The following is a 114,636-nucleotide window of genomic DNA, read 5'->3' on the forward strand; positions in this document are numbered from 1 at the left end:
ACGTTGTTTTAGTCTGTCTCATGCTTCACTCCATAAGGATGGAGGTGAGCAAAGTCTCTCTTAGCCCAGGCTCAAATCTGTGCCATGAGCGCTGACGTCAGACACCATGCTCTCCGAGACCAAAAGTATTCGTGTGTGGACCAAAGCCCACTTTCCAGACGAAAATAAGCTCGTGCCGAGAGCGGTAAAACGTCCCCATGCCGCCATTGGTCTTGGCCCAGACGATTAGGTTCTTGAGTTCTGAATAGATCTCCCGGCCTGCCGCCTGTAGCTCCCGCATATGACGCCAGTCCATGCAGACAAAATGGATTGCCCCGTTGTGGCTGACACGTGCCATTGCGCCAAGCGAGCTTCCCAGAAAGTCCGCGAAAGCCTCCGAACTCATCTCTCCGGATGCCATTGCGAACTCACGGTGCTTCACAGCACCTGAGCCGCATACGTTGCCGTCAATCTTCACATTGTAAGGTGGGTCGGTAAAAACAGCATGCGCGGGCTCATCACCCATCAGAGCCTCGTAGGTCTTGGGGGAGCGTGCATCACCACACACTAAGCGGTGTGGTCCTAGACACCAGACATCACCGAGCTGCGTCACAGCAGGCCCGGGTTCAGGCGTTTGAAAATCATCATCAGGATCGCTCGAGGCGTCCGGGCTATCGTCAAGCAGAAGATCGAGTTCCGCCGTCTCAAACCCTGTGATTTCTAATTCAAAGTCAAGATCCAACTCAGCCAGACATTGGAACTCCATCTTCAGAATGTCGCGGTCCCAACCGGCGAGCTCGGCCAACCGGTTGTCGGCAATCACATAGGCTTGCCGCTGAGCGGAGGAAAGATAGCTCAGAGCAATCGTCGGAACAGCCTCGAGACCCAGCAGCTTTGCTGCAGCAACACGGCCGTGGCCCGCAACGATACTGCCCTTATCATCAATGAGGACGGGATTGGTGAACCCGAAGTGCCTGATAGAGGCGGCAATCTGTGCAATTTGTTTGTCGCTATGTGTGCGGGCATTGCCCTCATACGGAGTGAGCGTGTCGACCTTACGATAGACAACGTTGAGATGCCTTTGTTCGGTCAAGGTTTGGGGTAGCGCCCCAGTCAGTTTAACGGCCATGTTAAAGCCTTTCAAAGAATGCACAGCTAATTCACATCGTTGGGGACGCAACCCTCACAGAGAAAATACGAACTGTGCTATTTAAAAGAAGACGGCTCGGTCTGTAGCCCCGCCCATAACGTCACGTCATGGTGAGAGGGGTCTCGCGCCTTTGATTAGCCCAACACTTCATATTGAGCGGTGTGGCTTAAAATTGGAACTTGGAGTCCCGCTATCTATACATTCATCGTCAGTCTCCTTGCGCATCTATGCCACCGAACGAATTCGGCGACGTTGAAATTTCATTGGGCGCAAACGCGCCAATTAGTTCAATTAATGCGCAAGCAGTTCCCTGAGGATTGCCTGCAGATGGGTTCTAAACCCATTTTCAGAGCGAGGACAGACATCCCTGTTTCTGCTCTTTTGCCGCGATACTCTGCGGAATGATCTTTTGATGAGCGGGTCGCGATGTTTGCGCAAGATATTTCTGCGCAAAGTATAAGTGACTTATATATATTTATGCAGTTGAGGGGTTTTCAGGCCATAATGACTAGCAAAAACTGCTTTAAACCGTCGAATTTTCCGAATCGTTTCGTCTGCGAGTGGAATCAATTGGCTTCGTTATGAGCTTTAATCATGCGCAAAAACACAGCCCTTATTCAGAGCCTCAGACTATCCGGCCTAAGGAACAGTATTCTTGGTTTTGAATTATGTCGCCTTTAACGGTTTCAGTTGAAGCCGAAATTGTCTGACGTCAGCGCTTGTGAGACGGACAACTCGTGCAAAGATACTAGCACAAAACTTCAAACGCACTTTCCCCTGACAATGCCCACGCATAAGTGTTTAATGGAAACAGAAGACGCGCGTGAACAGGCCTCTCGCCAATTCTTCGAACGAGTGCAGCGGCAGGCGCGGGAGGGATAACGATGTTTTCAGAAGAAGAGAGAGAAGTCATCGCCGATATCGATAATCGCTTCACAAGCATCAATGCCAAGATCGCGTTCTGGTATATTCTGAGTTTGGGCACTTCGAACGAGCGGTTCAGGTGCATTCCGAACAAAAAAGGCGTGATTTTTGAGGTTCGGTTCCATCACATCGAAGATCCGGGACCAAACCGATATGCTCTCATCGCGAACAAAGGTTCGTTGCTCTGGTATTTTAGGCGCCCCGCGCTGGAGAAGTTTCAGTATGACTTCGATCGCATCAATGAAGACTTCGGGTCGGATAAAGTGAAAAAGCCGAGACCAACCGAAATCACTGTGAAAATCGAGCACCTTCAGACTGCGAAAACCTTGGTCTCGAAGTATCTTTTCTGACGCGCTGGATTGGATGCTGTCGCCCGCCCAATTCGAACTAGCAGCAATGTGAAGGACCAAGGTATCTACAAAGTTAGGGGCGCATTACATAGGGGCAGGTCATTACTTTGGGCGCACACAAAGAGAGGTTTGAAATGGGACAACTGCACCATGGGTTTAATTATATAGAGCTACCGTCGACAAATAATGCAGCCATGAAGCAGTTTTACGGCGCAGCTTTTGGTTGGACGTTTGAGGATTGGGGGCCAACTTATGTGGCTATTCATGTCGCAGGCGTGGATGGTGGTTTCGATCAGGAAAGTGACCGCAAGCCGAGTGATCAGGGCAGTTTGGTGATTTTATATTCAGACGACCTCCTTGCCAGTGAAGCGTCGATCCGATCCGCGGGCGCTGAAGTATCAATGCCTGCCTATGACTTCCCAGGCGGTCGGCGGTTTCATTTTAAAGACCCAAGTGGCAACGAACTGGCGGTTTGGAGCGCGAAGCCTGTTATGGAAGCCGAGGGATAAGCGAACAGAGCACCAAACCGATCAACCCAGCCGCTTATGCTCTCACGGCAAACGTTGATATCGCGCTCTTGCAGCAAATCATCGACGTTTCCCAAGGATAAAGGAGATCGGAGGTTCATCATCCCAGCCAGCCTGGGCGCCTCGACGAGGTCTTTGTGAGGATCAACGGGACTCAGGCGAGAGCGTGACGGGAGGCAATTCAGTAAGTATAGTAAATTACACCAAATATATTTGGCTTATAAGGCCATTTATTGGTGAGTTTTGTTACTAAGTATTCGCGCGAATGAAGTTGGGATTAAAAAATCATTTTATTTCAATAGTTTAGTTTTCCGTGACATCCGCCCCCTCATCGGCCACTTTGATCTCACAGCAACGGAGCACACAGCTTCGCACCCCGCAGCACACGCCTCGGGACGAAACGAGAGAGAGCCGAAAGATGACCATCCGCACAACCGATAATAACCTGAACGCCATCAGCGCTGCGACCTCACCGTCGCGATCTGTTCGCCGGGCACGGGCTCGTCGCGGTTATGCGGCGATGAACGTCCGTACGATTGGCACCTACGGCGCCATGACATTGCACGGCTCAACAGACACTTATCAAGAAATCCTCTAATGGATATTGAGCCACAAGAACCGGTTAGCTGGCGCATAAAAAGCGCCCGCTTTGTCAAATACCTCACCACCCGTGACAAGGAATGCTGGGGCTTCTTTGCCGTCGGCTTCCTAATCGCTGTGATCCTGACCTAGCGGTCACCCTCTAACCTCAGACCTCAGCCACGAGGTCGCACCATTCTTCAAGGAGACGAGACACATGGGCATTTATTCCCGCATGGGCGACATCATCAATTCAAACCTAAACGCCATGATTGAGGCGGCTGAAGATCCTGAAAAGATCGCCCGCTTGATCATTCAAGAAATGGAAGACACGCTGGTTGAAGTCCGCACCGACGCCGCCCGCAACATTGCAGAACGCAAAGAGCTGACGCGCCGTGAAGACGACTATCGCAAACATGCCGACGATTGGGCGGCCAAAGCCGAGCTCGCCATCACCAAGGACCGCGAAGATCTGGCCCGGGGTGCGCTGACAGCCCGCCGTCAAGCCGAGGATATGGCTGATGTGGTCGGCAAAGAGATCGAAGTGCTTGATGAAGCCATTGGTAAAGCCGACATGGATTTGTCCAAGCTACAGACGAAGCTCGACGAAGCCAAAGCCAAGCATAAAGCGCTGACGATGCGCAGCAGTGTGGCTCGCAGCCAAGTGAAGATGCGCACCAAAATCGTGGATACGCGTGTTGATGATGCCTTATCCCGCTATGAGCGGATGGAACGCAAAGTCGATGAGCTGGAAGCCCATGTTGAAGCCTTTGATCTGGGTGAAGGTGAAAGCCTCGAGTCCCAATTCGCGGCTCTCGATTCAAATGATGAGCTTGAAGATGAACTCGCTGCCCTCAAAGACCGCATGAGCAAGCCTAAAGCCGCCAACAAATCTGACAAGCCCGTCAAAAAAACGAGTTGAACAAACATGACCTCGCCTAACCTAGGCTGAGGTCCCAGAATGCGCCCGGAGGAGGTCTTCCCCCAATTGACCGGACTACCCCGTACTCGGTCACCATCTTCTCCCGGGCGCACACCCTTATGATCAACGACTTTAAGGCAGGAGAACCCCAATGTTTAGGCCCGAAATCCTAGTCTTCATGATCCCGATCGTCGCCATTTTTATGGGCGTCGCATCAAAGATGCTGAAGACTCACTATGACCATAAAGAGCGTATGGGCGGCGGCGGCACCCCGGAATCCGGAACCCACCGCGTCGAACTCGAACAAATGTCACGCATTGCGGACATCCTGGATCAACGCGTCAAAGTGCTGGAACGCATTCTTGATGATGAAATCCCCAACTGGAGGGACAAAGCATGACCCGCCGCAACGCCAAATACGACGATTACGATTACGATTACGACCTTGAACCAGACGATGAGAGCCGTCCGAAGCTCCGTCGCAATAAAATCGACGGTATTCTCGGCGGCGTCTGTGCTGGTCTCGGGGATTGGCTTGGGATTGAGCACGGTCCGATGCGGATATTCTTTGTCCTAGCCATTGTGTTCACCGGACTGCCTGTTTTTGTCTACTTCTTGATGTGGATCTTCATCCCGGCGGATAAGCGGGCTCCGTATGTTCGTGAAAGTCGTAAGCAGCGTAAAGCCGAACGTAAGGCCAAACGCCACGACCGAGTTGACGTCATGCCGATTGATACAGCAAAATACTCTGACGTTCGCTCCAAGTTCCGCTCGCTCGAAGAGCGCCTGCAAGACCTGGAACGCTCTGTCACCTCGCGTGAGTGGAAGTTGCGGCGCGATTTCCGGGACCTCGAAAGTTAGGGGCGAAGTTAAGCGGACTGTCGAAGACGAAAGCCTCCAGTCCACACAAATCACACGATAAAGGCGCCAGATAGGAATATCATCGTAATAACAATCATGGCCGGTGCATTCGCCCCCAACCCATTAACATCCGCCACGTCATTGACTGATCTTTAACCGGGTAAGCCGTTTACTGGAGTATCTTTTATTACCACCTACAATACCAAAGGTTGCTTTAATCTGTCTGACGTCAGCGCTCATGGCACAGATTTGAGCCCGGGCTAAGAGAGACTTTGCTCATCTATGATCTGGTAGAGTTGAGATTGTCAGCTATTGATCGAATCCGCTGCCCCCAAGCAACTCGATCGACCCAGTCTTGCGGCAGGCCCCGGTTGCCATATATCGCCCCCGCCAGCTGCCCTGTGATTGCACCCGTAGTATCGGCATCTTCGCCCAAGTTCGCTGCTAGCAAAACGGCCTCTCTGAAACCCCCTGTGCGCTCGACGCTCCAAAGGGATGCCTCAAGCGAATGGACGACATATCCAGAGGCGCGGATGTCATCCCTCTTCTTACCGCGCCAGGTTCCCGCCATGATTGGTCCAACGCTACCCGAATAAGGGCCTGAGCGTCCCCTCAGCACCTCGGAGGGCTTAGCGCCCTCAATCGCGTCAGCGAGAGCCTCAGCAAAGGCTAAGCAGGCATCCACGGCCTCAGGGGCCCCGTGCGTCGTCCTGCTTTGTCGCGCCGCTACATCGCGCATCAAAGGCCTATTCCCCCAATGGCGAATGGCAACAGGAGCCAGTCGCATCAAACTCCCATTACCGGCTGTCTGAGGGTCCGTTGAACCTGCAAGGGGATTTCCGTCGTCTAACCAGCGAAACAAAGCGGCTCGAGTCGTTATACCAATATCGAAACAAGACCCCGTGCAGGAATATTCGCCCTTCTCGTACCAATCAACGAACCGCTCCATGAGATCGGACTCGTCGAGGTTTGGATCGGCCAGAAGACTATCAGCTAACGCTAAAGCCATGGCTGTATCGTCCGTCCATTCCCCAGGCTTTAAGCCAAACGGACCGCCGCCCACCATGTCAGTTAGGGGTGGATAGCTATCGCGCACTTTGAATTCGAGTGTTGTCCCAACGGCGTCGCCAATGGCAAGCCCCATAAGAGCGCCGATTGCACGATCTAGAATGGCGTCGGAGGTTGTCGATGGCTGTCGTTCAGGTAAAGTGGATTGATCCATGGCTCGTCCTCACTTTTCCATCACATTGATGTCCGACTATTGAGCGCTCTCTTTTAATCCAAGGCGCGGTCCTTACGTTAATCGCTTTTTCAGCGGAAGTGTACAGACATTCGACCTTTGCTATGAGAGCATCTGGCTCTGGGTTGACCGGTTTGGGCTACTATTCGCCAATCGCATCCGGGGTCGACGCGTGTCCTGCCTTCGCCAGCATACCCAATGGCGGTGGCACTTCGACAAGGTCTTTGTGAAGATCAATGGTGTGCAACATTATTTATCGCGAGCCATTGATCATGAGGGCGAAGCCAGACGCGCTGATTGTCGGCAAAGGAGCAAACGTCATTCACAGTAATGATAGCTTAATTGGTAAGGTCACGCATCCAGACCATCGCCGGAAATAAAGTAAGACAGATTTAAGCGCATGTTTTTGACGAAGTCTCAAAGATCGCCGCAGTTTTCAGTTTCAACTCTCACAAAGGTCTTAGAAGGCGAGATTTTGTAACGCTGTTCCTGTAAGGTATTTGTCCCTGCTCTTAGAAATAATTTCCTTGATCCCCCTGTAAAACTTCCCTGTTAAGTTTTTAGGGAATTATCTTGCAAGAGCCTGAAAAGTCGTCGTTTATTGACGATGAAAGTCCAAAAATATCTGAAAATATCGAAATTACCCTGTTATTATCCCTGTTTGCAGGGAATTTGGGCGTGAGACTGGCTCTCGCCGGACTGCGTCCACTACCACGCACTCAGCACGCTCGGCCTCCGAGATGTGTGGAGTGAGAATAGCCCCTACTATCAGGGGCTTAGCCAGATAAGACCTCACGGGAGAGGTCAAGAGAGACGTGAGAATCGGCTATTTTACGCCGATTATCTAAAGCGTCTCAGATCATGAACTTTTCCGCCGCAATATTTCTGACGGGATGCAGTTAACATCTATGGGATTTTGAGGTGTTAGTCTTCCATCCCAAGGAACGCTCTTTGGGCGGTCCAATCTAGGGACAGGTTCGGGGACAGTCGTCGTAATTGATCAACCGTCATATCGACGGGATGCTTCCAATCGATAATATCTTTCACGATAGAGGGCGCCAAAAATGCTAACATGAGTGTCCGACTAATATCGCCGCTCTTGCGCGACAGCATCGCGACGAGATTCGCTTGCTTTATGCCCTCACGGGGTGGGGTGATCTCGGTAGTCTGGATTTGCGTGGTCATTTAAGTCTCCGTAATCTGCGCCCACACCGTGTGAGCGCTACTACCGAGACAGGGCCCTCAGATCGGGCCGCAGGACACTACCGCGTGCTTCGCGCGGGAAGTCCAGTCGTTAGTTGGGTTAGGTCAAACCGAGATCCTAACGACACGTGATTTGTAATCAGGGGGTCCGCGGTTCGAGTCCGTGTGGGGGCACAATTTTACAATAATATCAATGACTTAAACGTGTGTTGAGCTTTATGTAGGTTCACAAGGCATCGCGGGTAGGCATATGGTAAGCACTCGCGCGCAACTGCTCTCGTCTTACACAAACGTCCGCTTCTTGATCATGAGCTTTGATTCGTCGCCCGCGCAAGCTCTCAGGCCAAGTTCCCTTCAGAGGGCCCTTGCCCCCCGCCAAAAGCGACGCCTTGATCAATGCCGTAAAGCTAGCACCCGGCCCCCATCGGACCAACAAAATGAGTGAGGGGGTATGTTAAATACACACCTTAAAGTCTCTCATTACCGAGTCCAAAAAATTCGAAAATGCCCCCCTCCCCCGAAAACCAGCCATTCAATTATCGAGCTTTCCTTCTGGGCTTTGTGAACGTAGCCTAAGACATTCAATTGAGTTTGGGGAAACAGCCATGACCGCAGGAAAAATGAATGTCTTGCAAAAGAGCTGGACGCTCTTTGTCATCGGTTGGGCGTTGATCCTGATCGGATTACTGACCGCGCACTTTGTCCAAACGTCCAGCGGTGTTTCGATCACGCCCGTTCAGTATGAACGTGAAGACGGCAAGATGATGCGAGCGCTCCTTTACACTCCGGAAGAAGCGACTCCAGCCTCAAAAGCGCCCGGCATTCTTGCGATGCACGGCTATATTAACTCGCGCGAGTTTCAGTCTGGCTTCGCGATTGAGTTTGCGCGGCGTGGTTATGTCATTCTGACACCTGATCAAAGCGGACACGGATATTCAGACCCGCCTGCTTTTGCCAATGGGTTTGGAGGGCCCGCGAGCCTCGCTTACCTTCGAGGTTTGGATATCGTCGACACTGACAATATCGGTTTGGAAGGTCATTCTATGGGCGGGTGGGCTGTGTTAGCCGCGGCGGCGACATATCCGGACCACTATAAAAGCCTTGTTCTTGAGGGATCAAGCACGGGCGCACCGTTCGCATTAAAAGGCACTCCCGATTGGCCACGAAACTTGGGGCTTGTTTTTTCGAAATTTGACGAGTTCTCCCCTCTGATGTGGGGCACGGCGCGGGCTTCGGATGCGGGCGCAGGCGACAAGATGAAAGCCGTGTTCAATACAGACGAGACGATCATTGAAGGCAAAGTTTACGGCGACATTGAACTTGGGACAGCAAGAGCGCTCTACCAACCTGCGGTCACTCACCCCGGAGACCACATCTCGACCGCAGCAATCGGCCATGCGGTTGATTGGTTTGCGCAAACGCTCGACCGCGGAACATCTCTCAGCAGTCGAAATCAAATTTGGGTTCTGAAGGAAGTTGGAACGCTCATCGCGTTGATTGGATTTGTGGTTCTTTTGCTAGGCAGCTTTGAACTCCTGTTAGCCCTGCCTCAATTCAGCAGGCTTCGTGCGCGACCGACAGACTTCGCCTATAGCAAGCGTGACCTCAAATGGTGGGCTGTTGCGGTGGTGAGCGCAATCATACCTGTCGCAACATTCTACCCGTTCTTCAAATTGTCCGAAGCTGTTTTACCGGCCTCTGCGTTACTCCCCCAATCGGTAACGACACAAGTCGCGGTTTGGGCAGTCCTCAACGCCATCATTCTAACGCTGATCGGACTTTTGGTGCGGGGCGCTCCCGTTAAAACAGAGACGAAAGTCGGACGGGCGCTGATCATTGCCTTACTCACTGTGGGCATAGGGTACTTTGCAACATGGCTCGCCAGCGCGGTGTTTCACCTCGATTTCAGATTTTGGATCGTCGGCGTTAAACTGCTCAGCATCACTCAAGCAAAGATTGCTATCATCTACCTGTTTCCTTTTGCCGTGTACTTTCTTCTCGCATCACGCGCGTTGCACATTGGGATGTCCAACTTGGATGATCGTCCTTGGACCGAATATGCGGCGAACATCGCGATGCTAGCGGGTGGGTTCTTGATCTTTTTGATCGTCCAATATTCCACGCTCTTTATGACGGGCACGCTTATTACGCCTAACGAGCCCCTCAACACGATCATCATGCATCAGTTTGTGCCGCTGATGCTCATCATCGCGGTGATCGGTACATTTACCTACCAGCGTACGGGCAGTTACCTTCCGGGGGCTTTCATAAACACCCTCTTCGTGACCTGGTACATCGTGGCTAGCCAAGCCATCCAGTATCCGAATATTGTCGGCTAACACTATCGAGAAACTTTAGAGACGTTTCGATAGGTTCGACAGCATCCCCCTAGTCATGATAATCCCCAAAGCGGAAGTTAGCTCAGCGTCTTACTTTGAGGCGAGTTTAAGACGCTCGCCAAGGCTCCTTAGTGGCGATTTTCGCCCACGTCTCGACCATCTTTGTTCAATGAGTACGCGGTATCAGAGGATCTAACGTAAAACCTCAGTATTAGTGAATGAGGTGGCGATGGTTCTAAAACAGCTCAAGATCGAACGAGGCCGTATTGTCAGCTTAAACGGCGTCAGCCGCATTTCTAACAAATCAGCCCCCCCCCCTAGACTGCGATCAACCCCCGCCATTCGATGATTGAGGCATCACGCATGGCTGCACCGTAAGACCGGAGCTTGTCTGTGACGACTATTCGCGTTTGCCCGGACCGTTTCATCGCCTTTTTCAAGAACCGATGCGCCGCCAGTTTTAGCGTTTCTTGGTCACAAAACACGCCAGCACTTCGCCTTCATGGTCAACGGCCCTCCATAGATAATGCTGGGCCCCGTTAATTTCACAAAGACCTCATCGAGGTGCCGTTTCTATTGCGTATGTCCACGCAGGTAGGCTGATCGTCTCGACCGGACCTGCTTTGCAAAGATTGGCGCGAACCGATCGACCCAAAGCCGGACGCTTTCATGCAAACGTCAATCCCGCGCTCATGAAGCAAATCTTCGACGTTTCTAACGGAGAGCGGGAACCTCACATACATCATCACGCCCGCTGGATGATTTCCCGAGACGTTTTGAAGTAACAAAACGGGATGTGGGTCATGGACAGGCCATAGCGCATCCATTTTAGCGCGTGTTCCGCTGACAGTCCCACTGAGTGGCATGAGTTGATAGCAGTCTAGGGGGGTGATTTGTTAGAAATGCAGATGTCGCCGTTTAAGCTGACAATACCCTCAAACGCCCCCGGTTAGTTCAACTGAGAGTGAGCGGCTATTCTTATAGGTGTTGCCTGACCAATTCGACTAGTCCAGCTGATTGATACGGTTTTAGATTGGATAAATTCATAGGGGCAGGCCAACGGTAAAAGTCGCTCTGTTGGGAGGCCTTGACCTTCACAAGACTTACTATGAGAAAGTTTTTGATCTTGGTGTCGCAATCGAACAGCATATTTCGGGTCGAGACAGCAATATGAACCCCTGTTTTGACAAGGAATTTAAATTTATCCAGGGCAGTATGAACCGCAAATTTAATTTGAACGATACTTCAAGCATTTTTGGTGGCAAACGATTGATAAATTGGTTCCAGTCTAACTACGAAGTCTTGGACAAAGTTACGGTAAAAGTTGAATAACCCTACACACTATGGATTACGTGAAATCCGAACCGCAGTGGGCCATTTAGTCAACTCGCCGCGTTAGCCTCTGCTCAAACCGCCTATACCAGATTTCATCCCCATCATAGGAAACCTCCATAAAAATCTTATACCCCGTATTTCCAAGGGGGGACCGGGTAAATCTTCGACTGGTTAAAACTCCATCAGCGTCTTTATGCATTTTAGATGTTGTCACCCCCGTGAGTGGGTCTTGCGACAATTCCCAGTAATCGCCGTTGGGGCCAACAACAAGAGAAACTATTTTTCCTTCCACCGGATTAAACGCTCTGAGGGAGTGGCCTTCATAATTAATTTCTGGGATAACAGTTGTCGTCACCTGCGAGTACTCATCAAACGAGGGTTGGACGTTTTGATAGCCCTGAAATCTCCCAGTTTCTTGGCCAGTGGCATCATACATGATCCACACGCATTCCCACTCTCCCTGTTGATAGGAAAATAGCTCTAGCGCAGATTTTTCTGCTGCGCCTAAAGTTTCCCTGTCAACTTTGTTGTTTTCAAGAGGTTGGTTTTCACTTACAATTTCAGATGATGTATCTAGAGTTGGTTCAACCAGTTCATTGGTAGCCGAGCTAGTTGGCGAATCGCAGGCTGAGATGAATAATATTCCAAAAGTCGGAAAAATAATTTTATTATTTATAAACTTCAAACAAAGCTTTGAACTACCCATCACAAAATCCTTCAAGACCTCGCAAAGGTCTGTCTAATTTCGGAAGAAAATGACAATATTTGAAAAATTTACGTTGACTGCATAAATTGCTTCATCTCAATGCTTCCTACTAGGATTACACTTACACAATATTGGGAATTTTTCAAGATACGTCACAAATTCCGTTCGGGCTTGCAGATAGGTCTATGTGTGAAGGCGAATTATCTCGAATCTAGCCCGACTTGGGGAATGGCATTGTCAGCTTAAACGGCGAGGGTCAAATTTCTAACAATTGGGACTACGCCTAAACTGCGATCAACCCCCGCCATTCAATGATTGACGCATCACGCATGGCTTTGAAACGAGTCCGGCTTTCGAGATGCCTTTGATGGTTGAAGGGCATTGTCAGTGAAATCTGAGCTTGAAGCGATGCGCTAGGGTCACTCCATGACCCAAAACCCGTTTCGATATTTCAAAACATCTCGCGAAGTTATCAAACTCGCCGTGATGATGAATGTTCGCTTCGCAATGTCGAAGACCTGCTGCATGAACGTGGGGTCGACGTCTGCCATGAGAGTATCCGTCTCTGGGTCGACCGGTTCGGTCCAGTCTTCGCGAAGCGGATACGTGCAAAACGTTCGTTTTATCTAAGCGAACATCTGCAATGGAAATGACTCCTCGATGCGGTCTTTGTAAAGATCAATGGCCTCAAGCATTAACTATGGCGGGCCGTCGATCACGAAGGGGAGATCCTGAAGTGCTATGTCACCAAGAAACGCGATAAACTGGCGGCGCATCGGTTCTGGAAGAAGGCGATGAAACGGTACGGACGACCCCGAATAGTCGTCACAGACAAGCTCAGATCCTACGGCGCTGCCATGCGCGATATCGGCAATCAAGAACGTCAAAACACCGAACAGTATGAGCGCAATCGAGCGGAGAATTCCCATCGACCATTCAGACGACAAGAACATGCCATGACGCGCTTTTGGAAAATCTCGACGCTTCAGAAATTCGTCTCAAATCAGGCCGCAGTCTACAATCACTTCAACCATCAAAGGCATCTCGAAAGCCGGACTCGTTTCAAAGCCATGCGTGATGCGTCAATCATTGAATGGCGGGGGTTGATCGCAGTTTAGGCGTAGTCCCAATTGTTAGAAATTTGACCCTCGCCGTTTAAGCTGACAACACCCTATCGACCACTATCCTATGTATAATCTTGAATCCCCTTAGCCTGCACAGCACGAAAGTTTCGATACATCTTTGTCGAATGTTTGCGCCGCTAGTTTCAACCCTTCGACCGTTGTCAGATAGGGAAAGATCATCTCGCCAAGTTCAGTGAATGTCATACCGATCTTGATCGCCAATGCCGTCGTTTGAATTGTATCTGCGCCTTCGGGCGCAAGAATATGTGCACCGACCAATCGATTGTCTTTGCCATCCGCAATGAGCTTAATTAGCCCGCGCGTGTCACGAGCGGCCAACGCTCGCGGAACGTGTTTGAGATCAAGCGTTGACGTTTTAACATCAATGCCCTGCGAGCGAGCTTGCGCTTCTGTCAGACCGACTGTTGCGTAATTCGGGTCGGTGAAGACGACCGCAGGCATGACGTGATTACTGTAATGCAGGTGATTGCCGTTCAAGGCATTTTGTGCCGCGAGTTTGGCACCATAAGCCGCCATATAGACATATTCATCTCGGCCTGTGACATCGCCTGCCGCATAGATTCCAGCAACATTCGTCTGCAGAAAATCATCAACAATGATGCCGCCGTTTTTTGCGAGCTTAACACCTATTTCCTCAAGGCCGAAGCCAGCGGTATTGGCTTTGCGCCCCGTCGCGACCAATACCCGCTCTGCCCTTAAATCGTGCGTTTCACCCTCATATTGATAACGAAGGCAAATTTCCCCGTCGTCCTCTATCGATTCATAAACTGAGCCACAGTGGACGTCGATGCCTTCATCTCTCAGATAATCCGTGAGCGCTTCGCTGATTTCAGGTTCAGCGCCGTCGAGGACATTAGACCGACATAGCAATGTCACTTTTGTCCCCATGCGAGAGAACATCTGCCCCAACTCACAGCCAATCACCCCCGCACCGATAACGATCATAGATTTGGGCAATGTAGTGAGATCAAGCGCACTCGTACTATCAAGATAGGGCACGCTCAAAATACCATTAATTGGCGGAATAAATGAATGTGATCCTGTCGTAATAATGATCTTGTCAGATTTGTATTGCTGTCCACCAACGTCAACACCGTTTTGGACAAGCCTTGCCATGCCTTCAATGTATGAGATGGTCTCATATTGAGGGAGGAGATCCGCATACTTCGCTTGTCGTAACTCTAAGACGAGTTCGTTTTTATGGTCTATGACATCCTTCCACCTGTCGAGTTTTGCCTCACCGCTGATACCGTTGAACCGTTGAGCCACAGCTCTCGCCTGCATAGCTTCGGCGGCGCGAATCATGGTTTTGGACGGGACGCAACCAACATTGACGCAAGTGCCCCCGATGGTGCCACCGCCTATAATCGCGACATGTTTACCTTGTTCGGCAGCCGTGATTGCAGCAGAAAACCCCGCCGAACCAGGCCCGACAACGATGAGATCAAACACGTTTTTTGCGCGAACGGTATCGTTCTTAGTCATGCTATTCCCTTCTTGAATTATTATTTTTAGTGGGGTTTTGACGACGCCAGACTGCGTAAACTGTAAGCAGAACAAAAACGATCAGTGTCGGCAATAACACATAGTCCAAATACCCAGTGAGAGCCGATAACCCCACAAAGCTCAAGAGAATGACGAGAATGGGTGTAAAGCAGCACAATGCGGCAATGATTGTGCCAACGATACTGACGCCCAACAAAGAGCGTAACTTCACCTTAATTTTTCACTTCACTGGCCGGATAGCCAACGCCTGTAGAGGCCGCAGCAATTTGAGTCGCAGATGTCTTTTGCGGATCGTAAACAACGGTTGCTATTTTGCTGCCAAAATCGATGTCCACGGCTTTAACCCCGTCAACACGTTTCATGGCTTTCTTCACGGAAATGGGGCATGTGGCGCAGGTCATGTTACCAATCGTGAAAGACGCTGTAATCTCAGTCGTAGCCGCCTCAGTTTGAGCGTAGGCGGAACTGAATGAGGGACAGCAAATCGCGAATGCGCCTGTCGCCAAGGTTGCGACGCCCGCCAGTATCAAAACAAATTTATTCATCGTCTTTCCTTTTTAGTAAAACAGTGGGGCCCAATAATCGATGGTCTGGGCTAGTATGATGGCGACCGTCGCCAACCATAATGCGATTTTCGTGTTTCGGGAGGATTGGGGTTTCGCACAGTGAGTTCCTGCCTCACACGGCTCCGCCTTTTTGAAATATACGTGCCAAAAGCCAGCCCCCAAGAACACAACGGCGATGCCGATGAATACGGGTTTATAGGGTTCCAATGCGGTTAAATTCCCGATCCATGCCCCGGAAACACCAAGGCTGATTAGAGCTAACGGCACGATACAGCACGATGACGCTAAAATAGCACCTATCACACCACCGGTCGCTAAAAGGCCGCCTCGATTTTGGTTTTCAGCTTTCATAAGATAAGGCATAACCCCTATAGTAACTATAGATACAAGGGAAAAAATGTCATGTTCACAATTGGAGATTTGAGCGCAAAAACGGGGGTGAAGATTGAGACCGTTCGCTATTTTGAGAACATTGGACTTATGCCTGAACCAGAACGCAAACCAAGTGGGCACCGTATCTATGACACATCCCAACTCCGAAGGCTTACCTTCATAAGTCGCTGCAGAGACCTTGGTTTTTCTCAAGACGATATTCGCAGCCTTCTTGGTGTCGAAGACAATACCCCCTCCTGCGATGAGATACTTCTAGTTACGACTCATCACCGAAAGGCCATCAAAGCTAAAATTTCTGATCTACGTAAACTGGAACGACGGTTGGCAGACATTTCTTCAATGTGCATGAGCAACGATACGCCTGATTGCCCGATCATAGAATCATTGTCGGAGATTTCTTAAAAAAGAATTCTATTGACCGAACCTGTGGCGGAACACTCATCAAGCTAATGTTAGGGGAAGTTGCGTTTGAACCTATGTGCTAGGGTCAGTCCATGACCTACAGCCCGTTTCGCTACTTTAAAACGTCTCGCGAAGTGATCCAACTCGCCCTCATGATGTATGTTGGCTTCCCGCTCTCGCTGTCCGTCGTCATATAAAACGGCACAGATTTCGGCCCCTGCCAAGAGAGACTCTGCCTACCTTGTTGGTTGATATTTGGCGACGGCTTTCAGTAATATCCTAAGGGATTTGCTGCACGGCAGAAGCGTCGAACCCGTGTCTTAACGTCTCTGAAAACTCACCCAACTCCGATTTTATTGCAAGCGATAGCCTGTTTTCGACGTTACGTTTGCCTGTTCTGCTAATCTTTCTCCCTGCCACCCCCGCACAACTTCCCTATTAATTTGAAGCAGGGAATCGCGGAGTTTCTGTTGTGAAATCAGTGACCTGTTTGGCTGAAATCGCGAATTCACGCGTCATTCCGGCCAATTTCTCGAGTTTTCCCTGTAAAGCAGGGAATTTGGGCTTGAGACGAACTATCGCCGGACTGCGTCCACTACGGTTCGTCTCTTTCATACCAAAACTCAATGGGTTCGCTCTCGCGAAAGCCCTCATCGCAGCCCTTTTAGCGTCTAGGCCAACGCGGCTTTGGCGGCATCGATCACCTTCATCTGATCCTCTTCTGAGAGGTAGGCGTGCATCGGCAAGCTGATGACGTGATCAATACACGCCATAGTATTGGGCAAGCCGTTCCCGGCGACGGGGAAATGCGCGTAAGCGGACTGCATGTGAACAGGCTTTGGATAGTAACGGGCGGTCGGAATACCGGCGGCCTGTAGGCTTGCCGCGAAAGCGACGGGATCCGGCACTTCAATTGTATATTGCGCCCACGTCGACACCACGCCGTCCATCACCGCTGGCACACGCTCCGCTCGGCCTGACAAAGCGGACGAGTAAATATCCGCCACCTTGTTACGTTGTTCGATTTCATCCGCAAAAACGGCGAGCTTTGGCAATAGAATCGCGGCTTGAATGGTATCCAGACGGGAGTTCATGCCGATACGTGCATGATCAAATGCCTCGGTCCCTTTGCCGTGAAACCGTAAGCTATTGAGGGCCTCGGTCAGATCTTCATCATTCGTCGTCACAGCCCCGCCATCCCCATAACAACCCAAGGGTTTAGCTGGAAAGAAACTGGTGGTTTGAACGTCTGACCACGCCAAAGGGTGTTGACCATTCAGGGTCGAGCCGAAACCTTGTGCCGAGTCAGAAATAAGTTTCAGTCCGTTTTCGCGCACGACCGGTGCAATGGCTTCGTAATCGGCGCATTGACCAAACAGATCGACGGTCATGACTGCGCGCGGGACCAGTTCACCCTTGGATTTCACGTCCACAATCGCCTGCTTCAAACTGCGCGCACACATATTATAGGTGTCACGATCAATATCGATGAAGATCGGCGTGGCCCCCATCAGCGCAATAATTTCCGCGGTCGCACAATAGGTAAAGGACGGGCAAAATACCGCATCGCCCGGCCCAATACCCCACGCCAACATGGGCAGCCCGAGCGCGTCTGTTCCATTGGCGCAAGAAATCGCGAATTTTGAGTCACCAAATGCGGCTAATTTAGCTTCGAATTCCGTGACTTGGGGACCCAGAATATATCGACCGTGCGCCAGAACGTCAGCAATGCCCGCGTCAATTTCGGCTTTAAGCCGGGCTTGCTGCGCGTGAAGATCAATGAACTGCATGGGTCGTATCTCTTGGTTTTGGTCGGCTCGAATACGAACGAATAGCGAGATCGAATTCGAGCCTGTCTTGGACTCAATGAACGGTGACGCTCATTTTTTCGCACAAATAAGTGTCGCGCACCTTAACCCAGACAGAAAGCGATTAAAGCAACCGAACCCGGTAACTTTCGGTGACATTATCATGCCGGACTATCGCCCAACCGCATAATAATCGCGGTACCAATCAACAAACGCCTGCACCCCGTCGCGCACCGATGTCGACGGCCGGAACCCTGTTAAAGATTGGAGCAAATCCGAGTCCGCAAAAGTCTTTGAGACGTCCCCCGGCTGCATCGGAAGCATCTCTTTTTGCGCCGTGACGCCGACGGCTCGCTCAATCTCAGCAATGAAATCCATCAAGGGAACCGGGTTTGCATTGCCGATATTCACCAGTCGATAGGGCGCAACCGGAGACAGAGAATCCGTTTTCGACACAGGCTGCCCCGTGACAGGCGGGACATCCAGCAGCAGCTCAATGGAGCGGGTCAGATCGTCGACATAGGTAAAGTCCCGCGCCATTTTTCCTTCGTTGAAGACCTTAATCGGACGGCCTTCAAACATCGCCTTCGTGAACAAGAAAAACGCCATGTCCGGACGGCCCCACGGACCATAGACGGTAAAAAATCGGAGCACTGTGGTTGGAATATTATGCAAATGACTGTGACTATGCGCAATCAATTCAGAGGCTTGCTTGGTCGCCGCATAAATCGTCAGGGGGAAGCTCGCCTTATCCGTTTCGACAAACGGGTAACGGTCGTTGGCGCCGTAGGCTGAGCTTGTCGATGCCAAAACTAAATGTTTGACGCTATATTCCCGACACAACTCCGTGACATTAAAACTGCCAATGACGTTCGTCTCAACATAGGCGCGGGGGTTTTCAAGCGAGTAGCGAACCCCGGCCTGCGCAGCGAGATGCACAACAAAGTCGGGGTGAGCCTCGGCAAATATTTTTGAGAGGACTTCGAAATCTTCCAGACAGGTTTTATGCTGGGTAAACTGCTCAAACTGGGCCAGCCGCGCGAGACGGTCATGTTTGAGTGACACGTCATAATAAGGCGTGATCGAGTCGATCCCAACAACCTCATGCCCCGCCTGCAAAAGCCGCATAGCAAGGTTTTGCCCGATAAAACCTGCTGTTCCTGTGATCAGAACCTTCATGAGCGGGCGAGTGGGTCGCGAAACCAACCCTGTCAAGCATGCCGTTAACGGGAACGCATCCTATTAGCGGTAAACAACAAGAATAATCAATTTGTCGCCTCTTGTTCGGACTGTTAGTTCGCCGACACAAGCGCGTAACCAGACGGACTCAATAGAACAATGTGCGGAATCGTCGGAATAATTGGATATAAACCCGTCTCTGACCGTTTAGTGACGGGGCTTAGACGGCTGGAATACCGCGGCTATGACAGTGCAGGCATTGCTGTTCTGGATGGTCAAACGATCCTCCGCCGTCGGGCCAAAGGTAAAATCGCTAATTTGCACGACAAGCTGATTAGTGACCCAATTGATGGGCATTCTGGCATTGCTCACACACGCTGGGCGACGCACGGCGCCCCGACTGAAGACAATGCACATCCCCATCAGGCGGGCCGGGTCGCGGTCGTCCACAACGGTATTATCGAAAATTATGCCGAAATTCGTGATGCGCTCGCCCACCGCAAGTTTGAATCCGAAACCGATACAGAAGTCGCGGCGCATTTGATCGACGAAGCCCTCGTCAATGGCGCGACGCCACGCGACGCCGTGGCCAGCGCCTTAGCGCAATTCCGTGGCGCCTATGCGCTTGGCATCCTGATCGAAGGCGCGGAAGACGAAATTTTCTGCGCCCGTCATGGCTCTCCTCTCGCCATCGGTGTGGGCGACGGCGAAATGTATTTGGGGTCTGACGCGATGGCGCTGGCTCCCTTGACCAACAAGCTCATCTATCTCGAAGAGGGCGATTGGGCGGTCCTCCGTAAGACCTCCGTTGAAATTTTCGACAAGGACGACACCCCCGTCGAACGCCCGGTCACCGTCGTCGCCTTTACCGATGAAATCGCAGATAAGGGACAATATCCGCATTATATGCTCAAAGAAATTCACGAGCAGCCGGAAACATTGTCACGGACATTGTCGCACTATCTTGATCCAATTGAAATGCGTGTCGATATGCCTGACGGGCTCGACTTTGCGGCTATTGACCGGGTCATCATCGTCGCCTGTGGCACGGCCTATTATGCCGGCATGGTCGCTAAATATATGTTTGAGCAGATCGCAGGCCTCGCCGTCGACATCGATATCGCGTCCGAATTCCGCTACCGTGATCCCGTCTTGAGTCCTAAAAGCCTGATGATCGTCGTGTCTCAATCGGGCGAAACGGCGGATACACTGGCAGCGCTACGGTATGCCAAATCATTCAACCTGAAAACGGCCGCGCTCGTTAATGTCATGACATCAACCATGGCGCGTGAAGCCGATATCGCCTTGCCTATCAAAGCCGGACCGGAAATCGGCGTCGCGTCGACAAAAGCGTTTACCTCTCAAACCTGCGCGCTCGCAACGCTTGCCGTTGGCGCGGCCTTCGCACGGGGTCACATCGATGCGGACACGGCGGCGGCGCATTGCCGTGATCTCGCGACTTTACCGCAACGGGTCGTGGAAGCCCTGTTGTGCAGCGATGATATTGCCCAGGTCGCGGCGACCCTCATTGACGCCAAGTCGATCTTTTTCTTGGGTCGCGGGCCGATGGTCCCAATCGCCTTAGAAGGCGCGCTCAAGCTGAAAGAAATCTCTTATATTCACGCCGAAGGTTATGCTGCGGGCGAACTTAAACACGGTCCCATCGCGTTGATCGAAACGGGCACGCCTGTGATAATCATCGCGCCGGATGATGCGCTGTTTGAGAAAACTGTCTCGAATTTACAAGAAGTGGCCGCGCGCGGCGCGCGGATTATATTGCTGACCGACGCGAAAGGGGCCGATGCCGCCAAGGGTTTATCTAAAACCATTGTGACCCTCCCCACCGCGACGCCGCTCTGTGCGCCGATCATTCAAGCAATTGGGCAACAACTCCTCGCCTATCACACCGCTGTCACGTTAGGCACAGATGTAGACCAGCCGCGCAACTTAGCTAAATCCGTCACGGTCGAGTAAGCCAGATGGGCGCGCCGCTCCTCGTCTTCGGTCAAACCGGACAACTGGCGCGTGCTCTGGCACGGCTGGTAGATGACGCCATCACAATCCCGCGCGCAACGTTTGATCTGGCCGCTGACCCCGCTGAATGCCGCCAGACTTTGAACCTGTTGATAGACCGATACAGACCCCGCGGCGTGATTAATGCCGCAGCCTATACGCACGTTGACCGCGCAGAGAGCGAACGCGCCCTCGCCTTTCGGATCAATGCAGAAACGCCCGCTCTTATCGCGCAGACCTGCGCGAGAGAGACGATTCCCTTTGTGCATATTTCGACCGACTATGTTTTTGATGGAGATCAAACCCGCCCATGGCGTGAGGATGATCCAACTAAACCGATGAATGTTTATGGGCAAAGCAAACTCGCCGGGGAATTAGGGGTGCAGGATGCGGGGGGACAGGCCACCATACTCCGCACGTCTTGGGTTTATGATTTATTCGGTCGGAATTTCGTGACAACCATGCTGCGCCTGGCCGAAGACACCTCACAATTGCGGGTTGTCGATGATCAAATCGGACGTCCGACACACGCCAATGTTCTGGCCATGTCAGCCCTCGCGGCGCTCGGACAGTCTGGTCTTTTCCACGTCTCAGGAACGGGCGACCCGGTCAGTTGGGCCGGATTTGCATCGGAGATTTTTCGATTTGCTAAGTGGGACATTCAGGTCACACCCGTCCCTTCGTCAGAATATCCCACGGCCGCAACGCGCCCGTCTTATTCCGTGCTCGACGTATCGAAGTTTGAACAAACGCTGGCACCTTTGCCAGATTGGCGAAAGACCTTGCGACAGGCCATCAATCAAAGGGGCTGACCCAATCTGAAAAGAGCGGCGCGACCCGGTCCTTATCCGAAATCTTTGGATCCGCGTCGAGATTCCAGTCAACACCCACACTGTCCCAATGCACAGACCCGTCACTATACGCGTCATAGGGCGCGGTCACTTTATAAGCGATTTGCACATTTTCAGTCAGCGTAACGAAACCGTGCAAAAAACCCGTAGGCACAAATAATTGCTGCGCATTCTCATCCGATAATTCAAGCGTGCTCGCTTGACCATAAGTCGACGATGACCGCCGAACATCGACGACCACGTCTAAGATTTTTCCCCCGACACATTGCACCAACTTATCCTGCGCAAAGGGCGGCGCTTGATAGTGCAGCCCGCGCAAAATGCCGCGCTCGGCAGACATGGACCGATTATCCTGAACAAACCGAACGGCACGACCGACCGCCGCGTCGAGTTTATCCTGACGATAACTCTCCATGAACCAGCCCCGCGCATCACCGTGACGCGCTGGCTCGCACAAGAACAAGCCATCCAAATCTAGCGGGGTTATTTTCATATTTATATGCTTCTGAATCGGGCGCGGTCAAAGACACGCAGAACGGACCCTAAATCGTGTCCGCGCTTAAGAATCAATCCTCCGGGTGCTACGATCGCAAACTGACCTTGGCGTTTCCGTAAGGCCGGAACTTTTTCAATGCGATACAAAGGGTGCTCGGACGCCTTCCGAAAAACAGAGAACACACAGCGGTCAGAGAGAAAATCTATGGCGTAATCTTTCCAGTCACCCTTGGAGACCATCTGGCCATAGACATTCAGAATCAGGGAAAGTTCATGACGGTCATAACTGACCTGAGACGGGGCTTTGTGCCCATTGCCAATCCGCACAACCTTGCTCATCATCACAGCCTTAACCCGGCTTAACCCGGTCTGGCAAAGACAAAGCCGGACAAAATGACAACAGCGGACAGTTTTATGGACCCTCTCTCGCCAATTGGTAAGGGTTGCCCCAATATTGTCTTATTTCAGCCACGCCGAAGACTTGATCAGACACGAAATAAAGCCTGTCGAGAGAGCGAATGCGGATTCGGTATGGATTTATCAGCCCCCCAGCCCCCCACGCTGAAACTATGTGAGCCCTCTCGGCAACCCCTTACCGTTACGTCTGATTAAGGCTCAAACCGCGCAGCACCGATAATTGCGGTCGTTGTGGCATCGTGGGCTAAAACAGCCAGGGCTGACTTCGGGTGCAGCCCACAGATCATTTGCCCCGTCCAATCGCGGTATGTCACATCCTTGACCACATTGGCGAGTGTCAGCGAGCGCCCCTTATTTTCACCGCGTTTAACGGCGACCGTCTGGGTTCCAGATTCGTAATCGATCAAGGCCAATTTTGCGCCTGCAGACATTTTTCCTTCGATACAAAGCTCACCGCTATGGCGCACAAGCGCAAGGCTCGCGGGCACAGATGTTTTTTCCAGATCGCTTTTTGTGAGACGCGGCGCATGCATTTGACCACCCACAACGAGCATCGGCGTATACACACCGGAGTCGAGCGCCGCATCATATTGACGTTGACGCGTCATAGACGCTGGATTGCCAAATGTATCCGTCCAGCCGAGGTAATCCCAATAGGTCACACCGTAAGACAAGGCTAAAACGTCCGGGTCTTCGTCGTTGAGACGAACGACAAACGCATTCGTCTTTGGGCAAGACGAACAGCCTTGCGAGGTGAACAACTCAACAACTGTGGTGGGCTGAGACAGGGTCTCCGCAAGTGCGGGCGTTGTCACGATCCCAATAAACGCGATAGACAGACAAGCAGTTTGGAAAGCAAAGGATCTCATGACCCTCTTGTAGAAGGCGAAATATGAACCTGCCAACAACGACTGCATCACTTTGCAGTGAGCCATAACGAACCGAAATCCATTAAAGTGATGGCGTGACCACTCGGTCCGGCTTGCCATCGCCGTCCATATCCGGGTCACCGTCAGCGGACAACATGATCGCGATCCATCGCGTGGTCGGAAACTGCGCCAGAATTATCATCAAGATGACAGTCATCGGCGCGGATAAGAACGCGCCCACGCCGCCCCATAGGGCGCCCCACACAGTCAGGCTTAGAACCACGACAAGTGCGCTCATGTTCATACTATCACCCATCATTTTCGGCTGCAGCGTATTAGATACGAGGAATTGTGCACCAAAGAGCACCCCGCCGAGAACCGCCACGGGAACTAAACTATCAAACTGCACAAGCCCGAACAAAACCGGCAGGGCCACGGCGGCAAAGCCGCCGACAATCGGGATGTAGTTTAGGATGAAGATCACCAAAGCCCAGAACAAGGCATTATCAAGCCCCAAGGCGACCATGGCGACATAGCTGATGACGGTCTGGATTAGGGAGACAAGCGTTTGCACCGAAATATAGCGCTCTATCGAATGACGAATCGTCGAACCAATTCTTATGGCGCGCGCGCGTTTAACCTGATCCGGGAACAGATTGTCCATCTTGCCCGGAAAACTCGCCTGCGCGACGAATAAGAAGACGACATAAATTGCAATCAACAGAAAGTCAGACACGACACCCTGTATTGTTTGAGCAAAGCCGCCAATCGCGCCTTGCAGACTTTCCAAAATACCAAAACGCTCATTGATCGATGAAAATGAGAGGTTTTCTTGGCCCGTGACAGTTCCGACCCAAGCGAACAATTCATTAATTCTCGCGGCATAATGCGGCGATTCGTCCACAACACTGCCGACCGTATCTGCGACAACGACAATCAGACCGCCGAGCGCCGCAACGGTGACGATCATCGCGACTGTTAAAGCAAACCAATAGGGAATTCGCGGCGACAAATCATCGATCCAACGCGCGAAGGCGTCAATCGCCAGCCAAAAGAAGATCGCCAGCGCAAAGGGCGCAATCAAGTCTCGGGTCACATAAAATGTCCAAAACAGCGCAATCGCGGCAAGAATGAGGAGAGAAGAGCGGATGGATGTATCTGACGTCATAGCCCTGTCCATATTGCATTCAGTCTGTGATCCTCATAACGGATTCTCAGTTTCTTGAAGAAACTTGGGAGAAACCCGCATGAGTCAGACGATTTTTATTGGTACAGATACGGACGGCGTGCGGCAAGAGCTGCGCCTCGACAAAGCCAATCGGCATGGATTGGTCGCGGGCGCGACAGGCACCGGCAAAACAGTCACGCTGCAAATTCTAACCGAAGGGTTCTCGGCCAACGGCATTCCCGTATTCGCGGCTGACGTCAAAGGGGACCTGTCGGGGATGTCGCAAGCCGGATCGGAAAGCCATAAGCTGCATGAAAAACTGATCAAACGCGCCACGAAGATCGGTTTGGAAGACTATCACTATCGTGCGTTTCCAACCATTTTTTGGGACCTCTATGGGCAGCAGGGCCATCCGGTTCGCACGACGATTTCGGAAATGGGGCCTGTCTTGTTGTCGCGCCTCATGGGGCTGACTGAAACGCAAGAAGGCATCATGACCATCGCGTTCGAATATGCCGACGACAACGGAATGTTACTGCTCGACCTCAAAGATATGAACAGCTTGCTCAATTTTCTGGCTGACAACCGGGCCGAAGTTAGCCGGGAATACGGCAATGTCACGGGTCAATCGGTCGCCGCGATCCGGCGCAATCTGCTCACGCTAGAACGCGCCGGTGCAGACGAGTTTTTCGGCGAACCTGCCTTAGAGTTGGAAGACTTCATGCGTGTTGATGAAAACGGCATGGGCGCGGTGAATATCCTCGCCGCGGATGAGCTCATCAATAGTCCGGCGCTTTATGCGACCTTTCTGCTGTGGCTCTTGTCAGAATTATTCGAAGAGCTTCCAGAAGTCGGCAACCCGGACAAACCGATTATGGTTTTCTTCTTCGACGAAGCGCACCTTTTGTTTGATGACGCGCCAAAGCCCTTGATCCAGAAAATCGAGCAAGTCGCACGCCTGATCCGCTCAAAAGGCGTCGGCGTTTATTTCGTCACACAAAACCCAATGGATATCCCGGACAGCGTCTTGGGCCAGTTGGGAAATCGTATTCAGCACGCACTTCGCGCCTACACACCGCGGGAGCAGCGCGCCGTTCGCGCCGCCGCGACATCATTTCGCGAAAATCCCGCCTTTGATACCGAAGAGGTCATCACCGATCTGGGTATTGGTGAAGCGCTCGTCAGCCTGCTCGATGAGCGCGGCGCGCCGACCGTCGTCGGACGCACCATGATCCGCCCCCCCGCCTCGCGACTTGGCCCGGCGACGTCGTCTGAGCGCAAAGCGGTGCAAGCCGACAGTCCCATTGGCGACAAATATGACACGGCCATTGACCGCGAAAGCGCCTATGAGCAGCTCGAAGGCAAAGCCGAAAAACGGGCCAAAGAAGAGGCGGCCGAAGCCAAGCGCCTTGAGCGCGAAAAAGTTGCCAAAGCGAAAGCCAAGCAAAAGCCGACAACCACGCGCCGACGCACGACCCGCAAGAAAGACAATGCTATCGTCAAAGAGATCAAGCGCGAGGGCCGCCTGATGATGCGCCGCGCCATGCGCAATGCGGTGCGCGGCGTTTTAGGCGGGATGATGCGGCGTTAATGCGTCCTATCGCCACGCAGATGACGTCTTGCTAATGCTAACCCGCTTTGCCCCATCGCCCACAGGTTATCTGCATTTGGGTCATGCCTATGCGGCGGTGCAGGCGTTTTCGCTTGGGCCATGCCTGCTTCGGATTGAGGATATCGACAATACGCGATCCCGGCCCGAATTAACGGACGCCATATATGAGGACTTAACCTGGCTCGGCTTTGACTGGCCAAAGCCTGTGCGCGTGCAGCGCGAGCATATCGCCGATTATCAAGGCGTGATTGACACGCTGGAAGCGCGTGGGCTGCTCTATGAAGACTATACCACCCGGTCCGGACGGGAGGACCGCAGCCTGCCGCCCGTAGTCAAACTCTCGACGGCGCGGGCGATGGCCGCCGTAGGAACGGATCGCTTATCCTTTCAAGAAGGCGACGCCATAATCCCCATCGACCTCACAACTCTGGAAGACAAAACGCTCGTCCGCCGCGATATCGGGACCAGCTATCATATAGCTGTCACCCATGATGACTGGCTGCAAGGCGTGACCGATGTCACTCGTGGCCGTGATTTATATGAAAAAACGGCGATCCATGTCTTGATCCAAACCCTCATGGGCTGGCCCGTGCCACGCTATCATCACCACGGCTTGGTGATGGAAAGCTCTGACAAGGACGCGGACAAGAAAATGAGTAAACGGTGGGGATCGCAGACCATTCGGTCACTGCGAGAGAGCGGCCTAACCCCGACAGACGTCCTTGCCCTCGCCCGCAACACGCAACGCTGACCTTGCAAATATGCAACCGGACAGCTCGATTGCGCACCCTTTTTGCCCTGATGAGGCTACCCCTCTAAAATTTAATGCAAAAGCGAGGTCTTTTTTAGGGTTGGAACCGTGGACCCGGTGCAGACGAGAGGTTATGGCGAACACTAACGTGTGATAAACTCTGATTTGTTTGGGGTTCAATCCGCCGGGTCTCGCAGGGGAAAAACCAAAATCAGTATGCCTGACCCAAATCACCATAGAATGCCCCGAAACCTCTTCGCTCAAGCATCAGCGCTGGCTCTTATCGCGGTCATGGGCATTGTCCCGAACGTTCAAGCACAACTCGCCCCGAACCAAACGGCGGCTGGAACCAGTCGTCCACTTAAACTCGCCAAAGACAGTCCTTTCCGCGATCCAGATCTGATTTATCTCGAAGCCGACGAACTGATCAATGATGAGAACGCAAGCGTTCTGACCGCTATTGGTGAGGTCGAAGGGCGCTATCAGGACCGGACCCTTCGCGCCAACCGTGTCGATTATAACCTTGAAACCGGACAGGTTCTTGCGACGGGCGACGTTGTCTTGATCGATGCGACGGGCGACGTGCAATATGCTGATAAGTTGGAACTCTCTGATCAATTGCAGGCCGGGACAGCGGCGAACTTTACAGCCCGCCTTGCGAGCGGCGCCACGACCGCTGCGCGCTTTGTCACCCGCTCAGACGACGGCGAATTTGAGCTGTTCAACGTAACCTATACGGCCTGCGAACTTTGCAAGAATAGCGAAGGAAAAACGAAGAATCCGACGTGGCGGCTGCGCGCACGTCGCGTCAAGCAAGACGATGAATCGCGGACGATCCGCTATCGTGACGCCGTATTGGAATTATTCGGCCTCCCTATTTTTTACACGCCATATCTGGCGCATCCAGACCCCAGTCAGGACCGGGCGTCCGGCTTACTGGTTCCAACAATCGGGATGTCCGGTGCGCGCGGGTTTAACTACGTGCAGCCTTATTATTGGGCGATTGATGATTATTCAGAAATCACCGTCACACCGCATATTTATTCGAGCCTCAACCCGCTATTAGAGCTGCAGGCGCGTCGCAAATTGAATACGGGCGACCTCAATTTCGCCGGGTCTTTCACCCGCGCAACGGTGTTTGATCGTAACGGTGATCCGCTTGATGATCCAACGCGATTTACCGATCCGAACAATGCCGAAAAAGGACCGGAGCTCTCAAGCCATTTCTTTGTCGATGGGTATTTCAAACCGTCGAGCACTTGGACTTACGGCTATACCGCCATGTTCCAAACGGATGACACTTATTTGGACCGCTATGGTCTGGATTCAGCGTTTGAGAGCAATGGCCTATTCGAAAATACACGGCGGCAAAATACCACGCAGGCTTTCATCGCCGGACAAGGTAAAAACTTTCGGGTCTCCGCTGTTGCCGCAGGTTTTCAGAGCCTGAACAGCCGTTTCGTTGAGAGCGAAACAACTGGCCTTATTAACGTGACGCGTGACGATAATAGCGTTTTGCCGATCATCGCGCCAAAGATTCAGGGTGAGTATTATGTGACCGATCCGGCCCTCGGAGGTCGGGCGCGCCTGTTTGGTGATGCCAGCTATCTGACGCGGGAAACCGGCAGTGATTACGGTCGAGCCACGGCAGGACTGGATTATTCTAAAACATGGATCACAGGCCCCGGATTGGAAGTCAAACCCTTTGCTTGGGGCCGATTCGACAATTACGATATTCAAACAGATTCAGGGACAGATATCGGTTTTAGCCGGACCATCGGGCAAGCCGGTGTTGATTTGCGCTATCCGTTTATCCGCCGTGGCGGCGCAGTTGATTTGGTCATTGAACCGCGCGCCCTCTACACGGAAAGCTTTGGCGATTCAAAACTGGACCGTTTCTTTGACCCGGTTTCCGGTGACTTCCTATTCGAAGACGGCGCGACACCAGACCTCGACCCTGCTTTACTGTTCGAACCCAATAAATCAGACGGGTTTGACTTCTTCCAAGAAGGACGCCGCCTTGACGTCGGGGCCCGTGTTGCCGCGATGTGGGACTTACGAGGTCGCGAGAGCGAAGTTTCAATCTTTGCGGGACGGAGTTATTCTGACGGCGTTACAGATTCATTTGGCCCCGGGTCCGGACTGTCAGGCAGTAATTCGGAATATATCGCCGCCCTTAACCTCGACCTCGGTGGTTTTCTGAAGTCCAACACATGGGTTCGATATGACGAAGACCGGGATGTCTTGTCGCGGATCGACTCGACCCTGTCGGCCAACACGAAATATGTAAAACTGACCGGCCGCTACTATAAGGTCAATGCGCCTACGGGCACCACGACCATTGCGGGCGCACCGCGAGAAGAAATCTCGGGTGGGATTACCGTAAGACCGTTTGGCGGCTGGTCCGTTGGCTACCGGGCCGTCCGGGATTTGGGCAAGGATGTGACCCGCTCACAGCAGGCCTCCATCGGCTATAGAGACGACTGTACCTTGGTTGAGTTGTTCTATGAGAAACGCGATTTTGACAATGATCTGATCCGAAACGACTCTGAATTCGGCATTCGATTGACATTGTCCACACTCGGCAGCTTTGGCGGGAACTAGCCCGCCTTAGCCTGCACCGACCTTAGCCAACGAAAGATTTCTCGACCACGAAATGCTTCGGCTCAGAGTTCGAGCCTTCTTCAAGTCCAAAACTTTCAACCATCTTCGCTGTATCGCCGATCATATCCTTTGACCCACAGATCATGACGCGGTCCATGCCTTTATTAAGCGGCTCTGTGCCAGCAACATCGAAAAGCTTGCCTGTGTCCAGCAGTGTCGTGATCCGACCCGTCAGGGGGTGATCCTCGCGCGTCAGCGATGTGATTAATTTAAGCTTTGGCGATCCGTCTGCGTTCACGACCATCTCTCCGACCAGTGGATCATTGATCAAGTCAGCAACAAGCCGTTGCGAATATTCCAACTCGCCTGCGTCGCGACACGTGTGCGTGACGATGACTTCATCATAACGTTCGTAGGTTTCAGGGTCACGGACGAGCGACGCGAACGGGGCAAAACCTGTGCCCGTGCTAAACATCCAAAGCCGTTTTCCCGGCAACAACGCGTCTAACACCAATGTCCCAACAGGCTTACGACCCAACAAAACAGTGTCGCCCGAAACGATTTTTTGCAGACGGGACGTAAGTGGACCATCCTCGACCTTAATGGAATAAAACTCCAACTTGTCGTCCCACGCGGGCGACGCAATCGAATAGGCCCGCATAACAGGGCGCTTTTGCTCTTCAGTCTTGGGCAATCCAATCATAATGAACTCGCCCGTCCGGAACCGGAAAGACGCAGGACGGGTTATGGAAAAGGCAAACAAACGGTCAGTGAAATGTTCGACATCAAGCACGGTTTCTTCCGTGGGCGCATTGGACATGGGAATCGGTCTTTCTGACGAGGTAGTCGCGTAAGAGTAGCGGGGCAGTTGTAAGCGAGGGGCCTCTAGCGGGCGAGTGGGTTGGTTTCAATATCCGATATAACGAACGAGTGTTCTTTATATAGAACGATTTACACCTTCCGCAATCACGTTTTCGATCATCTTTCACGTGACTTTTCTAGACCTATCGCAAGACGCCAAGATCGACACGCGTTAAGGAGAGCGAATGACCGAGCTAAGAATACAAAGTGATTTCCCCAATCACACCTTTGAGGACTGGCGCAGTCTGGCTGAGACCGGCCTGCGAGGCGCAGACTTAGCGACCCTCAATAGCAAAACTGAAGACGGGGTCATTCGAGGCCCCTTATTCGATGCCGCGACACGGCCCGATAACCATGCCCCCTTGTCCCGAAGCGATGCCCCCCTATTAAGTGGACGACCTTGGCATATTTGCGCACCCGTCGTTGACCGGGATACGGCCTTCGCCAATGAACAATTAGTGGCCGACCTGAAAGGGGGCGCGAGCGCAGTTCGTTTCATGGGCCAAAACTGGAACCGCAAAGCCGATTTGAAACGATGCCTCGAAGGCGTGCACGTCAGCCTCGTCCCCGTCATATTTGAACCGGGATGCTCGGCCACCGCTTTCGCCCCCTCCTTCGACGATCTGACGGACACACCTGTCACGCTGGGACTCGACCCGCTCGGAGATTGGCCTGATGTCCCAAAGACATGGCGCGCTTTCACGGCAAACGCTGCCGCGATCCACGAAGCCGGCGGCACAGACATGTTGGAACTAGCTGGATTTGCAGCAACATTGGCTGCCGCGTTCAAACGTCACGGCCCAGCGGTGCATGACCAGATGAGCGCCCTATTCGCCGTTGGCACAGACGCGCACCTTAATATTGTGAAGCTCCGAGCGGCGCGCAGGCTTTATGCCGCCATCGCCGGAGCTTACGGGATCGACGCGGCGAGCCTGCCGATCCATGCGATCACCAGCTTGCGTATGATGCAGAGCCAAGATGCTTGGACCAATATGCTGCGGACGATGAGCGCCGGATTTGGTGCCGTCGCAGGCGGCGCCGATTATATCACCGTCCGACCTTTCACAGAAACATCCGCGCCGCAACGACGCGGCAATCCGACTCCGTTTGGCTATCGTATTGCGCGTAACCAGCAGCTGTTAATGATGGAAGAGAGCCATATCGGCCAAGTGCGCGACGTCGCCTATGGCAGCTATTTCCACGAACGATTGACAGAGGATCTTGCGCAATTGTCGTGGGCGAAATTCCAAGCCATCGAAGCCGATGGCGGGATTGAGACCTATTTATCCAACGGATCGTTCGAAGCAGATTGCGACGCAGCCCGTCAGGCACGTGAAGCCGAGGGCGCGCCTGTTCTGGGCGTCACCCTCCACCCATCAAACGATGTGCCAGAACCGGAGGTACGGGGATGAGTATTGATTTCACAAAACGCGCCCTTGGGCCGGATCCATCACACATTCGACAGGGCGAGGCTTGGTCGTCGCCGGAAGGCATCGACATTGCAGCGGCTTATGGACCAGCCGACACGGATGGCCTTGATGCGCTTAACAGCTATCCGGGACTCTCACCCTATGTGCGCGGCCCCTACCCGACAATGTTCGTACAACGGCCTTGGACGATCCGGCAATATGCAGGGTTCTCAACCGCCGAGGACAGTAACGCCTTTTACCGTCGCAACCTCGCCGCCGGACAAAAAGGCCTCTCAGTCGCATTCGATCTAGCCACACACAGAGGCTATGACTCGGACCACCCTCGCGTGCCGGGCGATGTCGGCATGGCCGGCGTAGCGATTGATAGCATCTACGATATGCGCGTCTTGTTCGATGGCATTCCACTCGACAAAATGAGCGTGTCCATGACGATGAACGGCGCCGTTTTGCCGATCCTCGCGCTCTATATTGCGGCGGCTGAAGAACAGGGCGTGGCGCAAAAAGATCTCGCCGGAACCATCCAGAACGACATCCTTAAAGAGTTCATGGTGCGCAACACTTATATCTACCCGCCCGCGCCTTCGATGCGGATTATCGGCGATATTTTCGCGCATACATCCGAGCATATGCCGAAATTTAATTCGATCTCGATTTCCGGCTATCATATGCAGGAAGCAGGCGCGTCAGCGGATATTGAGCTGGGTTACACGATCGCGGATGGCCTCGAATATGTCCGCACCGGCTTGGCCGCAGGCATGGATATTGACCGGTTTGCACCGCGTCTCAGTTTCTTCTGGGCGATTGGCATGAACTATTTCATGGAAGTCGCAAAGATGCGCGCGGCGCGCCTGCTCTGGGCTAAATTGATCAGCCCGTTCGAGCCGACAAATCCAAAATCGACCATGCTCCGAACCCATTGCCAGACATCAGGGTGGAGCCTGACCGCGCAGGACGTCTTTAACAATGTGGGTCGCACCCATATCGAAGCGATGGCGGCCGTTGATGGTCACACACAAAGCCTACACACCAACTCGCTCGATGAAGCGCTGGCTTTGCCGACCGATTTTTCGGCACGGATCGCTCGTAACACGCAGATATATCTGCAGACAGAAGGCGGACATACCAAAACCATCGACCCGTGGGGCGGCAGTTATTATGTCGAAGCCCTGACCCATCAACTGGCCGACAAAGCGCTCGCGCATATCCGCGAAGTCGAAGCGCTCGGCGGGATGGCGAAGGCGATAGAGGCGGGCATACCCAAACTTCGGATTGAAGAGTCCGCTGCACGGACCCAAGCGCGCATCGATAGTGGCGCGCAAACGGTTGTCGGCGTGAATAAATATCTGTCCGATCAAACCGATGATATTCCTATCCTTCGCGTTGATAATGACACGGTCCGACAAGGGCAGATCGCACGCCTTAAACAGCTACGCGCGGACCGCGACCCGGACGCCACGTTCGCGGCGCTCGATGCGCTAACCAAGGCTGCGGACACAGGAGACGGTAATCTCTTAGCGCTTGCAGTGGATGCCGCGCGCAAAATGGCGACCGTCGGTGAAATTAGCAACGCGCTTGAAAAGGTCTATGGCCGCTTCGAAGCCAAACCGACGGGTGTCACGGGTGTGTATTCATCCGCCTTTGATCCGCGCAACCCGGCGTATGCAGAAGCGCTATCGCGTGTGCAGGCTTTTAGTGAGCTGGAAGGCCGTAAGCCGCGCATTCTCATCGCGAAAATGGGGCAAGACGGCCATGATCGCGGACAGAAAGTCGTCGCTACGGCGTTCTCAGACCTCGGCTTTGATGTCGTAATTGGTCCGTTGTTCCAGACGCCCGCCGAGGCGGCGTCGCTCGGCATCACGAAGAATGTTGATGTCATTGCCGCGTCATCACTGGCCGCGGGTCATTTGACGTTGGTGCCCGGTTTGCGCGACGCGCTGACGTCCGAGGGGCGGTCTGACATCCTCATCATCGTTGGCGGCGTCATCCCACCTGAAGATGTTGAGACCTTGAAAGAGATGGGGGCCAAAGCTGTCTTCCCACCGGGCACGAATATCCCAGACGCCGTATTGGAAGTGCTAGAGGTGATCAATTCACGGGTGAGCCAAGGCGCTTAAGCGCGCCGATTAGCGCAGGGGATCAATCCCCTGCGGTCTATTGAAATTCCAACCGCTCTTGCGATGCGAAGAACAACGATGCCACTTCACTATCTTTGAGGCTCTCTTCCGGGGAGAGCGACAAAATCGTGCTGATCGTATTTTTACGTTGCGTCAGCGCCGTTTCAAAATCAGCTTCGATCTTCGCCCGCGTGCCGCGAATTTCGAGATTCCGCATGAGCGATTCATAAATATCGACACGCCCCATCAGAAAATAACTTTCATAAAGAATTTTCGAGGCAATCTTCTGATGAATGTCGCCATAGGCGAGCTGGTCCAGCATTTTATCGACGGGCTTGACGATGAAATCCAATTCTTCGCGCACGCTTGGCATCATCAAGAAGAGCCGTTTTATCTTCAACAGTCCGTTTTCAATGGCCTTAATTTTGGCGGGATCAGCCTGGTTATTGGTGACAATGACAATATCAATGTCAGACCCATTGACGGGAACATCCAAGGTCGCGTGTCTACGCCGCGTATCATGGGCCAGAAAATATGCGATATCGCCGGATAGAAAGACAACGCAATGGTCGTTCAATTCGCGTTGCAGGTCCGCATCTAATTCTAACAAAGCTTGCCGTGCGCGGCTCAATTTACGTAAGGATATCGACCGGAACTTATTGGCGAGCAGGGTCCCCCCTTCCACGGCCGCAACCGCTTGCTCAGGAATATAAATCAAACTGAACGTCAGGAAGTCACGGAGAATAGAGGGTGACAGACGGAGCACATTCTCCCGCGTCACATCATAGCGCAGATAATAGCGCGCGCAGTTTCGAATTCGGATGCGTCGCGACGAATAACAAGCCCGCCAAAGATTGATCGGCGGAATATCCGTCAACCATTCGGACAGCTGCAAACCTGAGCTTGGCCCATTGTCCCGGATCAAAATGGTAATCCGCTCAACAAGCGCCTCATGACGATCCGTATAGTCGGGATGGATTTCAATGTCGGACATACGCCTATGTTGCACGGGAGGCGCGCGCCTGTATAGACTTAGCCCATCCTCGCGACGACGTGATCACACAGATATGACTCTTTGATTGACGTCGAAGTTTGTTCGTGGGAAATATCCCACATGAACACGCAAGCACTTCTTTCCGCGCTCGAAGATTTCTCGACTCGCACAGGCCAATCGATCTCGACCCTGTCGCGCAAACTCTTCAATGACGGGAAAACCGTCGCCCGTCTGCACGATGGCGGACAGTTGACGCCGCGTACACTTGAGAAAGCCCGCGAACGGCTGGACGCGCTGGAACGCGACCACGCCGGACCGCTCGGCTTGGAGATGTCACACTTGGACCGATTGGAAGCTGAGAGCATTCACATCATGCGTGAAGTCGTCGCCCAATGCGATAATCCCGTGATGCTCTACTCTGTCGGCAAAGATAGCTCCGTCATGTTGGAACTGGCGATCAAGGCGTTCTACCCATCACCTCCGCCCTTCCCCTTGTTGCACGTCGATACGCGGTGGAAGTTTACTGACATGTACACGTTCCGGGACCGCCGCGCCAAAGATGCGGGAATGGAGTTGATCGTCCATATCAACCCTGACGCGATTGCCGATAATGTCGGGCCCTTCACCCACGGGTCTGCCGTCCACACGGACATCACCAAGACGCAAGGGCTGAAACAGGCGCTCGATGCCGGCAAATATGATGCGGCCTTTGGCGGCGCGCGACGTGACGAAGAAAAATCCCGCGCCAAGGAACGGATTTTTTCCTTCCGTAGTGAACATCACCGGTGGGACGCGAAGAACCAACGCCCAGAACTGTGGGACATTTATAATGCCCGCGTGACAAAAGGCGAAAGCATGCGCGTGTTTCCGCTGTCCAATTGGACGGAGCTCGATATTTGGCAATATATCCACCGTGAGAACATCCAGATTCCGGACCTCTATCTTTCCGCGGTGCGTCCCGTGGTCGAACGCGACGGCGCATTGATCATGGTCGATGATGACCGCATGCCGCTTGATCCGGGCGAGACGCCGCAGATGAAATCCGTCCGCTTCCGCACACTCGGTTGCTACCCGCTCACGGGTGCCGTCGAAAGTCAGGCCACATCCTTATCCGAAGTCATCCAGGAAACCCTGCTCGCCACCACATCCGAACGCCAAGGCCGTGTCATTGACTCAGATTCAGGCGCGTCGATGGAACAGAAAAAAGAAGAGGGTTACTTCTAATGGCCCATCAAGACCCCCTCATCGCCTCTGACATCAAAGCCTATCTCGACGCGCAAGCGCGCAAGAGCTTCCTGCGGGTCTTTACCTGCGGGTCCGTTGATGATGGCAAATCGACGCTCATTGGGCGTCTGCTGTATGATTCCAAACTGATCTATGAAGATCAGATGGCCGCGATTGAGCGCGATTCTAAAACGTCAGGCACAACAGGCGAGCGACCGGATCTCGCATTGCTGGTCGACGGTCTCGCCGCGGAACGCGAACAGGGCATCACCATTGATGTCGCCTACCGTTTCTTTTCGACTGATAAGCGTAAATTCATCATCGCCGATACGCCCGGCCATGTTCAATATACGCGCAATATGGCGACGGGGGCGTCGACGGCTGACGTTGCGATCTTGTTGATTGATGCGCGTTACGGCGTCGTCGAACAAACACGACGCCACGCCTTTATCGCCAGTTTGCTGGGTATTCCTCAGGTCGTCGTCGCGGTAAACAAGATGGACCTTGTCGATTTCGACCAAGGCGCGTTTAACGCCATTGACGTCGACTTTCGCGCGTTTGCTTCGCAGCTGTCGTTCCAAGACATTATGACGATCCCTGTCAGCGCGCTGGACGGCGACAATGTCACGACGCGGTCCGACAAAGCGGACTGGTATAAAGGCCCGAGCCTTCTCTCGTTTCTCGAGACCGTCGATGTCGACCGCGAAAGCTTAGAAGCGCCGCTGCGTCTACCCGTTCAGTGGGTCAATCGCCCGAACCTCGACTTTCGGGGGTTCTCCGGCACAATCGCGTCCGGCACAGTCTCCAAAGGCCAAGAGATCATTGCGATGCCCTCCGGCAAGCGGTCGCGCGTCAAAGACATCGTCTTATATAAGGACAGCCTTGATCACGCCCGACAGGACCAAGCTGTCACGCTGACACTGGAAGATGAGATTGATATTTCGCGCGGCGATATGATTTGCAGCACCGATCATCCGACGGATGTCGCTGACCAATTCCAAGCCCATTTGATCTGGATGGATGACGACAAACTATTCCCGGGGCGGCAATATATTATTCGAACCAATAATACGGCCGTCAACGGCTCCGTGACTGCGCTAAAGCACCGGATTGATATTGAAGATTTCTCTGAATCCGCCGCCAAGACGTTAGAGCTGAACGAGATTGGCGTTGTGACTCTGTCCCTGTCCAAACCGATCCCGTTTGATCCTTATGTTCAAAACCGATCCACGGGCGCGTTCATTGTTGTCGACCGTTTGACCAATCGCACAGTCGGCGCCGGCATGCTTGATTTTGCGCTCCGTCGCGCACGCAATATCGTCCGCCAAGACCTTGTGGTGACACGCGACTCCCGCGCCGCACAAAAGGGCCAACAGCCGACCGTTCTTTGGTTTACGGGCCTATCGGGGTCCGGGAAATCAACCATTGCCAACGTCGTTGATAAGGCACTGTTTGAACGCGGCCACCATACTTACACGCTAGACGGCGACAACGTCCGGCATGGCCTTAACCGCGACCTCGGCTTCACCAAGGAAGATCGGATCGAGAATATCCGCCGAATTGGCGAAGTGTCCAAACTCATGTCCAATGCCGGGTTGATCGTGATGTGTAGCTTTATCAGCCCCTATCGGGCTGAGCGGCAAATGGTGCGCGACATTTTAGGCGAAGATGAGTTCTTCGAAATCTTCATCGACACCCCGCTGGCCGTGGCCGAAGACCGTGATGTGAAGGGCCTCTACAAACGCGCGCGGGCGGGTGAAATCAAAAACTTCACGGGCATCGATTCGGAATATCAACCGCCGGAAAACCCAGACCTTCGCATTGATACAACGCAGACATCCGCAGACGAAGCCGCAGAGCAGATCCTAGACCTGCTCCGGTCCCGCCATCGGTTGGATGAGGCGCAAAATGTCGTAACTGACGGGGGCGGCATCTAATGGCCGATTTTGATCTGTTTAATGGAGATGCGGACGGCATCTTCTCGTTGCTGCAACTCCGACAAATCGAGCCGCGCCCGAACGCTGAACGCATCACGGGGGTTAAACGCGACATCAAACTTTTCTCTCGGATCGCGGGTCGGGCCGGACCGGGCGACCGTGTTACCGCGCTGGATATTAGCATGGCCAAAAATACGGCCGGGTTAACCCAAGTCCTGAAAGATGGGGCCGATGTGTTTTACGTCGACCATCACCAAACTGGCGCCGTGCCCCAAAGCGACCGCCTCACCGTCATCACGGATGACGCGAAAGAAACCTGCACGGCCTATTTAATCGATCAGCATCTTCGCGGGGCAAAGGCCGCATGGGCTGTATGCGGCGCCTATGGCGATAATTTCCAAACACTCGCTGACGCGATAACGACATCGCGCGGTCTTGATCTGCCGATGGGACGGTTGCGGGAGCTCGGCGAACTGGTGAATTACAACGCATATGGTTTGACGGTCGAAGACTTGCACATTCATCCTGCCGCGCTGTTTGACATTCTATTGGGGTATGACGACCCTGTTGAATTCCTCGACGACGCGCATCCCATTTTCGAGACACTCCAGTCCGGCCACCGCGCGGATTGGAATGTGGCGCAAAGTGCCCGTGAAATCGACGTGTCAGAGGCGGGCCAAATTCTGTCTCTACCGTCTGGCGCGGCCTCGAACCGTATCGGTGGCCTATTTGGCAATGCATTGGTCGACGAGGAACCCGACCATGGGTTTGCCGTCTTGACCGAATTAGAAGACGGGACGAGCTACCGTGTGTCCATCCGCGCGCCCCGCGGCAGATCAAGTGGGGCGGCCGTTGATATCGCGACACAATTTGGCGGGGGTGGACGCGCCGCTGCGGCAGGAATTGATGCCCTTAGCGAAGCGGATTTAGCGCGCTTTATCGACACATTCCGCACCGGGTTCGCGGCATGATAGATCGTTAGCCAATAGTCACAAAAAATTGTGTGTCGCGCGATAAAATTGCACTATATAGTACCTATAGTTCCACCGGCTTTGATGGAGACTGATATGTCAAAGCGCCACCGCAAAAACCGCATGTTCGACGATGATGTCGTCGAAATAGAGACTGTTGACCTAGAATCCCCTAAAACCAAACGGCCGAAAGGCAAGGATTGGGGCAAGGCCCGACGGACCAACCAAAAAGCCGCCTATTGGGACTGACCGTCTCCGACTTTGCGGGATTTTGCTAAATAATCCTCAGACCGCATTTCAATCAACCGTGACGCGGTGCGTTCAAATTCGAACGCGCCGTCACCTGTTGAGTAAAGGTCATCGGGTTGTGCATCCGCGCTGACGATCAATTTTGTGCGGTTTTCATAAAGCGCATCTATCAATGACACGAAACGTTTTGCCTGATTGCGGCTATCCCGATCCATCTTTGGGACTCCGTCCAACATGAGCGTATGGAAGGTTTCCGCGATCGCGAGATAATCCGCGGCCCCGACCGCCCGATTACAAAGTTTATCGAAACTTTCCCGTGCCGCGCCAGACCCCGTACGGTCTATCGTCAGCGCCCGCCCTTGAGCCGTCAAAACCATCGGACGCATTTTTGCATTCCCCGTAATCCGCGACCAAGCGGCATCCATCTCTGTGTCTGTACTTTTTCCCAAGGGCGCATAGTAAACGGGCGCCGCGGTCAGTTGACGCAGCCGGTGATCCGTCTGCCCGTCAAAGTCAAACACCACGAAATGATCCGGCATCATGCGGATGAACGGCTCAAACAACGCGCGGTTGAGCCCGTTTTTATAGAGGTCATTGGGCGATCGGTTTGAGGTGGCGACCACGACCACGCCTTCCTCCCAGAGCGCTTCGAACAAACGTGCCAAGATCATGGCGTCCGTAATGTCGGTCACGTGAAATTCGTCAAAACAGAGCAGCGTCGCCTCTTTCGCGAGGGATCGCGCCACGGGCACAATCGGATCATCGCCGTCACCGCGCTTATGATGCGGGCTCGCCCGCCGCTCGGCTTTATCGAGTTTTCGCCAGTGATTGATCCGCGCATGCACATCAATCATGAACGCGTGAAAGTGGACACGCTTTTTCTGTTCAATCGGCGCGAGCCGGAAGAATACATCCATCAGCATTGATTTACCGCGCCCCACACCGCCCCAAAGGTAAAGTCCCTTGGGCACCGGGCCGCGATTGAACAGGCCAAAAAACCCAGATTTGGGATCATACCCCGACAAGCGAACGAGCGTTTCGTCCAAGGCACGCCCCGCGCGCGCTTGGATCGGATCCTCTGAGAGCGCACCGGACAGGATCTTATCATTGAGCCATCGACTGACCCCGCCCGTCACATTTTCGTCCATCGGCTCTATCATAAGAGCAACGCCAAGACGGCCGCTGCTAATAAGCCGAAGGCTAAAGTCACCGTTAGATAGAACAGGACCGGACGACGGATCGGCGGAATATTGTCATCGGTTTGATCATGGTCAGATGGGTGTTGCACACTCGCGCTATTCCTTGACCGATCCCAACACGTCAACCGCTTCTCGCGAATTTCAACGAAAGACGGGAACCAAGCTGTTCATGTGACGTTTAACGTTCAGTAATGTATAGTAAGATCAAGCGGCAACTCATGCCGTACCGTCAGCTACTGTGTGGCAGATGCCGATAATTACAGGGACTTAAAACATCATGGAACAGATCAACGAATTTATGGCGACCATGCCGGGATGGGTCGCTGCTGCGATTACCGCCGTCATCGCCGTTGTCATCGCCTTTATCATAAGAACAGCCATCACCACGGTCGTCAATAAAACCCGCTTTGGTGCCAAAGCCAAAACGACGGGTGGCAATCTTGGCAGCGCCTTAGGTCGGGCTGGCTTCTGGCTAACACTCTTATTCTTTGTCCCGCCTTTCCTCGGCTTCCTCAATCTGGGCGAATATGCGCAACCGATCGATGATTTGTTCCGAAACATTGCTGCGTTCTTGCCGAATCTGATTGGTGCAGCACTTCTATTCGGTATCGGTTATGTCATCGCGAAAATTGCACAGAATGCTGTGACCACAACACTGCGCGCGATGCAGATCGACACGTTGATGAGCCGCATGGGCGTTTCATCGGCAACAGGGTCGACCGGATCATTGTCGAATGCACTCGGCACACTTCTATTCGTGATCGTCATTTCATTCTTCGCCATTGGCGCACTGGATGTTCTCGACATTGATGCGATTTCCGGGCCCTTGAGCGGTTTGCTGACATCGTTCCTCGACTTTATTCCTGAGTTGTTCAGCGCGACAATCGTGCTCGGCTTGGCCATCTTCATCGGTAAGTTCATCAGCAACTTCCTGAAGAGCTTCTTGCCGACATTGGGTTTCGATAACTCTGTGAACACGTTGATGGCGATTGATGATGGCGAAGGTCTTCGTTTCAAACCGTCGTCTGTGGCCGGTAACTTGGCATTCCTGATCATCACTGTTTTGGGTCTGACAGCTGCACTCGGCATTCTCGGTGTTGATTATCTTTCCGAGACGTTTGACGACATCGTCGCCTTTGGTGGGCAACTCTTGCGCGCCGCGGTTCTCATCATGATCGGTGTGTTCTTGGCCAACTTTATCAGCCGCATCATGGCCGGTATGATCAGCCCCCGCATTGCGGAATTCTTCCGTTATGTCGCGATCCTGATCTTTGTCTTCCTCGGCTTGTCCTCACTAGACCCGGCTGGCGACATTATCCCGACCGCGTTTGGAGCTCTCGTTATCGGCACAGCGGTCGCGGGTGCACTCGCGTTCGGTCTAGGCGGCCGCGAATGGGCTGGAGACGTTCTCCAGAAAATGTTCCCACCCAAAGACATGGGTGGATCTGACACGAAGACTGTTGCGAAAAAAGCGGCTCCACGCCGTAAGACCCCGCCAAAAGTCTAGGCTTACGCCAAATTCAAATTGGAAAGCCGCCTCTTCGTGAGGCGGCTTTTTTTATGGCGCGATCGCTTGTAGTTGAGCGCGGTCTAACAGCGCGTCGTCCGGCAAGGCAACCAGAGCCTCGATACGGGCACGACAGAGATCGTAAACATCCGCAAACGCCTGCTTTCGTTCCGCGTCATCCTCAATATGCGCCGGGTCGGGCGCGCCCCAATGAACGCGCAACCCAGCGCCAAAGAAAACGGGGCAGGTCTCCGCGGCCGCATTGCCGCAGACCGTTACGACGATATCTATTTTGGGCGCGCCGGGTCGTGAAAATTCATCCCAGCTTTTAGAGCGATAGCCCTGAGTGGCATGCCCGCGTCGCTGCAATTCCACCAAGCCGTCCGGATGGGGCGTCCCGGACGGCGATGATCCGGCACTGAAGGCCCGAAACCGGTCCCCGCCCAGATCATTCAACAGGGCTTCTGACAGGATACTTCGAGCAGAATTTCCAGTACAAAGAAACAGCACATGGATCGGACCGAACGGAGGTATGGACATAGGCCTGCCCTTGCCAATGAGCGCCTTGAGCGTCAAGACGCGGGCCGTGCACATCGTCGAACAATTGATAAGCGAACGCGCCCCGAAACTCGTCGGTCGCCCCCGCCTTTTGCGCGCGGTTCGGCCGCTGCTCTATCGGTTACTCGCCTATGATGCTGCGGTGTTTCTCGCGGACGCGGTCCGGCCCATGAGCGGGCATGACGCCTTTCGTCTGGTCGCGCGCCATATCTCGCCCCGAACCGCGGTCGAAGGGTTACAAAATATCCCCCGCACGGGTCCCTGCATTATTATTGCCAATCATCCGACGGGATTGGCCGACGGGCTTGCCGTGTTTCAAGCTATTCGCGACCGTCGTCGTGACCATGTGTTTTTGGCCAATGCTGACGCGTTACGCGTTATTCCGAAGGGTGACGACATTATCATCCCCGTCGAATGGGTGATGGAGAAACGAAGCCTGGCAAAAACCCGCGAGACACTTGTGAATATGCGCCAAGCCATCAAGGCGGAAAAATGTATCGTTATTTTCCCATCCGGGCGATTAGCGCGAATGAGTTGGCGCGGTCTGGTTGATCAGCCGTGGGAGACCTCCGCCGCGACGGTCGCAAGAAAATATAAAGTGCCCATCATTCCGTTGCGGATTCAGGCCCGTAACTCCGCACTCTATTATTGTTTTAGTCGGCTGAACGCAGAGTTACGCGACATAACTTTGTTTCGCGAAATGCTGAACAAAAAGCACCGACTGTTTCGCCTAACATTTGGCGAAGTTATCGCACCTGACACTTTGCCGGATAATGCCAATGATTCCACGGCAAGACTTCGGACGACCGTTTTAAATCTGTAAAGCCCTCTTAACACTTTTTGAATAGGCCTGATCCATGAATCCGGCCTGGTCAAAGCCTATCCAAGCGTTTGAGCGCTTCTTACGCATCGGAGAGAATCTGAGCGAGGCCGATCGGCTACGGGCGCGGGTCATTTATTACACATCTTTGGGCTACATTGCTCTTCAAGCGATAAGTCTCACCAGTCTGATGGTGTTTCAAAACGACGTCCCCTTCAAACGACCGCTCATTCTTTTGAGTTGCTCAGTGTTCATTGGGGCGATCTTTTTGCTTCGCTACACCAAATCAAAAACGGTTTTTGGCTTGTTTTTTGGCACCATGGTTATCGGGATTATTTTTCTGGCCGCGACGAGAAGTCCGGAAGCACTCGCTTCATTCGAGCTCGGCGGCGGTATCCACGCCCCAATCCTTCCGGCCCTTTGTTTCGGGGCCGTGCTTGTGACCATTCTTGGCAACAGAGCCACAACACTTTTGTATATGATCGCCACCGCAATTTTGATCGTGTCTCTGATACAATTGTCCGGAAACGTCACAACCGATCCACAGCTTCATATAATCGGCAAGGTTAGAGCGGTTCAGTTAGGCATTTTCGTCCTAGCCATATGCCTCATCAGTATGGCCCTGTCCCAGCTGACCTACTCTGCGCTCAACAATCTTGAATCCACTCTTGGCCGTGCCAAAAGGGCCGAAGACGCCCGCAAGGAATTGCTCGCAACCATGAGCCACGAAATCCGCACGCCCTTGAACGGCATCATTTCTGTTTCCGATTTACTCTCTAAACATAAGCATGCCGAAACGACGAATACGTATCTGAACATCATTAGCCTGAGCGCGGCCAACCTATTGGAAATTGTCAACGAGTCGCTGGGCCGCGCGCGATCTGATCACCTCGGCGACTTAGACAAAGTAGAAATTTCTGTCCGCAACGATCCCTTTAATCCAACCGAAATTCTGCAACAAACCTGCGATTTGTTTACCGCTTTGGCGGAACAAAAGGGTCTTTGGATCGGAACCCATGGGCTTGAGAGCCTCCCCGAGACATTACGGGGAGACGCACCTCACCTGCGGCAAATCATGAGTAACCTCGTCAGCAATTCGATTAAATTCACGAACAAGGGCGGCATCCGACTTGGGGCCCGCCGTTTGGACGAAACCAGCGACGGCAGTGTGATTCAATTCTTCGTGCAAGACACAGGCGTTGGCATTGAAGACGAGGCCTTACAGACAGTGTTTGAACTGTTTGGTCAAAGCACGTCCGCGCAGTCAACCAAAGTAGATGGGACAGGTCTTGGCCTTGCCATCTGCGACGACCTGGTCTCGGCGATGGGCGGGACGCTCGATGTTCACAGCACGCTTGGTGCGGGAAGTACCTTCTCATTCACCTTAACGCTGCCGAAAACCAAGAGCTTACCCACAGAGGTCGCCGCTTAAGTCCAACACTTAGAGCGCTACTCTTTTCTCGATAAAAAATTGCGAAATCTAAGTGGTCTTCAGTTTCGGGAAAGTTTTTGCGGTTATGGGACCCGCCATGATCAAGATGATCAAAACCATCGGCGCGCGTTTGGAGCGTTTCCTAAGAATTGACTCATCGTCCGGGTCTGCGGCCCGTATCCGCGCGCGTATCGTTTATGGCACAGGCCTTATTTGTCTTTGTCTACAACTGTTGAACATGGTTTCAATGAGCGTGGTTTATAAAAGCTGGACCTCGCAACATTATGTCGCGACCATCAGTTGCCTCATCTTTCTCGGCATGACGCTCGCCCTGCGATACACGAAATCCCCGACCTTCTTTGGCGGCGGTTATGCTGCGCTCGCTATCATTAGTATCGGGGTTGCAGCCTCAGTCGAAACAATCCCGGGACACCCCCCCTATGGGATCAATACAGCTTTAGTCCCGTTACTCTGTTCAGGCGCAGCGTTTATCGCCTTCATCGGAACGCGGGCCGTGTCTGCGGCCTATCTTATCGCTAGCCTTATTCTGATTGGAGCCTTGTATAAGATAACGGCTGACAGCAACCCGACAGGCGTGGACGCTATCTTGGCGTGGCAACGCACGGTTCAAGCCTCCATAGCGGCTCTCATGGTCGGGGGTATTTGCACCGCCATCGCCACCATTGTTTTCCGCAACCTCACTGAACTCGAAGCGGCGTTAGTTAGAGCCAAGTCGGCAGAACAAGCCCGCACCAATTTCCTCTCGACCATGAGCCACGAAATTCGGACGCCCTTGCACGGTATTCTTGGTCTTTCCGATTTGTTGGCGCGCTCTGAGCTCCCAAACCCTCAGGATCGCTACGCACAGCTCATCACTGTCAGCGCGAATAATCTGATGGAAATTATTGACGAAGTGCTGGAAATGGCCCGCCTCGAAGATGGTACGGTCCAGACAAAGGCCGAGCCCTTTAACCCCGCCTTACTTCTGCAGGACGTGTGCGATCTGTTTGCGGTCAAAGCCACAGAAAAGGAACTCTGGATGGGGACAGATATCGATCCCAATATTCCACCCGTTCTGATCGGCGACAATTCTCACCTCCGGCAGGTCATCAGTAATCTTGTGGGCAATGCCTTGAAGTTCACGCAATCAGGGGGAGTGCGAATCGGAGCGCGTCTCGCCGGGATCAACGCTGAGGCTGCTGCGGTTCAATTCTATGTCCAAGATTCCGGAGTCGGGATTGCGCTCGAAGATCAATCGGTAGTCTTTGAGCGGTTCAAACAAACAGATTCCGCCAAGATATCGACGATCAAAGGTACGGGTCTAGGACTTTCTATCTGTCGGGAACTCACCGACATTATGGGTAGTACGCTCGAATTAATGAGCAACCCGGGTGAAGGAACGACCTTCTACTTCACCCTCACGCTTCCAATCGCTTTAGAGACAAGCGAATACACGCAAGTCGCCTAATCAGGCGACTGCGCTATGTGATGCGGGTTAAGCCCGTTCGACCATCATTGATTTGATTTCCGCAATCGCTTTGGCCGGGTTCAAACCCTTTGGACAGACGTTCGCGCAATTCATGATGGTGTGGCAGCGATAGAGTTTGAAAGGGTCTTCCAAACCATCCAGTCGCGCCGTTGTGGCATCATCGCGGCTATCCACTAACCAACGATAGGCTTGCAGCAGAGCCGCAGGGCCGAGGTAGCGGTCGCCGTTCCACCAATAAGATGGGCAAGAGGTCGAACAAGAGGCACAGAGGATACACTCATAGTAGCCATCTAGCTTTTCCCGATCATCTGGGCTTTGCTTGAATTCTTCCTTTGGCTCCGCCTCAGTCGTGTGCAGCCACGGTTCAATCGAAGCGTACTGCTTATAAAAATTAGACAAGTCCGGAACGAGGTCGCGGACGACGGGCAAGTGCGGCAGCGGGCTAATCATCACGGTGTCGCCACCGGCAACATCTTCAATCGCGCGGGTACACGCGAGCGTATTACGCCCGCCAATATTCATCGCGCAAGATCCACAGACCCCTTCGCGGCAGGAGCGACGGAAGGCGAGCGTCGGATCAATTTCGTTTTTGATCTTGAAGAGCGCGTCGAGAACCATCGGGCCGCAGTCATCCAAATCAATCTGATAGCTATCCCAGCGCGGCTTACCGCCGTCGCTTGGATCATAGCGATAGATTTTGAACGTGCGGATATTCGCCGCTGACGTATCAGCCGCAAAGACTTTGCCCTTACCGATCCGTGAATTTTTGGGCAGCGCAAGCTGAACCATGTGACATCCTTTTCCTGTAGACCCCGCCTTATAGCGAGGTCTGCGCAAGAAACGAAGGGCTTAGTTAGTCAGTTCACGCCTTATTCAGTAGGCATTTTGTCGCCATACCAGTCCATATTGCGTGTCAGGTAGAGCGTGGCGGCTATCGCAATGAAACTGATCAGTGCCCCGACCATAAGAGCGAAGTCCTGAATCCGCATCAACACGAACAGTAAGGCATAGACAGCGCCGAACACGAGAGCGGATTTCCAAATCAAATCACGGCCAAACACAGCCCCCGCATATCCCGCCGTCAGGACCACGGTCGCAACCGCGCTAAGGATAAAGGCCGGCGTGAAACCGATATGTTCGGCAAACGCGAGCAGCAATAAATAGAAAACGGCCTGTGCGATACCGATCAGAAGATATTGCGCAGGATGGACCCTCACACCCAATAGGGTTTCCATGAGGAAGTAAGCCAGAAAAACGAGACCGATAAATAGAATGGCATATTTGAGCGCCCGGTTGACCGTTTGATAGGGGTTGAGCGGACTAACGAAATTGACCTCCATCTGACCCGTAGTCCCGTGAACAAGACCGTTCATGTCCATAGCCCGCCCTTCGGCCGCCATTCCGCGCCGAAGATAGGGCACAGACCAATCAGCCGTAAAACCTACATCCGAAATATCACGATCTCCCGGGGGAAAGCGGCCCGCAAAACCGGGATGTGGCCAGTCAGAACTTACGCGAAGGCGCGTGCTCTTAGCATAGGGCGAGACTGACAGACGATTAGCACCGGTAAAGGCCATGCGCGCTTCGACGTCTGTCGGGCCTAACCCCAGGATCTCGTTCGCCGGAACAGACAGTAAAGTGAAACCCTCAACATCCAAACGATCATAAATGATGCCGTACCCCGGCTGTGTCAGCGCCGATTCAGTGGCAATCCCTGTGGCGAAATCCACATTCGAACTGTTGAAGTCAGAGCGCGAAGAGTAGGGTTCAAACGTAAGCGTTTTTACTCCGTCACTTAAAATCACATCTGATTGAAGTCCGGTGACATCAGCCAAACCGACGAGTATTTTCGCTTGATCTAAATCAAAGATTAACCCCGATTGCGCCGGCAACTCCGACAAGGGTGGCAAAACTGCGCGAAGGCGACCGTCCGCGGAATAGACCGGAACTTTATAGAGTGACCGGCTTTTTTCTTCGACGGTGATGCCCTCAAACACGGCGTCACCACTTGTCGCGGACACAATATAATCGCCTTCACGCACCCCCCCATTCACCAATGTTTCCCGATAGGGCACGACCAGAATGGGGCCGAGCAATTGTTGCGCGCCGCCGTACGTCTGGCTGACCTCCCGCGACACATCATCGGCGCGCGAGGACCGCTCGAAACTAATGGCCGAAATAAACATGACGGGAATCGCCATAAGAACGACGAGCGCAAGGATGACGATCAACTTTGTTCCCAGTGAACGGCTGACGCCGCCGGGCGGTTTGGATTTTGTCGTTGGGAGTGTCGATGGGTCAGTCATGAGAGCCTCTTGGGAAAACAGTCGTGACACGCATGAAGAGCTTCGATGGCGCAATCATGTCCGAAAGACGAAAAATTACGACCGTTTAGCGCTCCTATCAAGGCAGCTAGATCTTAAAAGCCTGACGGCCCTCACGCAGACTAGTCCGGTAATCGGGCATCGCCATCGGGTCACTATCATTGGCCGCAATGACAGGCTCATTAAACAGGAAACCAAGCTCGTCCGCGCTACATGATAAGACGCTAGCGATGTCACTTAAAATAAGACGGCGGAGCGGAACTCGGGAGTCTTTGGCAGCCCGCAAAGCACTGGCGACGAAAGTGTTGGATGCGCATAAATCGGGAGTATCAGATGTCGCGATTAAATTTTGCAGTGACCCGGTCTTGTATGACTTCGTTTGCCGTCTGAAAAATATTCGACTGATCACAAAAGACCTCCCCGACTAATTTGCCCCCACAGCAAATTCCCTGAGATTGTCTTTCAACAGACCGCAGAGCTTACAGGGTCCACAGCATCATAATAAACTCACCAGCAAAAGTTAATTTTTATTAACGCGATCATATCCGGTCAGACTTAAACCGCTTTAACCGAACACTCGCTTTAGGATAGCGGATGTCCGCGCAGCCGGGTCAGATCGGATCGCCTTTTCTTCTTCAGCGATAAAATGGAACACGCCACGAAGACCGTAGTCAACGCCATGACCGATAAGATCGGATTTCAAATCAACGCCGGATCCACCAAGCAACCCCAGAGGCACTTGACGTTCGACGTCATCAACCAGGCGCAATGCGCCCGTATCGGCCAAGGCGTCTTGCATAATCGGTGCGAACAGCGTCGTCAGACTGTCAGTCGTCCGCTCCCGCAAGTAATCCGTCGCGGCGGTGTCGGGACCGCGCACAATGTTGATCGCGTCTTGGATGGTCAGACCGCGTACAGCGTCTATGAAAATATTGCGGGCCGCCGGAGCCGCTTTTTCAGCGCCGCGATTGAGCTGTTGTTCTAGTTCTACCAACAACCCGTCCGCCCCGAAGGGAGCGAGATATGACCGCACATCCTCTAGCACGCCCGGCAAAGGAATTTTTACGGTCGGGTTGCTAAAGTAGCCGTTCACTTGGCCTAAGTTGCTGAGCGCATTGCCGATGCCATTATCCAGCGCCGCGCGAATTCCCATCGCTGCTTCGCTCTGCGAGAGGGCCCCCGCGCCTAAAACACTTTCGATCAACGCGGGATCAAGCGTTTCGCAAGCGACGAGCGGCAGGGCGGAAAACGATATCAAAAGGGCGCGGCGGTCAAACGTCTGAAGGGTGGTCATGAGGTCTCGTCCTGAGTGGCTTGAAATTTATTGTAACGAGTTTCGGTCATACGCCAAGCCATTAACCCCCAAATAAATCCGCCCACCATCGACAGGGGGGCCGCAAGCATAAAAGTACGCGCAAAGTCCTGATCGTTTAAAAATGACAAAAAAGTCGATAGGATAAGCGCTGACGTTCCGCCCCAAACCAACACACCATTGAAAAACACAAAGTGCCAGCGGCCCTTTACCCGGGATTTCGCCCATTGGTCCGCCTGCGATCTCGTCATGTGTCGCATTGATCCCTATAAGGTCTTGCGGTTTGCGAACTTTGGCTCGCGCTTCTCAAGGAACGCGCGCACGCCTTCTTCGCAATCCGGGGACACGAACGCCTTTTCGAGTAAGGCGCTCTCTTCCTGATGCGCTGCGAACGGCCCTCCAGCCAGCACCCCGTGACCAAGCATGGTCGCGCGTAGCAGTCGTTTATTTTGTGCCACCGCTTCGGGCGAACAATTGATGGCAATATCGCGCGCGAGTTCCATCGCACGGGGCAAAACGTCCGCATTATCGTGCAATTCCGAGAATAAGCCCGATTGCAACCCGTCATCAGGATCAATGTAGTTCCCCGTCAGCGACCATTGCGTTGCCTTAGAAAACCCGACCAACTTGGGCAGGAAGAAACTGGCCGCTCCATCAAATACAATCCCGCGTCGCGTAAAAGGAAAGGCGTATTTCGCTTTGCGTGCCGCGATGCGAATATCGCAGGGCAAGGTCATGGTCAGGCCGATCCCCACGGCCGATCCGTTCATTGCCGCGATGATCGGAACGTTCACGCGGGAGATCGCCAAGTTGAGCTGCCCGCCCGTATCGCGCGGTACGCCATCAATAATTTCAACGTCTTTATAAAAACCAGATGACCCAAATCCGTCAGAAATATCGGCCCCCGCACAAAAGGCGCGGCCTTCGCCCGTCAAGACGGCGCAACGCACTGACGTGTCCGCGCCGAGCGCCTCGAACCCTTTGAGCATGGTGTGGAACTGCGCGATGTTAAAGCTGTTCATCGCGGCGGGGCGCGACATGGTCATCACGACAATACCGGGGGTATCGGGGTCCCGCGTGATTTTGAATGTGTCGGATGAGGCGTCTTCTACGGCCATGATGTATCTCCTCTTTTACAAACGGTACTGGCCCAAAACCCCACCGTCTATGGTCTGCGTTCGGGATCATGGGACCGATGAAACTCACGCCCTCACGCCTCTGTGAAATGTCGTGATTGGAATAACTGAACCGAACGTTCCATATAACAAATAGACCACACGGTCCTAAATCATATTGCCTTAATCACAGGCCTAAAAACAGAGATTATGAAATGACTGAATTTACTCGCCACACTGTCGACACCGCCCCCGAAGCCGCCCGCCCAATCCTTAAAGGCGCCAAAGCCTCCGTTGGGTTTGTCCCAAACCTGTACGCAACGATGGCAGAAGCCCCATCTTTGCTCAGCGCCTATACGCAGCTGGGCGACCTGTTGAGCAAAAGCAGCTTTTCCGCGACTGAACAGCAGATCGTTTTGATGACCAACAACCGTCTGAATGGTTGTGAATATTGTATGGCTGCGCATACATCGATCAGCCAAGGCGCCGGCGTTCCGGCAGACGTGATCGAGAGTCTCCGTTCGGGCACATCCATCGCAGACTCGAAACTAGAAGCTCTGCGCACCTTCGCACAAGTCATGAACGAGACACGCGGTTGGCCGACACAGGCCGATCTCGATGCCTTTTTCGCAGCCGGTTATGGCCAACAACAAGTTCTTGAAGTCATTCTCGGCACGGCATTTAAAGTCTTGTCAAACTACACCAACCATGTCGCCAGCACCCCGCTTGATGCGGCCTTTAAGGCGAATGCCTGGTCATCAAAAGACGCACAAAACGCCGCATAATTTCTCTGATGATTGACGCCGCCGCGCTGTTCATTTTGAGCCGTGCGGCGGCATATTCTTTGACTCCTTAAAAGGAGTGACTAGGGCGCGTCACCCCTTAGCCGAGCCGCAGACCGCATAATCATACGATCAAAATTCGCGAGTGTGATCGGCTTGAAAAGATAGTCATTCACCTTGGCCGCGGCAAAACTTTCCCGAACCGACCCTTCACTTACCGATGACATGGCAATGATATCGAGTGCCTTGAAGCTTTCGTGTCGGCGCAGCGTTTGGGTGAGTCTCAACCCATCACAGTCCGGCATGTGGTAATCCGTGATCAGCAATGTGTAAGGGTCGCCCGACTGACTCGCTGTCACCAAATGCTCAACCGCCGCTTTTGCTGACCCGACGGCATCGGCGCATAAACCTAAGCGCTCCAATTGCGTGGTGATGACTTTCAAATTTGGCGGAAGGTCATCGACCACAAGGATCTTTAAGCCCTTAATATCGGGGTTGATATCAGCGTCAGTTTGCGATGACGGCTCATTGGCCACAATTGGCAAATTCACGTCCATCCGGAAACGCGAGCCCGTGCCCAAAACTGACGTTGCGGTTAGCGTCCCGCCCATCAATGTGACCAAATCCCGAGAGATTGCGAGACCGAGACCTGTCCCCCCATAAATCCGGGTCATGGATCCATCGGCTTGCTCAAACTTCTCGAAGATTGAGGCGAGCTTATCCTCGGCAATGCCAATGCCCGTATCACAGACAGACGCTGACAGGTGCAAGCCGCCAGCCTCGACCCGGCCATCGACTTCAACACTAATGTAGCCGTTTTCCGTAAATTTGATCGCATTGCCGATTAAGTTCAGCAGGACCTGACGTATCCGTCCCCGATCTCCGACGACATAGCATGGCAGGCTTGGGGCGAATTGAACGATGAGATCGAGCTCTGATTCCCGCGCACTAGACCCTAATAAAACGACGACATCATCGACCATTTGACGAAGATCAAACGGCTCGGGTGACAACTTCAATCGCCCGGCTTCGATCTTCGAAAAATCGAGCACATCATCAATCAGGCTCAGCAACGCATCACCTGTCCGCTCAAGCATATCGACCATTTCGGTCTGTTGATCTGTCAGCCCTGTACCGCGAAGCAGCTGCGTCATGCCAAGAACCCCGTTCATCGGAGTGCGGATTTCGTGGCTCATATTGGCGAGAAATTCAGACTTCGCTCTCGCAGAGGCCAATGCTTTTCCCTCTGCTGCGGCCAGGGCCGTCTCGCGGGCCTGAATGTCCACCAATGCGGTGAGGTCCGTTAGAATACCAACCAGATATTCCGCCCCGTCCTCGGTCTTGAAATAACTTTTCTGCGATTCCACCCAAAGAGTTTCACCAACAGCATTATTGAGCGCTTCATGGTTGATGTTCTGTCCTTGGGTTAGGAATACGTCATCATCCATCGCCCAGAAAACGTCGGCTTGGTCCGGCGGAGAAATATCATAGTCGGACTTGCCCAATAGGTCTTCGCGCGTGCGGCCCAAAATGTCACAAAAAGCTGGATTTGCTTCGACCCAGAGATGCTGGCGATCCTTCACATAGACCGGGTTCGGCAGAAGGCTGAGCACATGCGACAACAATTCCAGCGTGCCGCCATTCGGCAAATTAAGCTGCCGAACTGGCACGGCGGACAGCGGTGTCATCGGAACGGACTGTTGGAGTGAAGCGCGCGGTGTCATATTGGCGCTGATTGCACGATTAACTCTTAACGAACCGCTATTACCGCCTAGAATTACCCGCGGCTTTTCTCTGCCCGCAACCGCGCCCAATGCGCCACACGGTCCGCAATCGCCGCTTCCCGCCCCGACGCTTTCGGCGCGTAGAGTGTCACGCGTTCCATCGTATCGGGCCAAAAATCCTGCCCTGAAAATCCATCTTCCGCGTCATGGTCATATTGGTAGCCCTCGCCATAGCCGAGCGACTTCATCATTTTGGTCGGCGCGTTGAGAATGTGTTTGGGCGGCGCAACAGACCCCGTCGTCTTCGCCAGCGCGCGCGCCGCTTTCCACGCCGTATAGACCGCATTACTCTTGGGGGCGGTCGCGCAATGTACGACAGCATGGGCCAGCGCGAGCTCGCCTTCCGGACTACCGAGCCGCTCATAGGTCCGGGCCGCTTCCGCGCTAATCATCAGCGCGACTGGATCCGCCGCGCCAATATCCTCGCTCGCAAAGCGCACGATGCGCCGCGCCAGGTAGCGCGGGTCTTCGCCGCCCTCTAACATCCGCGCGAACCAATAGAGCGCCGCATCGACATCCGACCCGCGCATCGATTTATGCAGCGCGGAAATCAAATTATAATGCTGCTCTCCGGACTTGTCGTAAACGGGCGCGCGTTTCTGCAACAGTTTCGACAAGGCTGCTCCGTCCAATTCCCCCGTTTGCGCGAACACTTCATCCGCCAGCGTCAACAGGTAGCGCCCATCGCCATCGGCGAAATCCACTAGCTGCGCGCGCGCGTCACCCGTCATCGGCAGCGCCCGACCCAGCACCCGCTCGGCCCGCGCCAGCAAGCCCTCTAACGCCGTCGCATCCAGCCGATTGAGCACAAACACTTGGCTGCGGGACAAGAGCGCGGCGTTGAGTTCAAAGCTCGGATTTTCCGTCGTCGCCCCAACCAACGTCACCACGCCCGCTTCGACAAAGGGCAAAAACCCGTCTTGCTGCGCTTTGTTGAACCGGTGGATTTCATCCACGAACAGCAAGGTCCCCTGCCCCGCCTCGCGGCGGGATTTAGCCGCCTCGAACACTTTGCGTAAATCCGCCACGCCCGAAAACACGGCGGATAGCGCGACAAATTCCAACCCGGCGCGCCCCGCTAGCAGCCGCGCAATCGTGGTCTTGCCCACGCCGGGTGGCCCCCAGAGGATCATCGACGATAGCCGGTTCTGCGCCAACATCCGCCCAATCGGCGCATCTTCCGCTAGCAAATGATCTTGCCCGATCACCTCGGACAGGGTGGCCGGCCGGAGCCGTTCTGCCAAAGGCTGCGGCGCAGCATCAGAGAGGCCAGCGGAGTCGAACAGGGAGGTCATGGGACAAGGTTAGCGGGTCTGGCCCCGCGAATAAACGGCGATCACCAGCCGCGCACGAAAACCGCATCGCGCTGAGCACTTACCCCACACCGTCTCGGGCCAAACTCACCCCACCGCCTCAGGCCGACTTGATCGGCCTGTCCATCCCTGACGCTCACGCAAAAAAAAGAACGGCGTTACCTTGGGCTTAGGTGAATTCACGAGCCACGCGATAAATTTGATGGGAATGGGCCATGGGCAGGCCGATCAAGTCGGCCTGAGGCACATTTAGTATCGCTCAATGGAAAACTCGACAGCCCCTCACCCACACACGACGTCACTCACGCACCCCGAGTAATCAGGGATGCTGTGACCGCCTCATACCTTGGGACGTGAGGGGTATGGGTTTAGCATCGGGTTTGTGGGGGGATGGCGTTTTAAGGGTTATATGGTTTTAATCCCCAGAGCGGACCCCATAATGGGGCCGGGAAGTCGTTAGGTTCTTTCAGCTCTCTTCTCAGTATGGAACGAAGCAGCAAGATATAGAGCGAGTACGATCGGCAAAATAGAGAATAAGCCAAAGCCTATCTGACCCGTCATAAAAATCATCATTGTTGAGAAAGAGAAGGCTATCGCGGTAAAGATTGCGGCCATGCGTCTTGCCCTAGGCATAAATATGAAAATGCCTGCGACGACCTGAAATATTCCTAAGATCAACATGAACTTGAGGTCTATCCCCAAACTATCAAAAAATGTCGTCTCTTGCGGCACCTTCATGAGCTTAGCGACACCCGCCGCAATACTCAAAAAAGCCACGATGACTGAAATTATTCTTCTCATTATCAATTCCCTTTAGCTTTTGGGCTTCCATACAGGATCAACTCACGCGAGAGAATTGAATTCAGGTTTTACGTCGATGATAGCCGTTTGTATCCTTCTCAAACGAAGCAAGGATTACCCATCCCCATCTTTAGAGACCTCCTAAAGCCAAATCAAAGCCGCACCAAGCATCATCGTGGCAACGCCAAACATCGGAACAACCTTATCATTGAATAAAAGTCCACGGGATATTTTAAACAAGAACTTAGGGTATATCAGCATCATGGCCCCTTCAATGGCCGCGCCCCATCCGATCAATGAAACCATAACTGATTTCCAACCCACCCAGATATTATGGTTCAAAATAAGCGCCGTCCCTGCAATCAAGACGATGGCTCCTGTCAGGTAGATATGCGCGTCGGATTCCTCCATCCCGTCGAGGATACGTCCGGCCCATCCTTTGTTGATCACACACCCCAACCCAGCGCAAAGCATATAAACCCCGAAAATTGTAGCAAGCATTTGTGTCATGGTGGGCTCCATTTAGGTTTTAGCCGATTAATGTTGTTCCCATCATAGCCTAAATTTGGTCCGACTTGGTCAATTCAGTAAGAAGGGGGCAAGAAAGTTTCCAGGGCCGCCGATTGAATCTCGCGACTCTTCGATTGTTTCATCAATCGAAGATGCCGACCGCTAACTCGACCCAGATAACCCCGAAGACCAAGGCAAGCGCTATACAGCCAAGAAGTCGGTAAGATCTCTTTTGGGTTACCTTTGTTATTCCAAAGTAAGCCGTAATTGTGCCTCCGATTAGGATGAAAGCGACCATAAAATCTCCAAGCGTCCAGTCCATTGCATTCCCCTAAGCTGAAGTCGTGATAATCCCTTGCTGTACATTAGACTTTCGACCCTCAAAATGCTAAGTCAAGCGAAACCAAGAGCGCCCCAAAAGATCACGCGAAAGTTCAAATATGAATAAAAAAGGGCCGTTTCTGCGCTCCTAAAGGGAGACGACAAACTATGAAGACATCAAAAACCACGCTCATAGACGCGCCCACCTCGATCGTTTTTCTCTGGCTTGAAGATCATGATCGTTTGCTGAAATGGGTGCCCAATCTTGTCGAAGATGAAGCTTTGGTCGAAACGCCGGAAAGGGTCGGTTCACGGTTTCGGCAGGTATTCTTGGAAAACGGGCGTAAAATGGAAATGGTCGGCGAGATTACCGATTATATTGAAAATGAACGTATGCGTGTGGATATCACAGGAGATATGTTTGATCTGGATGTAGATTATCTCCTTAAAGGACTTTCTGATAATCAAACGGAGTTAACCCAAAACACGGAAATCCGGTTTAAAGGCTTCATGAAAATACTAGCTCTGGTGATGATCTTAACGTCAAAATTTTCATCGAAAGACCCGCAGGCCGAAGCCCATGCCAAGCTCAAGGCCATGGCTGAAGCCGAATACCGTGCGGGATAACTAAGACCAAATATCTGCTGCTTTGCCGGATTAGAATAACGCGGCAAGAGATCAATATTTTCCAAAACTAAGCGTCTCCAAATCGCTTCATTAAGGAAACTCTTGAATGTCCGCATCGCCCCAAAACGAGCCTAGTATCGCCATTTAATTGCCCGACAGAAAAATACGTGAGGACCCTAATACTCCAAAGGGAGGTAAGTAAATCCAGTCCTTAGGCCGCTTACTTAGCCCCCAAAAAGCAATAACTTACGGCTGTCGCCACAAGCTGCTGAAGTCGCAGCCGGGCTGATCCTCCGGAGGAAGACGCAGACCCTATCGGGAAGATCAGCCGTGGGCGCCTTGGGTTAGTAGACCCGCTTCTTAGGCACGATATACTCAATCCCATCCGTCATCGTGTAATCATGCACGGGGCGATAATCGATGGTGACCGCGTTGGTGCCGTCGTCATACCATGACAGGGTGTGTTTCATCCACTCGGCGTCGAGACGGTCCGGGTAATCCTCGTGCGCGTGGGCGCCGCGGCTTTCTTTGCGGTTATCCGCCGACGCGATAGTGACACGGGCTTGGGCGACGAGGTTGTCGAGCTCGAGCGTTTCCATCAGGTCAGTATTCCAGACCATGGTTTTGTCGGTGACAGAGATGTCGGCCATGTTGCCCGCAATGGCGGTGACTTTTTCCACGCCTTCGGCGAGGCTGTCTTCGGTCCGGAAAACGGAACAGTGGGCTTGCATCGCTTTTTGTAGCTCGAGGCGGATGTCCGCCGTGCCGCGCGTACCCGCGGCGGCTTTGAACTTCTCAAGACGCGCGATGGATTGCTCGCCTGCCGTTTTGGCGAGCGGTTTTTTGTCGGCGCCTGCAGTGAGTGTTTCACCGACGCGCAAGCCCGCGGCGCGGCCAAACACAACCAGATCGATCAGGGAGTTGGAGCCAAGGCGGTTGGCGCCGTGAACTGACACACAGGCCGCTTCGCCGACGGCCATCAGGCCGGGCACAACATGGTCGGGATTGCCGTCTTTCAGTGTCACGACTTCGCCGTGATAATTGGTCGGAATGCCGCCCATATTATAGTGGCAGGTCGGCAGGACCGGGATCGGCTCGCGCGTCACGTCGACACCTGCGAAGATTTTCGCGGTTTCGGAAATACCGGGCAGACGTTCGGCCAGCACAGCCGGGTCCAAGTGATCGAGATGGAGGAAGATGTGATCTTTGTTCGGGCCGACGCCGCGGCCTTCGCGGATTTCAATCGTCATCGCGCGAGAGACGACATCGCGGGACGCCAAGTCTTTGGCGCTCGGCGCATAGCGTTCCATGAACCGTTCGCCCTCACTATTGGTGAGGTAGCCGCCCTCGCCGCGTGAGCCTTCGGTTATCAGGCAGCCCGCGCCGTAAATGCCGGTCGGGTGGAATTGGATGAATTCCATATCTTGCAGCGGCAGACCCGCGCGCAGCACCATCGCATTACCATCACCCGTACAGGTGTGCGCCGAGGTGGCCGAGAAGAACACGCGGCCATAGCCGCCCGTGGCGAGGATGACCGTCTGCGCCTTAAAGCGGTGCAGCGTGCCGTCATCGAGTTTCCACGCGGTGATACCGCGACAGACGCCGTCTTCCATGATCAGGTCGAGCGCGAAATACTCAATGAAAAATTCAGTCTCGTGGCGCAGGCTCTGGCCATAGAGCGTGTGCAACATGGCGTGACCGGTGCGGTCAGCGGCGGCGCAGGTGCGCTGCGCTTCGGGGCCTTCGCCCATGTTTTGCATCATGCCGCCGAACGGACGCTGATAAATCTTGCCTTCATCGGTGCGTGAGAACGGCATGCCCCAATGTTCAAGTTCATAAACCGCGTCCGGTGCATTGCGGCAGAGATATTCGATAGAGTCTTGGTCGCCGAGCCAATCGGAGCCTTTGACCGTGTCGTACATGTGCCAGCGCCAGTCATCGGGCGACATATTGCCGAGCGACGCCGCGATACCGCCTTGGGCCGCAACCGTGTGGCTGCGCGTCGGGAAGACTTTGGTCACGCAGGCGGTCTTGAGCCCGGCTTGCGCCGCCCCGAGAGCCGCGCGGAGGCCAGAGCCGCCGGCGCCGACAACAACGACGTCATATTCGTGATCGATGAAAGTGGTCATGAAGGGGTCTCTAAAAATCTAAACAGAGAAAAATCTAAACAAAGGCTGCGAGCTAAACAAAGGCCGCGAGAACGAGTCCCACAACACAGGCCAGCCATAAGATGGTCGCGACAAGGGTGTTCGCCAACTGGCCAAATGCGCGCAGGCCGCCGTCAAAGTAATCCATAATCACTTCGTCCATCTCGAGTTTACAGTAGAGGATGGCGGCCGACAGGAAGGCAATCATGCCGAGCGCGCCGTGCGTGCTGGACAGCCAATGGACGACACTGTCAGGACCGTGTTTGATCGTCAGGAGCGCGTGGATGGCCGCAAAGGGCAGACCAATGATGATACCCCAGCCAGCGAGGCCGTGCATCTTGAAATGTTTGGTGCCGTGTCCGGCAGAATTCGCGCTCATGAGGAGACTCCAGCGTAAGTCAGGATCGCAGCCAAGGCGACAGCGATCAGGATCATGACGTAGGACAACATGTTATTGAGCTTCGGCTCCATCATCGCGCCGCGATTCCACACGGCGTGGCGAAGTTGCGCCAACGTCATGAAGATAAAAGCGAACAGGAACACGAACAGACCGATAGCGCCGAGCGGGCTAAACAACAGCCCCGCCAACGGTAGCTCACCCGTGAGGCCGAGAGCGAGCAATCCCGCCGCGACGATGACTAAGGCGACATAACATATGATCGCGCTCGCCCGGTGCAGGATTGAGCTCAACATCGCGCCGTGCCAGCGCCATACTTGCAAATGCGGCGACATCGGCCGCGGGTCAGTCCACTCGGATGACATGAAAACTCCAGCTCTTAAGCGAGCCGCAACTTACGTCGCGGTCCCGTCAGGTCAACTCTATCGCAAAGAGGGATAAGGCTGGAGTCGGGTCGCATCAAGCCGCGATCCGTCGCAGAAGGCGATTTTGTTTGCGAGTGGGATGCAGTTGCGATCAAAGAGCTGTGATCGCGGTCGACAGACGGCGACGGGCCTTTTCTGCCGCAGCAGGGGCGAGATTGCGTCTGCGCCGCAAGGTTTTAGTCAGACATAGAAAAAGCGGCCCGAAGGCCGCTCGTCCATTACAGACGTAACGTATACACGAAGATGACTGACTTCCGGATTTAGCGCGCCCTTTGGAGCGCATGTGCAGAAGCATAAGCTTTGCTTCCGCACCACTTACGCGGCGTCGGAAACCCTATCGGGAAGCAATGCGATTACGCGGCAATCAAACGATCCACTTCGCTCACCAACTGGCGCAGGTGCACGGGCTTGGAAAGCACAGTCTGTTCGGATGCTTGGCTGTCGTCCATTGCAACGGCGGCAAAACCGGTGATGAACATAACTTTAATTCCGGGCGACAGGATCTCGGCCTGTTTGGCCAGCTCGATGCCATCAATGCCGGGCATCATAATATCGGTCAACAACAGGTCGAACGCACCGTCAGCGAACTTTAGCGCCCGCAAAGCGCGCTCCCCATCCGAACAGGCGATCACATTGTGACCCGCATTTTCCAGCGCTTTTTCAAAGAACCGACGCATATCCGCATCATCTTCGGCGTAGAGAATTGTTGCCATATTTTTTCCACCCAGTCGTCTGGTTATACACTACCCGAAAGACAGCAAGGCGGCGAGCGCCAATTCTTTGTCTGGGTCAATCCGTCTTATCCTAGCACTATTTGTGCCTGAACATATGGCCTGCGACTTAAAAAACCCTGACGATCTATGTTTTCATGCGCTATAGATAACAGATGACGAATAATCGTTCGGACAAGCCTGCGACCCTGAGCGTAACAGAACGCAACAGTCTAGCTGCGCTTACTCCCGGTCACATCATTGCGTATCCGACCGTTTGGCGGGCGGGCCTGATTTTCGCCTCACCCCATTCCGGTCATATCTATCCGCAAGCCTTTCGCGATGCCTCTATCCTGTCCGCCGCGCAGTTACGGCGCAATGAGGATATGTTTGTTGAGCGCTTGGTCGCGAGCGCTGTCCCGGCTGGTGCGCCCCTGCTCAGCGCACGATTCCCGCGCTGCTATGTCGATGTTAATCGCGCCCCAGACGAATTGCCGCAAGCCTGGTGTGATACGCCAATTAAGGAAACCGTTCGCGCCCAAGCGGGGATCGGCGTCGTCCCGACTCATATTGGGGAACGCAGTCCGATCTATCGCCGCATGCCCAGCCGCGCCGATGCGCAGGCCCGCCTGACAGAATTATACCATCCTTACCACGCGGCGCTCGGCGCTTTGATCGCCGATGCGAAAGCCCTATTTGGACACGCGTTGCTCATCGATTGTCATTCTATGCCGGGGTTCGCCCCGATGGGCTCACGCCGCCCCGATATGATCTTGGGGGATCGGTTTGGCCGCTCCTGCCACCCGGAAACGCTGTCTTCACTACGCCAAATCCTTCAATCTGAAGGGTTTTCTGTCGCCGTAAATTATCCTTATGCTGGCGGATATGTGACCGAACATTACGGCCAACCCGAGACGGGCGTTGAAGTCGTTCAAGTGGAAATCAACCGCGACCTTTATCTCAATCCGGTGACGCTCGCCCCGAAACGCGGGTATGACCGCGTGCTGGAGCGGATGACCCGTATTATAGCGCAGATCATTGACGATCGCACACAGACTGCCCTCGCCGCGCAATAGCGGCGCGCCGACCCCCCTACTGCCGGAGTCCCACCTGTCCAAAAACGGCACAGATTAGAGTTAAAATGATCAAAATCTGATCCGTTAACCTTAAAAAGCGAGTCAGATGGGCGGAATCTCTCCCGTATTAGGCGAACACCTTAGGAGATTCTGGCACGGCGATTGCTCCCTTGAGAGGCGAGATAAGTTTTTTGAGGATACGCCCATGACAAGCGACATAGACCTTCACGTTGGCAAACGCCTTCGCCGCCGCCGCCGCCTTCTCGGCCTGACCCAGCAAGCTTTGGCTGAGCAAGTCGGCATCCGGTTCCAACAGATTCAAAAATATGAGTGCGGAGCGAACCGCGTCTCTGCCGCTCGATTGTTCGAGCTCTCCGAAGCTTTGTCCGTGCCGGTGCAGTATTTTTATGAAGGCCTGTCAGAACGCGATCCATTTGGCAGCGAAGACCCGACCAATATCGCGTCCGACGTCTTGTCCAAGAAAGAAACGATGGACCTTGTTCGGGCCTATTACGCCATGGGCGAAGGCCCGCGGAAACATTTGCTCGACCTAGCCAAATCGCTCGATCCGGGCACGAAACCCACCTTGCGATTGGTTGCCCCCTAGAGCCTTATAATCAGACTTGTTTCTTTTGGTCATTTTCACGCGGGTGAAAATGACCAAAACAGGATGAATTGAGACGCGGTTTCGCCTAAGTCATCGATATGACATCTTCCCCCATCGCCGATCGACTCGCATTTTTCGACATATTGTCTACGGCGGCGCGTGCCATCACCCTGCCGTTGTTTCGCTCCGGCGTGGCGGCAGAGAATAAAGCGCCCAGCGAAGGCAAGCCGGGCTACGACCCGGTGACGGAGGCCGATATTGAGGCCGAGCGTGAATTGCGCCGCCTCATCCGCGACCGCTTCCCGAATGATTCCATCGAAGGCGAAGAGCTGCCGGGTCATCGCGGCACCAATGAATTTTCATGGACGCTGGACCCGATTGACGGAACACGCGGTTTTGTCGCCGGTGTTCCCGTCTGGAGCACACTGATCGCCCTGTCACAACACGGCGAGCCCGTGCTTGGCCTCATCGATCTACCCGCATTGAACATCCGGGCTTTCGGCGATATTTCCGGGGAACCGACCGCAACATTGATCCATGATGACGGTACGCAGACCCGCTTGACCGTGCGCACCATTGACGCGTTATCCTATGCGCGCCTTGGCTGCACCCAACCGTTCGGCATGTTCGGACCCGGCGAGCTGGCGGCTTATAAAATCATCCAAAGCGGCGTCGCCTTTTCGCGGCTCGGCTTGGATGCGTTCGGCTATGTAATGCTCGCCCAAGGCCGAATGGACCTCATAATCGAGGGCGGTCTGAAACCGTGCGATGTGCGCGCCCTGATGCCTGTTATCATCGGCGCGGGCGGGGTCATCACGGATTGGCATGGCGGAAATCCGAAAGACGGGCCACGATTGGTCGCTTGTGGGTCTCCGGCGTTGATGCCCGAACTTTACACCTATCTCGGCCGGGCGATGCTTTAGCTCATCGGAGAGGCATCATCAGAACGCGCCGAAACCTTAAACCTCATCCACTTTATGCGGCGAAGCCTTGCGAGACGGCGGTCCCGGTCCCTATCTTTCCAACACATTACGGTGCCTATCCGTACAAAGGAGATATTTGTGAAACACGCCCTGATTTTGTCCGCCGCCGCTCTTGGTCTTATCGCTGCACCTGTCGCCCTATCCCAGGTTATCGTCGACGCGCCCAATACGACGACCCCTGACATGCAAACGGTTCAGCTGTTTGGCGGGGGCCATAATTCATCCATGACATTTGATTCCAAGCGCGGCGTGCTGACGATGGCGCCGCTGCTCGAACAGGTCACACCCGCCGTTGTCTCAATCCGAACCGTCACAGAGAGTCAGGCCCCGGAAATGTCGGACGAGCGGATGGAGATGTTTGAGCGGTTCTTTGGCCAAGCGCCGCAGCAGCGCGGTCCCCGGGCCGGGTTAGGTTCGGGCGTTATTGTCAATGCGAGCGAAGGTCTTATCCTGACCAACAACCATGTTGTGTCCGGCGCGGATGAAATTGAAATCACTTTAGGTGATCGCCGTGAGTTCATGGCCACAGTCGTCGGGGCTGACCCGCAAACTGATTTGGCCTTGCTTAAAATCGACGCGCGCAATCTTAAAGCGCTCAAAATCGCGAGCACAGATGACGTCATGGTCGGCGATTATGTCATCGCCGTCGGCAATCCCTTTGGCCTCTCCTCGACTGTCACCAGCGGGATCATCTCCGCCTTGGGCCGTGAAAACCGCACAGGCGGCGGGAATGACCGTTATGAAGATTATATCCAGACCGACGCGGCCATTAATCCCGGCAATAGCGGCGGCGCGCTGGTCAATTCCAAAGGCGAATTAATCGGCATCAATACCGCGATCATCTCTCGCTCTGGCTCCAGCGCCGGGATTGGCTTTGCCATTCCGACCCGGACGATCACGAACGTCATGGCACAGCTAACCGAATTCGGCGAAGTTCGTCGTGGCCGGATTGGTGTGCTGATCGGTGACTTGTCCCCTGAGCTGCGACAAGGGCTGGGACTGTCCTCGATCAAAGGCGCGCTTGTGCAACAAGTGACCGAGGATAGCCCCGCGGAAAAAGCCGGTCTAGAAAGCGGCGACGTGATCATTGCCTTTAACGGCGAAGATCTGGACGATAGTTCCGACCTGCGCAATGCGGTTGGCCTACTGACCCCCGGCACAGACGCGGACATTACTTACATTCGCGATGGCAAACGCCGCACCAGCCGCATTACCGTCGAAGCGGTAAAGGAAGAGCGGGTCGCCTTGGACGAAAGCGTTGCGGATGAAATTCCGTCGATGGAGAGCTTCTCCGGTGCGACGATCACCGGCATTCCTGAAGATCTTGACCTGCGTGACGGCGATAAAGGGGTCTATATCAGCGCCGTGCGGCCGAATTCCCGCGCCGCCCGCTCCGGTCTGCAAAAAGGCGACATTATCCGCCGGATCAATCGGACCGAGCTCACGAACCTAAAAAGCTTCGAGTTGTTCTTGGACAATAATGACGGCCCTTACGCGCTGGTCGTCGAACGCAACGGACAGACCGCTTATTTGGGCGTGCGATAACGGTTCGGCCCAGCCGTAATCATTGATTGATAATCAAATATAGCGACGCACCGTGAGCCTAAGCGAACGGCTAAAATCATTCAGGGCCGGACGATCACTCGTCCGGCCCTATATCGTTGGCTAAAAAATTAAATCTTGCGCCTAACCCGCCGCAATGCTCTGCAAACTCTCCACCTCATAGCCACCTAGGCTTAGCTCTTTAATCGCCTCAACTGTCGCGCGGCTGGCGGCAAAGGTCGTGAAGTAGGGGATTTTTTGGTCGAGCGCGGTGCGGCGTAGCGAAAAGCTATCCTTGAGGGCTTGCTTGCCTTCGGTTGTGTTGAATACCAGCTGAATTTGACCGTTTTTCATTGCATCGACAATGTTCGGGCGACCTTCGTGGAATTTCTTGACGTACTCAACGGCCAGCCCTTGCGCGCGGAGATATTTGCACGTCCCGCCTGTGGCAACGATGGTAAAGCCTAAGTCGATCAGTTCGCGGGCCAGATCCGTCATCAGAGGTTTATGATCATCCTTGACCGAGATGAAAACCGCGCCGTCGCTTGGCAACGTGACACCGCCGCCCAGCTGGCTTTTGGCAAAGGCCACACCGAAACTATCCGCCAGACCCATGACTTCGCCCGTCGAGCGCATTTCAGGGCCGAGCACGGTGTCAACGCCGGGGAAACGGGCAAACGGGAAGACCGCTTCTTTGACCGCAATATATTTCTGCGGTCGCGTGGTGAGATCAAAGCTAGAGAGTTTTTCACCCGCCATGACTTTGGCGGCAATATTGGCAACGGGCAGCCCGATGGCTTTGGCTACGAACGGGACCGTCCGGGACGCGCGCGGGTTGACCTCGATGAGGTAGACATCATCGCCCTTCACCGCGAATTGAATATTCATCAATCCGACGACGCCGAGTTCCAGTGCCAGCAATCGCGCTTGGCGGCGCATTTCGTCCTGAATTTCAGTGGACAGCGTGTAAGGCGGTAGCGAGCACGCGCTATCGCCGGAATGGACGCCGGCTTCTTCGATATGTTCCATAATACCCGCGACGAACACATCCTCGCCGTCGCAAATCGCGTCGACATCGACCTCGACCGCGTCACGCAAATATTGATCGATCAGCAGCGGCGACTTGCCGGACACTTTTACCGCTTCCGTAATGTAGCGTTCCATTTCTGTGTCATTATCGACAATTTCCATACCGCGTCCGCCGAGCACGTTGGACGGGCGCAGCACGACCGGATAGCCGACTTTCAGCACGGCTTCGCGGGCTTCCTTGGCGTTCCGCGCGATGCCGTTATTAGGCTGACGAAGCCCCAGTTTTTCAACCAGCGCCTTGAACCGTTCGCGGTCTTCGGCCCGGTCTAGCGCGTCGGATTTTGTGCCAAGCAGCGGGATGCCCGCCGCCTCTAGCGCGCTTGCCAGTTTCAACGGCGTCTGGCCACCAAACTGCACGACAACGCCGAGTAGTTCGCCGCTCATCATTTCGCCTTGGATCAATTCCAACACATCTTCTTCGGTCAGAGGTTCGAAATAAAGCCGATCTGACGTGTCGTAATCGGTCGAGACGGTTTCCGGGTTACAATTGACCATGATCGATTCAATGCCGAGATCAGCCATCGCGTAAGCCGCATGGACGCAACAATAATCGAACTCAATGCCCTGCCCGATCCGGTTCGGACCGCCGCCCAATATGACGACTTTCTTCTTATCCATGACACGGGCTTCGTTCTCGACGACACCACCAAAACTCGGCGCTTCGTAAGTCGAGTACATATAGGGCGTCTTGGCCGCGAATTCGGCGGCACACGTATCGACGCGTTTATAGACGGGCCGAACCCCCGCTTTGTGACGCGTTTTACGCACTTTGGATTCTTTGGTGTCCGTGAGCTCCCCGATGCGTGCATCGGAAAAGCCTTCGGCTTTAATTGCGCGCCATTCGCGTTCGGTCTTGGGTAGGCCGTTTTGGGTCAGCCAACCTTCGGCTTTCACCAACGTCTCGATCTGGCGCAGGAACCACTTATCGATCATCGTATATTGATAAATTTTATCGACACTCATGCCGTGGCGGAATGCTTGCGCGATAACGAGCAAACGGTCAGGCGCGAGGATCGACAGGCGCGCTTTGAGCGCAGATTTCAACGCCTCGGGATCGGACGTATCAAAGTCTATTTCGTTGAGCCCGGTTAGGCCCGTTTCAAGCGAGCGCAGCGCCTTTTGAAAACTTTCCGCAAAGGTCCGACCAATCGCCATCGCTTCGCCCACGGATTTCATCGCCGTGGTCAGGATCGGCTCGGCGCCGGGGAATTTCTCAAATGCAAAACGCGGGATTTTCGTGACGACGTAATCAATCGTCGGTTCGAACGCGGCGGGCGTCGCGCCCGTAATGTCATTGTCGAGTTCATCCAACGTGTAACCGACGGCCAGTTTCGCCGCGATCTTTGCAATCGGGAAGCCTGTCGCTTTGGACGCGAGGGCCGAGGAGCGAGACACGCGCGGGTTCATTTCGATCACAACCATCCGGCCATCGACGGGATTGATCCCGAACTGCACATTGGATCCGCCCGTTTCAACGCCAATTTCGCGTAACACCGCGATCGAGGCATCCCGCATGATCTGATATTCTTTATCCGTCAGGGTCAGGGCTGGCGCGACCGTAATACTATCGCCCGTGTGCACGCCCATCGGATCGATATTTTCAATGGAACAAATGATGATGCAATTATCCGCTTTGTCGCGGACGACTTCCATCTCATATTCTTTCCACCCGAGCAGGCTCTCATCCACCAGCACTTGGTTGGTCGGAGACGCGGAAAGGCCAGAGCGGATAATCTCGCGATATTCTTCGATATTATACGCCACACCGCCGCCGGTACCGCCCATGGTGAAGGCCGGGCGGATGATGGCGGGCAGGCCCGTATAATCGAGCGCATTGATGGCTTCCGCCACGCCCGCGGCAATGTCGGGCTTGCCGTCATCGCGCAGGGGCGCCGTGACGATGGTCGCGCGCGGATTTTCCAGCCCGATCTTGGTCATGGCTTCGGCGAAGCGCTCGCGGTTTTCCGCCTTGTCGATCACGTCCGCTTTCGCGCCAATCATCTCGACGCCGTATTTTTCCAGCACACCCATTTGTTCCAGCGCCAGCGCCGTGTTGAGCGCGGTCTGTCCGCCCATCGTCGGGAGGAGCGCGTCGGGCCGCTCAATGGCGATAATTTTCTCGACGATCTCCGGGGTGATCGGCTCGACGTAGGTTGCGTCCGCCATGTCCGGATCGGTCATAATCGTGGCCGGGTTGGAGTTCACCAGAATGACGCGGTAGCCCTCTTCGCGCAGCGCCTTACACGCCTGCACACCGGAATAATCGAACTCACACGCCTGCCCGATAATGATCGGCCCCGCCCCAATGATCAGGATGGAATTGATGTCGGTACGTTTGGGCATAGAGTCGCGATCCGTCACAGCGAAAAAGCAAATTTTCGCCTGATACGGGGATGCGCGCCGAGTCGCAAGAGTGGGGTGTGTGGGCGGAGTGCGTTTTGTGAGCCTGGCAACAGCGTATTTAACCAAGTCCTCCCTGCATAAGCGTTTACAGTCTCCTCAAAACCTGCGGCATCCGGTTATAACGGACAGACGCTATAGTCGAACGTCTGGTCGTTCCATGGGGTTAGATTTATATTTCCAAGTTCGTCCTGAGTAACGGTGATGGTGCGGTCTGGCGAGGCGGCCCCTTCGACTTGGCAATCGGAAAGCGCATATTCCATCGTCGTCGCGTTGATCTCTCGCGCTTGCGTGATGTCACAGACGGTTTCTGAGACGCGAATGGCGGTCTCGGCGATGGTCAAGGTCCCCACGAGGACATCACAGGCGACACCGCTCATTGCGTAAGTCCCTGTGAGGTCGAGGTCGTCAAACTGAACGGCGGCCTTAGGCGTGGTCATCTCCGCAGTTGGCATCGTCTCAATCGGCGGTATCTCAATCATCTCGTTTTCCGCCACAGGCGCGTCGCAGGCGACAAGGAACACAGACACCATGAGTGTCGCGGTTGTGAGTTTGGTGAACATTGTAACTTCCGTCATTCATTGCGCCCGGCCCGGGCTGAATTCAGAGACAATTTTGTTCTTAATATGACGACCTTGCGAAAAGAGGCTGAAAGCGAGGCGCCAACACGCTCTGCCGCTTTAGGGTTTAAGGGGCGCGGCCTTAAAGATTTTCATATCTGGATTTTCTGCCAATAAAGGCCGCAAGTCACGGACAAATCCTTGCGAAGCCGCGAGCGCAAAATGGGCCTTTAAAGCCGGCATGTCTGCCCAATATTCGACAAAGACGAACCGGGCGGCATTCTCACTGTCGACGGAGACATTATGCGCGATACAGCCGGGCTCTTCGCGCGATCGTTGCACATGCATGAGGCTGAGGTCGCGCACGGCGTCTTCATGACCTGGTTTGGCTGTTGCAGACCCGATAACAATGATCATCGCCACTCCTTAAGGTTTGTCGCTACGCAGGCTAAGTCTTGCCACGCTTTAAAATCATGAGGCTTAGGATCGCGAGAACAGCGGGAACTGTTTGCACAAAGAGGATGGACTGTGACACCGTCATCGCGCCGTAAAGTCCCGCCACCGCCACACACGATAGGAAAAACAAGGCGACATTCCGCTTCCACGTCACGTCTTTAATAAACACAAGCGCCCAGACTAAGCCCGCCGCCAAGAAGCCATTATAGAGCCCCTGATTGGCGGCCATCGCGGTCGTGGGTTCAAATAAATCTGGCGGAAAGCTTGAGAAGACTTTCGGCCCCCGGCTTTGCCACAAAAACATTTCGAACACTAAAATATAACTATGGATGAGCGCGACCAGACCGATCAGGGTTTTGCTAAGAATGTGCATCGCATTTGGACCTTCAAAATCCCCCGGGCGAGAGGGCGCGTAGTCGTTCTAGTCTTGTAGGGGCGAGGCCGGGATTTGTCGAGTTGCAGACCGTCGCCCCGTGATCACATCCAAACACGGACGGTGGGCGGTAGTCATCCGAGGGCTATGCCCCCCGCTGCGCGCGTGTCACAGGGACGCCATGCATCCTTTATTTTCCGAGATCGATTACCGTGACACCCCGATTGGCCCGATCAGCCTGCGCCGGCGACGGTTGATCGGCTTAGGCGTCGATGTGTTTGAGATTATTCTCGGCGAGGAGCATCTCATGTCGAGCCTGTTCACGGCGTCCGAAATTGCGTTAGCCAAACTCGGATTAGGGGACCTCACCGGGGAAAATTTAGACGTTGTCGTCGGTGGTCTCGGGCTTGGTTATACGGCGGGTGCGGTGCTGGAGGATAAGCGTGTCCGCGCCTTGATCGTTGTCGAAATGCTAGAGGCGGTTGTGGATTGGCATGCGGCGGGACACCTGCCGCTTGATCCTCCGCTCGGCGATGATCCGCGGTGCCGTATTATCACCGATGATTTCTTTGCCCGCGCGCAATCCGAAGACGGGTTTGACCCTGACGCATCAGGTCGGAAGTTTGATGCGATTTTGATCGATATTGACCATACCCCGGACTGGCTCTTGGATGCGCGCAGCGGCAGTTTTTATAGCGAAGAGGGTTTGGCCCGGCTTAGCGCCCATCTCCGGCCCGGCGGCGTCATGGGGCTGTGGTCGGATGAACGAGAAGATACGGATTTCACGCAGCGCCTCGCCACTGTTTTCGGCACGGCGCGGGCTGAACCTGTGACCTTCCACAATCCGCTACAAAATAAGCCGTTCACGCAAACCGTTTATCTGGGCCGCAAAGCCGATGCAGCGCCCTCGTTGTAAGAGTCGCAATCAAAGAGTTTGGCGCTGCCTCAAACGAAAAAAGGCGACGCAATGCGCCGCCTTTATCTATTGATAGTCCAACTTTGCATTCAGCAAAACTGAGCAAAGAGTGTGAAAGCGATTAGAGACTACGCGCGATCACCAATTTCATGATCTCGTTCGTGCCGCCATAAATCCGCTGCACGCGGCTGTTACGCCACTGGCGACCGATCATATATTCATTCATGAAACCGTAGCCGCCAAACAGTTGCAAGCAGCGGTCCATGACTTCGCATTCGCGGTCCGTGACCCAATATTTCGCCATCGATGCCGTAACCGTGTCCAATTCGCCGCGAAGGTGCTTCTCAGCGCAATCATAGGTGAAGACTTTACAGACGGTGACGATGGTTTTCAGCTCGGCCAGTTCAAATTGCGTGTTTTGAAAATCAATGATCCGTTTCCCAAACGCTTTGCGGTCTTTCACATATTCAATCGTGTGACGCAGCGCCTTCTCCATCGCCGCAACGCCTTGCACGGCGATGTTGAGCCGTTCCTGCGGCAGCTCTGTCATCAACTGGATGAAGCCCTGGCCCGTATCATCGCCCAGCAATGCATCGGCGGGGACTTTCATATCATCGAAGAATAGCTCCGCTGTATCTTGCGCGTCCATGCCGACTTTATCGAGCAGTCGACCGCGACGGAAACCCTCAAGATCGTCTGTTTCGACCACGAAAAGCGACTTGGAGTGTTTGCCTTCACCGCCCGTATCCGCGACGATGATCAATAGGTTGGCCGTGCCGCCATTGGTGATGAAGGTCTTAGAGCCGTTGATGATCCAACCATTGCCGTCTTTCTTGGCATTGGTTTTGACGTTTTGAAGATCAGATCCGGTGCCCGGCTCGGACATGCAGATCGCCCCAACCAATTCGCCCGTCGCCATCTTCGGTAGCCACTTTTGTTTCTGCTCTTCGGTACCGTAATGCAGGATATATGGCGCGACGATAGCGTTGTGGAGTGACAGACCAAACCCGTCGACTTCAGCGCGTTCCAGCTCTTCCATGATGATCATTTCGTGGCGATAGTCGCCACCGCCGCCGCCGTATTCTTCGGGGATCGCGCAGTTCAACAGGCCATATTCGCCGGCTTGATTCCAAAACTTGCGGTCGACCTTTTTGTTCTTGCGAAACTCTTCCGAATGCGGCGCCATTTCATTGGCGTAGAACTTGTAAACCGCATCGCGGAACATGTTGATGTCTTCTTCTTCGTACCAATCCGGGTTTTTGAAATCGATCGCAGCGGTCATGGGGAGTCCTTATGAGGCGTATGGTTTGGGTACCGTTTAGCACAAAATTGAAGGGTTAGCGGCGAGGAAATGTCGCGTTCCAAGGTTATCACGGTTGTGGTGGCTGGACTATAAAGAGTCTGTTGCAGCTCGTATTTCGGATGATTCACACGTCGTGAGATTTTTATACTCGTAGGATATATTGATATAGGCTTCGGTAGGAGACTTCGGGCTGGCGTTAAAACTTACCGCATGAAGGTCAAATGGAAGAGGTCGGTCTAAATTGCTCTCCCACGAATACCAGTAAGATTTATCATTACCGGCAAGTTCATCAACAAAGCTAAAGGGTTGTTTATCCTGATACCAACCTTGAAATATATTGGTTTCTGTTGGTTCACCATACTTTGTTTTTAAGGCTGTTAAAATTGGGATGAATTGAAATTTGGTGGAATTTTCCAAGTCCGTGCCAACTGACATCACTCCATTGCCACGCACGGAGCACAGTCCTTCAACTCCGATACGGTATATATATTTCTGAAATAAAGGGCTCGGATCTGGCGCGGTTGTGCTGAGATAAAGCGTAGGTTCAACCCCTTGCTCAAGCGCTTCAAATTCCGACTCTGCCTGACCCATAAATGTGCCAAGAGGCCCAGCGTAGGCTGGACCTCCAATTAAAAGGAATGCAATCAAGAAAGTTTCTCGTTTCATGATTACTAAAACGCGGCCGCGTCCAATTCCATCAAGGGCTTTGCCCCTGTCTTGATTTTGGCGAGATGGCTATCCATCATCGGCAACATGCGGAGCATGAAATAACGACCTGTGATGAGTTTGTTCGGGTAGAAATCATCATTCGATCCGTCGTCGATCTTGGCTTGGGCCACCACCGCCATTTTTGACCACATATAGGCCAGCGTCGCGAGACCGAGCATATGCATATAGTCGGTTGAACCCGCCCCGGCATTATTCGGGTCTTTCATGCCGTTTTGCATCAACCACATGGTGGCTTCGGTCAGTTTCGTCTTGGCACCGGCAAGGCCGTCCATGAATTCTGCGATCCCGTCTGTGTCTTTATTGTCTTTCACAAACTGGTCGATTTCCGCGTTCAGCGTCATCAACGCACGACCGCCATTGCGGGCGAGTTTGCGGCCCACAAGGTCGAGCGCTTGCACGCCGTTCGCGCCTTCATAGATCAGCGCAATTCGGTTATCGCGTACGAACTGGGACATGCCCCATTCTTCGATAAAGCCATGACCGCCAAAGATTTGCTGGCAATCAATTGTCGTCTTCATCGACATATCAGTCAGGTAGCCCTTCACGACAGGGGTCAGCAGGCCGAGATAATCATCGCATTTTTCCGCGAGTTTGGCGTCGCCGGAATACTTTTCCATATCTTCGTGTTTCGCGGCCCAATAGAGCAGCGCGCGTCCGGCTTCGTTAAAGGCTTTTGTTTCCATCAACATGCGACGCACGTCAGGGTGGACGATGATTGGATCGGCAGGCTTGTCCTTATTTTGTGGACCTGTCAGCGCGCGGCCTTGAATCCGGTCTTTCGCGTAGATCGCCGCATTTTGATAAGCGACTTCGGATTGGCCGAGACCTTGAAGGCCAACGCCGATGCGAGCTTCGTTCATCATGACGAACATGACGCGCAGGCCTTTGTTCTCTTCACCAATGAGGTAGCCTTCAGCTTCGTCATAATTCATGACGCACGTCGAGTTACCGTGGATGCCCATTTTTTCTTCGATGGAGCCACAGGTGACAGGGTTCCGATCGCCAGGGTTGCCGTCGGCGTCCAGTTTGAATTTCGGGACGATGAAGAGTGAAATCCCCTTCGTGCCTTCTGGGGCGCCTTCGATACGGGCGATGACGAGGTGGATGATATTATCGCTCATGTCGTGTTCACCCGCCGAGATGAAAATCTTCTGGCCGGAAATTTTGTAGCTGCCATCCGCGTTCGGGACGGCTTTAGTTTTGAGCATGCCCAAGTCTGTGCCGCAGTGCGGCTCAGTCAAATTCATTGTGCCGGTCCATTCGCCGGACATCATTTTCGGCAGGAACGTCTGTTTCTGCTCATCCGATCCGCCGACGCTAATCGCTTTGATCGCGCCGCCTGTCAGGCCGGGATACATTGCGAACGCCATGTTGGACGAAGTCCACATTTCGGACGCTGCAATCCCCAGCATGCCGGGCATGCCCTGCCCGCCATAAGTCGGGTCCATTGTGAGCGCCGACCAGCTATTTTCGGACATTTTCTTATAGGCGTCTTTAAAGCCCGTTGGCGTCGTGACAGACCCATCGGCGTGACGGGTGCAGCCTTCGTGGTCGCCGACCACATTCAAAGGCGCGAGCACATCTTCGGAAAATTTCGCCGCTTCGACGAGGATGGCATCCGCCAAATCCGCATCGACATCTTGGAACGCTTCATATTTCGTCAGGTCTTCAAACCCGAGAACTTCGTGAAGTAGGAATTGCATATCCCGTACGGGGGCCTTGTAGCTTGGCATTAGATTGATCCTTGTTGAGCGATGAGATGTTTTTCGAAAGCCGCCTGATAGCGGTCAGCGAGGGTGGCGACGTCCTGTGCGGAGTCGTCAGCCTTTTGCGTAAGATGATCGTCAATGACGGAGACAATTTCGCTCATATCATCGGCGAGGATTTCAACGTCGCGGCGGCGATCCGCCAGCCCGTCAATCACAGCCTGGAAATTATCACGGCGGCGGCGGAGTTCCGTCGTATCGGTGATCCGCCCTTCCATCACGTCAAACACAGCGCGAAGGTCATCCAGAGAAAACCCGAGCCGTTTGCCGCGTAAAATCCGTTCGAACCGGGCGCGGTCGCGAATGTGGAATGTCCGACTTTGCCCATTGCGTTCGGGGCTGAGCAGCCCTTTGTCTTCATAGAAACGCACCGTACGCGGCGTGACGTCGAACATGTCCGCAAACTCGCGGATCGTCCACCTTTGCGATGACGCCTGAGTATCAGTCAGAGCGCTCGGCAGGGCACGCGGGTCCAGCAATGATGATTTCGCGGTCATATCGATCTTTTGACCTAAGTTTACGTTAACGTCAAGGGAAAGATGAAACACGTCATGTTAACAGTTTAACGGCCTTTTAACCATAGTTGGGCGATGAGGGCTTATGGATCGGGTCAATGGTCCAACTTTTGGGCCAAAGTGATTCGTATTTTCTAAGTGGCACAAGGATTGTGAGAGGACGTACGCGCTATGGTCAGCCGGGTTGCCGATGACTCTGCCAAGCCGACCAACCCGTCTGACGGGGACAGCAAGGCTACGCAATCATCACTCAAAGTCACGTCAGAGAAAACAGCGACACCCGCGCCAGAGACCCCGTCAAAAAAACCCGCCGCACCGCGTCGTCGGAAACCGACACCTTCAAAAGCCGCGCGTTCGAGCTCTCTCCAAACTGATCTTGATAAATTAGAAACCCGGCTCAATCGCGCCAATGGCGTGACACGCAAAAGCGTCGAGTCATTAGAAACAATCGTCTCGGCCCTCGAAGCCGGATTGAAAAAATCTAGCCGCGTCCAAAAAGGTCGCCTCACCCGCCACGTCAACGTCCTGACCGAACGGCTTGATCAACAAACGATCGATATGCGCAATGCGGTTCGCAGTGAGCTGAAAGCCGCTCTGGCCGAAGGCAGTCTCGCCGATCTCGACGCAGCCTTGGGTCGCGCCTCAATGCGCCTTGATAAGGCGGAAGTCTCGCAAGCGGACGCCATTGCGCGTGTCAACAAACATCTCGCCGATATTGCCCGTGCAATTGATGCGCGGATGAAAGCTGAAACGCAGGCCCGCCGCGATGAGTTAGACGAAGTCACAGAGACACTCACCACCGCTATCGCCAAATCCCAGCTCGCCGTTGAAAAACGTGTCGACGCCGTTGAACGTGATAGCGCCGCCGCGCTGAATAAGGTCGGCGATACGATTGAGAAAATCCACGCGGGATTGGAACAAAGACGTCAAACGTCAAGCAATGTCATTGTCGAAAAAGTCAATGAACTCGCGTTGCAAACACAAGCGGAACTCGACGCATATCAATCCAAACTAGAAACCCGACTGGTTGAAGTCGAAGCACGCCATCTTGCCGTCGGCACGGGCGCGGCGGAACGTGTTGTCGAACGCGCGCGTGAGGAAATCCGCCACCGGATTGACGCACTACAACAGCGTATTACAGAATTAGAAAGCAGACCCGCCGCAGCGCCTATGCCAAAGATGGCCGCCCTGCCCCCTCTGCCCGACACACCGCACAACCTGACGCCTGAAACGCCAGAGCCGCCCGCAATGGACGTTCCGCCCAACCCGGTCCAAGCGCTTCGAGATCGGCTGACATCGTTCCGCGGCCCCGCCGTCGTTGACTCGCAAAACCCTTACGCGGCCGCTTTGCGCGCCTCTAATGATATTGCCGACCCTGAAGAAACATTGACTCTCGACAAAATGGTCGTTGCTCCGACGCAATATATTGCTGAGCCGCCACAAGCCTTTACTCCGCCGTCCCCGGTCTTGCCCTTCCCCGGTCAGCCGCCCCATACGGGCATTGGCGCCCCGCCACTACCGCCGTTCAAAATGCCGTCTGCGTTACCGCCGCTGGGCCCTGTTGAAGACTTCGAAACCGCGCCGATGCCGGACACGGTCTATTCTAATCCGGCCTATGCCGAGAGCGTCAACGCGCGTGCCGGCGTGATGGCCCGCTCACACAATGACTCACCCATGGCGGTCCGCATCACTGGTGACAGCCCAAAACGTCGCTTTGCGCTCCCGACTTTCACGAACCGTAATCTGCGTGTCGGACTGATGGCCGCAGGCGCTATTTCTGTTGCGTTGCTGGCAGGTCGCGTGATCCTCGGCAGCGGCGATGGCCCCAACCCGAACGTAAATGGCGGCAACAATCAGCGCGTGGTAACGACCGAACCGACGACACCGTCAATGCCGTTGACCGCGATCAATGGATCAAGCGATGCCGCGGCTTTGCCGGAGCCTCTCGGCGTTGCCGGCGCAGCGGAGACATTGGTAACGCCAGACATATCAACGCTGCCCATCGGCTCTTATGCTGAAAACCAACCGGTCATAATTGACACCGAACAGCTCGACACTCTCGAAGCCGCAGTTGAAGCCAATAACCCGATCGCCCAATTCCAAATGGGCCTTGCCAAGCTCGACGCCGGACAAACAGACGAAGGCGCTGCGCTCGTTCGTCAAGCCGCCAGCGCTAATCAACCCGCCGCGCTTTACCGTCTCGCGAAGCTTTATGAAGCGGGCGAAGGCGTCCCGCGCGACGATGTGATGGCCCGGCAATTGATCGAACGTGCCGCGCGCGGTGGCAACCGCATCGCCATGCATGATCTGGCGCTCTATTATACCGAAGGTCGGGGCGGCGTTGATCTGAACATGCAGACGGCTAAATCTTGGTTCGAACAAGCCGCCCGTCGCGGTGTCGTCGATTCCCAATTCAATCTCGCCATTCTCTCTGAGAGCTCAGAAGTTGGCACAACGCCCAATATCGAAGACGCTCTGTTCTGGTATGCCATCGCGGCCCGTCAAGGCGATCAATTCGCCGTATCGCGGCGGGATGCCCTTCGCGAGACATTAAGCGCGGATAAACTGGACGCCATTGATAGCCGTATCGCCGCCTTTGCGCCGCGACAGATTGACGAAGGTGCTAACGGAATTTTCAATGATGTGCCGTGGGTCAAAACTTCGCAATCGACGAACCGATCCCAAGTCCGTGAAGCGCAATCCCTACTCGCGAGCCTCGGCTATCCCGTTGGCACGCCCGACGGGGTTATGGGCGCACGTACCCGCACGGCGATTGTCGAATTCGAACGCGCCAGCGGCCTCTCAGAAACCGGGACTGTCAATCGTGAGCTAATCAACCGCTTAGCCAATGCGGTCGGGACATAAACGGCGTTTTCGCGCCTCTTATGATTGATTGAGACGCGCAAAATGCCGTAAGCGTTGCCCTGCTATGGACCTTAAACGCGCCACAACTCCCGACGACATCGCGCATGTAAAAGCGCTCTTTCTCGACTACCTCCGCTTTATCGAGGCCTATCTCGGGCAATCTTTGTCCTTCCAAGGGACAGACACTGAATTTGCGGACTTCCCTCAAACCTATGACGCGCTGTGGTTGGCAACATTCAACGGCGCGCCCGCCGGGGCCGTCGGATTAAAACCGTTTGAGCCGGGCACAGCCGAGCTTAAGCGTTTATGGGTCACACCAGAAGCACGGGGTCACGGGATCGGAGACGCGCTCTGCGTGGCCTGTATCACTGGCGCGCGGGCGCACGGGTATCAGCGACTTTTACTCGATACGGACCGGGGCCTCACCCATGCCAACGGCGTCTATGAACGGCTCGGGTTTCGCGACATTGACCGGTATTATGACAATCCTATGGACTCGCGCTTTATGGCGCTAGACCTGCGCTAGACCGCGGCCCCGCCACAGGCGCTGACCCGATAAGTTACGATCAAAATCGATGGCGCGAGGTCTGCCTTAAGGCGCTGACACGCGCGGCGCGGGTGTCGTGTGCAGATCAAAAGCGCTATGCAACGCCCGCACTGCCAGTTCCGTATATTCGCTATCGATGAGCACGCTGATTTTGATTTCAGAGGTCGCGATAACCGAGATATTAATCCCCTTCGCCGCGAGCGCTTCGAACATCGTTTGCGCCACACCAGTATGAGAGCGCATGCCAATTCCGACGACTGACACTTTGGTCACGTCACGATCAAACTTGACGCCGGCAAAGCCGATATCTTGCTTAGCCGCGTCGAGCGCAGCCAATGCCATCTCCAGATCACGTTCACCGACTGTGAAGGTCAGGTTTGCACTATTATCCGACCGAGAAATACCTTGGACGATCATATCAACAATGATGCCCGCATCGCTCATCGCTTTACAGACTTTCGCGACCATGCCGGGTTTATCGGACAATTTAAGCAAGGTAATTTGGGCTTCGTCGCGACTATAGGCGACACCGGAAACGACGCGCTCTTCCATGGTAAGATCCTCGTGACAAACGAGAGTGCCGGGATTTCTTTGGCCCTCATCGGCCATCGACGTCAGCACCCGGATGGGTAGGTTATAATTCATGGCCAGCTCAACTGAACGGACCTGTAAGACTTTTGCGCCCAATGACGCGAGCTCTAGCATTTCTTCGAAAGCAATGCGGTTAAGACGACGCGCGTCGGGCACGATGCGCGGGTCAGTCGTGTAAATCCCGTCCACATCCGTATAAATATCACAGCGGTCGGCTTTCAGAGCCACCGCAATCGCAACAGCGGATGTGTCCGACCCGCCGCGCCCGAGGGTTGAAATCCGGTCATCCTTATTAATGCCTTGAAAACCCGCGACGACGGCGACGGTCCCTTGCGCCATGCTTGGCCCGATAGCGGAACTTTCAATCTCGCCGATCCGCGCCTTGCTATGCGCCATATCTGTTTTGAGGGGAATTTGCCACCCGAGCCAACTGCGCGCGGGAATACCCCGACGGCGCAAAGCAATGGCGAGCAATCCGGATGTGACCTGTTCGCCGCTCGAAACAATGCTGTCATATTCATCGGCAATGGCCCCGCCGGATTTCTCACCCGTGGGGTCCATATCTTTGTCGAGCGCATCGACTAGAGAGACAAGGCGGTTCGTTTCCCCGCTCATGGCAGAGACGACAACGGCGACTTCGTGTCCCGCCGCGACTTCGGCCGCGACCAGTTTGGAAACGGCACGAATACGGTCGAGGTCAGCGACAGATGTGCCGCCAAATTTCATGACAATGCGTCCCATGGGACGAAATCTCCTGCGATTAAGATCGCGGCCTTTAAGGCAAGCGACCGTCGAGCGCAAAGGGTAAGCCGGAACTATTTTGCAAGATTTGCCGTTAAAGCTCACAGCCTCGGCAAAAATTACCGAAACAGTGAGCGTTTAGGTTGGTTCAAGCCAATTACGTGAAGACATACTCGCCCGGTGCTTTTGACACGGCGGGATGTGCTTTATTGCCAAGGCTCTTCGGGGCCGCTTTCATTTCGCCCGAGCGTTCCGCAAGCCACTCGCGCCACGGAAGCCACCAACTCTCAGAATGGCTTTCCGCCCCTTCCAGCCAGCGGTCTGCCCGCGGTGGGAAATCTTTATTGATGAAATATTGCGCCTTCGGATTTCCCGGTGGATTCAGCAGCGATTGAATATGGCCCGAATTAGAGAGCACAAATGTCGTCTCCCCGGCGAATAGACGCACATTGCGGTAACACGCCTTCCACGGGGTGATGTGATCCGTCACACCCGCCAACATAAAGTTATCCTGCGTCACCGCGCTCAAATCGACAATATGGTCCATAAAGACTTCGGTTTTGTCTGGACGGAATGTGCGTTTCTGAAAGATATCGAGATAGTTGCTGTGAAGCTCGGCTGGGAGGTTGGTCGAGTCATTGTTCCAGAACAAAACATCAAACGGCGGCGGGCTTTCCCCCAACAAGTAATTATTGACGACATAGTTCCAAATCAGGTCATTCGGACGCATCCATGCAAAAGACCGTGCGAGATCATCCCCCGCCAAAATTCCTTTTTTCTTGGATCGTTTGCGCGCGCTTTCGATCGCGGTGTCGGTAACGAATAAGCCCACTTCGGAATCTGTTTTCTTACCGTCCAAAACAGACACCATCAGCGTAAACGCATTGATCCGGTCATCCCCCCGCGCCGCAAGTTCTGAAAGCATCAGCGCCATTGTCGTGCCGCCGGAGCAAGCTCCTGTCACATTCAGACGTTTTGAGCGCGTAATTTTGCGCACCACATCAGACGCTTCAATGAGTTCTTCGACGTAACTTTCCAGCCCCCAATGGGAATGCTGGCGGGTCGGGTTGCGCCACGATACGGCGAACACCTGAAAGCCTGATTTGACCAAAAAACGGATCATGGATTTATTCGGTTCAAGATCGACCGCGTAGAATTTATTGATCTGCGGCGGGATAATCATGATCGGGGTCTGGTGGACTTCATCGCTTTGCGGTTTGTACTGGATGACTTCCAGCATTTCCGTCTTATGAATCACGCCGCCCGGCGTATTCGCGATATTCTCGCCCACTTTGAATGGTCGCCCATCCACTTGGCTTGGCATCCCGCCATTATTGCGCAGATCATCATAGGCGTTTTTCAGCCCGTTCACGAGCGACATACCGCCCGTCTCATAGAGCTTTTTCATCGCTGCCGGATTACCGATCAACGAGTTTGTCGGGGCCAGCGTATCGCCGATCAGATCGGTGACAAATTTGGCGCGGGCCTTATCGGCCGGATGCATTTGGCTGTCATTGATCCAGCCATCGAGCTCGCGGCGCATGGCGAGCCAGCTTTGCAAACCACGTTTATAAATCGGATTTTTAGACCATGTTTCATCTTGGAAGCGGCGGTCTTTCGGGTGCGGCGCAAGCTCACTATCCCCTTTGACAATGTCATAGAGCTCTTTGCCATAAGCCCCGATATGTTTGGCAAATGGCTTGGGCTGCTTGGCCACATACCCCGCCATAATACCGAGCGATTTAACAACTTCGCCTCGACCAAATCCAACCAGTGTATTAACCGCGGTCGTCGTTTCAGCGGCTTGCTTCGCGACATTTTCTTTTTTTATAGCCATTCAGACGTCTCTTCCCTGTTCCCGACTGGTAAGCTTTAGCCGACACTGCCGTTGGATACAAACCTGCGGTAATCAACCCTGCCTCATATTGAAGCGTGAGTCTTGATCCGCGCATAAAAAAAGGCGTGTGCGGGGGAAGCCGCACACGCCGATAGACATCAAGTTTAAGTCACTCATCCAGGGAAATGGGAGGAGGAGAGCGACCTGCGCTATCGTCGTGAAGAAAAGCGCCTTAAGCGGCTTTCTTTTCTGTTGTCGCAGGCGTTTCAGCGACAGTTTTTGTGGCTTCAACTTTAGCAGCGGTAGCTTTTACAGTCGCTGTTTTCGCCATTTTGCGAGTTGTCGTAGCTTTTTTAGACAGCGCAGAGATTTTCTTGTTCAATGATGCGACTTCAGCTTCCAGCTCTTCGACGCGATTGTCGCGGCCACCGAAAGGAACGACATTTTTGACTGTTTCGACGCTTGTTTCGACCATGTCAGTCGCTTTAGCGCGTGTGTCTTTTGTCAATTCCAGACCTTTAGTTTCAAGCACAGCGCCTTTTTTGACGAGTGTGTTGAACAGTTCACCAGAAGCTGTTTTCAGTTGATCAGCCCGCATTTGAGCGCGCTCATAAGCCAGACCATACAGGCCGACATAGGCGAGTGCGCCTTTACGGATGTTAGAGACTTCAGCTTTTTTGGCTGTTGTTTTCTTCGTTGTTTTAGCTTTTGCCATGATTTTAGTCCTTTGATTGTTTGATACTGAGGCCGACGCGAACACCGCGCGGCTTCGTTCATGAAACCTATTTAGGGAATAAAATTAGAAACTGCCTCCTAACTCGTGACGTCGCGCAAAAGAAAAGCCCCGGTAAACCGGGGCTTCGGAGATTCTGCTGCGGCAGGCCTTAGCGTAAACGTCCGTTGACCCGCTCTCGTCGCGAGAACCAAACTTGCACGCAACCGATCAAGACCACTATCAGTGGCATCACCCAAAATGTTGACCCGCCCGCTTCGCGCAATGGCGTACTGACGAAATTGGGAATGAAGCAAACCACCGAGGCGGCCAGCGAAAGCCCGAAAACAGTGGCACTCAGCCCCCGTCTCGCGAGCAATAAAATAGCGCCAAGCAAACCGCCCCAGACCGCCGTGGCAAAAGCGGCAATCGCCCACGCCGGATAAAGATCGCGCACCGCCGCCATGTCTTCGCCATACATAACTACATATTGAGCGTCGGTCATCGTCACTTCGACGACATAGAGGTAACAACCGAACGCGTTCCAAATCAGGAACGCCGCCGCAATGACCCAGAACCAGACCGGTGGTTTTCTCATATCTCTCTCCCCAATATTTTAGAAAGAGTGCCAAAATGTCGTAGAAGAGTCGAGTCCGAGCGAGCCTCGCTCAATTCACGCCATAAAAAAACCCGGCCGAAGCCGGGTTGATGATTAGAGATCGAGCAGCAAGCGCTCGGGATCTTCGAGACATTCTTTGACCCGGACCAAGAAGGTCACGGCTTCTTTGCCGTCGACAATCCGGTGATCGTAGCTGAGCGCCAGATACATCATCGGACGGATGACGATCGCATCGTTCACGACGACGGGGCGTTTCTGGATCGTATGCATCCCCAAGATGCCGGATTGCGGCGGGTTGAGAATTGGTGAGCTCATCAGGGAGCCGTAAACCCCGCCATTCGAGATCGTGAACGTGCCGCCGCTCATATCATCCATCGAGAGCTGACCGTCGCGAGCTTTCGCGCCCAAGACGCCAATCCCTTTTTCGATCCCGCCGAGCGACAGTGTGTCCGCGTCGCGCAGGACAGGAACAACCAGACCTTTTGGCGTGCCAACAGCAATGCTGATGTCATAGAAGTTTTTGTAGATGATGTCTGTGCCGTCAATTTCAGCATTCACGGACGGCACTTCTTTGAGCGCCTGCACGACGGCCTTCACGAAGAAGGACATAAAGCCGAGCTTCACATCATGTTTCTTGAGGAAGACCTCTTTATACTTGGATCGCAACGCCATGATTTCACTCATGTCGGCTTCGTTAAAAGTGGTCAGCATCGCGGCTGTGTTTTGGGCATCCTTCAATCGACGCGCGATCGTCTGGCGCAGGCGTGACATCCGCACCCGTTCTTCACGTTCCCCGACTTCGCGTGGTGCGGACGGGGCGGCGGGAGCCGTAGAAACAGGCTTGGGTGCAGCCGCCACGGGCGCTGACTTTTTCGCCGCTCCAGACTCTAGCGCCTGTAGAGCGTCTGCTTTGAGGATACGGCCATCTTTCCCTGTGCCGACAATCTTCCCGACATCAAGGTCATTCTCGCGAATGATTTTGGCCGCCGCTGGCATAGGATGCGCGTCATCTGAGGCGTCGCCCGCGTCGGCCGTTTTCACGGGTGCGGGAGCCGCACTCACAACAGAGGCCGCGCCCGTCGCGCCCACACTCATACGGGCTATCGTCTGACCAATCGTTGCGATGTCACCTTCGGCGACAAGAATTTCTGTCAGCACACCCGAACTAGGCGCGACGAGTTCTTGCGCGGCCTTATCGGTTTCCAATTCAACCAGCGGTTCGTCTTTTTCAACCGTGTCACCAACTTGCTTCATCCAACTCGCCACGGTCACTTCGGACACAGACTCGCCAACATTTGGGATATCAATATCAATCGACGACTCACTAGACTCGGCTGGCGCGGCGCTTTCCGCAGGCGCGTTTGTTGGCGCGTCGGCTGGCGTGGCCGCTTTCGGCGCCGGGGCTGTGCCGGAGCCAGCACCCATCGTCGCGATCAAGGTGCCAACATTCACGGTCTCGCCTTCAGCGATGAGGATTTCGGAGATAACACCGTCCTCAGGCGCGACCAATTCTTGGCTCGCCTTGTCGGTTTCGATTTCGACAATCGGATCATCTTTTTTCACCGTGTCGCCTGCGGCCACCATCCACTGTGCAATGGTCACTTCGGAAACGGATTCGCCGACGTTGGGAATTGTAATATCAGTCATAGTCTCTGCTTAGGTCTCTGCGCTCATATTGCCAGAAAAATCATGGGTTGAACGTCAGCTTGGATGATAATGTCCGCTATTTAGCGAACACCCCGTCAATAATGGCTTGTTGCTCGGCTTTATGTTTCGTCGCGATGCCGGTGGCGGTTGAAGCGGCAGCTTTGCGGCCAATATAGCGTACGCGGCTATTTTTTGCCCCGATCTCAATCAGCGTTTCTTCCAATAACGGTTCGATAAAGCTCCACGCCCCCATATTTTTAGGCTCTTCTTGTGCCCAAACCATATCGGCCTGTTTGAACCGCGACAGTTCAATTTCGAGCGCATCATCAGGATAAGGATAGAACTGCTCGACCCGCAACAAATAGACATCATTGCGACCCAATTCTTCGCGCGCTTCGATCAGGTCATAATAAACCTTGCCGGAACAAACCACGACGCGCTTTATCTTTTTGTCTTCGACCAGTTTCACTTCAAAATCATCCGGGCGGAATTGGGCATCATCCCACAACACACGGTGGAAGAAGGTTTCCGCCGCCATTTCGTCCATCGTCGAAACACATCGCTTGTGCCGCAGCAGGCTCTTCGGGGCCATAATGATGAGCGGTTTGCGGAACGTGCGGTGCAGCTGTCGTCGCAACACATGGAAATAGTTGGACGGCGTACTAACATTGCAGACCTGCATATTGTCTTCGGCGCACATTTGTAGGTAGCGCTCAAGACGAGCAGAACTATGTTCCGGCCCCTGCCCTTCATAACCATGCGGCAGCAGCATCACGAGGCCGCTCATACGCAGCCATTTCTGTTCAGCCGAGCTAATGAACTGATCGACCATGACTTGCGCACCATTGGCGAAATCACCAAACTGCGCTTCCCAGATGGTCAGCGCGGACGGCGCAGTCATCGAGAAACCATATTCAAAGCCAAGCACGGCTTCCTCAGATAGATGCGAGTTTAACACCTGATAATATTGTTGGTCCTCTGAGAGGTGATTGAGCGGCGTATATTTTTCTTCCGTCACCTGATCAATGAAGTGCGACTGTCGCTGACTAAAAGTGCCGCGTTCCGAATCCTGTCCGGACAGCCGCACGGGGTGGCCTTCAATTACGAGCGACCCAATGGCGAGATGTTCGGCCAAACCCCAATCAATATCGCGGCCTGATTCGACTTTATCTGCACGGGCTTTGATAATGCGTTTGAGCGTTTTATGGATGTTCACACTGTTGGGAACGGTCGTGATTTTTGTCCCGATTTCTTTGAGTGTGTCAATCGGCACACCTGTGGCGCCACGGCGTTTTTCATCGTCTAGAGACGGCAAGCTGATGCCCGACCAAACCCCATGCAACCAATCAGGGGCTTTGGTCTCAAAATCCTTCGCCGCATCGAATTCGCCGTCAAGGAACGTGTAAAAATCATCGACCAGTTTTTGATGCTCAGCTTCCGTCAAGTCACCCTGGGCGATCAAACGATCCGCATACACCTGTCGGGACGACGGCTTTCCGTCGATGACCTTATACATTTTCGGCTGTGTGAAGCTTGGATCATCGCCTTCATTATGGCCGTAACGACGGTAGCAGACGATATCGAGAACAACATCCCGCCCAAACTTCTGGCGATACTCTGTGGCGATCCGCGCAGCATAAACAACCGCTTCGGGATCATCGCCATTCACGTGGAAAATCGGGGCTTGCACCATGAAGGCCACATCGGTGCAATATTCGCCGGAGCGATATTCGTCTGGAGTGGTGGTAAAACCGATCTGGTTATTGACGATCACATGGATCGATCCGCCGGTACGGTAGCCTGTCAGTTGGCTGAGCTGGAACGTTTCCGTCACCACGCCTTGGCCTGCGAAGGCGCTATCGCCATGCAGGATAACCGCCATCACGCGTTTCGGATTATGCGTCCGGAACGTGCCTGACATGGATTGTTGTTTCGCGCGCGTCTTGCCGATCACAATAGGCGCAACAACTTCGAGGTGGGACGGGTTTGGAGCAAGGCTCAGGTGAACCTTGTTGCCATCAAATTCGCGGTCATCTGACACACCGAGGTGATATTTCACATCACCAGAGCCGAAGTCTTCCGCACCCGATGTGACGCCGCCGAGGAATTCATAGAAGATCGCCGAATAAGGCTTCTTCATCACCGACGCCATGACGTTCAAGCGACCGCGGTGCGGCATCCCAATATTGATGTCTTGCAGACCCAACTGCCCGCCGCGTTTGATGATTTGTTCCATCGCCGGAAGCAGCGCTTCGCCGCCGTCCAAACCAAATCGTTTTGTGCCGGGATAACGCTTATGCAGCAATTGTTCGAAGCTCTCGCCTTCGATCATTTTTTGCAAGATCGCGAGACGGCCTTCTTTAGAGAAGCTGACCTGTTTATCCGGGCCTTCGATCCGTTCTTGGATCCAGGCTTTTTCTTCCGGGTTGGAGATATGCATGAATTGCACACCGATGGTGCCGCAATAAGTCCGCGTAACAAGATCCATGATCTGGTTGACCGTGGCATATTCCAGCCCCAACACACCGTCGATGAACACATCGCGGTCCCGGTCGCTTGGCGCGAAACCGTAGGTTTCCGGGTCCAATTCTGGGTGCGTGCCTTGCTTGCGCAGTCCCAGCGGATCAAGATCGGCAATCAAATGCCCGCGAACGCGGTAAGCTCGGATGAGCATCAACGCATTTAGCGAGTCTTTCGCCGCTTGACGTACGCCATCGGCGGAGAGTTCCGGTTGTTTAATCGCAATTTTTTTCTCGGCGGCCGCTGGGCTATCGCCCCAGTCACCGGTCAGCGCATTGGTCAGGTCACCATTCGGCGTTGGCGGCCAATTTTCGCGTTTCCAACTCGGGCCCGCCGCATTGCGTTTGGCGTTGGCACCGTCTTCGCCCAGCGTGTCGAAATAGGCGCGCCAGCTCGGATCCACGCTCGCGGGATTATCCGCATATTGCGCCTGCATCTGTTCCAGATAGAGGGCTGAGCCCCCATCGAGGAAATCCGTGTCAATAAAGGCTTGGTTCAGCTCGGTGCGCTTGGCCATAGTCGGTGCTTTTCGCTCTGTCATTTACGGCCGCTTAACCCAAACGGCCCGTCCTGTCATCGGACTGTAACGTCAATAGACAATGAATATCACCGGAGTTTTCAGGTAAATTCGAAACAGGCCGCCGCTTTCAGAGGGATCGACAGACTTTAGGCGCAAACATCGCAGCAACAGCTGATCCGCAGGCGCCTAAAGTCGTACAGAAACATATCGTTACAACGTTGAACCGTTTCTAAATAGCGCGTTCAGCGTCCCCTCAAGACACGCACGGCAAAGAGATGAAACCGGATCAACCGATCTGGGCCAAAAACAGGAGACGAAAAATGACCCGTTCCACCTCAGCTAAAACAATCGCTAAACGTGCCGCTCTGACTCTCGGCGTCTTGGGAACATTGATCGCGATTGCGCCTGCCGCATCTGCCGCGCCGTCAGCGCAGAGCTACAAACCGCAGTCCGCCGCGACCCTGATCGTCGCGCCGCGTACAACTGTGCGAACGCACAGGTCATCCCCTCAAACCGTGCACTATGTCCGGGAATTGCCGGCCCAAAAGCCAATGGTTATCAAACGCGCGGCCCCGGATCGTAAAATCAAACGGGTCGCGAGGCCGCAGATCATCATTGTGACACCGCCGAAACCGGTCAAAAAATCCGTCACGACACGATCTCGTCATCGGTAAATCTGCTTATAGAAAAGGCCACTCCCTGAGAGGAGTGGCCCGTTTTTCAATTGATTAAGCGTACCATCTATCTTCACGGCTCTGGCAGGTAAGCCGTCATTTTCGTTTCGATAATCGCGCCATCGCCCCCATAAAGCCGATCGACACCGATGAGGGTCCAACTCGGATAAGGCGCCCCAACACGCTCAGACTTAATGCCCCACAGCGGTCCGAGGTGGGCATCCAGATCGGTTGTGTAGCTGGTGACATCGACGACATCGGACCAATCCGCGCCTGACTCTGCCAAAATCATTTCAATCTCATCGAAAGACCGCTCGATAGCAGGCTCAATCGAAGTTTCGCCCTCGGCCATAATCGCGAGCACGCCCGACAGATAGAGCATATCGCCCGCCCGTGTCGCAGGCGCATATTGCAACGTCTCATACGTCTCCGCGAGAGACGCTGGAACAATCGTATCCAGTAACGACTCGGGCGACCGCTCTGCATTAATTGTCGTCGCGCAGGCGGACAACATCGTCATACTCAAGAGTGCGAGATATATAGGCCCTCGCCTCATACCGATTCCAAATGTCATGGACCTCATCCCCTGCAATGTGTCTCTGTGACTTTCTATCCTGCCTGCCTAACGACAGCGGCGATTACGGCAATAAAAAAGGCCGCCTTCCGGCGACCTTTCAAAACACTGTGTCTGATGAAATGATTTAGCCGTTCAAAACATCCATCATGGTCGTGCCCAGACGCGCCGGAGAATCTGACACGCGAATGCCGGCTTTTTCCATCGCTTCGATTTTGTCTTCCGCACCGCCTTTACCGCCGGACACGATCGCGCCCGCGTGGCCCATAGTGCGGCCGGGAGGGGCCGTGCGGCCCGCAATGAAGCCGACCATTGGCTTGGAGATGCCTTTTTTGGCCATGTGCGCGATATATTCCGCCGCTTCTTCTTCGGCAGAGCCGCCGATTTCACCGATCATGATGATTTGCTTGGTGGCATCATCATGGAGGAACAACTCCAAGCAATCGATGAAGTTGGTGCCGTTGATCGGGTCACCGCCAATGCCGATGGCTGTCGTCTGGCCGAGGCCGACCTGCGTCGTCTGGAACACGGCTTCATAGGTCAGCGTGCCGGAGCGTGAGACCACGCCGCAGGTGCCTTTTTTGAAGATTTTACCCGGCATGATACCGATTTTGCACTCATCAGGGGTCAGAACGCCGGGGCAGTTCGGGCCGATCAGGCGGGATTTCGAACCAACCAGCGCGCGCTTAACCGGGATCATATCGCAGACAGGGATGCCTTCAGTAATGGCGATGATGAGGGGAACCTCAGCCGCAATCGCTTCCATGATCGAATCCGCAGCAAAGGGTGGCGGCACATAGATAACAGACGCGGTCGCGCCCGTCGCGTGGACGGCTTCGGCCACTGTGTCATAGTTTGGCAGACCCAAATGCGTCGTTCCGCCTTTACCCGGCGTTACGCCCGCGACCATTTTGGTGCCATATTCGATGGCCTGTTCCGTATGGAACGTCCCGGTTTTACCGGTCATCCCTTGGGTGATGACCTTGGTGTCTTTGTTGATGAGAACTGACATAGAGTTTCCTAGTTGTAATCTGGATGAGGTTTGAAGGGATTAATGACACGCACCGATCCGTAATATTGGCCGTGATTGAGATATTCAGAATATAGGACAGGCGCGCCAATGGCTTCAGTCGCCGCAAGAATGGCCCCATCCCAATATGACGTCACATAACGCATGGATAACTCAATTCCGCGCATTACAACGGCACTATCGACGTCCGCACAGGGCTTTGCCGATAAAACAGACACCCAAGTCGCGGCTTCCTGCGGTGTGAGGGGGCGTTTGAATTTCTTGGCATTGGTCGCGTTGGTATAGAATTCTGCGAGGACCTGACCCGATGTTGAATAATTTTCGTCAGCCACAATTTTGCGAGCCTGCGTCCATTTTTCTGGGTCGGATTCTGCATGCAGGGCAGCATAGAGCAAGACATTCGTGTCGATCAGGCAATCCGGATGCATGGGCGTGTCTTAGGCTTTAAATCGGTCAAAGCGGGGCTCACCCGCGTAAGTGTCTTCACGGCTAAACCGGCCTTCGCCCATTTGCCCTTTGGTCTCGTCAATGAGCTTTAGAAGGGCTTCGCGCGCATCATCTTTGCGACGCGCTTTGCCGACATAGGCTTCGCATAACTCCCGAATAACCGCATTCATGGAGGTGCCCTGTTGAAACGCAGCGACCTTCATGTCGGCGAGCAGCTTTTCGGGCATCGCGAGGGTGACGTTCTTAGACTTCATTTGTTACACATATTATGTGTAACTGTGCCGCGCAACTCTAATCTGATCCAATGATCCGAACATCAACCACGTGTTCATCCGCATGTCGCACAACACATTGCACGTGGCGACCATCAGGAAGCGCATAGCCAAACAGGCTCTGCCCATTGAGTTGGCGAATGGTGGGGGGCGTGTCGGTGAGCGCGCCGATGCGGTCATTTTCAATCGCGGCCGCGCGGCAATTGGCATTTGTGCGGTCGAAGAAACCGGGCGGCGGGGTGATGACGCCGGAGTCGAGCTTGTCCGATGGGGACTCTGAGCAGCTAAGCAGAAACAAACTACCGAACCCGAGAAAAACAACAGTGATGAAAGCTTTTATGGTCAAAATCGCTTGAGACTTACAGGTCTGAATTTTCGGTCGCTAGATCACGCGTCATCAAGTGCCGAATAAGATAAAGACCGGCAAGGTTCAGAGCAAACCAGACAATTTTCGAGCCTAAATGTACCGGAAGAAGAGGGTTGTAGAGGATGAGACCAAGCAGGGTGAAGACGCCCACTCCTGAAAAGAGGAAGCGCCTGTTTTTGGCATACTCGCGCAGTGTGAGCCAAAGCAAAGACCCGAATATGATTATGCGCAAGACGGCGTAATAAACGTAGGGCAACGGCAGAACGCTGAGGCCGACAACCACAAGACAGGCGATGAATACCCATCTATGCGGTGTCGTTACCGGGATAACTGGCTCAGCAGACATGGATCGCAATCTAGCCGTTCACAGCTTTCACAATCTTCTGTGCCGCATCGTCGAGATCATTGGCGCTGATCACATTAAGGCCGGAATTGTCGATGATGGCTTTGCCTTCTTCGACGTTTGTGCCCTCTAAGCGCACAACCAAAGGCACTTTGAGGCCGACTTCTTTGACCGCGTCAACGGTGCCTTGGGCAATGATGTCGCATTTCATGATGCCGCCGAAAATGTTGATCAGGATGCCTTTGACCTTGTCGTCTGACGTCAGGATTTTGAAGGCCGCGATGATGTTTTCTTTGGTCGCGCCGCCCCCAACGTCGAGGAAGTTGGCCGGTTCTGCGCCGTAAAGCTTGATGATGTCCATGGTCGACATAGCCAGACCCGCACCATTGACCATACAGCCGATATTGCCGTCGAGTGCGACGTAGGACAGGCCGTATTTTTCGGCTTCGACTTCTTTCTCGTCTTGTTCGGTTTCGTCACGCATCGCCTCAATATCAGGGTGGCGATAAAGCGCATTGCCGTCAAAGCTGATTTTCGCGTCAAGGCAGTGGAGACGACCGTCTTCGGTCACGATGAGCGGGTTGATTTCCAGCATCGCCATGTCTTTGGCGAGGAAACCATTATACAAAATCTTGCCGAGTTTGCCGCACTGTTTGGCGAGATCACCGGAAAGGCCCAAAGCCTTTGACAGCGTGCGTCCGTGATGCGGTTGAAAGCCTGTGGCTGGATCAATGTCGAAATTGATGACTTTTTCTGGCGTGTCGTGTGCGACGCCTTCGATATCCATGCCGCCTTCGGTCGAGGCGATAAAGGACACGCGCGATGTTTCGCGGTTGATGATGATCGAGATGTATAGTTCGCGCTCAATGTCAGAGCCATGTTCGATATAGAGGCGGTTGACTTGCTTGCCGGCGTCGCTGGTCTGTTCTGTGACCAGATGCGCGCCGAGCATTTGCTCGGCATTTTCGACAACTTCGTCGATTGAGAACGCCAGACGCACGCCGCCTTTTTCGCCCGCGCTCTCTTCGATAAATTTACCTTTACCGCGCCCGCCGGCGTGGATTTGCGATTTCACAACCCAGAGTGGGCCGCCAAGTTTTTCCGCGGCAGCGCGGGCTTCACTGGCTTTTAAAATGGCGATGCCTTCGGAAACGGGCGCGCCGATTTCTTTTAAGACTTGTTTGCCTTGATATTCATGGATGTTCATCGAATGCGGGCCCATCAGTTAAAGGGAGGGGGTGAGTGGAGTCGCCGCCCTCTTACAAATGCACCCTGCCCCCCGCAACCAATAAGGCCCGCTATGTCAGCGTCACGCCCCACTTATTGTCAACGTGATGGCGCTTATCCGCCAAAAACCATCATCCACATCGTCCGACCGGGCAGAAACGAGAGAAACCCGGGGATGAGCAGCGCGCCAAAGAACAAGCCTTTCACGGCGCGCTTATGCCCCTTGAGATTGCCTTTGCGAATATAATGAACCGTTTCCCAAGCCGCAAAGAACGTCACGGGTACAAAAATATGTATCCAAGAGAGCGCCCCATCATTGATATAGCGGATGAAAATCGCGCTGGTTGCGGTGATCAGCATCAAAGCGAGAAACAGTTTTCCGATCATCTTATGTGACCGCGTTCCTTTGCGCCGGACAAACATGGCAATGCCGAGAACGAGGGACGTGAGCGCCGCCACGATATGAATTTGAACGGCGATTGGCAGGTCGGGGAAAATCTGAAGATTAAGCATCGTTTTTGTCTATCCTTAAACGTATCGAAGTTTCGTTGACCCTTTCGACACGACGGCTGATCCCGACACCAGCGTGTATGCACGAATTGTCGCCCCTGCTTCGTGAACCGACTTGAAAATCGGCGCCGTGCCGTTCACGTAGCGCGAATGACCGGCCCTAAAGCCCAGCAAAACAATGATAAAAGCGGATGGCCGACGCGAATCTTCGCGAACCGCGTCCTGTCCAATCTCGTCACGCCGGTCATCGCCGGGTCGGTTTTGACGGTTCTCGCACCGTTTGGCACGCATCGCCTCGATTTGGCGTGGCGCGCGCTCTATTGGGTCAGCCTCTGTTTAGCCGGGGGATTGGGCGCGTTGGCCGCGCATCAGCTTATGCTTCGGTTCAAACTTCCCGTCGTCGGCTGGCGTCATACGCTTGTGCAATCGTTCGGATCGACGGTTGCGGTCGCGCCCTTTGTCATCGCGGGCTTTGCGAATTACAGCCCTCGCGCCTCGGCCCTCACCCTTTTCTACATTTGGGTCATTGCCATTGTCATCACGGTCGTTGCGGAATTAGCCGGGCGCTCAGCGGCGAAAGAGGCGCTAAACGCTGAAGCTCGCCCCGCCCTGATGGACCGCTTGCCGCTCCATTTGCGGGATGCGGCGCTCTACGCGGCCATGTCGGAGGACCATTATGTCCGACTCCACACTAGCGCAGGCGATCATTTGATCTTGATGCGGCTCGGCGATGTGGACGGATTAGCGAAACCTCTAGCGGGGTTAAGCCCGCATCGATCATGGTGGGTCGCGGAACAAGGGGTCACCGAAGTCAGGCGCAGAGGCGGGAAAATGCTCATTGCGTTGAAAGACGGAACTGACGTTCCCGTGAGCCGCGCCGGCGCAGCGCGTGTCAAAGCGGCAGGGTGGCTGCGTTAGGGTAGAAAATGGTACCTGATGGTCAGCGGCTCAATCACAGGGGTCGCCTCAAGGGTTTCCGTCGCCGCAACGTCCGCTGAAATAAAATAGGTCGCCCCGATAATTAAGGCGCAGACGATTGCTGCATCGAGGACTAAACGTGTCCATCTTGAACGTACCAGTGACTTCATTTCAGTCTTTCGCGCCCCACGCCCCAGAAAATGACTTTGTCCAGATCGTAAACATTTCCTTACCAAAATTTCGGCGGTTAGTCACTGTCCTTTTTATTTGGTGGTGCGCTGTCACACTTCGGTGGCGAACAAATCGGATTAAAAATCCTGACCGTAAACATGACAAGGTTCGGTCAAGGCTCCTGGAATGCCGTGCTCCAAACGATAGAGTCGCGTTGAGCCTAAGGCCTCGGCTGTGCGTTCCGAGCCAATATTCCCCTCCGCGATAACATGATTGACGGACGTCCATCCCAGATCGTCGCGCACATAATCCAAACAGGCGCGCCCGGCTTCTTGGGCAAAGCCCTGACGCGTATGCGCCGGGTGGATCGTCCAGCCCACTTCGGGAACTGGCTAGCCTTCGGGAAACCACGGACCAACCCGCCCGACCCATTGCCCGGAAGATTTTTCAATCACGGAAAGAAAGGAATAGCCGCGCACCATATGATGGCCCAGCATCATGGCGATGGACCGCCACGTCTGCGCCCGGTCCATCACCGCCCCCGTCAGATAGCGCATGGTCGGTGCGTCAGCATAGGTCTCGCAGATCGCCTCAAAGTCAGCGTCTATATCTAAGGGTCGGAGGATCAGCCGCTCAGTTTCCAAGGTCGGGCCCAAAGCATGACCCAAAGATTGGATATCATTCTGTCTCGGCTGCATTTTCCGCGCCCCTGCCCCGTTGCCAAATCCGCACCGCCTCGCTAGAGCGCGCCGCCTGACCTGTCTACGGTATTACGACGGGCAACAGGTGATCTGCGAAGGTCAGGTGGCTGAGTGGTTGAAAGCGCTGGATTCGAAATCCAGTATAGGGGCAACTCTATCGCGGGTTCGAATCCCGCCCTGACTGCAGTTATCCAAGACTATTGCAATCACACGTGACGGGACTCCGGCAAAGCCGGACGTTAAGCCTTTGCGGCTGATAAAGCGCCTAAAGGCGCTCGAGGCCGATTAAAACGCTGGCAAATCCTTGGCCCGGTCAGCATCCAAATAGCGCGCGCTGAGGACTTTTTGGCCTTCACCGAGTTCCAACAGAAGCGGGTTTCCGGTTGGGAATTCGAAGCCCGGAATGTCGTCATCGGCGACGTCGAACAAATCTTTCATCAGGGCGCGCAGGCTGTTGCCGTGGGCGCTGATGATGACGTTACCGCCAGCTTCCAAAAACGGGCGGATCTGTGCGTTGAAATAGGGCAGCACGCGATCTGTCGTCATCTGCAGGCTTTCGCCGCCGGGAAGGATGGCCGGATCATAATGGCTATATTTCGGGTCATTGGCCGGGTGGTATTCGTGATCCGCGTCGATCTGCGGCGGTGGAATATCGAAGGATCGACGCCAAATATGCACTTGCTCTGCGCCGTGTTTCTCGCGCGTTTCTTCTTTATTCAAGCCCGATAGCGCGCCGTAGTGGCGCTCGTTGAGCTGCCACGCTTTGGTTTCTGGAATATACATTTGATCAATGCCTTCCAGCGTCATCCAGAGGGTCTTGATCGCGCGTTTTTGGTAAGAGGTGAACGCGACGTCGAACCGGATCTCTTCTTTGGCCAGTAAGTCCCCGGCCTTCTTGGCTTCGCGCACGCCTTGTTCTGTCAGGTCAACATCGACCCAGCCGGTGAAGCGGTTTTGCTCATTCCAAACAGACTGTCCGTGACGGACAAGAACCAGTTTGGATTTAACATTTTTCGTCATGGGGCGGCCTTCCTAATAATGGGGACCACTACGCCACTGGGCCAGTAATCGCAACGCCAACCGACGACGTAGCGGCTAAATTTTAGCGCGTGGCCGCATCCGCGGCATTGACGAGATTAAAGAACTCCGCCCGCGTTTCGGCCTGCAAAAACTGTCCGTTCAGCGCCGATGAAATCATCCGGTGCGGGGTCCGGATGCCGCGCATTGTCATACAGAGGTGTTCACCCTTGGCCATGACGGCGACATTTTTCGTGCCCAAAATCGTTTGCAAATCGTCGGAGATATCGGCGACCAGCTTTTCCTGTAGTGACAATGCGTGCGCATTTTTATGCGCGATCCGGGCAAATTTCGATAAGCCAAGCACTTTGTCATCGGCGATATAGGCAACCGACACATCGCACCAAAATGGCAACATATGGTGTTCGCACATGGACCAGACGCGCATGCCCGTCACAGCGACCATTTGGTTATGCCGGACAGAGTCAAACGTCGTTTCTAGCTTGCCCGGATCATATTCGATAAATTCCCGCCAAAAATCGGCAATCCGACGCGGCGTTTCGATCAGGCCTTCCCGGTCTGGGTTTTCACCCACGGCGATGAGAAGTTCCCGCACGAGGCTTTTGACCTTGGCGTGATCGACAACTTTGGGGGTACGGTGCTGATTTGGCATAATATAGATATTTTCTAACGTCCGACTGTTTACGCTGGAAGGGGCGGGCTTGGTTGTAAAATTTTAGTGATAGATCGCCGCACGTCGCTGACGGACTTAGAGCGCCTTGTGAAGCGCCTCGATGCGCTTACGGTTCGCGCCCATATCAGAATGACCGACCCGCGACGCGGACCGCACTTGCCAGACCATGCCGTCCCGTCGAAATTCGACATCATCGACAAAACGCATCAGGCCGCTTGTATAGGTCGCGCTGATATAATCATCGGATTCCGCTGTAATCGTTCCGCCTGTTTTGGCGACAGCGGCTTTCAACCCGTCTTTATCGGTCGGGAGCGGTAATACCGCTTTATGTTCATCTGTCCCTGATTCTGAACTCACACAGTTCGGTTTCATCGGCAACGGCGCAAGCCGCCCCTCAATAAGACCTTTGGCTTTGCCACGTTGGCTGAGGAGAGAGAGAATGATCATACCCGTAAGAATGACCGCAGGAATAAGAAACAACAAGCGCATAGCGCGTCTTTACCTGAAATCATCGCTCTGGAAATACCAGATCGGCAATATGTTCATCATACCAGGTCGGTCCCAAGAGCGACTGGAAGAACCCATTATGCCCGCCATGATCATGGATGATCATCCGCGAGCCAGGCGCGAGTGTCAGTTTGCGCACATCCCGATCCGGGATCACGCCGTCATCGCGCGCCGCGATAATATCAACTGGCACGGGGATTTTCGCTAAGTCATCCGGGTCAACCCGGTAGGCATTAAAGTAATCCTCCATGCGCGGGTATTTGGAATAAAGCGGCATGATCTGTTCGGTCAGACCCAACACGCGCTTATTTTTTAGCGCATCTGTGAAATCATACAAATGTGGATAGAGCGCTTGTTTCTTGCGCAAGCTCGCAGACCATTTTTTCAGGAAGTAACGCCGGTATAGATAGTTTGAATCCACAAGAGGGGCTGCGCCCCACGGATCAACGACCGGGCTAATCGCAAAAATGCGCCGCAATTTCGGAATCGCCAAATCCCGCAAAGACCGCGCTATCCGCAGCGCGAAATTCCCGCCCAGCGAAAAGCCGACGATATAGACAGGGGCTCCGTTTCCTAGTCGCGCGGCGTGACGCACCGCGTTAAAGACCTCATTGAACCGGGTTGAAAAGAACAGACCTTCATTGAGATCGTGACTGTCGCCATGATCGCGGTAATTGAGTCGAAACACGCTCGCGCCCTGCGCATACATATAGCGCCCGCAGCTCACCATATAGGTGCTGTCTTGTGATCCTTCCCAGCCATGCAAGAAGATCACGAGCGCTTTATGATCGGGATGAGGCGAATAGCTGCCCTTGAGCCGCACGCCATCTTCGCAATCGAGAATGACATCTTCGGCCGCATCTAGCATCCCGTTCGGCCCGCGCCGACGAAACTTTTGGCTCGCCAGCGCCGTCTGAACCATGCCCGGACGGAGCCAAACAGGTGGAGTGAAGGGTTTAGGAGGACGTAAAGACACAGATCAAAGGTATAAATCAGCTATTTTTAAAAGGAACCCGTCTGCCGCATAATAGGATGATCAGATGACAATCAGATAAGAATGGGGCGACATAAGACCCGTTTCGCCTGAGACCGCAAGCCGACACGCCGCGCGCCTTTCAAAGCCTAGCTACACAAATGCCGTTTTACGACAGCGCCAGCTTTGCCCATGTCGAGACGGCCCGCATAGCCAGATTTAAGCTGGCCCATGACTTTGCCCATATCTTTCAGGCAGGTCGCCCCTGTGCTTTCAACGATTTTGTTCACAGCGGCTTCAATTTCGGCGTCATTCATCGGCTTCGGCATAAAGGTGCGGACGACGACAATCTCCTCGCGTTCGCGTTCTGCCAATTCCGGACGCCCATTATCGTCATAAGTTTTCGCCGATTCTTCGCGTTGCTTGACCATTTTGGTCAGCATTCCGAGGATTTCGATATCATCGATGCCGCCGCAACGGTCGGCGGCGCGGGCCGCAATATCGCGGTCTTTGATCGCCGCACTCATCAGGCGCAAGGTCGACAAGCTCACGCTGTCTTTGTCGCGCATCGCCTGTTTCATGGCGGTGCTAATCTGGTCGCGAAGGGGTTCGCTCATGATCTCTCTCTTCCGGGACGTCCCGGTTTTTACAATAGGGGGATATAGGCGCGGTAAAACGCTCTGCCAAGTCACAGTCTCACGGACGAGGCATAGTGCCCTGACCGTCACTAGACTCACGTCTGGAAAGCGTTACCGTCATTTCAAAGGGGATGGGGGCGCATCATGTTATTGCGAAGCTTGACGAAGCACGTGCGCGACCAAAACTGGTTCGCGGTTGCGCTTGATTTTTTCATTGTTGTCGCTGGTATCCTCATCGCCTTTCAGATTGCCAACTGGAGCGCGTACCGAGCAGAGCGAGCACAGGAAATCGACTATTTGAGCGCTATGGAGCGCGACGTTGAGTATTCCATTGGCGTTTTAGAGGATTCAATTTGGAATTTAGAGAGCCAGCAAAGCGCGCGACAAGCGCTTTATGAGTTCCTCGCTGATCCTAGCGCCGATTTAGATCCGGATAAGTTGGACAGCCTCATCGCGCGCGGTGTGTTCGCTCTGGAACGAGCCGATATTAATCAAATCACATTCGAGACCTTAAAAAGTAGCGGGCAAATGTCCGTGATCAAAAGCTCTGAACTCCTCAAGGCCCTGCAGGACCTCAGTGCTGAGCTGGACGCAGCAGAAGTAGATAAAAATGAAGATTTTCAATTCGCCTTTAGGATGTCCGATCCACTGCTCATCACTGAAGGTGATTTTGACAACATTTTGATCAATGATTTGGGGTCAATGCACGATAAGTTGCCATGGATCACGAAGCAGCCCGGAGCCGGATATGACCGCGAATTTGTGAGGTCGCGATCCTTCAAGAACATACTTCTGTTCCGGACGCTTTTTGGGCAGCTGCGACTGGAAGGCTTGACGACCATTTTAGAGCGTCATCAAAACATACTGATTCTCATCGACGAACGGCAAGCTCAGTTGGGAATAGAGCCATGATCCTTCGCCGTCATTCCAAATACGTGAATGATCAAAACTAGTTCGCTGTGGGCCTCGATTTTTTCATTGTTGAGTTCGGCGTTTTTATCGGCCTCCAAGTCAACAACTGGAATGAAGCGCGCACAGACCGCGACCTAATCGATCGTTATGAAACGCAATTGGTCGATAATATCCGCTCGGACATCACCGATATTGAAACGGGCATACGCACGAGCGTGCGGCATTATTGCGGCACGCTCCTTATGACTTTGCGACAGCTGACACGCCCCGCGAAAGACACGACACAAACGATGAGGGTTTATCCATGAATATGAAACCAACCTTACTCTGCTCGGCATTCGGACTGGCAGCCTTGTCACTGGCCGGATGTGTCTCATCTTCGACACTCGCGTCCGACCCCCTTCAGCGCGACCCTGTGGCCATTGATACGGCCAACCCGCCGGTCTTGGCCGAGGTTAATTTTGACAGTGAGGGCGACCGTCTCAACGGGATTTTATATCAAGCCAATGGCCTCGGGCCGCACCCGACCGTGGTGTTGCTGCATGGCTATCCGGGGAATGAAAAGAACCTTGATCTGGCCCAATCCCTGCGGCGCGCCGGCTACAATGTGCTGTTTTTCCACTACCGCGGGGCGTGGGGGAGCGGCGGCGATTTTTCCTTCACCCATGTGGTCGAGGACGTTGCTAGCGCGGTGACATTCTTACGCCAGAACGCGGATGACTACCGTGTCGATCCTGACCGCCTTCTGATCATTGGTCATTCGATGGGCGGGTTTGCGGCCCTGCAAGGCGCCGCGCACGATGAGGCGCTCAAATGCGTGGCCGGCATTGCGCCCGCAGATTTCGGGCGTGTCGCCGATATTATGATGGCCGATGCTGACTTTGCGCGCGGCATCGCAGCGGGGGCCGATGCGCTGCCGATGTTAAATGGATGGTCAGGAGAGGCTTTGTCCGCCGATCTAAACACCAACCGCGAGGCGTACAGCCTCGTCGACCTGGCCCCAGCGTTAAACGGAAAATCTGTGCTGTTAATTGCCGGAGACACGGACACGACGCTCTCGCCTGAGGTGTTTCATACGCCCTTGGTTGAGGCCTATTCCGCGCAACCCGATATCACCCTGACCCATGCCGTCATCCCCGGCGATCATTCTTTTTCTTGGTCACGGTTTGAGCTTACGGACAGGGTTCTGAACTGGGCGCAAACATGTGAGAGCACATAATAATGCGGCTTCGTTCTTTGACCGAACACAGAGGAGCGTCAGGGACATGAGGCCGATGAATCAGACCCCAAAACAGGGCTGCAATCAAATTCTGCACCTGTTGGAATAACGGCGGCCAACCCGCCGCCTGCGGTGCGCAAATTCGTTGTCTGCCCTTGATATATCCGCGCGGCATAGAGGATCGCGTTGCCGTTATAGGTGTAAACCCGCACATCGAACTTTAACGCGCGTCTCTCTCCGTCGACGGTCACAGCGCGGACAGGCGGCGCGACGAGGTCTTGAGCGATAAATCCGCCCTCTAGGATTTCGCCCCATACTTTTTTCGTGAGTTTCGCGCCTCTAAACGCGCCGCGACTGCCGAACCCCGCCTGCGGCTTAAAGAATAATTGCTTGCGGGCGGCCCACATCTCTGTGGCGTTACCCGTCGTGACGGCGATCGTTTTCGGGATCGCGGCCAGCGTCTCTATCTGCTCCGCTGTCGCGCCAATTTTGGCTAAATAATCTGCGTCACTCAAGAGAATGAGATTGCGCTTATCCGCGTAGAGCGCGTGATGATGCGGCGCGGGGGTGATGACGGCGGCGTCCGTATCATAGGCGGCCCGAATGACGGCATTGGACGGGTCGGATAAATCGAAATCGGTCAGGCGGTTATAAACAAGGTCGATAAGATCGTCCCCCAAATAGAGCCGACCCTCCGCCAATCGAAAGGCGCTGGGATCGGCAATCACGATCGTAAGCCCGGCCCGCTCCAATATGGTTTTCGCCAAACACATGTCTGGAAAATGATATTGCGTGTCAGGGTTTTCATCTACAATTGCGATTGTTTTAAGCGCCGATGTGCGACCAGAGGCGGTCCATTCGGTTAGAAACATGTCGAGGATTTGGGTCAAGAAATTATCGCTGGGACCGCGCACAACCTGCTCGATCCGATCAACAATAAAAGCCCCACCCGCATTGGAGTTTATCTCAATTAGGCGGGGGCCCTCTTCAGTAATGTGAAAATCATACCCCATGAAAACGCCGTTCGTATGGAATTGACGATGGGTCGCGTCGAGCAATGGAGACCGTTCACGGACGGTCTCAACATATTTTGGGTGCCGGATAACGTCTTCAATGGCGCGGACTTGGGTCAGCATTTGCGTCAAAATTAGCGGGGCTAAAAATATCGTTGTGCTGGCAAAATAATGGGGTCGCTCGGACAGCATAGCCGCCATGTTTATCGCCGCATCTTGCGTCACAATATCGTCCATGATCGCCTCACGCGACACGGGCCAACAATAACAATTGCTGTTCAAGGCAAGTGCATCGCGATCACTCATCACGCACACCAGTACAGCAATCTTCCATCAGAAAAGAAATGAGCCGCTGGAAACGGTCAAAGTCTGCCACGTAAATCATGCGCTTGCCGCGACGGTGGGATCTGACCAGCCCGCTATTCGACAGCACCAAGAGTTGCGCGGACGCTGTGCTGGCATTGATGTTTTCAGCCTTGGCCAAATCCCCTGAAGATATGCCCGGCGGCCCGCACTGGATTAGGCGGCGGACGAGGGACAAACGTCCGTCGTGGGCGATGGCGGTTAAGCATTGAATGGCGGCCGGTTGTTCCATAATTTAACATTCCATGAATTCATAAAATGAATCAAGCGTTGAATGCTGTAAGATGCAGCAGAGCCGAACGACGGCCCGCCTCAGAGCCGCATGGCCCGATATACGCTTTTGCATCTAACCTGCGAACGGTCCCACCTGCCCGCTTGCGAATCCGAACGGTGTCCGTCATAGGACGCGCCTAGCGGAGCCAAGCTAGGACACCCGATTATGAGCGTAGATTTTATTCCCGATCCAGCCCCCACGGCTGTGCTGGTGCTGGCCTCTGGCGAGGCCTTTTATGGCATCGGTATTGGCGCCACGGGCGCGGCTGTTGGCGAAGTGTGTTTCAACACGGCGATGACGGGATATCAGGAAATTCTGACGGATCCGTCTTATGCGGCGCAGATCGTTACCTTCACTTTCCCGCACGTTGGCAATACCGGCACCACGGATGAAGATGAAGAAGCCACGACGCAAGAGGCGCGCGTTGCGGCCCGCGGCGCGATCTTCCGCGCGGCTGTGACACCGTCGTCCAGCTGGCGGTCTGAGGGTGAACTGGGTGCATGGCTGTCCGCCCGCGGCATCATCGGCCTGTCCGGTATCGATACACGCGCGCTAACCGCGCACATCCGCGACCACGGCATGCCCAATGGCGTCATCGCCCATAATACGGACGGCACATTCGACCTTCCCGCCCTGACCGAACAAGCTCGCAGCTGGAACGGCCTTGTCGGCGCAGACCTCGCCAAAGACATGGCCGCAAACGCGCCCTTTGATTGGCGACAAGCACGCTGGCAGTGGGGCGAAGGCCATGTCGATAAAGAGGGCGCGAAGAAAGTCGTGCTGATCGATTATGGCGTGAAGCGGAATATCTTACGTAACCTCGTCAGTTCCGGCCTCGCCGTGACGGTCGTGCCGGGCTCAGCGTCTGCCAAAGACATTCTCGCGCTGAAACCGGACGGCGTCGTGCTGTCCAATGGCCCCGGCGATCCGGAAGCCACGGGCGCATATGCCATTCCGGTCATTCGTGATTTGATTGCCGCGGACATGCCCCTGCTCGGCATTTGCTTAGGCCACCAATTGTTGGCGCTGGCGCTCGGCGGTAAAACGGTGAAAATGGTGCAAGGTCATCACGGCGCTAACCATCCGGTTATGGATCACACCACAAACAAAGTTGAAATCGTCTCGATGAACCACGGATTTGCCGTTGACGCGAACAGCTTGCCCGACACGGTTGAGCAAACTCACGTCAGCCTGTTTGATGGTACGAATTGCGGCATTCGCCTGATCGGCAAACCCGTCTTCTCCGTCCAACACCACCCCGAAGCCAGCCCCGGCCCGCAAGACAGTTTCTATCTGTTCGACCGGTTCGCCGACGCCGTTAGAGCGGCTTAGCCTTCCAACTCGACGGCCCCGAGCGCGACTAAATCCCGTGCGGCAGCCAGCACGCTTTCTTTGGCTGGGCGTGGGACGACACCAGTTAAGCTGGTCACATAGGCGGCGTCGACATCGTGGAAAATGCCCAAGTCCGGCAGGATCCCTTTGACCCGATCATCGAAGATCGAGATCAGGCGTAGGGCGAAGTTCGGCAGTTCAGATTTTGGCAGTTTCGCAGCCGGATATTCGGCGCGTAAAATTGCAACAATTTCCTTGAACCACAGCGTATTACCCGCGCCAATCAATCGCCGTCCACCGACACCCTTTGCCGTCATCGCTGCGACATGGAGGGACGCGACATCGCGGACATCACTAATCGGAAAAGCGATTTTCGGGATCGCGGGCAAATTACCGTTCATCATATCGCGGATCAACGCGAGCGATGTGCCGCCATTGTCATACGGGTCCGGCCCAAACACGAGCCCCGGATTGACCGTGACCAATTTCTTCCGAAACCCTTGCGCGTCTGCATAGGCCCAGGCGGATAATTCAGCGCGGGTCTTTGACACGGGATAGGCGGTCATCGGTTTCCAATCGGGATCGGACCAATCTTGTTCAGTAATCGTCATCTTTTTACCGCGTCCGGGCTGCCCCATCATGGCGGCGGTCGAGGAGGTCATAACAACCCGCTCGACCCCGGCGGAAAAGCCGTTTTCGAGCACGCGTTGCGCCCCCGCGCGGGCTTCGGGCACCAGTGCTTCGCGGTCACTTGGCGCCTCAAAGGGAAAGGGCGAGGCAATATGCTGGATATAACGGCAATCCTTGACCGCCTCTTTCCAGCCATCATCAGACCCGAGCTCGGCTTGCACCAACTCCACCTCAGAAATATCAATGCCCTTTTGCGCCATCGCGTCGAGGACACGGCGGCCTTTCGCCTTATTTCGGACCGTTCCGCGTACGCGGTAGCCCTTTTCCAGCAGCTTGCCCGTGACGTGGCTGGCGATATATCCGGTGAGACCGGTGACGAGAACGAGATCAGACATAAGACCCGCTTAGCGGTTTCTGCCCAGTTCGTCATGTGAAGACACCCAATCACCCGCAACAATCGCCGATGAGAGCGATAATTCACCCGCCAGCACTGTGGCTGCTGTGATTTCCAGCAGCCGCCCGACCATGCCTTTGCCGTTTTCCTCGCCGACGCAGCCCATCATATCCAGACATTCGCGCTGGGTCGGCAATCCAGTCCCGCCGCCAAAGGTCGCCATAATCAGGCTTGGCAAGGTCAGCGACCAATAGAGCGAGCCATCATCGCGCAAATCAACATAGGAAATCGACGCTTGGCTCTCGGCCACATTCGCCGCGTCCTGCCCCGTCGCGATAAACAAAGCGGCGAGCGCATTGGCGGCGTGGAGGCCATTGCTGGACGTGCCCGCGAGCATCCCGCCCGTATGGGACACATTGCGCACACGGAACAGTTGTTGCGTTGTTGCTCGCATCAACTGTTTGGTCTTCTCTGGCTCCAGCACGACTTCGGCGACAACCCGCGCGCCGCGCGAATGCAGCGTGTTGAGCTGGCTATGTTTCTTATCCGTGTCGATCGCGCCGGACAGGGTGTAGCCCTTGAGCGGCCCTTTATAAGCCTCGGCAATCCACTGACAGGCGGCAAAGGCCGCCTTGCCGCACATGTTTTGGCCCGCCGCGTCGCCCGTGGTGAAATTCATTCGTGTATAGAGCATCGCGCCGACCGAATATTTTTCGATATGCGACAACTTACCGACCGACGTCGTCGTTTCCGCCGCGCGTTTAACCCCGTCGAAATTCGCGTCCAGCCAGACGCCAAAATCCCGCGCGTCCCGCGCGCCGTCAAAATGGAACACTGGCGCGCGTTGCATGTAACGCTCGACAATCGTCACGGTCACGCCGCCGCATTCCCGCAACAGACGCATGCCGCGATTATAGCTTGCGACCAAGGTGCCTTCGGTCGTCGCCATCGGCACAAAGACTTCCCCGTCAATATGCTCACCATGCACCAGTAATGGCCCCGCCAGCCCAATCGGCACCTGCGCCGCGCCCATCGCTTGTTCAATATTTCCCGGCAACAGTGCCGGGTCGATAGAGGTCTGCCCGACATGATGAAGCACTGTGCCCGATTGCTCCGTCGCAAAGTCCCGCCGCGCCGCCATCATTGCGTCCGTGTAATCGTTTTCTTTATCACGTGGGATGCGGGTCATAGGGCAAGTCCAATCAGTGTTTAGCCGATCCTACAGGCCTAAATGGGTCTGTGCCAACGCTGAAAAGCGATGAATGCCAATTTGGTATAAATCGATAAATTCGAGCGCCCAAGAATCGAGTTGCGTCGGAACCCCTAAAATATTAATCATACTTATAAAATATATGATTCGAAAAGTGCGTATGGATAAGGCTATAATGTGTTCAGCGTCCTTTTGATTGATGATGATTTATCCGAAGAAGCGATAGTCAGACGCATTCTAAAGAGTCTTACAAAAGGGAATTTCGAACTCGATTATTCCGCATGGTGTAGCGAAGCGACAGATCACCTTAATCGCCGTCACTATGATCTCGTGCTCCTTGATAATCGTCTGTCAAACCGCATCACGGCGCGGCTCTCAGCGCCGACACTTAAACAAACTAAACACCCGTCACCCATCGCCATCATGTCGAATGATATTGACCCTTTATATTTGTCATCACCGTCAATTTTAGGAGTCGATTTTATTTTCAACAAAATCAACCTGATTGAATTTCTGTCCGATCGAATTTCCTATGCCGGTATGAATGGGACCGAACTCGCGTTTGACAAAGCTGGGTGACATCCGGCCGGTCAACGGAATTCAATACCGTATCAGCATCAACGATTAGGTGTCGACCGGATCAGCTGACGACTTCACCAAAACGGTCTGATACAACCGCCCGATCCCAATCAGCACAATCCCCAGCCCGATAAACGAAACCGCGCGGAACGCGCCGTCGAGGGCGGACATATCGATTAAGAACACTTTGAGCGACGTCAGGGTGATCAGTCCAGCGGAGGCGAGACGGAGATCGCGGCGACCTGTCTTCATGCCCGCCAAGAGTAAGCCGATCCCCGTAAGCAGCCAAACGGCAGAGACAGCGTAAAGCTCACCATTACCCCATGGAACTCTGTCCATGGCGATTACCTCGCCTTGGGCAAAACGCCGGATTTGCGCCGTCGTCCAGCCAAGCCAGCTCACCCCCGCCAAAGCGCCGAGGGCGCGGACGAACCAGACGGGACGAAGACCGGAAAACCGTAAAGCCGCACCGCCGAGCAAGAGTGCGGGCGCGAGATAGCCCAGCAGTAAGCTGTTAAAGACGGGATGGCCGTTAATCACAGTGTCCACATTGATCAGCGGGTTGAAGATGAACAATTGCGCGACCACGAAGATCAAAAGGCTCAACCCCGAAACGCCCAACGCCAGTGTGGGTACGATAAAGCGCCACGGCTCACGGCCCGCTTTTGGCCAATCGGTCAAGCCACCCCGCAGCCAACTGGCGCCAAAGAGCACGGCAAAGGCGACGAGTAGCTGCACGGCATAATCGGCAAACCCCGGCGTGGCCGTCAAGTTCCCGCCATTCATCGCGTGGTGGATCAGCAGGACGATGAGGAGCAGAGCGAACACAATCGTCCCGCCGAGCAGCGCTTGCGAGGCGAGGTCAACGCGGCGACGGCGGAACAAGACTGCGCCCACGGCGCAGATGGCGGCGGGCAGACCGAAATAGAGCCAGAGTTCATTTAGGCATGGGGTGGTGAAGATGTAGGTCGCGGAGTCTTCGACCGCGACTAATGCCGCCAGCCCTGCGGCCCCAGCGAGGAGAACGGGCGCGAGGCGGATTTCTGTATCGTCGCGACCCGATCGGCACATAAGGACCAAGCCAATCATTGCAACGAATCCAACACTGAGGATGCCCGACACTACGGACAAATCAGGCATCTCATAATTATATAATCCGAATGTCGATATCAGCCATAAAATCCCGGTTGCCCAGATCGCGCCGCGGACGACTGAGAGCCGCTTTTGTCGCAATGTTGCGACGCCAAAGAGGCCTGCCACGGCGAATTGAGGCCAAAGGTCAATATCCGACACACCCAGCATGACGATCGCAATAACACCGCCCACGAGCGTGAGGCCCATGGCCCCCCGGTCCGACGTCAATCGGTTAGCCACGGACAAAATTGCGAGGGCAAAGATCGCCGCCAGCGCCAAGAGCGCCAAGAGGAGAGGCCACTCAAAAGAGGCAATATAACGTAATCTATTGGAAACAAACAAGGTCGTGAAGAGGACACCACCCAAGGGCAAAAGCAACCAGAACCGATCCGCATCAACGCGAATTGCTGTCGTAATAAGACCGAGCAGATAGGCATAAGGCAGCGCGTATGCTATCCACCACACAGAATCCCCCCCCAACATCACCAAGGCCGTCAAGACAGCGATTCCGCTCCAGCCAATCCAGAGCCATTGGCGTCTGCGCGCGCCGTCCGACCCGCGGATTATGTCGGCTAATGTCAAAATGCTCACACCGACCACACTCAATGCCCAAATGGAGAACTGCAGTTCATTCCAAGCGTCGCCCAGCAAGATCGTGAGCCAGACGGTCGCCCCGACCAACGCCGCCGCCCGCAGCCACGGCCAGTCTTGCTGCCTCGCGACCCAGAGCGCTGCGCCTGTGATAAGGGCGACATAGGCGACCACACCGAGATAGCTGGGCGTGACACTGCCCACGAGCAGCGGCACGGTGAGCGCGCCGATGAGACCGATGGCAGCGAGCCACGGTCCACGCCGCAGCGACAACCCCATAGCGCCGACGGCAATGACGGCCATCAGGATAAATGCGGCCAATGTGCCGAGCAAGCCATAGAGCGCATGCGCCGCATAGACGGCGCCAAACAGAGTGAATACGCCGACGGCGGCCAGAATGGCAGGGATATCGGCCTTGGCCGCCAACGCCTTGCCGACGGGTGTTTTTATATCGCGGCGAGCCATCCACTCGGATAGTCCAAGCGCGAGCAGACCCATCAGGACCGCGACGCTGATCCGCATTATCGGCGTGAGCATCCCCGCCTCGATTGTGTAGCGCAGCAAGAACACCGCCCCGAACAACAGCGCCAATCCGCCGATCCAGACCGAGCCTTTCGCGCCGAGCAGCGTTTCTAAGTCAAGCTTGGGTTTTGGGGCGGGTTTTGGTTTTGCCGGTATTTTAACGGGAGGGTGTGGCGGCTGCCACGACGATGGGTCGGAAGCCGTCTTGCTCGGCGCGGACGCGCGAGCGGGGGCCGGAGCCGCTACAGGTTTTGGCGGGGCCGTCACGGTTTGAGCGGTCGGCTCACTCACAGTTTCTTTATCGCGGTTGAGAAGAAACTCTGTTTTTCGTTCCAAGGTCGCGATGCGGGTCTGCAAACCATCAATCCGGCGCAGGGCCATCCAGCCCACCGCAATGAAACCGACCACGAGAAAAAGGACTAAGCTTTCCATACTGTGTTCCTACCGCCAACGCCCATAGCGCCACGGCGCATACCACGCACCGTTAGTGACCTCAGGGACAGGGTCGTGACCACAGGCGCCCCACGGCTGACACCGCGACAGGCGCGCCAGCCCCATCCAACCGCCCGCCCAAAAACCATGGCGGCGCATCGCGTCGAGCGTATATTGCGAACAGGTCGGCGCATAACGGCAGCGCACCCCGACCGCGAAAAAGATCGGGGACAGCGTGAGCTGATAAATTCGGATCAACCCGCTTGCGAACCAGATATGCGGACGAAACGTCATGCGTAAAGGCTAACGGTTCCATGCGGGCGCGCAAAGATTTATATTTAAGCCCAACCCCGAAACCGATGATCGCAATAGGCCTTCATAGCCGAGTTGTGTCGCCCATGGCCCAAAACCCTGCTCGAAATGACTCTAAACGGGAGAAAACGGGTCAATAAGAATGGCGCGCCATTCGCCCTTACAGATGCTTTTTGTCACCCAGCGACAGCTTTGCATGCCACTGCCAACATAAGTGCAATCATATGTTTGGGTGGAGCAACTCATCGCGCGGCTCATATCTTGCAGGCCCTGGTTCAGAGTATAGGGCGTTTCGCCTGTCGCTTCATCAGGCTGCATTTTAGACCCAGACGGCCATTGATTACAGCTTTTCCCTTTGTTTTTTTCGTATTGAAATGCCCAACCTACATCCGCATCTGTAGCAGCCCCACTGCCCCCATCATGATCTGGATAATACGGTCATACTCGACTTCGGATGAACTGGCGGAGCGGGTCGGATTGGACCAGGCATTCTCCCGATCCTTGGCGGTTTGTTTGGCCTCTCGCTCGGCTTTGTTCGCCTTTTCAATCTCCCATTCCACGAGCTCGGCTTGACGATAATCCAGTGCGCCTTGCGGGCGGCGTCGCGTTTATTGCCGAGAGTGCGGCGTAATCTCGTTCGTGCGTCTCGGGTTTGGGTGTCGCCCAAACCATCGCCTACGCCGTGATTTCTGAAATTTGCGAAAATGTGTTATGAGAAGTCATGAAAACATTTTTGCTGGCAGCAACAATCGCCCTTTGCCCGGCGCTCGCCCATGCGCAAATGGTGGTTCTCGGCCAAGGTGCGCCGCAATCCTGTTATCAATCGGCGAAGACGGGGGATCTTGGGTCCCTCTCCGCGATCCGCAATTGCACAGACGCGCTAGACGGCTTTTTGGTGAGCCAGGACGAAGCGGCAACCTATGTCAATCGCGGCGTGCTACAGATGCGACGCGGGAATCACGATAAGGCCGTGATGGATTACCAAAGCGCGCTGAAGATTAAACCCGATCTGGCCGAAGCCTATATCAATTACGGCGCGGCGCTCTTCTATCAAGGCGAGTATGTGCGTGCGCTCGAAGCGTATAATACCGCGCTCTCGCTCGAAACCGACAAGAAAGCCGACGCTTTGTTCAACCGCGCGCTGGTCTATGAGCGTATGGATAACCCCAAGGGCGCCTATTACGACCTCAAAGCCGCGCTCGTCTTACGCCCGGATTGGCCGCAGGCGCGCGACTCGCTTGAGCGCTTCACCGTGACACGCCGACAGCAGAGCTAAGCGACGTGCACATGATCCACGGAAGTGGCGGGCTCACGGCTTGCCAATTCCGCGCTGCGCTTTAAACAGGCCGGATGATAAAGATTGAATCTTCCTACGATTATGACGACCTGATCGTCTCTGGTAATGAGTCCCTATTCGGGCCGGGCAATGCGAAGCTGCCGCTTCCGCCGATGCTGATGATGGACCGCATCGACAAGATCGCGGACACAGGCGGCGCCTACGACAAAGGCGAGATGATCGCCTCGCTCGATATTGACCCGTCGCTCTGGTTCTTCGAATGCCATTTCAAGGACGATCCGGTGATGCCGGGCTGCCTTGGCTTGGACGCCATGTGGCAGCTGGTCGGCTTCTGGCTCGGTTGGACCGGCGGCACAGGCCGCGGCCGCGCGCTCGGCGTTGGCGAAGTCAAATTCACCGGCCAAGTCACGCCAGACGTCAAAAAAGTCCGCTACGAAATCGACATTAAACGCGCCATCCGCCGCCGCCTCGTGCTCGGCATTGCCGATGGCCGCATGTATGCGGATGACGAGCTCATCTATCAGGCCAAAGACCTGCGCGTCGGCCTGTTTGTCGCAGAAGAAACCTCAAGTGGGGACGCAAAATAATGGCTACCGAACTGCGCCGAGTCGTTGTCACCGGCATGGGCATCATTTCCTGCATTGGCAATGATCGCGACACGGTCGCCATGAACCTGAAAGCCGGCCACTCCGGCATAGAGACCGACGCCGATATGGCCCAATATGGCTTTCGCAGCCAAGTCTCCGGCCGTCCGGCCGATACGTCCGAGCAAGCCAAAGACATCATCGGCAAACGCTCGCTTCGCTTTATGGGCGACGCCGCCATCTGGTCCGCGCTGGCCATGCAACAGGCGATCGACGATGCCAAACTGACCGAGGACGACGTTGTCAATCCGCGCACCGGCATCATTGCCGGCTCCGGCGGCCCGTCGAGCCTCGAGATCGTGCGCGCCGCCGACATTACCCGCAAAAACATGAGCCCCAAACGCATTGGGCCGTTCGCCGTCCCCAAAGCGATGAGCAGCACGGTCTCGGCCACGCTCGCCACCCATTTCAAGATCAAGGGCGTCAACTTCTCCATCACCTCGGCCTGCACCACCTCGCTCCATTGTATCGGTACCGCGTGTGAGCAGATCCAATGGGGCAAGCAGGACGTGATGTTCGCGGGCGGCGGCGAAGAGCTGGAATGGTCCATGTCCAACCTGTTCGACGCCATGGGCGCGATGAGCAGCAAATATAACGACACACCGAAACAGGCCTCCCGCGCGTTTGACAAAGACCGCGACGGCTTCGTCATTGGCGGCGGCGCGGGCATGTTAGTGCTGGAAGAGTATGAGCACGCGGTCGCCCGCGGCGCAAAAATCTACGCTGAAATCGTCGGCTACGCCGCGACCAGCGACGGCCACGATATGGTCGCCCCGTCAGGCGAAGGCGCCGAACGCGCCATGCGCATGGCGCTGGATGATGCAGGCCTCAAAACGGTCGATTACATCAACCCCCACGCCACAAGCACCCCCGTCGGCGACATTGCCGAAACCAATGCGATTGAACGCGTGTTTGGCAAAGGCACCGCTGGCCCGCTCGTCTCCGCCACCAAATGCCTCACGGGTCACTCCCTCGGCGCAGCGGGCGTGCAAGAAGCCATCTATACACTCCTGATGATGGACGGCGGCTTCGTCGCACCCAGCATCAATATCGACGAGCTGGACCCCGAACTGGGCGAGATCAACATCGCTCGGACAATGGTCGAGACGGATGTGACCACGGCGATGAGTAACTCGTTCGGTTTTGGCGGGACGAATGGGAGTGTGATTTTTAGGCGGGGTTAAATATGGATTTATATAGAATTTTAGAAGAAGGGATATTTCCTTCAGATGAAATAGCTTTTGTAAAAGGATTGCTAAATCCTAGCGAGGCGAACTTATTAGCACAAGAATCTGAAATTTTAGATTATAAGGAGAATTTCCCAGAGAGTTTCTCATCTGATTTTGGCGCGTCAATAATACGACTATGTATTGGATTTCATAACTCTCATGGAGGCTTCATTTGCTTCGGAGTTAATGATAAAACACGATTGCCGTTTTGCGGAAAAGCCAATGTTGATATTGAAAGGTTAAATAAAAAAATTATTGAGGTCTGTTCTCGAGAGCTTCGGATAAAGCATTTAGCTTTGCCTGCAGTGGGAGTTGATATCCTTCTCTGTCCAAAACGACCGTCAAATAAATCGCCCGTTTACTTAAGCAAGCCTATAGGTAAATATTCTGAAAAATCATGCTGGCGAAGAGTGAACCAAGAAGTTAGACTAATTGAAGGCCGGGGAGCAAAATTACTTCTTTCAGCCAGAAATCATGACGAAAGAAATCAGAGCGGTGAAAACGAGGTTTCTAACCCATATCCCGCCAGCCGTTCAACGATAGAGTCCTTTATCGGACGAACAGATTACCTTATAAAACTACACGAATGGCTATTAAAAAAACGAGATAAAGTAGCCTACCTCTACGGTCGCGGAGGCAGCGGTAAGACAAAAATTGCTTACGAATTTGGCGACATAATACATGCTTTTCCCAACGACAACCCTATTTCCTCTAAGTCACCCGCGACTAAGGTGTTATTTTTGTCTGCAAAAGAGAAAGAGTTACGCACCGCTGATGCAACAATTCGTGATATAGCTAAAACCGGGTTTGGAACGTCAGATGAATTGTTTAAACGCATTGTTTTTGAAAGTGAGCTGGCGAATAATCACCCCATGTTATTCGATTATACCTCAGAGAAAATTGAAGATTTGATGTTTGATGCTTTTGATACAGAGAGCTTTTTAATAATTATCGATGATATTGACACCCTCACAACAAAAAACCAAGAGAGCGGCCTGTCGGTTCTAGGCGAAGCCGTATCATCGGCAAGCTTCCCATCGAAAATTTTAGTGACCCAGCGGAACCGTCCAATTGATGCGCTTCGTAACGCAATACACGTAACCGGTTTCAATAAGAAAAGTGACTTTCGAGCCTTTTTGTTAAAGTGTTGTGAAAAATTTGAGACCGATTACCCAGATAGCTCTGAGGAGACGCGCTTACTCAAAATTTCAGAAGGTATACTGATGTGCCCCTAGCTTTGTAGACACCTTGTTGGGTAAAACTGGAAGCAAGGAGAGTGTCTTATGGGCAGTCGCATTCGATATACAGAAGAGTTTAAATTAGGG

112 protein-coding genes, 1 tRNA gene and 4 pseudogenes are annotated in these 114,636 nt (G+C 54.2%); 47 read left to right on the forward strand and 70 right to left on the reverse strand.

The window, feature by feature from the left end; all coding sequences use genetic code 11:
• Nucleotides 1-97 precede the first annotated feature (97 nt).
• Together IE105_RS11275 and IE105_RS11280 are read right to left on the reverse strand one after the other, a co-directional pair.
• Complete coding sequence (locus IE105_RS11275) at nt 98-1,108, reverse strand: site-specific DNA-methyltransferase (RefSeq protein ID WP_189498529.1); 1,011 nt, start codon at nt 1,106-1,108, stop codon at nt 98-100.
• A gap of 911 nt (nt 1,109-2,019) precedes the next feature.
• A complete protein-coding gene (locus tag IE105_RS11280; RefSeq protein ID WP_189498531.1) occupies nt 2,020-2,361 on the reverse strand; it encodes a hypothetical protein in 342 nt (113 codons plus the stop codon).
• Nucleotides 2,362-2,537: 176 nt separating this feature from the next.
• Between IE105_RS11280 and IE105_RS11285 the strand changes: the two genes are divergently transcribed.
• From IE105_RS11285 to IE105_RS11305, 6 genes are all read left to right on the forward strand, one after another.
• Complete coding sequence (locus tag IE105_RS11285; protein ID WP_189498533.1) at nt 2,538-2,912, forward strand: VOC family protein; 375 nt, start codon at nt 2,538-2,540, stop codon at nt 2,910-2,912.
• A 436-nt stretch (nt 2,913-3,348) separates the two neighbouring features.
• The gene (locus IE105_RS11290) at nt 3,349-3,528 is read left to right on the forward strand and encodes a hypothetical protein (RefSeq protein ID WP_189498534.1); all 180 of its coding nucleotides are present in this window, start codon (nt 3,349-3,351) and stop codon (nt 3,526-3,528) included.
• Entirely contained in the window at nt 3,528-3,662 is a 135-nt protein-coding gene (locus IE105_RS15540; RefSeq protein WP_267904682.1) for a hypothetical protein, read from the forward strand. Before IE105_RS11290 ends, IE105_RS15540 begins: the two co-directional genes overlap by 1 nt.
• Before the next feature lie 64 nt (nt 3,663-3,726).
• Nucleotides 3,727-4,431, forward strand: a complete 705-nt coding sequence (pspA, locus tag IE105_RS11295) for a phage shock protein PspA (protein WP_189498536.1) — start codon at nt 3,727-3,729, stop codon at nt 4,429-4,431.
• Nucleotides 4,432-4,582: 151 nt separating this feature from the next.
• Nucleotides 4,583-4,831, forward strand: a complete 249-nt coding sequence (locus tag IE105_RS11300; RefSeq protein WP_189498538.1) for an envelope stress response membrane protein PspB — start codon at nt 4,583-4,585, stop codon at nt 4,829-4,831.
• A complete protein-coding gene (locus IE105_RS11305; protein ID WP_189498540.1) occupies nt 4,828-5,292 on the forward strand; it encodes a PspC domain-containing protein in 465 nt (154 codons plus the stop codon). The genes IE105_RS11300 and IE105_RS11305 overlap by 4 nt, the downstream gene beginning before the upstream one ends.
• A 280-nt stretch (nt 5,293-5,572) precedes the next feature.
• On the opposite strand, the gene IE105_RS11310 is transcribed toward IE105_RS11305, so the two are convergent.
• Entirely contained in the window at nt 5,573-6,514 is a 942-nt protein-coding gene (locus IE105_RS11310) for an ADP-ribosylglycohydrolase family protein (RefSeq protein WP_189498542.1), read from the reverse strand.
• Nucleotides 6,515-6,773: 259 nt separating this feature from the next.
• Between IE105_RS11310 and IE105_RS15685 the strand changes: the two genes are divergently transcribed.
• Nucleotides 6,774-6,863: a hypothetical protein gene (locus tag IE105_RS15685; protein WP_373299096.1), complete on the forward strand. Its 90-nt coding sequence runs from the start codon at nt 6,774-6,776 to the stop codon at nt 6,861-6,863.
• 593 nt (nt 6,864-7,456) lie between these two features.
• On the opposite strand, the gene IE105_RS11320 is transcribed toward IE105_RS15685, so the two are convergent.
• Complete coding sequence (locus IE105_RS11320; RefSeq protein ID WP_189498545.1) at nt 7,457-7,717, reverse strand: hypothetical protein; 261 nt, start codon at nt 7,715-7,717, stop codon at nt 7,457-7,459.
• Between the two features lie 623 nt (nt 7,718-8,340).
• Here IE105_RS11320 and IE105_RS11325 point away from each other — a divergent pair.
• Nucleotides 8,341-10,074, forward strand: a complete 1,734-nt coding sequence (locus IE105_RS11325; RefSeq protein WP_233354122.1) for an alpha/beta hydrolase family protein — start codon at nt 8,341-8,343, stop codon at nt 10,072-10,074.
• A 344-nt stretch (nt 10,075-10,418) separates the two neighbouring features.
• On the opposite strand, the pseudogene IE105_RS15690 reads toward IE105_RS11325, so the two are convergent.
• Both IE105_RS15690 and IE105_RS11335 read right to left on the reverse strand, forming a co-directional pair.
• Nucleotides 10,419-10,879, reverse strand: a pseudogene (locus tag IE105_RS15690) (IS6 family transposase); the annotation flags it as partial.
• Nucleotides 10,880-11,452: 573 nt separating this feature from the next.
• Complete coding sequence (locus tag IE105_RS11335; RefSeq protein WP_189498547.1) at nt 11,453-12,115, reverse strand: hypothetical protein; 663 nt, start codon at nt 12,113-12,115, stop codon at nt 11,453-11,455.
• A 426-nt stretch (nt 12,116-12,541) separates the two neighbouring features.
• Here IE105_RS11335 and IE105_RS15695 point away from each other — a divergent pair.
• Nucleotides 12,542-13,233, forward strand: a pseudogene (locus IE105_RS15695) (IS6 family transposase).
• Between the two features lie 90 nt (nt 13,234-13,323).
• Here the strand turns inward: IE105_RS15695 and merA are convergent.
• The 4 genes from merA to IE105_RS11360 are packed head-to-tail and all read right to left on the reverse strand — an operon-like array spanning nt 13,324 to nt 15,695.
• Nucleotides 13,324-14,745 carry a mercury(II) reductase gene (merA, locus tag IE105_RS11345; protein ID WP_189498549.1) on the reverse strand — a complete coding sequence of 474 codons (1,422 nt, stop codon included), beginning with the start codon at nt 14,743-14,745 and terminating at the stop codon, nt 13,324-13,326.
• A gap of 1 nt (nt 14,746) precedes the next feature.
• The gene (merF, locus tag IE105_RS11350; RefSeq protein ID WP_189498551.1) at nt 14,747-14,977 is read right to left on the reverse strand and encodes a mercury resistance system transport protein MerF; all 231 of its coding nucleotides are present in this window, start codon (nt 14,975-14,977) and stop codon (nt 14,747-14,749) included.
• A gap of 1 nt (nt 14,978) precedes the next feature.
• Nucleotides 14,979-15,311 (reverse strand): heavy-metal-associated domain-containing protein, encoded by a 333-nt coding sequence (locus IE105_RS15425; protein ID WP_233354124.1) that lies wholly within the window; start codon nt 15,309-15,311, stop codon nt 14,979-14,981.
• Nucleotides 15,312-15,323: 12 nt separating this feature from the next.
• Entirely contained in the window at nt 15,324-15,695 is a 372-nt protein-coding gene (locus IE105_RS11360) for a mercuric transporter MerT family protein (RefSeq protein ID WP_189498554.1), read from the reverse strand.
• Nucleotides 15,696-15,734: 39 nt separating this feature from the next.
• Between IE105_RS11360 and IE105_RS15700 the strand changes: the two genes are divergently transcribed.
• Together IE105_RS15700 and IE105_RS15705 are read left to right on the forward strand one after the other, a co-directional pair.
• A complete protein-coding gene (locus IE105_RS15700) occupies nt 15,735-16,127 on the forward strand; it encodes a MerR family transcriptional regulator (RefSeq protein ID WP_189498555.1) in 393 nt (130 codons plus the stop codon).
• A 92-nt stretch (nt 16,128-16,219) separates the two neighbouring features.
• A pseudogene (locus tag IE105_RS15705) lies at nt 16,220-16,309 on the forward strand (IS6 family transposase); the annotation flags it as partial.
• 489 nt (nt 16,310-16,798) lie between these two features.
• Here IE105_RS15705 and IE105_RS11375 read toward each other — a convergent pair.
• Both IE105_RS11375 and IE105_RS11380 read right to left on the reverse strand, forming a co-directional pair.
• Nucleotides 16,799-17,917 (reverse strand): DegT/DnrJ/EryC1/StrS family aminotransferase, encoded by a 1,119-nt coding sequence (locus tag IE105_RS11375; protein WP_189498557.1) that lies wholly within the window; start codon nt 17,915-17,917, stop codon nt 16,799-16,801.
• A gap of 189 nt (nt 17,918-18,106) precedes the next feature.
• Nucleotides 18,107-19,114 (reverse strand): NAD-dependent epimerase/dehydratase family protein, encoded by a 1,008-nt coding sequence (locus IE105_RS11380; protein WP_189498559.1) that lies wholly within the window; start codon nt 19,112-19,114, stop codon nt 18,107-18,109.
• Between the two features lie 159 nt (nt 19,115-19,273).
• On the opposite strand from IE105_RS11380, the gene glmS reads away from it, so the two are divergent.
• Nucleotides 19,274-21,088, forward strand: a complete 1,815-nt coding sequence (gene glmS / locus IE105_RS11385; protein ID WP_189498561.1) for a glutamine--fructose-6-phosphate transaminase (isomerizing) — start codon at nt 19,274-19,276, stop codon at nt 21,086-21,088.
• 5 nt (nt 21,089-21,093) lie between these two features.
• A complete protein-coding gene (gene rfbD, locus IE105_RS11390) occupies nt 21,094-21,939 on the forward strand; it encodes a dTDP-4-dehydrorhamnose reductase (protein ID WP_189498563.1) in 846 nt (281 codons plus the stop codon).
• Here rfbD and rfbC read toward each other — a convergent pair.
• The 4 genes from rfbC to IE105_RS11410 all read right to left on the reverse strand — a co-directional run bounded on the left by rfbC (nt 21,923) and on the right by IE105_RS11410 (nt 24,927).
• Nucleotides 21,923-22,471: a dTDP-4-dehydrorhamnose 3,5-epimerase gene (gene rfbC, locus IE105_RS11395; protein ID WP_189498564.1), complete on the reverse strand. Its 549-nt coding sequence runs from the start codon at nt 22,469-22,471 to the stop codon at nt 21,923-21,925. The two genes, rfbD and rfbC, sit on opposite strands and share 17 nt — an antisense overlap.
• Nucleotides 22,472-22,473: 2 nt before the next feature.
• A complete protein-coding gene (locus IE105_RS11400; RefSeq protein WP_189498566.1) occupies nt 22,474-22,815 on the reverse strand; it encodes a DUF2794 domain-containing protein in 342 nt (113 codons plus the stop codon).
• A gap of 266 nt (nt 22,816-23,081) precedes the next feature.
• Nucleotides 23,082-23,759: a DUF1223 domain-containing protein gene (locus tag IE105_RS11405; protein WP_189498568.1), complete on the reverse strand. Its 678-nt coding sequence runs from the start codon at nt 23,757-23,759 to the stop codon at nt 23,082-23,084.
• Nucleotides 23,760-23,841: 82 nt separating this feature from the next.
• Nucleotides 23,842-24,927 carry an AI-2E family transporter gene (locus IE105_RS11410; RefSeq protein ID WP_189498570.1) on the reverse strand — a complete coding sequence of 362 codons (1,086 nt, stop codon included), beginning with the start codon at nt 24,925-24,927 and terminating at the stop codon, nt 23,842-23,844.
• A gap of 79 nt (nt 24,928-25,006) precedes the next feature.
• Here IE105_RS11410 and IE105_RS11415 point away from each other — a divergent pair, with 79 nt between their 5' ends.
• From IE105_RS11415 to IE105_RS11425, 3 genes are all read left to right on the forward strand, one after another.
• The gene (locus IE105_RS11415; protein ID WP_189498572.1) at nt 25,007-26,518 is read left to right on the forward strand and encodes a helicase HerA-like domain-containing protein; all 1,512 of its coding nucleotides are present in this window, start codon (nt 25,007-25,009) and stop codon (nt 26,516-26,518) included.
• Between the two features lie 34 nt (nt 26,519-26,552).
• On the forward strand, nt 26,553-27,290 hold the full coding sequence (locus IE105_RS11420) for a glutamate--tRNA ligase family protein (RefSeq protein ID WP_233354126.1): 738 nt from the start codon (nt 26,553-26,555) through the stop codon (nt 27,288-27,290).
• Between the two features lie 240 nt (nt 27,291-27,530).
• The gene (locus tag IE105_RS11425; protein ID WP_189498576.1) at nt 27,531-29,894 is read left to right on the forward strand and encodes an LPS-assembly protein LptD; all 2,364 of its coding nucleotides are present in this window, start codon (nt 27,531-27,533) and stop codon (nt 29,892-29,894) included.
• 22 nt (nt 29,895-29,916) lie between these two features.
• Here the strand turns inward: IE105_RS11425 and IE105_RS11430 are convergent, their stop codons facing one another.
• The gene (locus tag IE105_RS11430) at nt 29,917-30,714 is read right to left on the reverse strand and encodes a ferredoxin--NADP reductase (protein ID WP_189498578.1); all 798 of its coding nucleotides are present in this window, start codon (nt 30,712-30,714) and stop codon (nt 29,917-29,919) included.
• A gap of 226 nt (nt 30,715-30,940) precedes the next feature.
• Here IE105_RS11430 and IE105_RS11435 point away from each other — a divergent pair, with 226 nt between their 5' ends.
• Entirely contained in the window at nt 30,941-32,167 is a 1,227-nt protein-coding gene (locus IE105_RS11435; RefSeq protein WP_189498579.1) for a methylmalonyl-CoA mutase family protein, read from the forward strand.
• Nucleotides 32,164-34,299 carry a methylmalonyl-CoA mutase gene (scpA, locus tag IE105_RS11440; RefSeq protein ID WP_189498582.1) on the forward strand — a complete coding sequence of 712 codons (2,136 nt, stop codon included), beginning with the start codon at nt 32,164-32,166 and terminating at the stop codon, nt 34,297-34,299. Before IE105_RS11435 ends, scpA begins: the two co-directional genes overlap by 4 nt.
• A 37-nt stretch (nt 34,300-34,336) precedes the next feature.
• Here scpA and IE105_RS11445 read toward each other — a convergent pair whose 3' ends face one another.
• Complete coding sequence (locus IE105_RS11445) at nt 34,337-35,293, reverse strand: hypothetical protein (RefSeq protein WP_189498584.1); 957 nt, start codon at nt 35,291-35,293, stop codon at nt 34,337-34,339.
• Nucleotides 35,294-35,623: 330 nt separating this feature from the next.
• Here IE105_RS11445 and cysD point away from each other — a divergent pair, with 330 nt between their 5' ends.
• The 4 genes from cysD (at nt 35,624) to IE105_RS11465 (ending at nt 39,674) form a co-directional block, all read left to right on the forward strand.
• A complete protein-coding gene (gene cysD / locus IE105_RS11450; RefSeq protein WP_189498739.1) occupies nt 35,624-36,517 on the forward strand; it encodes a sulfate adenylyltransferase subunit CysD in 894 nt (297 codons plus the stop codon).
• Nucleotides 36,517-38,454 (forward strand): sulfate adenylyltransferase subunit CysN, encoded by a 1,938-nt coding sequence (gene cysN, locus IE105_RS11455; protein ID WP_189498586.1) that lies wholly within the window; start codon nt 36,517-36,519, stop codon nt 38,452-38,454. The genes cysD and cysN overlap by 1 nt, the downstream gene beginning before the upstream one ends.
• Nucleotides 38,454-39,425 carry a DHH family phosphoesterase gene (locus IE105_RS11460; RefSeq protein WP_189498588.1) on the forward strand — a complete coding sequence of 324 codons (972 nt, stop codon included), beginning with the start codon at nt 38,454-38,456 and terminating at the stop codon, nt 39,423-39,425. Before cysN ends, IE105_RS11460 begins: the two co-directional genes overlap by 1 nt.
• 96 nt (nt 39,426-39,521) lie before the next feature.
• Nucleotides 39,522-39,674 carry a hypothetical protein gene (locus IE105_RS11465; protein ID WP_189498590.1) on the forward strand — a complete coding sequence of 51 codons (153 nt, stop codon included), beginning with the start codon at nt 39,522-39,524 and terminating at the stop codon, nt 39,672-39,674.
• Here IE105_RS11465 and zapE read toward each other — a convergent pair.
• Entirely contained in the window at nt 39,662-40,834 is a 1,173-nt protein-coding gene (zapE, locus tag IE105_RS11470; protein WP_233354127.1) for a cell division protein ZapE, read from the reverse strand. The two genes, IE105_RS11465 and zapE, sit on opposite strands and share 13 nt — an antisense overlap.
• The gene (locus IE105_RS15545; RefSeq protein ID WP_267904685.1) at nt 40,831-40,962 is read right to left on the reverse strand and encodes a hypothetical protein; all 132 of its coding nucleotides are present in this window, start codon (nt 40,960-40,962) and stop codon (nt 40,831-40,833) included. Before IE105_RS15545 ends, zapE begins: the two co-directional genes overlap by 4 nt.
• A gap of 188 nt (nt 40,963-41,150) precedes the next feature.
• On the opposite strand from IE105_RS15545, the gene IE105_RS11475 reads away from it, so the two are divergent.
• On the forward strand, nt 41,151-42,380 hold the full coding sequence (locus IE105_RS11475; protein ID WP_189498592.1) for a mechanosensitive ion channel: 1,230 nt from the start codon (nt 41,151-41,153) through the stop codon (nt 42,378-42,380).
• A gap of 51 nt (nt 42,381-42,431) precedes the next feature.
• Here the strand turns inward: IE105_RS11475 and IE105_RS11480 are convergent, their stop codons facing one another.
• Complete coding sequence (locus tag IE105_RS11480; RefSeq protein WP_189498594.1) at nt 42,432-42,920, reverse strand: arsenate reductase ArsC; 489 nt, start codon at nt 42,918-42,920, stop codon at nt 42,432-42,434.
• Between the two features lie 25 nt (nt 42,921-42,945).
• On the opposite strand from IE105_RS11480, the gene IE105_RS11485 reads away from it, so the two are divergent.
• The 3 genes from IE105_RS11485 to IE105_RS11495 all read left to right on the forward strand — a co-directional run bounded on the left by IE105_RS11485 (nt 42,946) and on the right by IE105_RS11495 (nt 46,658).
• Nucleotides 42,946-43,761, forward strand: a complete 816-nt coding sequence (locus IE105_RS11485) for a 1-acyl-sn-glycerol-3-phosphate acyltransferase (RefSeq protein WP_189498596.1) — start codon at nt 42,946-42,948, stop codon at nt 43,759-43,761.
• A 34-nt stretch (nt 43,762-43,795) separates the two neighbouring features.
• A complete protein-coding gene (locus tag IE105_RS11490; protein WP_189498597.1) occupies nt 43,796-45,190 on the forward strand; it encodes a sensor histidine kinase in 1,395 nt (464 codons plus the stop codon).
• Between the two features lie 97 nt (nt 45,191-45,287).
• Nucleotides 45,288-46,658 carry a sensor histidine kinase gene (locus tag IE105_RS11495; RefSeq protein ID WP_189498599.1) on the forward strand — a complete coding sequence of 457 codons (1,371 nt, stop codon included), beginning with the start codon at nt 45,288-45,290 and terminating at the stop codon, nt 46,656-46,658.
• 27 nt (nt 46,659-46,685) lie between these two features.
• Here the strand turns inward: IE105_RS11495 and IE105_RS11500 are convergent, their stop codons facing one another.
• The 5 genes from IE105_RS11500 to IE105_RS11520 form a co-directional block, all read right to left on the reverse strand.
• Entirely contained in the window at nt 46,686-47,468 is a 783-nt protein-coding gene (locus tag IE105_RS11500) for a succinate dehydrogenase iron-sulfur subunit (protein ID WP_189498601.1), read from the reverse strand.
• Between the two features lie 80 nt (nt 47,469-47,548).
• Nucleotides 47,549-48,985, reverse strand: coding sequence for a cell envelope integrity protein CreD (gene creD, locus IE105_RS11505; protein WP_189498603.1), 1,437 nt, complete (start codon nt 48,983-48,985; stop codon nt 47,549-47,551).
• Nucleotides 48,986-49,568: 583 nt separating this feature from the next.
• Nucleotides 49,569-50,297, reverse strand: a complete 729-nt coding sequence (locus IE105_RS11510; RefSeq protein ID WP_189498605.1) for a DUF4197 domain-containing protein — start codon at nt 50,295-50,297, stop codon at nt 49,569-49,571.
• Nucleotides 50,294-50,566, reverse strand: a complete 273-nt coding sequence (locus IE105_RS11515) for a hypothetical protein (RefSeq protein ID WP_189498607.1) — start codon at nt 50,564-50,566, stop codon at nt 50,294-50,296. The genes IE105_RS11510 and IE105_RS11515 overlap by 4 nt, the downstream gene beginning before the upstream one ends.
• A 15-nt stretch (nt 50,567-50,581) precedes the next feature.
• Nucleotides 50,582-51,433, reverse strand: a complete 852-nt coding sequence (locus tag IE105_RS11520) for an enoyl-CoA hydratase-related protein (protein ID WP_189498609.1) — start codon at nt 51,431-51,433, stop codon at nt 50,582-50,584.
• 212 nt (nt 51,434-51,645) lie between these two features.
• On the opposite strand from IE105_RS11520, the gene IE105_RS11525 reads away from it, so the two are divergent.
• Entirely contained in the window at nt 51,646-52,215 is a 570-nt protein-coding gene (locus IE105_RS11525) for a carboxymuconolactone decarboxylase family protein (protein ID WP_189498611.1), read from the forward strand.
• A gap of 80 nt (nt 52,216-52,295) precedes the next feature.
• Here the strand turns inward: IE105_RS11525 and IE105_RS11530 are convergent, their stop codons facing one another.
• From IE105_RS11530 to IE105_RS11545, 4 genes are all read right to left on the reverse strand, one after another.
• A complete protein-coding gene (locus IE105_RS11530) occupies nt 52,296-53,936 on the reverse strand; it encodes a PAS domain-containing hybrid sensor histidine kinase/response regulator (RefSeq protein ID WP_189498613.1) in 1,641 nt (546 codons plus the stop codon).
• Between the two features lie 53 nt (nt 53,937-53,989).
• A complete protein-coding gene (locus tag IE105_RS11535) occupies nt 53,990-55,291 on the reverse strand; it encodes a replication-associated recombination protein A (protein WP_189498616.1) in 1,302 nt (433 codons plus the stop codon).
• Between the two features lie 474 nt (nt 55,292-55,765).
• Nucleotides 55,766-56,110, reverse strand: a complete 345-nt coding sequence (locus tag IE105_RS11540) for a DoxX family protein (RefSeq protein WP_189498618.1) — start codon at nt 56,108-56,110, stop codon at nt 55,766-55,768.
• A 141-nt stretch (nt 56,111-56,251) separates the two neighbouring features.
• Nucleotides 56,252-56,620, reverse strand: coding sequence for a hypothetical protein (locus IE105_RS11545; protein WP_189498620.1), 369 nt, complete (start codon nt 56,618-56,620; stop codon nt 56,252-56,254).
• 489 nt (nt 56,621-57,109) lie between these two features.
• Between IE105_RS11545 and IE105_RS11550 the strand changes: the two genes are divergently transcribed.
• Nucleotides 57,110-57,568: an SRPBCC family protein gene (locus IE105_RS11550; protein ID WP_189498621.1), complete on the forward strand. Its 459-nt coding sequence runs from the start codon at nt 57,110-57,112 to the stop codon at nt 57,566-57,568.
• Between the two features lie 344 nt (nt 57,569-57,912).
• Here the strand turns inward: IE105_RS11550 and sdhA are convergent, their stop codons facing one another.
• From sdhA to IE105_RS11570, 4 genes are all read right to left on the reverse strand, one after another.
• A complete protein-coding gene (gene sdhA, locus IE105_RS11555; RefSeq protein ID WP_189498623.1) occupies nt 57,913-59,697 on the reverse strand; it encodes a succinate dehydrogenase flavoprotein subunit in 1,785 nt (594 codons plus the stop codon).
• Nucleotides 59,698-59,749: 52 nt separating this feature from the next.
• Nucleotides 59,750-60,094, reverse strand: a complete 345-nt coding sequence (locus IE105_RS11560) for a succinate dehydrogenase/fumarate reductase transmembrane subunit (protein WP_189498625.1) — start codon at nt 60,092-60,094, stop codon at nt 59,750-59,752.
• On the reverse strand, nt 60,091-60,477 hold the full coding sequence (gene sdhC, locus IE105_RS11565) for a succinate dehydrogenase, cytochrome b556 subunit (RefSeq protein ID WP_189498627.1): 387 nt from the start codon (nt 60,475-60,477) through the stop codon (nt 60,091-60,093). The genes IE105_RS11560 and sdhC overlap by 4 nt, the downstream gene beginning before the upstream one ends.
• Before the next feature lie 413 nt (nt 60,478-60,890).
• Nucleotides 60,891-61,250, reverse strand: a complete 360-nt coding sequence (locus IE105_RS11570) for a response regulator (RefSeq protein WP_189498629.1) — start codon at nt 61,248-61,250, stop codon at nt 60,891-60,893.
• Nucleotides 61,251-61,423: 173 nt separating this feature from the next.
• On the opposite strand from IE105_RS11570, the gene IE105_RS11575 reads away from it, so the two are divergent.
• The 4 genes from IE105_RS11575 to IE105_RS11590 all read left to right on the forward strand — a co-directional run bounded on the left by IE105_RS11575 (nt 61,424) and on the right by IE105_RS11590 (nt 65,458).
• Nucleotides 61,424-62,323, forward strand: coding sequence for an N-formylglutamate amidohydrolase (locus IE105_RS11575; protein WP_189498631.1), 900 nt, complete (start codon nt 61,424-61,426; stop codon nt 62,321-62,323).
• Nucleotides 62,324-62,528: 205 nt separating this feature from the next.
• Nucleotides 62,529-62,930 (forward strand): helix-turn-helix domain-containing protein, encoded by a 402-nt coding sequence (locus tag IE105_RS11580; protein WP_189498633.1) that lies wholly within the window; start codon nt 62,529-62,531, stop codon nt 62,928-62,930.
• A gap of 98 nt (nt 62,931-63,028) precedes the next feature.
• A complete protein-coding gene (locus IE105_RS11585) occupies nt 63,029-63,853 on the forward strand; it encodes an inositol monophosphatase family protein (protein ID WP_189498634.1) in 825 nt (274 codons plus the stop codon).
• Between the two features lie 138 nt (nt 63,854-63,991).
• On the forward strand, nt 63,992-65,458 hold the full coding sequence (locus IE105_RS11590; RefSeq protein ID WP_189498636.1) for a Do family serine endopeptidase: 1,467 nt from the start codon (nt 63,992-63,994) through the stop codon (nt 65,456-65,458).
• Between the two features lie 141 nt (nt 65,459-65,599).
• Here IE105_RS11590 and carB read toward each other — a convergent pair whose 3' ends face one another.
• The 4 genes from carB to IE105_RS11610 form a co-directional block, all read right to left on the reverse strand.
• Nucleotides 65,600-68,887, reverse strand: coding sequence for a carbamoyl-phosphate synthase large subunit (gene carB, locus IE105_RS11595; RefSeq protein ID WP_189498638.1), 3,288 nt, complete (start codon nt 68,885-68,887; stop codon nt 65,600-65,602).
• 176 nt (nt 68,888-69,063) lie between these two features.
• Nucleotides 69,064-69,522: a hypothetical protein gene (locus IE105_RS11600; protein WP_189498640.1), complete on the reverse strand. Its 459-nt coding sequence runs from the start codon at nt 69,520-69,522 to the stop codon at nt 69,064-69,066.
• 102 nt (nt 69,523-69,624) lie between these two features.
• Nucleotides 69,625-69,921 carry a putative quinol monooxygenase gene (locus IE105_RS11605; protein WP_189498642.1) on the reverse strand — a complete coding sequence of 99 codons (297 nt, stop codon included), beginning with the start codon at nt 69,919-69,921 and terminating at the stop codon, nt 69,625-69,627.
• A 31-nt stretch (nt 69,922-69,952) separates the two neighbouring features.
• Entirely contained in the window at nt 69,953-70,333 is a 381-nt protein-coding gene (locus tag IE105_RS11610; RefSeq protein ID WP_189498644.1) for a DUF1304 domain-containing protein, read from the reverse strand.
• A 181-nt stretch (nt 70,334-70,514) separates the two neighbouring features.
• Between IE105_RS11610 and IE105_RS11615 the strand changes: the two genes are divergently transcribed.
• Nucleotides 70,515-71,249, forward strand: a complete 735-nt coding sequence (locus IE105_RS11615; protein ID WP_189498646.1) for a spermidine synthase — start codon at nt 70,515-70,517, stop codon at nt 71,247-71,249.
• 121 nt (nt 71,250-71,370) lie between these two features.
• Here IE105_RS11615 and IE105_RS11620 read toward each other — a convergent pair whose 3' ends face one another.
• The 4 genes from IE105_RS11620 to IE105_RS11635 form a co-directional block, all read right to left on the reverse strand.
• Nucleotides 71,371-72,531, reverse strand: coding sequence for an acyl-CoA dehydrogenase family protein (locus IE105_RS11620; RefSeq protein WP_189498648.1), 1,161 nt, complete (start codon nt 72,529-72,531; stop codon nt 71,371-71,373).
• Nucleotides 72,532-72,639: 108 nt separating this feature from the next.
• Nucleotides 72,640-73,218: a hypothetical protein gene (locus IE105_RS11625; protein WP_189498650.1), complete on the reverse strand. Its 579-nt coding sequence runs from the start codon at nt 73,216-73,218 to the stop codon at nt 72,640-72,642.
• Between the two features lie 5 nt (nt 73,219-73,223).
• Nucleotides 73,224-75,014 (reverse strand): acyl-CoA dehydrogenase C-terminal domain-containing protein, encoded by a 1,791-nt coding sequence (locus IE105_RS11630; protein ID WP_189498652.1) that lies wholly within the window; start codon nt 75,012-75,014, stop codon nt 73,224-73,226.
• Nucleotides 75,014-75,544: a MerR family transcriptional regulator gene (locus tag IE105_RS11635; protein ID WP_189498653.1), complete on the reverse strand. Its 531-nt coding sequence runs from the start codon at nt 75,542-75,544 to the stop codon at nt 75,014-75,016. The genes IE105_RS11630 and IE105_RS11635 overlap by 1 nt, the downstream gene beginning before the upstream one ends.
• Before the next feature lie 189 nt (nt 75,545-75,733).
• Here IE105_RS11635 and IE105_RS11640 point away from each other — a divergent pair, with 189 nt between their 5' ends.
• The gene (locus tag IE105_RS11640) at nt 75,734-78,427 is read left to right on the forward strand and encodes an SEL1-like repeat protein (RefSeq protein ID WP_189498656.1); all 2,694 of its coding nucleotides are present in this window, start codon (nt 75,734-75,736) and stop codon (nt 78,425-78,427) included.
• 64 nt (nt 78,428-78,491) lie between these two features.
• Nucleotides 78,492-78,953 carry a GNAT family N-acetyltransferase gene (locus IE105_RS11645; RefSeq protein ID WP_189498658.1) on the forward strand — a complete coding sequence of 154 codons (462 nt, stop codon included), beginning with the start codon at nt 78,492-78,494 and terminating at the stop codon, nt 78,951-78,953.
• A gap of 66 nt (nt 78,954-79,019) precedes the next feature.
• Here the strand turns inward: IE105_RS11645 and IE105_RS11650 are convergent, their stop codons facing one another.
• The 6 genes from IE105_RS11650 to IE105_RS11675 all read right to left on the reverse strand — a co-directional run bounded on the left by IE105_RS11650 (nt 79,020) and on the right by IE105_RS11675 (nt 88,158).
• A complete protein-coding gene (locus IE105_RS11650; RefSeq protein WP_189498660.1) occupies nt 79,020-80,306 on the reverse strand; it encodes an aspartate kinase in 1,287 nt (428 codons plus the stop codon).
• 157 nt (nt 80,307-80,463) lie between these two features.
• A complete protein-coding gene (locus tag IE105_RS11655; protein WP_189498662.1) occupies nt 80,464-82,143 on the reverse strand; it encodes an alpha/beta fold hydrolase in 1,680 nt (559 codons plus the stop codon).
• Between the two features lie 232 nt (nt 82,144-82,375).
• Nucleotides 82,376-82,858 (reverse strand): hypothetical protein, encoded by a 483-nt coding sequence (locus tag IE105_RS11660; RefSeq protein ID WP_189498664.1) that lies wholly within the window; start codon nt 82,856-82,858, stop codon nt 82,376-82,378.
• A 169-nt stretch (nt 82,859-83,027) separates the two neighbouring features.
• On the reverse strand, nt 83,028-83,453 hold the full coding sequence (locus IE105_RS11665) for a hypothetical protein (RefSeq protein WP_189498666.1): 426 nt from the start codon (nt 83,451-83,453) through the stop codon (nt 83,028-83,030).
• A 114-nt stretch (nt 83,454-83,567) separates the two neighbouring features.
• The gene (gene odhB, locus IE105_RS11670) at nt 83,568-85,121 is read right to left on the reverse strand and encodes a 2-oxoglutarate dehydrogenase complex dihydrolipoyllysine-residue succinyltransferase (RefSeq protein ID WP_189498667.1); all 1,554 of its coding nucleotides are present in this window, start codon (nt 85,119-85,121) and stop codon (nt 83,568-83,570) included.
• Nucleotides 85,122-85,197: 76 nt separating this feature from the next.
• Nucleotides 85,198-88,158 (reverse strand): 2-oxoglutarate dehydrogenase E1 component, encoded by a 2,961-nt coding sequence (locus IE105_RS11675; RefSeq protein ID WP_189498669.1) that lies wholly within the window; start codon nt 88,156-88,158, stop codon nt 85,198-85,200.
• 323 nt (nt 88,159-88,481) lie between these two features.
• Here IE105_RS11675 and IE105_RS11680 point away from each other — a divergent pair, with 323 nt between their 5' ends.
• On the forward strand, nt 88,482-88,835 hold the full coding sequence (locus IE105_RS11680; protein ID WP_189498671.1) for a hypothetical protein: 354 nt from the start codon (nt 88,482-88,484) through the stop codon (nt 88,833-88,835).
• 73 nt (nt 88,836-88,908) lie between these two features.
• Here IE105_RS11680 and IE105_RS11685 read toward each other — a convergent pair whose 3' ends face one another.
• The 8 genes from IE105_RS11685 to IE105_RS11720 all read right to left on the reverse strand — a co-directional run bounded on the left by IE105_RS11685 (nt 88,909) and on the right by IE105_RS11720 (nt 93,608).
• Nucleotides 88,909-89,355 carry a Rid family hydrolase gene (locus IE105_RS11685; protein WP_189498673.1) on the reverse strand — a complete coding sequence of 149 codons (447 nt, stop codon included), beginning with the start codon at nt 89,353-89,355 and terminating at the stop codon, nt 88,909-88,911.
• A 181-nt stretch (nt 89,356-89,536) separates the two neighbouring features.
• Nucleotides 89,537-90,421, reverse strand: coding sequence for a succinate--CoA ligase subunit alpha (sucD, locus tag IE105_RS11690; RefSeq protein ID WP_189498675.1), 885 nt, complete (start codon nt 90,419-90,421; stop codon nt 89,537-89,539).
• An 8-nt stretch (nt 90,422-90,429) separates the two neighbouring features.
• Nucleotides 90,430-90,867, reverse strand: a complete 438-nt coding sequence (locus tag IE105_RS11695; RefSeq protein WP_189498677.1) for a PIN domain-containing protein — start codon at nt 90,865-90,867, stop codon at nt 90,430-90,432.
• Between the two features lie 9 nt (nt 90,868-90,876).
• On the reverse strand, nt 90,877-91,140 hold the full coding sequence (locus IE105_RS11700) for a hypothetical protein (protein ID WP_189498680.1): 264 nt from the start codon (nt 91,138-91,140) through the stop codon (nt 90,877-90,879).
• Nucleotides 91,141-91,177: 37 nt separating this feature from the next.
• The gene (locus IE105_RS11705) at nt 91,178-91,504 is read right to left on the reverse strand and encodes a hypothetical protein (protein WP_189498682.1); all 327 of its coding nucleotides are present in this window, start codon (nt 91,502-91,504) and stop codon (nt 91,178-91,180) included.
• A gap of 13 nt (nt 91,505-91,517) precedes the next feature.
• A complete protein-coding gene (locus IE105_RS11710) occupies nt 91,518-91,871 on the reverse strand; it encodes a DUF6804 family protein (RefSeq protein ID WP_189498684.1) in 354 nt (117 codons plus the stop codon).
• 10 nt (nt 91,872-91,881) lie between these two features.
• Nucleotides 91,882-93,075, reverse strand: a complete 1,194-nt coding sequence (gene sucC, locus IE105_RS11715) for an ADP-forming succinate--CoA ligase subunit beta (protein ID WP_189498686.1) — start codon at nt 93,073-93,075, stop codon at nt 91,882-91,884.
• Nucleotides 93,076-93,209: 134 nt separating this feature from the next.
• The gene (locus IE105_RS11720) at nt 93,210-93,608 is read right to left on the reverse strand and encodes a DUF2306 domain-containing protein (protein WP_189498688.1); all 399 of its coding nucleotides are present in this window, start codon (nt 93,606-93,608) and stop codon (nt 93,210-93,212) included.
• Nucleotides 93,609-93,755: 147 nt separating this feature from the next.
• Between IE105_RS11720 and IE105_RS11725 the strand changes: the two genes are divergently transcribed.
• Nucleotides 93,756-94,523, forward strand: coding sequence for a LytTR family DNA-binding domain-containing protein (locus IE105_RS11725; RefSeq protein ID WP_189498690.1), 768 nt, complete (start codon nt 93,756-93,758; stop codon nt 94,521-94,523).
• A gap of 308 nt (nt 94,524-94,831) precedes the next feature.
• Here the strand turns inward: IE105_RS11725 and IE105_RS15430 are convergent.
• Nucleotides 94,832-95,392, reverse strand: a pseudogene (locus IE105_RS15430) (GNAT family N-acetyltransferase).
• 100 nt (nt 95,393-95,492) lie between these two features.
• Here IE105_RS15430 and IE105_RS11740 point away from each other — a divergent pair.
• Nucleotides 95,493-95,579: transfer RNA gene (locus tag IE105_RS11740), tRNA-Ser, on the forward strand.
• 101 nt (nt 95,580-95,680) lie between these two features.
• Here IE105_RS11740 and gpmA read toward each other — a convergent pair.
• The 5 genes from gpmA to IE105_RS11765 all read right to left on the reverse strand — a co-directional run bounded on the left by gpmA (nt 95,681) and on the right by IE105_RS11765 (nt 99,203).
• Complete coding sequence (gene gpmA / locus IE105_RS11745; protein ID WP_189498696.1) at nt 95,681-96,415, reverse strand: 2,3-diphosphoglycerate-dependent phosphoglycerate mutase; 735 nt, start codon at nt 96,413-96,415, stop codon at nt 95,681-95,683.
• An 82-nt stretch (nt 96,416-96,497) separates the two neighbouring features.
• The gene (folE, locus tag IE105_RS11750) at nt 96,498-97,085 is read right to left on the reverse strand and encodes a GTP cyclohydrolase I (RefSeq protein WP_189498698.1); all 588 of its coding nucleotides are present in this window, start codon (nt 97,083-97,085) and stop codon (nt 96,498-96,500) included.
• Between the two features lie 96 nt (nt 97,086-97,181).
• The gene (locus tag IE105_RS11755) at nt 97,182-97,595 is read right to left on the reverse strand and encodes a DUF1499 domain-containing protein (RefSeq protein ID WP_233354128.1); all 414 of its coding nucleotides are present in this window, start codon (nt 97,593-97,595) and stop codon (nt 97,182-97,184) included.
• A gap of 19 nt (nt 97,596-97,614) precedes the next feature.
• Nucleotides 97,615-98,535, reverse strand: coding sequence for a YheT family hydrolase (locus IE105_RS11760; protein ID WP_189498700.1), 921 nt, complete (start codon nt 98,533-98,535; stop codon nt 97,615-97,617).
• Nucleotides 98,536-98,735: 200 nt separating this feature from the next.
• Entirely contained in the window at nt 98,736-99,203 is a 468-nt protein-coding gene (locus IE105_RS11765; RefSeq protein WP_189498702.1) for a GatB/YqeY domain-containing protein, read from the reverse strand.
• 165 nt (nt 99,204-99,368) lie between these two features.
• Between IE105_RS11765 and IE105_RS11770 the strand changes: the two genes are divergently transcribed.
• From IE105_RS11770 to IE105_RS11780, 3 genes are read left to right on the forward strand one after another with little or no spacing between them, the layout of a single operon-like run.
• Nucleotides 99,369-100,136, forward strand: a complete 768-nt coding sequence (locus tag IE105_RS11770; protein WP_189498704.1) for a hypothetical protein — start codon at nt 99,369-99,371, stop codon at nt 100,134-100,136.
• A 47-nt stretch (nt 100,137-100,183) separates the two neighbouring features.
• Nucleotides 100,184-100,444, forward strand: a complete 261-nt coding sequence (locus IE105_RS11775) for a hypothetical protein (protein ID WP_189498706.1) — start codon at nt 100,184-100,186, stop codon at nt 100,442-100,444.
• Nucleotides 100,441-101,355, forward strand: a complete 915-nt coding sequence (locus IE105_RS11780) for an alpha/beta hydrolase family protein (RefSeq protein WP_373299095.1) — start codon at nt 100,441-100,443, stop codon at nt 101,353-101,355. Before IE105_RS11775 ends, IE105_RS11780 begins: the two co-directional genes overlap by 4 nt.
• Before the next feature lie 38 nt (nt 101,356-101,393).
• On the opposite strand, the gene IE105_RS11785 is transcribed toward IE105_RS11780, so the two are convergent.
• Both IE105_RS11785 and IE105_RS11790 read right to left on the reverse strand, forming a co-directional pair.
• Nucleotides 101,394-102,674: a hypothetical protein gene (locus tag IE105_RS11785; RefSeq protein WP_189498710.1), complete on the reverse strand. Its 1,281-nt coding sequence runs from the start codon at nt 102,672-102,674 to the stop codon at nt 101,394-101,396.
• Nucleotides 102,667-102,963, reverse strand: a complete 297-nt coding sequence (locus tag IE105_RS11790) for an ArsR/SmtB family transcription factor (RefSeq protein ID WP_189498712.1) — start codon at nt 102,961-102,963, stop codon at nt 102,667-102,669. The genes IE105_RS11785 and IE105_RS11790 overlap by 8 nt, the downstream gene beginning before the upstream one ends.
• 207 nt (nt 102,964-103,170) lie before the next feature.
• Here IE105_RS11790 and carA point away from each other — a divergent pair, with 207 nt between their 5' ends.
• Nucleotides 103,171-104,337, forward strand: a complete 1,167-nt coding sequence (gene carA / locus IE105_RS11795) for a glutamine-hydrolyzing carbamoyl-phosphate synthase small subunit (RefSeq protein WP_189498714.1) — start codon at nt 103,171-103,173, stop codon at nt 104,335-104,337.
• Here carA and IE105_RS11800 read toward each other — a convergent pair.
• Complete coding sequence (locus IE105_RS11800; RefSeq protein WP_189498716.1) at nt 104,334-105,362, reverse strand: NAD-dependent epimerase/dehydratase family protein; 1,029 nt, start codon at nt 105,360-105,362, stop codon at nt 104,334-104,336. The two genes, carA and IE105_RS11800, sit on opposite strands and share 4 nt — an antisense overlap.
• A gap of 9 nt (nt 105,363-105,371) precedes the next feature.
• Entirely contained in the window at nt 105,372-106,550 is a 1,179-nt protein-coding gene (locus IE105_RS11805; RefSeq protein WP_189498719.1) for a hydroxymethylglutaryl-CoA reductase, read from the reverse strand.
• A gap of 198 nt (nt 106,551-106,748) precedes the next feature.
• Between IE105_RS11805 and IE105_RS11810 the strand changes: the two genes are divergently transcribed.
• Nucleotides 106,749-107,150, forward strand: a complete 402-nt coding sequence (locus IE105_RS11810; RefSeq protein WP_189498721.1) for a hypothetical protein — start codon at nt 106,749-106,751, stop codon at nt 107,148-107,150.
• A gap of 45 nt (nt 107,151-107,195) precedes the next feature.
• On the opposite strand, the gene IE105_RS11815 is transcribed toward IE105_RS11810, so the two are convergent.
• From IE105_RS11815 to IE105_RS11830, 4 genes are all read right to left on the reverse strand, one after another.
• The gene (locus tag IE105_RS11815) at nt 107,196-109,829 is read right to left on the reverse strand and encodes a DUF2339 domain-containing protein (protein WP_189498722.1); all 2,634 of its coding nucleotides are present in this window, start codon (nt 109,827-109,829) and stop codon (nt 107,196-107,198) included.
• Between the two features lie 9 nt (nt 109,830-109,838).
• Complete coding sequence (gene yidD, locus IE105_RS11820) at nt 109,839-110,123, reverse strand: membrane protein insertion efficiency factor YidD (protein WP_189498724.1); 285 nt, start codon at nt 110,121-110,123, stop codon at nt 109,839-109,841.
• Nucleotides 110,124-110,255: 132 nt separating this feature from the next.
• Nucleotides 110,256-110,459: a hypothetical protein gene (locus IE105_RS11825; RefSeq protein WP_189498726.1), complete on the reverse strand. Its 204-nt coding sequence runs from the start codon at nt 110,457-110,459 to the stop codon at nt 110,256-110,258.
• A 65-nt stretch (nt 110,460-110,524) separates the two neighbouring features.
• Nucleotides 110,525-110,701 carry a hypothetical protein gene (locus tag IE105_RS11830; RefSeq protein ID WP_189498728.1) on the reverse strand — a complete coding sequence of 59 codons (177 nt, stop codon included), beginning with the start codon at nt 110,699-110,701 and terminating at the stop codon, nt 110,525-110,527.
• Between the two features lie 161 nt (nt 110,702-110,862).
• On the opposite strand from IE105_RS11830, the gene IE105_RS11835 reads away from it, so the two are divergent.
• From IE105_RS11835 to IE105_RS11850, 4 genes are all read left to right on the forward strand, one after another.
• Complete coding sequence (locus tag IE105_RS11835) at nt 110,863-111,417, forward strand: tetratricopeptide repeat protein (RefSeq protein WP_189498730.1); 555 nt, start codon at nt 110,863-110,865, stop codon at nt 111,415-111,417.
• A gap of 74 nt (nt 111,418-111,491) precedes the next feature.
• Nucleotides 111,492-112,025, forward strand: coding sequence for a bifunctional 3-hydroxydecanoyl-ACP dehydratase/trans-2-decenoyl-ACP isomerase (gene fabA / locus IE105_RS11840; protein WP_189498732.1), 534 nt, complete (start codon nt 111,492-111,494; stop codon nt 112,023-112,025).
• 11 nt (nt 112,026-112,036) lie between these two features.
• Entirely contained in the window at nt 112,037-113,266 is a 1,230-nt protein-coding gene (gene fabB, locus IE105_RS11845) for a beta-ketoacyl-ACP synthase I (protein ID WP_189498745.1), read from the forward strand.
• Nucleotides 113,267-113,268: 2 nt separating this feature from the next.
• Entirely contained in the window at nt 113,269-114,546 is a 1,278-nt protein-coding gene (locus tag IE105_RS11850) for an AlbA family DNA-binding domain-containing protein (RefSeq protein ID WP_189498734.1), read from the forward strand.
• Nucleotides 114,547-114,636: the final 90 nt, after the last annotated feature.

The organism is Algimonas arctica (assembly GCF_014652695.1).
In the GTDB taxonomy this organism is placed as follows: Bacteria; Pseudomonadota; Alphaproteobacteria; order Caulobacterales; family Maricaulaceae; genus Litorimonas; species Litorimonas arctica.

Coding starts and splice junctions, on each gene's coding strand:
- IE105_RS15425 (WP_233354124.1), bottom strand. CDS start 15,311: ATGAATAAATTTGTTTTGATACTGGCGGGCGTCGCAACCTTGGCGACA.
- IE105_RS11400 (WP_189498566.1), bottom strand. CDS start 22,815: ATGATGAGCAAGGTTGTGCGGATTGGCAATGGGCACAAAGCCCCGTCT.
- sucC (WP_189498686.1), bottom strand. CDS start 93,075: ATGAACATCCATGAATATCAAGGCAAACAAGTCTTAAAAGAAATCGGC.
- IE105_RS11285 (WP_189498533.1), top strand. CDS start 2,538: ATGGGACAACTGCACCATGGGTTTAATTATATAGAGCTACCGTCGACA.
- IE105_RS11660 (WP_189498664.1), bottom strand. CDS start 82,858: ATGGCAAAAGCTAAAACAACGAAGAAAACAACAGCCAAAAAAGCTGAA.
- IE105_RS11770 (WP_189498704.1), top strand. CDS start 99,369: ATGTTATTGCGAAGCTTGACGAAGCACGTGCGCGACCAAAACTGGTTC.
- pspA (WP_189498536.1), top strand. CDS start 3,727: ATGGGCATTTATTCCCGCATGGGCGACATCATCAATTCAAACCTAAAC.
- IE105_RS11325 (WP_233354122.1), top strand. CDS start 8,341: ATGACCGCAGGAAAAATGAATGTCTTGCAAAAGAGCTGGACGCTCTTT.
- IE105_RS11615 (WP_189498646.1), top strand. CDS start 70,515: ATGCATCCTTTATTTTCCGAGATCGATTACCGTGACACCCCGATTGGC.
- IE105_RS11610 (WP_189498644.1), bottom strand. CDS start 70,333: ATGCACATTCTTAGCAAAACCCTGATCGGTCTGGTCGCGCTCATCCAT.
- IE105_RS11465 (WP_189498590.1), top strand. CDS start 39,522: ATGTCAAAGCGCCACCGCAAAAACCGCATGTTCGACGATGATGTCGTC.
- rfbC (WP_189498564.1), bottom strand. CDS start 22,471: ATGAAAATAACCCCGCTAGATTTGGATGGCTTGTTCTTGTGCGAGCCA.
- IE105_RS11760 (WP_189498700.1), bottom strand. CDS start 98,535: ATGGTTCAGACGGCGCTGGCGAGCCAAAAGTTTCGTCGGCGCGGGCCG.
- IE105_RS11500 (WP_189498601.1), bottom strand. CDS start 47,468: ATGGTTCAGCTTGCGCTGCCCAAAAATTCACGGATCGGTAAGGGCAAA.
- IE105_RS11850 (WP_189498734.1), top strand. CDS start 113,269: ATGGATTTATATAGAATTTTAGAAGAAGGGATATTTCCTTCAGATGAA.
- IE105_RS11550 (WP_189498621.1), top strand. CDS start 57,110: ATGAAGACATCAAAAACCACGCTCATAGACGCGCCCACCTCGATCGTT.
- IE105_RS11815 (WP_189498722.1), bottom strand. CDS start 109,829: ATGGAAAGCTTAGTCCTTTTTCTCGTGGTCGGTTTCATTGCGGTGGGC.
- IE105_RS11510 (WP_189498605.1), bottom strand. CDS start 50,297: ATGACCACCCTTCAGACGTTTGACCGCCGCGCCCTTTTGATATCGTTT.
- IE105_RS11435 (WP_189498579.1), top strand. CDS start 30,941: ATGACCGAGCTAAGAATACAAAGTGATTTCCCCAATCACACCTTTGAG.
- IE105_RS11600 (WP_189498640.1), bottom strand. CDS start 69,522: ATGACGGAAGTTACAATGTTCACCAAACTCACAACCGCGACACTCATG.
- IE105_RS11445 (WP_189498584.1), bottom strand. CDS start 35,293: ATGTCCGACATTGAAATCCATCCCGACTATACGGATCGTCATGAGGCG.
- IE105_RS11665 (WP_189498666.1), bottom strand. CDS start 83,453: ATGAGAAAACCACCGGTCTGGTTCTGGGTCATTGCGGCGGCGTTCCTG.
- cysD (WP_189498739.1), top strand. CDS start 35,624: ATGTCACACTTGGACCGATTGGAAGCTGAGAGCATTCACATCATGCGT.
- IE105_RS11685 (WP_189498673.1), bottom strand. CDS start 89,355: ATGACGATGTTGTCCGCCTGCGCGACGACAATTAATGCAGAGCGGTCG.
- IE105_RS11520 (WP_189498609.1), bottom strand. CDS start 51,433: ATGGCCGTAGAAGACGCCTCATCCGACACATTCAAAATCACGCGGGAC.
- IE105_RS11640 (WP_189498656.1), top strand. CDS start 75,734: ATGGTCAGCCGGGTTGCCGATGACTCTGCCAAGCCGACCAACCCGTCT.
- IE105_RS11495 (WP_189498599.1), top strand. CDS start 45,288: ATGATCAAGATGATCAAAACCATCGGCGCGCGTTTGGAGCGTTTCCTA.
- IE105_RS11275 (WP_189498529.1), bottom strand. CDS start 1,108: ATGGCCGTTAAACTGACTGGGGCGCTACCCCAAACCTTGACCGAACAA.
- glmS (WP_189498561.1), top strand. CDS start 19,274: ATGTGCGGAATCGTCGGAATAATTGGATATAAACCCGTCTCTGACCGT.
- IE105_RS11305 (WP_189498540.1), top strand. CDS start 4,828: ATGACCCGCCGCAACGCCAAATACGACGATTACGATTACGATTACGAC.
- IE105_RS11625 (WP_189498650.1), bottom strand. CDS start 73,218: ATGAAACGAGAAACTTTCTTGATTGCATTCCTTTTAATTGGAGGTCCA.
- IE105_RS11790 (WP_189498712.1), bottom strand. CDS start 102,963: ATGGAACAACCGGCCGCCATTCAATGCTTAACCGCCATCGCCCACGAC.
- IE105_RS11545 (WP_189498620.1), bottom strand. CDS start 56,620: ATGACACAAATGCTTGCTACAATTTTCGGGGTTTATATGCTTTGCGCT.
- IE105_RS11800 (WP_189498716.1), bottom strand. CDS start 105,362: ATGTCTGATCTCGTTCTCGTCACCGGTCTCACCGGATATATCGCCAGC.
- IE105_RS11290 (WP_189498534.1), top strand. CDS start 3,349: ATGACCATCCGCACAACCGATAATAACCTGAACGCCATCAGCGCTGCG.
- IE105_RS11695 (WP_189498677.1), bottom strand. CDS start 90,867: ATGCATCCGGATTGCCTGATCGACACGAATGTCTTGCTCTATGCTGCC.
- IE105_RS11320 (WP_189498545.1), bottom strand. CDS start 7,717: ATGACCACGCAAATCCAGACTACCGAGATCACCCCACCCCGTGAGGGC.
- sdhA (WP_189498623.1), bottom strand. CDS start 59,697: ATGACCACTTTCATCGATCACGAATATGACGTCGTTGTTGTCGGCGCC.
- carA (WP_189498714.1), top strand. CDS start 103,171: ATGAGCGTAGATTTTATTCCCGATCCAGCCCCCACGGCTGTGCTGGTG.
- fabA (WP_189498732.1), top strand. CDS start 111,492: ATGATAAAGATTGAATCTTCCTACGATTATGACGACCTGATCGTCTCT.
- IE105_RS11415 (WP_189498572.1), top strand. CDS start 25,007: ATGAGTCAGACGATTTTTATTGGTACAGATACGGACGGCGTGCGGCAA.
- IE105_RS11475 (WP_189498592.1), top strand. CDS start 41,151: ATGGAACAGATCAACGAATTTATGGCGACCATGCCGGGATGGGTCGCT.
- IE105_RS11585 (WP_189498634.1), top strand. CDS start 63,029: ATGACATCTTCCCCCATCGCCGATCGACTCGCATTTTTCGACATATTG.
- carB (WP_189498638.1), bottom strand. CDS start 68,887: ATGCCCAAACGTACCGACATCAATTCCATCCTGATCATTGGGGCGGGG.
- IE105_RS11410 (WP_189498570.1), bottom strand. CDS start 24,927: ATGACGTCAGATACATCCATCCGCTCTTCTCTCCTCATTCTTGCCGCG.
- IE105_RS11580 (WP_189498633.1), top strand. CDS start 62,529: ATGACAAGCGACATAGACCTTCACGTTGGCAAACGCCTTCGCCGCCGC.
- IE105_RS11300 (WP_189498538.1), top strand. CDS start 4,583: ATGTTTAGGCCCGAAATCCTAGTCTTCATGATCCCGATCGTCGCCATT.
- IE105_RS15700 (WP_189498555.1), top strand. CDS start 15,735: ATGTTCACAATTGGAGATTTGAGCGCAAAAACGGGGGTGAAGATTGAG.
- IE105_RS11560 (WP_189498625.1), bottom strand. CDS start 60,094: ATGAGCGCGAATTCTGCCGGACACGGCACCAAACATTTCAAGATGCAC.
- sdhC (WP_189498627.1), bottom strand. CDS start 60,477: ATGTCATCCGAGTGGACTGACCCGCGGCCGATGTCGCCGCATTTGCAA.
- IE105_RS11635 (WP_189498653.1), bottom strand. CDS start 75,544: ATGACCGCGAAATCATCATTGCTGGACCCGCGTGCCCTGCCGAGCGCT.
- odhB (WP_189498667.1), bottom strand. CDS start 85,121: ATGACTGATATTACAATTCCCAACGTCGGCGAATCCGTTTCCGAAGTG.
- IE105_RS11655 (WP_189498662.1), bottom strand. CDS start 82,143: ATGGCTATAAAAAAAGAAAATGTCGCGAAGCAAGCCGCTGAAACGACG.
- IE105_RS11540 (WP_189498618.1), bottom strand. CDS start 56,110: ATGAGAAGAATAATTTCAGTCATCGTGGCTTTTTTGAGTATTGCGGCG.
- cysN (WP_189498586.1), top strand. CDS start 36,517: ATGGCCCATCAAGACCCCCTCATCGCCTCTGACATCAAAGCCTATCTC.
- folE (WP_189498698.1), bottom strand. CDS start 97,085: ATGCCAAATCAGCACCGTACCCCCAAAGTTGTCGATCACGCCAAGGTC.
- IE105_RS11825 (WP_189498726.1), bottom strand. CDS start 110,459: ATGCAGCCTGATGAAGCGACAGGCGAAACGCCCTATACTCTGAACCAG.
- IE105_RS11765 (WP_189498702.1), bottom strand. CDS start 99,203: ATGAGCGAACCCCTTCGCGACCAGATTAGCACCGCCATGAAACAGGCG.
- IE105_RS11460 (WP_189498588.1), top strand. CDS start 38,454: ATGGCCGATTTTGATCTGTTTAATGGAGATGCGGACGGCATCTTCTCG.
- IE105_RS11405 (WP_189498568.1), bottom strand. CDS start 23,759: ATGAGATCCTTTGCTTTCCAAACTGCTTGTCTGTCTATCGCGTTTATT.
- IE105_RS11425 (WP_189498576.1), top strand. CDS start 27,531: ATGCCCCGAAACCTCTTCGCTCAAGCATCAGCGCTGGCTCTTATCGCG.
- IE105_RS11725 (WP_189498690.1), top strand. CDS start 93,756: ATGACCGGCCCTAAAGCCCAGCAAAACAATGATAAAAGCGGATGGCCG.
- IE105_RS11430 (WP_189498578.1), bottom strand. CDS start 30,714: ATGTCCAATGCGCCCACGGAAGAAACCGTGCTTGATGTCGAACATTTC.
- creD (WP_189498603.1), bottom strand. CDS start 48,985: ATGACTGACCCATCGACACTCCCAACGACAAAATCCAAACCGCCCGGC.
- IE105_RS11535 (WP_189498616.1), bottom strand. CDS start 55,291: ATGACCTCCCTGTTCGACTCCGCTGGCCTCTCTGATGCTGCGCCGCAG.
- IE105_RS11710 (WP_189498684.1), bottom strand. CDS start 91,871: ATGTCTGCTGAGCCAGTTATCCCGGTAACGACACCGCATAGATGGGTA.
- IE105_RS11805 (WP_189498719.1), bottom strand. CDS start 106,550: ATGACCCGCATCCCACGTGATAAAGAAAACGATTACACGGACGCAATG.
- scpA (WP_189498582.1), top strand. CDS start 32,164: ATGAGTATTGATTTCACAAAACGCGCCCTTGGGCCGGATCCATCACAC.
- IE105_RS15540 (WP_267904682.1), top strand. CDS start 3,528: ATGGATATTGAGCCACAAGAACCGGTTAGCTGGCGCATAAAAAGCGCC.
- IE105_RS11525 (WP_189498611.1), top strand. CDS start 51,646: ATGACTGAATTTACTCGCCACACTGTCGACACCGCCCCCGAAGCCGCC.
- IE105_RS11630 (WP_189498652.1), bottom strand. CDS start 75,014: ATGCCAAGCTACAAGGCCCCCGTACGGGATATGCAATTCCTACTTCAC.
- IE105_RS11675 (WP_189498669.1), bottom strand. CDS start 88,158: ATGGCCAAGCGCACCGAGCTGAACCAAGCCTTTATTGACACGGATTTC.
- IE105_RS11755 (WP_233354128.1), bottom strand. CDS start 97,595: ATGCGCTTGTTGTTTCTTATTCCTGCGGTCATTCTTACGGGTATGATC.
- IE105_RS11785 (WP_189498710.1), bottom strand. CDS start 102,674: ATGAGTGATCGCGATGCACTTGCCTTGAACAGCAATTGTTATTGTTGG.
- IE105_RS11310 (WP_189498542.1), bottom strand. CDS start 6,514: ATGGATCAATCCACTTTACCTGAACGACAGCCATCGACAACCTCCGAC.
- IE105_RS11680 (WP_189498671.1), top strand. CDS start 88,482: ATGACCCGTTCCACCTCAGCTAAAACAATCGCTAAACGTGCCGCTCTG.
- IE105_RS11835 (WP_189498730.1), top strand. CDS start 110,863: ATGAAAACATTTTTGCTGGCAGCAACAATCGCCCTTTGCCCGGCGCTC.
- IE105_RS11375 (WP_189498557.1), bottom strand. CDS start 17,917: ATGCAGTTCATTGATCTTCACGCGCAGCAAGCCCGGCTTAAAGCCGAA.
- merA (WP_189498549.1), bottom strand. CDS start 14,745: ATGACTAAGAACGATACCGTTCGCGCAAAAAACGTGTTTGATCTCATC.
- rfbD (WP_189498563.1), top strand. CDS start 21,094: ATGGGCGCGCCGCTCCTCGTCTTCGGTCAAACCGGACAACTGGCGCGT.
- IE105_RS11530 (WP_189498613.1), bottom strand. CDS start 53,936: ATGACACCGCGCGCTTCACTCCAACAGTCCGTTCCGATGACACCGCTG.
- zapE (WP_233354127.1), bottom strand. CDS start 40,834: ATGATAGAGCCGATGGACGAAAATGTGACGGGCGGGGTCAGTCGATGG.
- IE105_RS11360 (WP_189498554.1), bottom strand. CDS start 15,695: ATGCCTTATCTTATGAAAGCTGAAAACCAAAATCGAGGCGGCCTTTTA.
- IE105_RS11650 (WP_189498660.1), bottom strand. CDS start 80,306: ATGGGACGCATTGTCATGAAATTTGGCGGCACATCTGTCGCTGACCTC.
- IE105_RS11605 (WP_189498642.1), bottom strand. CDS start 69,921: ATGATCATTGTTATCGGGTCTGCAACAGCCAAACCAGGTCATGAAGAC.
- IE105_RS11575 (WP_189498631.1), top strand. CDS start 61,424: ATGACGAATAATCGTTCGGACAAGCCTGCGACCCTGAGCGTAACAGAA.
- IE105_RS11700 (WP_189498680.1), bottom strand. CDS start 91,140: ATGAAGTCTAAGAACGTCACCCTCGCGATGCCCGAAAAGCTGCTCGCC.
- IE105_RS11720 (WP_189498688.1), bottom strand. CDS start 93,608: ATGCTTAATCTTCAGATTTTCCCCGACCTGCCAATCGCCGTTCAAATT.
- yidD (WP_189498724.1), bottom strand. CDS start 110,123: ATGACGTTTCGTCCGCATATCTGGTTCGCAAGCGGGTTGATCCGAATT.
- IE105_RS11420 (WP_233354126.1), top strand. CDS start 26,553: ATGCTAACCCGCTTTGCCCCATCGCCCACAGGTTATCTGCATTTGGGT.
- IE105_RS11780 (WP_373299095.1), top strand. CDS start 100,441: ATGAATATGAAACCAACCTTACTCTGCTCGGCATTCGGACTGGCAGCC.
- IE105_RS11570 (WP_189498629.1), bottom strand. CDS start 61,250: ATGGCAACAATTCTCTACGCCGAAGATGATGCGGATATGCGTCGGTTC.
- IE105_RS11480 (WP_189498594.1), bottom strand. CDS start 42,920: ATGTCCATACCTCCGTTCGGTCCGATCCATGTGCTGTTTCTTTGTACT.
- IE105_RS11515 (WP_189498607.1), bottom strand. CDS start 50,566: ATGACGAGATCGCAGGCGGACCAATGGGCGAAATCCCGGGTAAAGGGC.
- IE105_RS11490 (WP_189498597.1), top strand. CDS start 43,796: ATGAATCCGGCCTGGTCAAAGCCTATCCAAGCGTTTGAGCGCTTCTTA.
- IE105_RS11335 (WP_189498547.1), bottom strand. CDS start 12,115: ATGGGTAGTTCAAAGCTTTGTTTGAAGTTTATAAATAATAAAATTATT.
- IE105_RS11645 (WP_189498658.1), top strand. CDS start 78,492: ATGGACCTTAAACGCGCCACAACTCCCGACGACATCGCGCATGTAAAA.
- IE105_RS11380 (WP_189498559.1), bottom strand. CDS start 19,114: ATGAAGGTTCTGATCACAGGAACAGCAGGTTTTATCGGGCAAAACCTT.
- gpmA (WP_189498696.1), bottom strand. CDS start 96,415: ATGACGAAAAATGTTAAATCCAAACTGGTTCTTGTCCGTCACGGACAG.
- sucD (WP_189498675.1), bottom strand. CDS start 90,421: ATGTCAGTTCTCATCAACAAAGACACCAAGGTCATCACCCAAGGGATG.
- IE105_RS11620 (WP_189498648.1), bottom strand. CDS start 72,531: ATGACCGCTGCGATCGATTTCAAAAACCCGGATTGGTACGAAGAAGAA.